Origin of the sequence: Micromonospora sp. HM5-17, from assembly GCF_003762835.1 — a bacterium.
Classification (GTDB): Bacteria; Actinomycetota; Actinomycetes; order Mycobacteriales; family Micromonosporaceae; genus Plantactinospora.
In genome coordinates this window covers 633,100-748,442 of record NZ_RJWA01000001.1, presented here as the reverse complement: position 1 = coordinate 748,442, position 115,343 = coordinate 633,100, and the positions used below count along the sequence as shown (strand labels likewise).

Sequence of the window (115,343 nt, the reverse complement as noted above, 5' to 3'; positions counted from 1 at the left end):
GCCGCGATGTCCAGATGACGCCATGCCTTCCCGGCCTCACCGGCACGCGCAGCAGTGTGCGCGGCCTCCACCTGTAGAGCGCCCCACATCGCAAGCAAGTCGTTGGAGGCGTCCGGCAACACAGGTTCGATCGCTCGAACCGTATCCAGGACGACTGTCATGGCGGTGTCCCAGTCACCGGTCTCACAATGCGCCGCCGCCGCGAACCACGTCGCGCCGGCCAAGGCAAGCGGGTCAGCGGACTCCTGAGCCGCAAGCATCGCCCGGTCGACGGTCCGCCACACCAGGTCCGCAGCCGGCTGGTATGCCAGAAACATCTGGGTCAGGCCGAGCACATTGGCGAGCACGGCATACGCCCGACGTTGCTGATCGCCGCTGCTGGTCCACGTCGCGCGCTGGGCGTCACGGATCAGTTTCGGGAGGAGCGCGCCAACGACGGTCCGGTGGTCGGGAGCAGCGTGCCGCGCCCGCCACGCGGCCTCCAGCCGGACACAGATGTGGTCGAGTGGTTCTGGTTCGGCATCAAGGCGGATAGGCCACCGGTTCAACGCCTCACGAACGGCCGGAAGTTGCGGGTGGCCCGGTCCTACAGCTACCGAGACCGCTTCATCTGAACCAATCAGTGCCGAGAGATCCACCCGCAGTGCCTTGGCGATCTGGCCAAGCATAGGAAGTCGTGGCGGCAGTAGGCGGCCGGTTTCCACAGCCTTGACCCACTCGGCCGACCGACCCACGAGCCCACCGAGCACAGCCCGGGTCTTCCCTACGCGTTCGCGGTGCAGCTTGATCCGTTGCCCGACCGTCAGAGTCGGCAGATCACCGGAATCCATCGACCTGCTCCCATAGAGTGCCGGGGTGGCTGGCGAGGCCCGGGCGGGTCCACCACTTCGGACCGTACACCGGACGACCCGGCAGGATCTCCCGCGAGACTGACCGATGTCGTCACCATCCGACGCCCGGATCCGGCGGTCAAACGTCTCCGCCCCGGCCCGGGGCTTCCCTGGTTTGCCGCACCGTGACACGATCGGCCGGGTGGAGTTTCTGAAGGGTCCTCTCATCCGGCTCGTCAGCACCGCCGTGGCGTTCTGGCTCGCCACGCTCATCATCCCGGGCATCACCCTGAGCGCCGACTCGGCGCTCGGCGCGGTCGGGACGCTGCTGGTGGTGGCGGCCATCTTCGGCCTGGTCAACGCGGTGCTCCAGCCGATCATCAAGATCCTCGGCTGCGGGCTCTACGTGCTGACCCTCGGCCTGATCGCACTCGTGGTGAACGCCCTGCTGTTCCTGCTCACCGGCGCGATCGCCGGGCAGCTCGGCCTGCCCTTCGACGTCGACGGGTTCTGGCCGGCGGCGATGCTGGGGGCGATCTTCGTCGGCCTGGTCACCTGGTTGCTGGGTCTGGTGCTGGACCGCGACTGAGCCGCGCGTCGACGGCAGGAGGCCACCGCCCAGGAATTGGCCGGTGGCGGGCCGCCAGGCCGGGGATACGGTCACGGCGTGCTGAACCTGACCCGCGAGGACGGATACGAACTCTCCACCGACCCAGGCCGGCTCGACCTGGACCGGGTACACCACTGGCTCTCCACCGACGCGTACTGGGCGCTGGGCCGGCCCCGAGACGTGCTGCTCCGTGCGATCGAGGGCTCGACGGCGTACGGGGTGTACTGCCCCGGGGATGGCGCCCAGGTGGCCTTCGGCCGGGTGGTCACGGACCGGGCCACCTTCGCCTGGGTCTGCGACGTCTACGTCGACCGGGCGGAACGCGGCCGTGGGTTGGCCCGCTGGCTGGTCGGCACCGCCTGTGACGAGCTGGCCGGGCTGGGCCTACGCCGGATCATGCTCGTCACCCGCGACGCGCACGGCCTCTACGCGCCGCTCGGGTTCCACCCGTTGCCTGATCCCGGCATGTGGATGGAGTGGACGCCGCAGCAGGTGAGACCGCTCACGGGAAAGGGGTCTGACCCCATGCAGCCACTTACAGTGGCACCGTGAACCAGGCGCGTGTCGGATATCTGTGCGGGCTCGGAGCGTACACCCTGTGGGGGTTCTTTCCGCTCTACATCCGGCTGCTCGAACCGGCCGGACCGATCGAGATCCTGGCGCACCGGGTGGTCTGGGCGGCGGTCTTCGTCGCGCTGCTGCTGGCCGTGGCCCGCAACTGGCGATTCCTGCGTGACCTGCGCCACCAGCCGGCCAAACTCGCCAGGGTGGCCCTGGCCGCCGCGCTGATCGCCGTCAACTGGGGCACCTACATCTACGGCGTCAACTCCGAGCGGGTGGTGGAGACCGCTCTGGGCTACTTCATCAACCCGCTGGTCGTGGTGCTGCTCGGCGTCACCGTGCTTCGCGAACGGCTCCGGGTGGCCCAGTGGGCGGCACTCGGCATCAGCGGCATCGCGGTGGCGGTGCTGACCATCGACTACGGTCGGCCACCGTACATCGCGCTCACCCTGGCACTGAGCTTCGGTGGGTACAGCCTGGTCAAGAAGCAGCTCGGGTTGCCCGCCGCCGAGGGGATGTTCGTCGAGTCGGCGGCGCTGGCGCTGCCGGCGCTCGGCTACCTGGCCTGGCTCACCGCACGCGGCGACTCGACCTTCGGCCACGTCTCGGCCTGGCACACCGTGCTGCTGATCCTGGCCGGTGCGGCGACCGCCACCCCCCTGATGCTCTTCGCCGGTGCGGCGAACCGGCTCAGCCTGACCGCGTTGGGGATGCTGCAGTACCTCGCCCCGATCCTCCAACTCGGCGTCGGCGTTCTGATCTTCCACGAGCCGATGCCGCCGGCCCGGCTCGTCGGGTTCACCCTGGTCTGGCTCGCGCTGATCGTCTTCTCCGCGGACGGGATCCGACAGGTCCGGCGTACCCGGGCCGCAGCGCTGGGCACCGCCACCGAACCGACGCCGGCCGCCACCGTCCGCTGACAACCAGACGGGCCGGCCGCCCGCGCTCATCAGGCCTCGTCGAACCAGCCTGCCCCCGCCCTGCGCGCCCGCCCGGCCCGCCAGAACGCGGCCACGGCGATCGCGAGGAACGCGACCCCCACGATGATCACAAAGAGGATCGCGCCGTCCTGGCTCTCGAGGTATGCCGGCACGGCGCGGATCAGCGCGTAACCGCCCAGACCAGCGAAGACGAGACCATACACCAACAAATTGATCACCGTGGCGGGAGCCCAGAACATAAATCGATCCTCCCGGTTGCGGCCTCGGCTTGTCGATGTCGGAGCGACGACGGCATCGCGGGCAGGGCTGGCGGTCACCAGGGAGTCGCCAGTGGATGGCGGGGTCGCCACCGGAGTACGGAGGGCTACCGCAACGGCGGGTGGACCATCCAGACGTTCGGTTCCCAGTACGACCCCAGGTCGGCCTCCCGGTCGATGTGCACCGGGGCGAGGCCCTCGGGGAAGACGTACTCCCCGGACTCGGGGAAGACCAGACCGGTCCACGACTCCCAGTCGGCGACCGGGGCGGTGATCCGGAACGAGCGCGGCAGCGGTCCCGCGACCCGGGCGCCGAGCCGCTCGTGCACCCGCATCCACGGGTCGAACAGCAGGCCGTCGGGGCGCCGCCACTGGACGTACCGCTCGATCGGGGTGAGCGGGTAGCGCTCCTTCCAGGAGGGCCGGACCGGCGCGACCAGGTGGGTGAACCCGTGCCGGTCGGCGATGCTCCGCATCGCGCGCAGAATCTCGGTGGCCAGCCCCCGGCTGCGGTTGGCGCGCGGGATCTCGGCCGCCAGCGCGCAGAGCGTGTTGACCGGCGCACCCGACCGGCGCTGCTCGAAGATCAGTTCGAGCGCCGGGTCGAAGCCGTCCGGCAGGTGGGCGTCCACGCCGTCCCAGCCGAACGGGCCGGTGTGGCCCTCGGCCACCACCTCGTCGGTCTCGTCGTCGTAGAGGACGAACTGGAAGTCGGCGAGTTCCACGTCGAGCAGGTTCCAGTACCGGCCAGCCACGTCGCCGTGCATGTTGTACTCCGGCCACACCAGCTTGGAGTCGATCTTCCGAGCCCAGAGGTCGGGCCGCTCGACCGCGGTGTACGTCCTGATCACTGTCGTCCCCTGCTTTCGTTCCCGTGGCGCCGTCCGGCATCCGGCCGACGGCGAACCTCTGGGACCCTAGCCCGGGCCGAAGGGCGGATGACAGCTGATTATCGGCAGCTCAGCCCGGTACGGTGCCGACCCGCAGCCTGTCGTACAGCTCCTCGAGGCGGCGGGACTGGGTGGCCAGGTCGAAGTGGGCCGCCACGTGCCGTCGCGCCCGGTCACCGAGGCGGACGCGCAGGTCGTCGTCGGTGAGCAGCCGCCGGAGGTTCGCGGCTAGCGCCGCGCGGTCCCCCTCGGCGCCGAGCAGCCCTGTCTCGCCGTGCCGCACCGCCTCCGGGATCCCGCTGTGGTACGTCGACACCGTCGGCACGCCGACGGTCGCCGCCTCCAGGATCGTCGTCGGCAGCCCTTCCGATTCCCCGTTCGCGGCGGTCTTGGAGGGCGAGACGAAGACCTTCGCCTCGGTCATGTACCGGCGGACCGCCGCCGGCTCCTGGGCGCCGAGGAAGGTGGCGTCCAGCCCGAGCGCGGCGGCCCGCCGCCGGACCGGTTCCCACAGCGGCCCGTCGCCGACGAAGAGGACCCGGGGTCGGAGCCCGTCGAGCCGGCCGACGGCCTCGACGAGGTCGTCGACTCCCTTCTTCTCGACGAATCGGCCGACGAAGAGCAGGTCCCAGCGTTTCGGTGTGGCGTCCGGCAGCGGCGGGACCGGAACACCCGTGTAGTGGACCCGGACCTTGGCCGGATCCGCGCCCAGCGCCACCGCCCGGTCTCGGATGAACTCGGAGACCGCGAGGACGACGCTGGCCCGGTCGAAGACCTGGCGTAGGTTGCGCCGGTAGCGGGCGCCCCGCCAGCCGGGTACGCCGGGCAGCCGGGTCACGTCGTACCCGTGCAGGGTGACGACCAGCGGTACGCCGAGCCGGGCCGCCGCGTGGCTGACCAGCCAGCCGTCGTTGCCGAAGTGGGCGTGCACCACCGCCGGTCGCAGCTCGGCCAGCCGGGCCCGCAGCCGCGGTGAGGAGCCGGTCACCCGAAGCCGGAGAAAATCGGCCCGGCCCCGGAGGCTCCCCGGATAGACGATGACGTCGCCGTCGGCGGCGATGGCGGAGTTGACCTTGACCGCACCCAGGTAGACCGGTCGCCACCGGGCCAGCGCGGCTCCGTGGTTCCGGACGAAGGTCTCGGATCCGGCGAGCAGGTGGCTGCGCCAGATCACCACCGTCCTACCGTCGCGCGTCATGGTCGGCCGTGGCGGCACCGGTGGCCGGGACAGCGGACGCCTCGACACCCCGCCGGACGGCGGATTCCGCGGCGCCCCGGCGGCGCCGGAGCACCCGGTCGCGCAGGGTGCGGCGAAGCTGTGGCGGGATCAGCCAGATCTGGAGGAAGGTCAGGTAGTCGATCGGCCCGGGACGGCCGTGCCGGCGGGCCTCGCGGAGCAGGGTGCGGAACGCCGTCAGGCTGCGGGTCGGTGCCGCCATGGAGGCGAGCACGCTCATGGTGAGCGCGGCGTACGCCCGGGGCGTCAGGAGCGGACGGCTCCGCCGCAGCCACTCCAGCTGGTGTTCCCAGGCGAGTCCGTCGCTGATCCGCGGCCGGTCCTCGTCCTGGTACCAGACCACGAGCGGCTCGGGAGCGATGACCAGGCCGACGTCCTCGTGGTGCAGTGCCCGCAGCGTCCAGTCGAGTTCCTGGAGGCGGCGCAGGCCCACGGTGAACGGCACCCGGCGGAGCAGTTCGGTCGGGGCGAGAATCGTCGAGGTCTGGATGAAGCCGTCGCCGTGAAACAGGCCACGCCGGACGGTGAGGTACTCGCTCAACGGCTCGCCGGGGGCCGGCAGCCGTCGGGGGATGACGAAATCGGCGCGCGGCGTACGGTTGACCAGCCGGCTGGCAACGATCGGCATCGGCACCCGCGCGCCCTTGGCGAGTTTGAGCTGGACGGCGAGCTTGTCGGGAAGCCACTCGTCGTCATCGTCGAGCAGCGCCGTCCAGGGCGCCCGCGCCTCCCGGACGCCGACATTGCGGGCGTTCGGGGCACCACCCGACTCGGGTAGGGCGATCACCCGCAGCCGGGGGTCGCCCACCGCGGTGAGCGCGCTCCGGGTCAGGTCGTCAGGTCCGTCAATCACGACGATGACCTCGAGGTCGTCGACGGTCTGCGCCAGGACGCTCCGGACCGCGCGAGTCACCAGCTCGGGGCGACCCCGGGTGGGGATCACGACACTGACATTGGGTGTCGCGGACATGAAGACCTGCCAACTCCGACATGAATTCGAGGGCACGGTTCGCCATCACGCCCGGGTATCCGTCGGGCGTGGGCCGATCGCATGGCGAGGGGCGTGCGTCAGGCGCCGAACACTATTGGCCGGCCGCGACGTGAAGGTTGACGCCGAATGGCGAATAGGCGTACATCCCGGAAGCAGAATTCGTCCGGCAGGTGTCGTACGGGTATACGAACCGGCGCTGAGCTGGGCAGACCAGGGACTATACGTATATCAGCGATGTGCGGGACGGCGGCGGATACGTCAGATCGAGGCCTCGGAAGCGGCCACGGACGCCGATCCACGTCCGGCCGGCTCGGCAATAGGGTGCCGTACACTCGCCGATGATTTCGGTCGGGTGCCGGAGAATCGGAGAGTCATGGGTCGCAATGACGGTACGGCGGCGAGCCGCGCTGCCCGTGGCCGCGTCGTCATGCTCGTCGACAACGGCGTCGAGGGAGACTCCCGGGTTCAGAAGAGCGCCCGCTCGATGGCCGAGGCCGGCTGGGACGTGACGCTGCTGGGTTGCTCGCCAACCGGCGAGGAGCAGCGGTGGCGGCTCGGCCCCGCGCTGGTCCGGCTGCTCCCGCTGCCGGAGGGCCGGCCACGCCCCGATGCCGCCGGGGCCGTCTCCGGCGCAGTGGCCCCTCGACGGGCCTCCGACCCGGCCGGCGTGAAAGACCCGACCGTCGGACCCGGCGCGGGAGGCCCGGATGCCGGAGCCGGCGCGAAAGGCCCGGATGCCGGACCCGGCGCGGGCGACGCGGAAGCCCGGATCGGCGGGCGAGTCGGGGCGGGTGCCCGCGCCCCGGGCGGTGGCAGACTACGGCAGTGGTTGCTCGCTCGTGGCGGTCTGCCGCTGCGGGCCGCGCGGCTGGCCCGTCGCCCCGTGGAGCACGCCCAGGTGTGGTTCTGGCGGGCCGTCAAGGGCGACCAGGCCTGGCGGTGGCTGGAACCGGGGCTGTGGAACTACGAACGGGCCTTCGGCCCGGTGATCGACGAGCTGGCGCCGGACCTCATCCACGCCCACGACTTCCGGATGCTCGGGGTCGGCGCCCGGGCCCGGCAGCGCGCCCGGGCCGCCGGCCGTCCGGTACGCCTGCTCTGGGACGCGCACGAGTTCCTGCCCGGGGCCCGGCCCCGCCGGGACAACGCCCGTTGGCTGCCGGCCCACCTCGGCTACGAGCGCGAGTACGCGCCGTACGCCGACGCGGTGGTCACCGTCTCCGACGCCCTCGCCGAGCTGCTGCACCGGGAGTACGGGTTGGCCGCCCGCCCCACCGTCGTGCTCAACGCCCCGGTCGTCGCCCCGGTCGACGACGGCATCGCGGCCGACGGCGACGCCGCCCGAGCGGAGCCGGCTCCAGGCCACGGCAGCGGTGCCGCGTCCCGGCCGCCGGCGCTGCGCACGCTCTGCGGCGTCGACTCGAAGACGCCGCTGCTGGTCTACGCCGGCTCGGCGGCGGTCCAGCGGGGCCTGGACACCGTGGTCGCGGCGCTGCCGCGGCTCCCCGGGGTGCACCTGGCCCTGGTGGTGGCCGACCCGCAGGCGCCGTACGTCCGCCAGCTCGGCGCCGACGCCGCCCGGCTCGGGGTGGCGGAACGGGTGCACGCGCTCCGGTACGTGTCGCCGTGGCAGGTGGTGGAGTTCCTCTCCGGCGCGGACGTCGGGGTCATCCCGCTCCACCACTGGCCCAACCACGAGATCGCCCTGATCACCAAGTTCTTCGAGTACGCGCACGCGCGGCTGCCGATCGTGGTCAGCGACGTGCGGACGATGGCGGAGACGGTCCGGGCCACCGGCCAGGGCGAGGTGTTCCGGGCCAGGGACGTGGCCGACTTCGTCCGCGCGGTGCGGACGGTCCTCGCCGACCCGGCGCGCTACCGGGCGGCGTACGACGGGCCGGACTCACCGCTGCCCGGCTGGACCTGGGAGGCGCAGGCCGAACGGCTCGACGAGATCTACCAGAGGTTGCTGGCACCGCGCGGGACGGCGGAGGCACCCGCCGAGTCCGCGACGTCCACAGTGAAGGCGAACGTTCCGTGAGCACCCCGGACGTCAGCGTGGTGCTGGCGGTCTACAACACGATGCCGTACCTGACCCGGTGTCTGACGTCGCTGGTCGGGCAGACGATCGGCCTGTCACGGTTGCAGATCGTGGCGGTGGACGACGGATCGACCGACCGCAGCGGTCGGACACTCGACCGGTTCGCCGCCCGCTACCCGGGGGTTTTCACCGTCATCCACCAGGCCAACTCCGGTGGCCCGGCCCGCCCGTTCAACCGGGGTCTCGACGCCGCCACCGGCCGGTACGTCTTCTTCGTCGGCGCCGACGACTACCTGGGCCGGGAGGCGCTGGAGCGCCTCGTCACCGCTGCCGACACGTACGGCTCGGACGTCGTCCTCGGCAAGGTGGTCGGGGTCAACAGTCGCCACATCTACCAGGACATCTTCGCCCGCACCGAACCCGACCTCAGCCTCTTCGACTCACCACTGCCGCGCTCGCTGGCCAACACGAAACTGTTCCGGAAGGAGCTGCTGGACCGGCACGGCATCCGCTACCGGGAGGACCTGCGGATCGCCAGCGACCTGCCGTTCACCCTGGAGGCCTGCTACCGGGCGCGCCGGATCTCGGTGCTGGCCGACTACGAGTACTACTACGCCGTACGCCGGTTGGGTGCCACCAACATCACCTACCAGAGCCGGCACCAGGAACGGCTGCGGACCATCGAGACCATCATGGCGTTCATCGCCGACCTGATCGCGCCGGGCCGGCAACGGGACGCGGTGATGGCACGCCGCTTCGACCACGAGATCGCCAAGCTGGTCGAGGACGACCTGCTTCGCCTCGACCGCGACACGCAGCAGGCGATCCACGACGGGGTCGGGCGGATGGTGTCGGCGTATCTCACCGACGACATCGCCGCCCAACTCGGGGCGGAGACCCGAATCCGGCTGGCGCTGACCCGGGACGGCCGGCTCGACGACCTCCTCGCCGTGATCCGGCAGGACGCCGAGGTCGGGGTGCCGGCGACGGTGGTCGAGGGGCAGCGCCGCTACGCCGCGTACCCCGGATTCCGCGACCCGGGACGGCGGCTTCCGGACTCCTGCTTCGAGGTCACCACTCTGCCGGAGTGGTCGGCGAAGCTCGACGTCACCGAGGCGACCTGGGAGACCGACGAGCAGGGCGAACGGGTGCTGACGCTGGACGCGTCCTCACCGGTGCCCGACCTGGCCGCACGCGGCGCCGCGCCGATCGTGGTCAGCGCGGAGGAGGTCCCGGCGCAGACCCTGATCACCGCCCAGGGCCCGGCCGGTACCCGGCTCCGGATCCGGTTCCGCGTCGCCGACCTGCTGGTCGGCAGCGGCGCGACCGGCCGCCGTCGCATCGTCTCGGCCCAGGTCGGGGCCTTCGATCCGGCACGGGCCCTCGGGGCGCACCGCGCCAACGGAGCCGGTGGTGCCGTGGCGCTGCGGGCGCCCCGGCTCACCGGCGCGGTGCCGCTGGTCCGGCGGCACGGCGCCCGGCTCTCCGTGGTGACCCCGGTCCGGGACGCCTCCGGCCGGCTGATGATCTCCGTGGTGCCGGTGACCCCGGGCCGGATCGCCGCCCGGCTGCGGCAGACGCTCCGCCGCCGCTGACCCGCGGCGTGGCCCGCCCCACCGGACGGTGCACGGCGAACGACGCGTCAGCGACGTACCGGAAACGGGTACGGAGGGACCACCCCGGTCGCGTCCGGGACCATCCCGGCCGCGGCTCCTCCGACAAGGGGTGGTGGATCGCTACCGGACGTCGTACACCAGCAGCGGAGTGTTGTCGTAGCGGAGGAGTTCCAGCCGGGTCAGCTCGGATCGGGTGAAACGGGTGACCCCGGTGAAGGTGGCCTCGTCGCCGGGGGCGGCAAGCCAGGAGCCCACCTGCTCCGTCTCGCCGTTCGGGCCGTGCGCCACCAGCCGGAAGGTGTACGCCTTCGTGTAGTCGGCGGTTTCGGCGTACTGGCAGCGCATGGTCACCACCGTGCCCCACCGCGTCCCGTCGAAGCCGATCTCGGCCGTGACCGGGACCGCGCCGCCCTGCACCGGCTCCATGGCGACCATCCGCACCTCGACATCGGTGCCGGAGTCGGCACGGGTCAGCGGCCAGGCCAGCCCGACCCCGGCGACCGCGGCCAGTCCGGCGGCGACCAGCGCCACCCCGACGGTACGCAGCCGATCGACCCGACGCTCTCGGCGCCGACGCGCCCGGGCCGCGTCGAGCAGCTTCGGCAGCCGTTCCTCGACACCGACCGGCGGGGTGATCCGCTCCAGGTCGGCCGGTGCGAGCCGTCCGAGCAGTCCAGGCAGGACGGCGATCTCGGCGACCGCGTCGCGGCAGTCCGCGCAGGTGGCGAGGTGCCGCTCGTACGCGCTCCGCTCGGCAGGGGAGAGGGCACCGAGCACGTACGCGCCATCATCGTGGGCGTATTCGCACCGCCTCACCCCGTCACCCCCATCTCCGCCAGTATCAACCGTAGGGATCGCAGGGCGTAGTGCGTACGGGACTTCACCGTGCCGGGCGGAATGCCCAGCCTGGCGGCGGCCTCGGTCACCGACCGGCCCTGGTAGAAGCACTCCACCAGCACCTCCCGGTGCGACGCCGAGAGCCGGTTGAGCGCCTCGGCGACCGTCCACGCCTCCACCGCCCGGTCCGCCTCGTCGACCGTCTGCGGCGGCTCGGGTAGTTCGTCGGTCACCACCTCACCCACCCGCGAACCGCGCTTGCGCCAGGCGTCGATGGCGAGGTTGCGGGCGATGGTGAAGAGCCAGGCCCGTACCGATCCCCGGTCGGGGTCGAGGGCCTCCGGGTGTCGCCAGGCCCGCAGCAACGTCTCCTGCACCAGATCCTCGGCCCGCTGCCGGTCGCCCCGCATCAGGCGCAGCGCGTGACCGAACAACGCCTCGGCGTGCTCGTCATGCAAGGCGCGTAGCAGTTCGGCGTCCTGGTCGCTGATAGTGTCACCTCGCCTCCGCCCGCACGGCCGTCGTATCCGTGCCTCGTGTCGCACGGTACGCGGCGCACCCCGCACCCCTTCCCACGGAACCGACGGCCGACCGGTTCAACGCCGAACGGCTGAACCTGCGGCTCAGGCGAGTTTGTTCACGTCCGCTTCACCCGGGAGCTGACCGTCGATCACGACGCGCTCCTAGCGTCCGGCAGGGATCCGCCGGCCAGGTACGGCCAGGCGGCCACCACGACCAGCAGAGAGGCTTCTTCTGGCGATGAGCGAGCGACCCCGGCTGCTCCCCCTGCTCGGCCCGGCGGGCCACGGTGGGCGGAGCGCCATGACCTGCATGTACCGCTGCGGCAACGCCTGTGACCACCCCGTACCGAACGAGTCGGACAACGCGTACTTCGGTGACGTCGTCACCGCCGAGGTCACCCGGCGCGGCGTGGTCCGGGCCGGCGCGGTCGGCGCCTTGGTGCTCGGCTTCGGCGGAGCGGTGGCCGGCACGCTGGCCGGCTCACCGGCGCTGGCCGCCTCGGGCGGCGGCTCGACTCCGGTGGTGCCGGAGGCCGACCGCGTCACTTCGACCGGGCACCAGGCCGGCGCCGGTGCCCTGACCTTCAAGCCGATCCCGCCGAACAAACTCGACTCACTGGTGGTACCGAACGGGTACGACCACGCGGTGGTGATCCGCTGGGGCGACCCGGTGCTGCCCGACGCGCCCCGGTTCGACGTACATCGGCAGACCGCGGCCCGGCAGTCGCGGCAGTTCGGCTACAACAACGACTTCGTCGGAGTACTGCCCCTGGACCGCCGGGGCACGCGCGCCCTGCTCGTGGTCAACCACGAGTACACCAACGAGGAGCTGATGTTCCCGGGCTTCACCAGCCTGGACGCGCTCAGTGTCGAGCAGCTCCGGGTCGCGATGGCGGCACACGGACTCAGCGTGGTCGAGATCGAGCGGGTCGGCGACACCGGTCAGTGGAAGCCGGTCCGCAAGGGGCGGCTGCCGTACAACCGGCGGATCACCGCGCTGTCGACGAGGTTCGAGTTCACCGGTCCGGCGGCCGGGTCGACCTGGCTGAGGACCACGGCAGACCCGCGGGGTCGTACCGTCGTCGGCACCCTGAACAACTGCGCCGGCGGCGTCACCCCGTGGGGCACGGTCCTCTCCGGCGAGGAAAACTTCAACCAGTACTTCGTCGGCGGCGACGGCGCGCCCGAGGCGCTCAAGCCGAAGCTCGCCCGGTACGGCATCAGCACCACCGCCCGCTACCCCTCGGGCAGCCGGAAGTGGGACCGGGCCGACGAGCGGTTCGACCTGGCCAAGCACCCCAACGAGGCACACCGGTTCGGCTGGATCGTCGAGGTCGACCCGTTCGACCCGGAGAGCAGACCGCGCAAGCACACCGCGCTCGGCCGGTTCAAGCACGAGGGCGCGAACGTCATCATCGCCCGCAACGGTCACGCCGTGGCGTACATGGGCGACGACGAGCGGTTCGACTACCTCTACAAGTTCGTCTCGGAGAAGAAGTTCGTCAAGGGTGACTCCTGGGCCGCCCGGAAGCACAACCTGAGCCTGCTCGAGTCCGGCACCCTGTACGTCGCGAAGTTCGAGTTCACCAGCGCCGACGAGATCGACGGTTCGGGGAAGGTCCCGAGCGACGGCGCCTTCAACGGCCGGGGCCGGTGGATCAAGCTGGTCCGCGGCACCACGTCGTACGTCCCGGGGATGACCGCCGCGGAGGTCCTCACCTTCACCCGGCTCGCTGGCGACGCGGTCGGGGCGACCAAGATGGACCGTCCCGAGGATGTGGAGCCGAGCCACCGGACCGGCAAGGTGTACGTGGCGCTGACCAACAACACGAACCGGGGTGTCGGCAGCAACCCGGCGCCCGACGAGGCGAACCCGCGGACCAACAACAAGCACGGGCACGTGCTGGAGCTGGTCGAGGACGGGAACGACAACACCTCGGAGACCTTCTCCTGGTCGGTGCTGATCGTCTGCGGCGACCCGACGGACCCGTCGACGTTCTTCGCCGGCTACGACAAGACCAAGGTCTCCCCGATCTCCTGCCCAGACAACGTCGCCTTCGACGGCGCCGGCAACCTCTGGATCTCCACCGACGGCAACGCGCTGGGCAGCAACGACGGCCTTTTCGCCACCGCCGTCGAGGGGCCGGAGCGCGGCCACCTCAAGCAGTTCCTCACCGTGCCGGTCGGCGCCGAGACCTGCGGTCCGTTCATCACCACGGACAACCGTTCACTCTTCGTCGCTGTCCAGCACCCGGGCGAGATCAGCGGCGCCTCGGTGGAGAACCCGGCCTCGAACTGGCCGGACGGCGACTTCGCCAAGCCGGGCGTGGTGGTCACCTGGCGACTCGACGGCGGCGTCGTCGGCAGCTGAGCCGCCACCCCGCCGCACGTCGACGGGTAACCCCACGTTGAAGGTCAGCAACACGTGAAGCCGCGGCGAAGGTCAGCGGGTGAAGCCGCGGCGGAGGCGCGGCGGAGGTCGGCGGGTGAACCCGCACCACCGCCAGACGCCAGCGGGTAACCCCGCGGCGGAAATCGGCGGGTGAACCCGTACCGGTGGAGGTCACCGTGGCCCCCGGTCATCCCGGCAGCGCCGGGCAGCCGGGGGCCACGTCGTCTCAGGACTCGGCGGCGAGGCTGTCGGCGATGGCGTGGGCCACCGCCAGCAGCTTGGCCCGGACCACCCGCGCCGAGGTCATCATCTCGGCCGCCGGGAGCGCGCAGGCGAGCACCGTCCGCCGCTCCATGTCCTTGTCCGGCGTCACCAGGACGGCCGCACAGGCGACGCCCTGCCGGAACTGTCCCAGCTCCAACTGCATCCCACGCCGCTCCCCGGCCGCCAGGTCGGCCTCGAAGGCGTCGGCCGCGACCAGGGTCTGCGGGGTGAACGGCCGCATGCCGTACTCCCGCAGGTAGCGGAACCGCTGTTCGGGGGTGAGCGTGGCGAGCAGGGCCTTGCCGAGCGCGGTGGCGTGCGCCCCCTCGTCGAAGCCGGGGACCAGGTCCTCCAGGTACGGCGACCGGGGCCCCTCGGCGACCGCGGTGACCGCCACCTGGCCGCCGACGAACCGGCCCAGGTAGTGACTGTACCCGGTTTCCGAGGCGGCCCGGCGCAGCGTCTCGCCGATCGACGGCGGCCCGCGGAACGCGGTTACGAGTTCCCGGTACCGGTCGGCCACCTCCAACCCGACGATGTACGTGCCGTCCTCGCGCCTGATCACGTAGCCCTCGTAGGCGAGCGTGCGCACCAGGTGGTACGTGGTGGCCACCGTCAACTCGCAACGCCGGGCAATCTGCTTCACGGTCAGACCCTTCGGTGCCCGTCCGACCGCTTCAAGCACGCGCAGGGCACGCGACACGCTGCGGATCAGGTCAGAAGGTTCCGCCAAGGGGTCGCGCACAACCACCTCCGCCGCCGGGGACTTACAGAATATGAAAAACCGGGCGCCTGGAAAATGCCCGTTCGGATCGAGGATGCCAGATTCCCGGGCACCGTGTGTGCACCTGCCGACACGAACGGTTCATACGAGTGGGTCGCGTAGGCTCGTCGCAAATGGCCGAATTCAACGTTTCTCCCCCGCACCCCGTAACCCTTTCCCGCCCCAGTCGTACCGTCCTGAGCGCCGCGGCCACCACCGTCGCCTGCGTACTCCCGGTCTTCCTGGTCGGCGGGCTCGCGGTGCAGCTCGGCGACGAGCTGCGCTTCTCCCCCGCCGGGCTGGGCCTGGCGGTCTCCGTCTACTTCGGCGTCAGCGCGCTCGCCTCGATCCCGTCGGGCGCCCTCGTCGAGCGGTACGGGCCGGTCGTCGTCGCCCGAGCCGGAATCCTGCTCTCCGCCGCGACCACCCTGGCCGTCGCCCTCCTGGCCCACTCCTACCTGGCCCTGGTCGGGCTGCTGGCGATCGGCGCCGGCGCCAACGCGCTCGGACAGCTCGCCAGCAACACCTCGCTGGCCCGTGGCGTCCCGCCCGGCCGGCAGGGCCTCTCCTTCGGGATCAAGCAGTCCGCCATCCCCACCGCGACCCTGCTCGCCGGAGCCGCCGTACCGGCCGTGGCGCTCACCGTCGGCTGGCGGTGGGCGTTCATCCTCGCCACCGGGCTGGCCCTGGCCGCCCTCCCGCTCGTCCCGGCGAGCCCGCGCCCGGTCGCCCGAACGGCCCGACAGCGGAGCGGGCACGCCACCGGAGCCCTGGCGGTCCTCGGCGTCGCCGCCGCCCTGGCGGCCGCCGCCGCGAACGCCCTCGGCACCTTCCTGGTCGACTCGGCGGTGGCCCGCGGTCTCTCGCCGGGGCTCGCCGGCCTGGTGCTGACCCTTGGCAGCGCCCTCTGCCTGCTCGGCCGGCTCGGCACCGGCTGGTGGGCCGACCACCGCGCCGGGGGACACGTCGCGACCATCGCCGGGATGCTCACCGTCGGCGCCGCCGGGCTGGCCCTGCTCACCGTCGCCGGGCCGGTCGCGCTGGCCGTCGGGGTGGCGCTCGGCTTCGGCATCGGCTGGGCCTGGCCCGGGCTGCTGAACTTCGCCGTGGTGCAGCTTCACCCGCAGGCCCCGGCCGCCGCCACCTCGATCACCCAGACCGGGGTGTACGCGGGCGGCAGTCTCGGCCCGCTCGGACTGGGCGCGATCGCCGGACACCTCGGCTACCCGATGATGTGGCTCACCGCCGCCGGGGCGATGCTGCTCGCCGCTGCCCTCATGCTGACCGGACGCCGGATGCTGCTCGGTGGCCGCCCGGCTGCCGCCCGGAACGGTTAGGAAGGGGCCCTTGTACGACAGAAAGCGATAAAAAGGGGCCCTTCCTTACACCTCAGCCGGTGCGGTCGGCGATGAAGTCGCAGAGCGCCTCCAAGGCGCGCCGCGGTGCGGCGTCCGGCAGCGGGCTCAGCTGCGCCCGCGCCTCCTCGGCGTAGCTGCGCACCGTCTCCCGGGCCCGCTTCAGCGCCGGAGACTCCCGGAGCAGGCCGAGCGCCTCGGCGTGCAGGGCGTCGTCGGTGACCGGCCCCTGGGCGAGGATCTCCCGCAGCCGCATCGAGGCGGCGTCACGGTCGTCGGAGGCCAGCGCGTACAGCACCGGCAGGGTGGGGACCCCCTCCCGCAGGTCGGTGCCGGGGGTCTTGCCGGACTGCACGGACTCGGAGGCGATGTCGAGCAGGTCGTCCGAGAGCTGGAACGCCATGCCGATGGTCTCGCCGTACCCGGCCAGGGCCTCGGTGTACGCGGCCGGGGCGCCGCCGAACATCCCGCCGAACCGGGCGGACGTGGCGATCAGCGAGCCGGTCTTCTCGGCGATGACGTCCAGGTAGTGCGCGACCGGGTCGACGTCGCCGCGCGGGCCGACCGTCTCGGCGATCTGGCCGTGCACCAGCCGGGAGAACGTGCGGGCCTGCAACCGGACCGCCTCGGTGCCCAGGTCGGCGGCGATGTCCGCGGCCCGGGCGAAGAGGTAGTCCCCGACCAGGATCGCCACCGAGTTGCTCCACCGGGAGTTGGCGCTGGGCGTTCCCCGCCGCACCGGCGCCTCGTCCATCACGTCGTCGTGGTAGAGCGTGGCCAGGTGGGTGAGCTCCATCACCACCGCCGCCGGCACCACCTGGGGAGCCTCCGGGTCACCGAACTGGGCGCCGAGGGCGACGAGCAGCGGTCGGAACCGCTTGCCGCCCGCCTCCAGCAGGTGCCGCGCGGCCTCCGTCACCAGCGGATCGGCGCTGACGACGTTGCGTCGCAGCTCGGACTCCACCTCGGCGAGCACCCGGGAGACCGAGGCCTCGACCCGCTCGTCCGCGAAGTCGAGCCCGATCGCCGCAATTGCGTCAGCCGTTCCCCCCACGCCTTCAACCATGCCACACCCAACCGGAAATACCTGGTGGGGGGCGGTCGGGGGCGAAGGCCGGGGGGACGCGGTCATCGTCCGACGAACTCGGCGGCACCGTTGGCCAGGTCGAGCAGCGGCGTTGGGACGACCCCGAGCACCAGGGTGGCCGCCACGCCGATCATCAGCGCGGCGGCGGTCAGCCCGCCCGGCAGCGAGACGCTCGGCGTGCTCTCACCCGGCTCGGAGAGCCACATCATCACCACCACCCGCAGGTACGGGAAGGCGAGGATCATGCTGGTCAGCACGCCGGCGATCACCAGGTAGGACTGCCCGGCGTCCAGCGCCGCCCCGAAGACCGCGAACTTGCTGGTGAAGCCGCTGGTCAGCGGGATGCCGGCGAAGGCCAGCAGCACGAAGGTGAACAGACCGGCGTAGAGCGGGGAGCGCCGCCCGAGCCCGGCCCACCGGGAGAGGTGGGTCGCCTCGCCGTCGGCGTCGCGGACCAGGGTCACCACCCCGAACGCGGCGAGCACCGAGAAGCCGTACGCCACCAGGTAGAACATCGTGCTGGAGAGCCCGTCCCGGGACAGCGCCAGGACGCCGACCAGCAGGTAACCGGCGTTCGCCACGGACGAGTACGCCAGCAGCCGCTTGATGTCGGTCTGGGTGACCGCGAGGACCGCCCCGACCAGCATCGTCAGGACGGCGACCACGCCGAGGACCGGCTTGAAGTCCCAGCTCGCCCCGAAGAACGCGACGTAGAGCACCCGGAGCAGACCGCCGAACGCGGCGACCTTGGTGCAGGCCGCCATGAAGCCGGTGATCGGGGTCGGCGCCCCCTGGTAAACGTCCGGGGTCCAGACGTGGAACGGCGCCGCGGCGATCTTGAACAGCAGGCCGATGGCGAGCAGCGCCAGACCGGCGAGGAGCAGGATCGAACTGGCCGACGAGTTGCCGACCGCGTCCCGGATGGTCAGGAAGTCCACCCCGCCGCCCTGGTCGCCCGCGCCGACCGTGAAGCCGTAGACCAGCGCCATGCCGAACAGGAAGAACGCCGAGGCGTACGAGCCGAGCAGGAAGTACTTCAGCGCCGCCTCCTGGCTGAGCAGCCGCCGGCGCCGGGCCAGCGCGCAGAGCAGGTAGAGCGGCAGCGAGAACGCCTCCAGCGCGATGAACATCGTCAGCAGGTCGTTCGCGGCGACGAAGAGCAGCATGCCGGAGACGGCGAAGAGGGTCAGCGGGTAGACCTCGGTCAGCCCGCCCTCCTTCTCCGCCTGCCGGGCGTCCTCCGGCGAGCCGACGGTCACCGCGGCGTGCGCCACGAAGGCCCCGCCGCGCTGGACCGCGCGCTCCCCGATCAGCAGCAGCGAGATCCCGGCCAGGACCAGGATCGCGCCCTGGAGGAACAGTGCCGGCCCGTCGATCGCGATCGCGGTGGCGGCGGTGACCAGCCGGTTGTCGGCGTTCAGTACCACCATCACCAGCGCGGCGACGACGGCGAGCAGGCTGAGGACGAGCTGCACCGGGTGCCGGCGGGCCCGCGGGAGGAACGCCTCGACGAGGACGCCGAGGAGCGACGCCCCGAACAGGATCAGGATCGGCGCAAGTGCCGCGTAGTCGAGCGTCGGGAGCTTGAGATCCGTCATCGGACCTTCCTTACGTTCGCGGCTGAGAGCCGTACGTTCGCGACGGGGAGCCGGCTCACCGGTGTGCCTCCTGGACGGTGCCCACGGTCGGGGCCGGGTCGTGCCGGCCGAGGTCCTGCTCCATGGTGGCCTGGACGGCCGGGTTGATGACGTCGGTGACCGGCTTCGGGTAGAAGCCGAGCAGCAGCAGGAGCGCGATCAGCGGGGCGACCACGACCCGCTCCCGCACCGACAGGTCCCGCCGCATCCCCTCGACGCCGGACAGCGCCGGGTTCAGGGTGCCCTGGGTGGTGCGCTGCACCATCCACAGCACGTACGCGGCGGCCAGAATGATGCCGGCGGTGGCGACGATCGCGACCGGCTTGTTCACCGTGTACGTCCCGATCAGCACCAGGAACTCGGAGACGAACGGCGCCGTGCCGGGCAGGGCCAGCGAGGCGAGACCCGCGAAGAAGAGCACTCCGGCCAGCACCGGGACCAGCTTGCTCGCGCCGCCGAAGTCGCTGATCAACGCGGAGCCGCGCCGGGCCACCAGCATGCCGACCACCAGGAAGAGCAGGCCGGTCGCCAGGCCGTGGTTGACCATGTAGAGCACCGCGCCGGTGCCCGCCTGGGTGGTGAAGGCGAAGATGCCGACCCCGATGAAGCCGAAATGGGCGATCGAGGTGTACGACACCAGCCGCTTCAGGTCGTTCTGCCCGACCGCCAGCAGCGCCGCGTAGATGATCCCGATCAGCGCCAGCGCGATCGCCCACGGGGCGAACCACTTCGACGCGTCCGGGAACAGCGGCAGGCAGTACCGCAGGATGCCGAAGGTGCCGACCTTGTCCAGCACGCCGACCAGCAGCGCGGCGGCGCCGGCCGGGGCGGCGCCACCGGCGTCCGGCAGCCAGGTGTGGAACGGGAAGAACGGCGCCTTGATCGCGAAGGCGAGGAAGAAGCCGAGGAAGAGCCATCGCTCGGCACCGGTGGAGAGGTCCGCCTGGGTCAGCGCCTCCCAGTCGAAGGTCTTCCCGCCCAGCGCCCACAGCCCGATCACCGCGGCCAGCATGAACAGACCGCCGACCAGGGAGTAGAGGAAGAACTTCACCGCCGCGTACTGCCGCTGGTGGCCGCCGTAGCTGCCGATGAGGAAGTACATCGGCACCAGCATGACCTCGAAGAACACGTAGAAGAGGAAGACGTCGGCGGCGGCGAAGACGCCGATCATCGTGCTCTCGAGGAAGAGCAGCAGGCCGAAGTAGACCGGCACCGACCGCTTCAGGTTGTCCGCGTCGTGCCACGACGCGAGGATCACCACCGGGACGAGCAGCGCGATCAGCATCAGCATGACCAGCGCGATCCCGTCGGCCGCGAAGGTGAAGTTCACCCCCCAGGCCGGGATCCACGAGTACGACTCGCGCAGCTGGAGCCGGTCGCCGCCGGCGTCGAACGCGACCCACATGGCGATCGCGAGCGCCAGGACGGCCAGCGACCAGCCGAACGCGACCCGCTTCGCCAGCTCACCCCTGCTGGCGGGGAGGAACGCCACCAGCAGGCCGCCGACCAGCGGTGCGACGGTGAGCACCGAGAGGAAGGGGAAGTCGGACATTATTCGGCCTTACCTCCGTCGTCAGCACCCGGCCGGATGGGTTCGGCCGGCCGGATCGGCGCGGCCGGTCGATTCAGGTGGGTCACGCGAACCACCCCGCCTGGACCGCCAGGAACGCCGCCACCACCAGCACGGCGCCGGTCAGCATGGACATCGCGTACGACCGGACGAAGCCGGTCTGGAGCCGCCGCAGCCGGCCGGAGCCACCGCCCACCGCGGCGGCGAGCGCGTTGACCAGCCCGTCGACGCCGCGGTTGTCGAGGAAGACGAGCGCCCGGGTGAGGAAGATGCCCGGCTTCTCGAAGACCGCCTCGTTGAACGCGTCGGTGTAGAGGTTGCGCCGCGCGGCCCGGACCAGCGGGCCGGCCGGCTGCTCCTCGAGGGCGGTGCCGTTGCGGAACAGCAGCCAGGCCAGGCCGGCGCCGAGCACGGTCAGGGTGAGCGAGAGCACCGTGATCATGGTGTGGGAGAGCACCGGGTGGTGCTCGCCCTCGCCGTGGCCGCCGAGGACCGGGGTCAGCCAGTCGGCGACCGGGGTCGCCATCAGCCAACCGGCGACCACCGAGCCGAGACCGAGCAGGATCAGCGGGATCGTCATGATCGGCGGGGACTCGTGCGGGTGGTCGATGTCCTCGGTCCACCGCTTCGGACCGTGGAAGGTGAGCACGAAGAGCCGGGTCATGTAGAAGGCGGTCAGGCCGGCGCCGAGCAACGCCGCGCCGCCGTACAGCCAGGCGGTCCAGTCGTCGCGCTCGAAGGCGGCCACGATGATCGGTTCCTTGGTGAAGTAGCCGGAGAACGGCCACATACCGATGATCGCCAGCCAGCCGAGGCCGAAGGTGATCCAGGTGATCCGCATGTGCTTCGCCAGCCCGCCGAAGCGGCGGATGTTGACCTGGTCCTTCATGCCGTGCATCACCGAGCCGGCACCGAGGAACATGTTGGCCTTGAAGAAGCCGTGCGCCAGCAGGTGGATGATGGCCAGCGCGTACGCCCCGCCGCCGAGCCCGACGCCGAGGAACATGTAGCCGATCTGGCTCACCGTCGACCAGGCCAGGACCCGCTTGATGTCGTCCTTGGCCGCGCCGATGATGCAGCCCATCAGCAGGGTCAGCGCACCGACGCTGACCACCACGGTCTGCAGCGTCGGGTCGAGCGAGAAGATCGGGTTGGAGCGCGCGATCAGGTAGACGCCGGCGGTCACCATCGTGGCGGCGTGGATCAGCGCGGAGACCGGGGTCGGGCCCTCCATCGCGTCCGGCAGCCAGGCCTGGAGCGGGAACTGGCCGGACTTACCGGTCGCACCGAGGAGGAGCAGCAGCCCCATCGCCAGCACGGTGCCGCTCGCCAGGGCGCCCGCCCCGTTGAAGACGTCCGCGTACTGGGTGCTGCCCAGGGTGGCGAACATGATGAAGATCGCGATCGCCAGGCCGGCGTCACCGACCCGGTTCATCAGGAACGCCTTCTTGCCCGCGGTCGCCGCGCTCGGCCGGTTCTGCCAGAACGAGATCAGCAGGTACGACGCGACGCCCACGCCCTCCCAGCCGACGTAGAGCATCACGTAGTTGTTGCCGAGCACCAGGAGCAGCATCGCGGCGACGAACAGGTTGAAGAACCCAAAGAAGCGCCGCCGTCCGGGGTCGTGCGCCATGTAGCCGACCGCGTACACGTGGATCAGGAAGCCCACGCCGGTGATCAGCAGGACGAAGACCGCGGCCAGCGGGTCGAAGAGCAGGCCGAAGTCGACGTGCAGGTTGCCGACGGCGATGAACTCCCAGAGGCTGCGCTCGACCGAGCGGTTCTCCAGGTCGCGCAGCTGGAAGAAGTAGGTCAGGCCGAGGACGAAGGCGACGCCGACGCTGGCGACACCGAGCCAGTGCCCCCACCGGTCGGCCCGTCGGCCGAGCAGCAGAAGGATCGCGGCGCTGACCGCCGGGACGGCCACCAGCAGCCACACGCTGCCCAGCAACCCCGTGGCCTGGGCGTACTCCACAGTATGTTCCACTGGTGGGCCCCTCTTAGTACTTCAGCAGGTTGGCGTCGTCGACGCTCGCCGAGCGCCGGGTACGGAAGATCGTCATGATGATGGCCAGCCCGACCACGACCTCCGCCGCGGCCACCACCATGACGAAGAACGCCATGATCTGACCGTTCAGGTCGCCGTTGATCCGGCTGAACGTGACCAGTGCGAGGTTGGCCGCGTTGAGCATCAGCTCGATGCACATGAAGAGGACGATCGCGTTACGCCGGATCAGCACCCCGACCGCGCCGATGGTGAAGAGCACCGCGGCGAGGATCAGGTAGTGGTTCGGCGTCACCGAGAAGAAATCCGACATCTTACTTCTCCGTCCCCTTCACCGCGATCTCCTCGGGCGCCAGTTCGCGCTGCGGCAGGATCTGCGGCACGCTCCGCTCGGTCAGCCTGCCGTCCGGCAGTCGCGCCGGGGTGGCGACCGAGGTGGAGGTGGCGTAGACACCGGGACCGGGCTTCGGACCGGGGTAGTTGCCGGGCCGGAACCGGGCCTTCATCGTCGCCACCTGGTCCATCCGGTTCTGCCGACGCCGCTCGATGTGCGCCAGCACCATCGCGCCGACCGCGGCGGTGATCAGCAGCGCCGAGGTGACCTCGAAGGCGAAGACGTACTTGGTGAAGAGCAGCTTGGCGATCCCCTGGACGTTCCCGTCCGCGTTCGCCTGCTCCAGCCCGGCGGCGTCGACCCGGCCGAGTGCCCGCCAGAGACCGGTGGCGACCAGCAGGCCGAAGCCGAGGCCGAGCGTGATCGCGGCGACCCGCTGCCCACGGAGCGTCTCGATCAGCGAGTCCGAGGCGTCCCGGCCGACCAGCATCAGCACGAACAGGAAGAGCATCATGATCGCGCCGGTGTAGACGATGATCTGCACCATGCCGATGAACGGGCCGGACTGGAGCACGTAGAAGGCGCCGAGGCAGAGCATCGTCAGCACCAGCCAGAGCGCCGAGTGCACCGCGTTACGCGCCCAGACCATGCCGAGCCCGCCAATCAGGGCCAGCGGGGCGAGGATCCAGAACGCGATCTCCTCCCCGCCGCCGACCCCGCCGGCCGCGGCGATGACCGTCATGACTTCTCTCCCGTCGTACCGGAGTCGTCGACCGTCTGCGTCTCCGACCTGGGCGCCCGCTCGGCGCCCACCGAGGTCCCCGGGTTCGTCAACGCACCGACGTAGTAGTCCTGCTCGGTGTCACCGAGCCGCATCGGGTGCGGCGGCTTCTCCATCCCGGGCAGCAGCGGCGCCAGCAGCTGCTCCTTGGTGAAGATCAGGTCCTGCCGGTCGTCCCGGGCCAGCTCGTACTCGTTGCTCATGGTGAGCGACCGGGTCGGGCAGGCCTCGATGCAGAGCCCGCAGAAGATGCAGCGGGCGTAGTTGATCTGGTACGTCTTGGCGTACCGCTCACCCGGGGAGAAGCGCTGCTCCTCGGTGTTGTCGCCACCCTCGACGTAGATCGCGTCCGCCGGGCAGGCCCAGGCGCACAGCTCGCAGCCGATGCACTTCTCCAGCCCGTCCGGGTGCCGGTTCAGGATGTGCCGCCCGTGGTAGCGCGGTGCGGCCACCGGCGGCTTGAACGGGTAGTCGGTGGTGACGACCTTCTTGAACATGTGCGAGAAGGTGACCCCGAAACCCTTGAACGTCCCGGTGATCGCGCCCACGTCACACCTCCTTCTCGTCGTGACCGGCACCGGTGCCACCCGGCTGACCGGCGCCCACGTTGGCCGGTTCGCCGGCACCCACACCGGCCCCCACGTTGGCGGGCTCGCGCTCGGCGACCGCCCGCTTCGTCCGGGGGCTCGGCGGAACCTGGAGATCCATCGGCGGCAGCGGGAAGCTGCCCGGCGGCCGCCGGTCCACCTGCTCCTGGAGGCTCCGCTTCGGCGGCTGCTTCTTGCTGGGCCACAGCAGCGTGACCAGCAGGACCACCAGCACCGCCCCGGCGATGATCAGGTACCGGTTGGTGTCGCTGAGGTCCTCCTTCTGGAGGGTGCGGATGCCCGACAGCACCAGGATCCAGACCAGGTTGATCGGGAGCAGCACCTTCCAGCCGAGCCGCATGAACTGGTCGTACCGGAACCGGGGCAGGGTGCCCCGCAGCCAGATGAAGACGAAGACCAGCAGGATGACCTTGCCCATGAACCAGAGCAGCGGCCACCAGCCGGAGTTGGCGCCCTCCCAGAGGGTGATCGGCCACGGGGCCCGCCAGCCGCCGAGGAAGAGCGTCGTGGTGACCGCCGACATGGTCACCATGGCGACGTACTCGGAGAGCATGAAGAGCGCGAACTTCAGCGAGCTGTACTCGGTCATGAAGCCCGCGACCAGCTCCGACTCGGCCTCCGGGAGGTCGAACGGCGCCCGGTTCGTCTCACCGACGGTGGAGATGAAGAAGATGACGAAGCTCGGCAGCAGCAGGATCGCGTACCAGCCGGGGGCGGGCAGGTCCACCGCGCCGAAGAGGCTCAGTCGGGTGCCGTCGCCCTGGGCCGCGACAATGCCGCTGGTCGACATCGTTCCGGCGGTCATGAAGACCGCGACGATGCTCAGGCCCATCGCGACCTCGTACGAGATCATCTGCGCGCTCGACCGAAGACCACCCAGCAGCGGGTACGTCGAGCCGGAGGCCCAGCCGCCGAGGACGATGCCGTAGACGCCCATCGAGGAGCAGGCCAGCAGCACCAGCACCGCCACCGAGACGTCGGTGACCTGCAGTGGCGTCCGCTCCCCGAAGATGCTCACCATCGGGCCGAACGGCACCACCGACAGCGCGGTGACCGCACTGATCACCGAGATGGTCGGGGCGAAGAAGTAGACGACCTTGTCCGCCGCCCTCGGCAGGATGTCCTCCTTGAAGGCCATCTTCAGACCGTCGGCGAGGGTCTGGAGCAGACCGAACGGACCGATCTGGTTCAGACCGGGGCGCTGGGCCATCCGGGCCACCACGCGCCGCTCGAACCAGACGCCGAGCAGGGTCGCCAGGACCGCGAAGACGAACGCCCCGACGATCTTGATCAGGACCAGCCACCAGGGGTCCTTGCCGAAGTCCTGCAGCGTCGGATCCTGGGCGAGGTACGTCAGGCCGCTCACCGGATCCTCCCTTCGTTCGCGACCGCGGGGCTCACTGGATGCCTCCGGCACTGTTCAGCAGCGGTCCCGGCGCGCCGGCCGCGTCGGCGGCCACCGGCGCGGCGCCGGCGGTCAGCCGGACCAGCGCGCCGGCCGGGACGCCGAGGCTACGCCGGACCGTCGCGCCGGGCGAGTTGGTGGGGAGCCAGACCACGCCGTCCGGCATGTCGGTGATCGCCACCGGCAGGGTGATCGCGCCCCGGTCGGTGCCGACCGTCACCGCCTCGCCCTCGGCGACCCCGAGCGCCTCGGCGGTGCCCTTGCCGAGCCGGACCACCGGCGGGCGGGCCGTACCGCCGAGGTGCGGGTCGCCCTCGATCAGCGTGCCGTTGTCGATCAGCTGGTGCCAGGTGGCGAGGATCGCCTCACCCGGGCCGGGCTGGGCCGGCTCGGCCGGGGCCACGGCCGGGGCGGGGGTCCGGCTGGCGCGGGTCGTCGGCAGCGACCCGAGTTCGCGGCGGATGCTGGGCACGTCGCCGGTGCCGAGCCGGACGTCGAGCTGCGCGGCGATCGCGTCCAGCACCCGGGCGTCGGTCATCGCCGCGGTGTTCAGCACCGCCTCGAAGGTGCGCAGCCGTCCCTCCCAGTCGAGGAAGCTGCCGGCCTTCTCCACCACCGGTGCGACCGGGAGGACCACGTCGGCGCGGCGGGTGACCGCGCTGTGCCGCACCTCCAGGCTGACCAGGAAGGGGACCTTCTCCAGCGCCTCGGTGGCGAGCTGCGGGTCGGCCAGGTCGGCCGGGTCGACCCCGGCCACCACCAGCGCGCCCAGCGAGCCCGCGACGGCGGCGGCGAGGATGCCGTCGGTGTCCCGACCCGGCGCACTCGGGATGACCCCGGCCGCCAGGTCCCAGAGTTCGGCCAGTTCGGCCCGGGCCGCCGGGTCGCTCACCGGCCGGCCGGCCGGGAGCAGGTTCGGCAGGCAGCCGGTGTCGACCGCGCCCCGGTCTCCGGCCCGACGCGGCACCCAGGCCAGCTTGGCCCCGGTCGAGTCGGCCAGCGCGGCGGCGGCCGAGAGCCCGCCCGGCACACCGCCCAGGCGCTCACCGACCAGCAGGATCGCGCCCGGCTGGCGCAGCGCCTCGGCGATGGTGGCGTCCTCGGCCAGCAGCCGCGCCTCGTCGCCCGGAACGGTGGTAAGCACGGTGGCGCCGAGCTTGGTCAGGCCCCGGCTGGCGAACGGCGCCAGCGCCAGCACCCGGAGCTTGCGCCTGGTGTACGCCTTGCGCAGCCGCAGGAAGAGGATCGGGCACTCCTCCTCCGGCTCCAGTCCGGCAATCACCACCGCCGGCGCCTTCTCGACGTCGGCGTAGGTCACGGCGGTGCTGCCCGCGACCGTGCTGGCCAGGAACTGCGCCTCCTCGGCGGAGACCGGCCGGGCCCGGAAGTCGATGTCGTTGGTGCGCAGCGCCACCCGGGCGAACTTCGCGTAGGCGTAGGCGTCCTCGACGGTGAGCCGGCCGCCGGTCAACACGCCGACACCGGAACCCGCGTCCCGGGCCTCCCGCAGCCGCTCGGCGGTGTGGGCCAGCGCCTCGCTCCAGGACGCCTCCCGGAGCTCACCGGTCCGGGCGTCCCGCAGCAGCGGCGTGGTGATCCGCTCGGTCGCGGTGGCGTACCGGAAGCCCCAGCGTCCCTTGTCGCAGTTCCACTCCTCGTTCACCGCCGGGTCGTCGCCGGCGAGCCGACGCAGCACCTTGCCGCGCCGGTGGTCCGTCCGCTGGGCGCAGCCGGCGGCGCAGTGCTCGCAGACGCTCGGGGTGGAGACCAGGTCGAACGGCCGGGCCCGGAACCGGTACTGGGCACCGGTCAGCGCGCCGACCGGGCAGATCTGCACGGTGTTGCCGGAGAAGTACGAGTTGAACGGGACGTCACCCGTCTCGCTCTCCGCGCCGCCGTAGACCTCGTCCCGGTAGACGTTGATCTCCTCGGCGCTCGACCGGTTCATCAGGTCGATGAACTTGTCGCCGGCGATCTCCTCGGAGAACCGGGTGCAGCGCTGGCAGAGGACGCAGCGCTCGCGGTCGAGCAGGATCTGGGTGGAGATGGGGAGCGGCTTCGGGTACTCCCGCTTGTGTTCGCGGAACCGGGTGTCGGTCCGGCCGGTCGACATCGCCTGGTTCTGGAGCGGGCACTCGCCGCCCTTGTCGCACATCGGGCAGTCGAGCGGGTGGTTGATCAGCAGCAGCTCCATGACCCCCTGCTGCGCCATCTTGGCGACCGGGGACGTGAGCTGGGTACGGACCACCATGCCCTCGGCGACGGTCTGGGTGCAGGAGGCGACCGGCTTGCGCTGCCCCTCCACCTCGACCAGGCACTGCCGGCAGGCACCGGCCGGCGCCAGCAGCGGGTGGTCGCAGAACCGCGGGATCTCGATGCCCAGCTGTTCGGCGACCCGGATCAGCAGCGCCCCCTTTGGCGCGGTGACCTCGATGCCGTCGATGGTGAGCGTGACGGTGTCGGCCTTCTTCGCGACGTCAGTCATGATTGTCCCTCCGCTCGCGACCGCGGGGCTCGTCCGTCGCGGCCCACCTGCGGCCCACGCGCCGCTCCGCTCTCCCCGTGCTCCGGCCCGGCCGCGCCTCGCGCGGGCCACACCCGAACACTCGCTCCTCGCACTCGCACTAGTGCGCTCCTACCAGGGTCTTCTCGGACAGCTTCGGCGGCTTCCGCCCCTCGATGTAGTCGAGGTAGTCCTGCTTGAAGTACTTGAGCGAGGAGGTCACCGAACTGGTCGCGCCGTCACCGAGACCGCAGAACGAGCGGCCGAGGATGTTGTCGCAGGTGTCCAGCAGGGTGTCCAGGTCCTCGTAGGTGCCCTGGCCGGCGAGGATCCGCCGGTAGGTGCGGACCATCCAGTAGTTGCCCTCCCGACACGGCGTGCACTTCCCGCACGACTCGTGGTGGTAGAACTCCAGCCACCGGTAGGTGGCGTAGACCGGGCAGTCCTGGTCGGAGAAGATTTGGGTCGCGGTGGTGCCGAGGATCGAACCGGCCGCCGCCACCCCCTCGAAGTCCAGCGGCACGTCGAGGTGATCCGCGGTCAGCATCGGGGTCGAGGAGCCGCCCGGGGTCCAGAACCGCAGGTTGTGACCGGGCTGCATACCGCCGGCCAGCTCGATCAGCTCCCGCAGGGTGATCCCCATCGAGCACTCGTACTGGCCCGGGTGGACGATCCGGCCGGAGAGCGAGTAGATCATCGGCCCGGAGGACTTCTCCGTACCCATGCTCTTCCACCAGGCCGCCCCGCCGAGCACGATGTACGGCACGCTGGCGATCGTCCCGACGTTGTTGACCACGGTCGGGGAGGCGTACAGGCCGTGCGTCGCCGGGAACGGCGGGCGCAGCCGGGGCTGGCCCCGGAAGCCCTCCAGCGAGTCCAGCAGCGCCGTCTCCTCGCCGCAGATGTACGCCCCGGCGCCGCTGTGCACGACCAGGTCCAGGTCGAAACCGGAGCCGAGAATGTTGCGCCCGAGGTAGCCGGCCCGGTACGCCTCCTGGACGGCGTTGCGCAGTCGCCGGGCGGCGTGCACCGCCTCGCCCCGGATGTAGATGAAGGCGCGGTTCGCCCGGATCGCGTACGCCGCGATGATGACCCCCTCGACCAGCGAGTGCGGGTCGTGGGTCATCAGCGGCAGGTCCTTGCAGGTTCCGGGCTCGCCCTCGTCGGCGTTGACCACGAGGTAGTGCGGCCTGCCGTCGTTCTGCGGGATGAAGCCCCACTTCAGGCCGGTCGGGAAGCCGGCGCCGCCCCGCCCGCGCAGACCGGAGTCCTTGATGAGCTGGATCAGGTCGTCCGGGTGTACGGCGAGCGCCTTGCGCAGCGCGGCGTACCCGTCGAGCTGCTCGTAGACGTCGATCCGCCAGGCGTCCGGCGACAGCCAGCGCTTGGTGAGGACCGGGGTCAGCTTCTCCAGCGTCTCCCGGCGCGGCGTGGTGCTCATTTGGCCTCCTTGAGCGCCTGCTCCTGGGGCTTGGCCGCGTCACCGGCCGGCTTGCGGTCGCTGGCCGGCGTGTTCGCCGCGGCCCCGGCCGCCTCGGCCGCGGGCGCGCCGCTCCCCGACGCCGTGATCGGGGTGTTCGGGTCGAAGCCCGCCACCGAGATGCCGTGCTGCTGCGCCAGGCGCAGGCCGCGCAGCGTCGGTTCGCCGGGCACCCCGTCGGCGACCGCCTCGGGGCGTGGGTCCGGGAAGCCGGCGAGCTGCACCGATATCTCCTTGAGCGTGCAGAGCCGGCCGCCGCGGGACGGCTTCGGCCGGTTGCCGGCCCGCAGCTCGTTGACCAGGGCGACCGCGGTGTCCGGGTCGACCTGGTCGAAGAAGTCGTAGTTGACGGTCATCACCGGGCCGTAGTCGCAGGCGGCCAGGCACTCGGCGTGCTCCAGGGTGATCTTCCCGTCCGGGGTGGTCTCCTCGTGCCCGATCCCGAGGTGCTCGCTGAGCGCGTCGTAGACCTGCTGGCCGCCGAGGACGTTGCACATCGTGTTGGTGCAGACGCTGACCAGCCAGTCACCGGTGGGGCGGCGCTTGTACATCGTGTAGAAGCTCGCCACCGCCCCGACCTGGGCCTTGTTCAGACCGAGCATCTGGGCGCAGAACTCGATGCCGGCCGGGGAGACGTACCCCTCCTCGGACTGTACGAGGTGCAGCAGCGGGAGCAGGGCGGAGCGGGACCGGTCGGCCGGGTAGCGGGCGATGATCTCCCGGGCCCGGTCGGTCAGCTTCGCCGCCAGGTCGGCGGCGCGGGTCGTACCGCCGCGCTGCGCCGGCACGGGGCCGGGGCCGGAGGAGCCGTTGAGCTGAGTCTCGGTCATTTAGCGATCACACCCACCCATCACCGGGTCCAGGGACGCGCCGCCAGCGATCACGTCCGCGATCAGGCCACCCTCGGAGATCGCCGGCAGGGCCTGGAGGTTGACGAAGCTCGGCTCGCGGTAGTGCACCCGGTACGGCCGGGTGCCGCCGTCGGAGACCGCGTGGACGCCCAGCTCGCCACGGGGCGACTCGATCGCGACGTACGCCTGACCCGCGGGAACCCGGAAGCCCTCGGTAACCAGCTTGAAGTGGTGGATCAGCGACTCCATCGACTGACCCATGATCTTGGCGACGTGCTCCAGCGAGTTGCCCATGCCGTCGAGACCGATGGCGAGCTGTGCCGGCCAGGCGATCTTCTTGTCCGACACCATGACCGGACCGGGGCGGAGCCGGTCGACCGCCTGCTCGATGATCTTCAGCGACTCGCGCATCTCGGCCATCCGCACCAGGTAGCGGCCCCAGACGTCGCCGCTCTCGGTGGTCGGCACGTCGAACTCGTACGTCTCGTAGCCGCAGTACGGCATGGTCTTGCGCAGGTCCCAGGCGAGACCGGCGGAGCGCAGCACCGGGCCGGTCACGCCGAGCGCGACGCAGCCGGTGACGTCCAGCACCGCCACGTTCTGGGTCCGCTCCAGCCAGATCGGCTGCTCCGAGAGCATCGCCTCGTACTCGTCCAGGCGCTTCGGCAGCAGCTTGATGAACTCGCGGATCTTGACGATCGCCTCGTCCGGCACGTCCTGGGCGACCCCACCCGGCCGGATGTACGCCATGTTCATCCGCAGGCCGGTGATCAGCTCGAAGATCTCCAGGATGTACTCGCGCTCCCGGAAGCCGTAGAGCATGATGTTGATCGCGCCCAGCTCCATCGCCGTGGTGGCGACCCAGACCAGGTGCGACGAGATCCGGTTGAGCTCCATCATCAGCACCCGGATCGTGGTGGCCCGGTCGGGCACCTCGTCGGAGATGCCGAGCAGCTTCTCCACCGCCAGCGCGTACGCCGTCTCGTTGAACAGCGGTGAGAGGTAGTCCATCCGGGTGACGAAGGTGCTGCCCTGCACCCAGGTGCGGTACTCGAGGTTCTTCTCGATGCCGGTGTGCAGGTAGCCGACCACCGCCCGCGCCTCGCGGACGGTCTCGCCCTCCAGCTCCAGGATCAGCCGGAGCACGCCGTGCGTGGACGGGTGCTGCGGCCCCATGTTGACGACGATTCGCTCGTCGTTGATCGGGTCGTGTCCGTTGACCACCGTGTCCCAGTCGCCACCGGTGACGGTGAAGACCCGGCCCTCGGTGGTCTCCCGGGACGTGGCGTAGCTCGGGTTCGTCGAGGTGCTCACTGGTACGACCTCCGCTGGTCCGGCGGTGGGATCTGGGCGCCCTTGTACTCGACCGGGACGCCGCCGAGCGGGTAGTCCTTGCGCTGGGGGTGACCCTCCCAGTCGTCCGGCATCAGGATCCGGGTCAGGCCGGGGTGACCGTCGAATATCACGCCGAACATGTCGTACGTCTCCCGCTCCTGCCAGTCGGCGGTGGGGTAGACGGAGGTGACGCTCGGCACGTGCGGGTCCTCGGCGGTGACCGCGACCTCCAGCCGGACCCGCCGGCGGTAGGTCATCGAGGTCAGGTGGTAGACGACGTGCAGCCGCCGCGGGTCGCTGCCGAGGTAGTCGACACCGGAGACGGAGGAGCAGAGCTCGAACCGGAGGCTGGGGTCGTCCCGCATCACCTGGCAGACCTCGACGATCCGCTCCGGGCGGACGTGGATGGTCAGCTCGCCCCGGTCGACCACGACCTTCTCGACCGCGTCCGAGAAGGCCGGGTACGCCTCCTCCAGGGCGTCCCGGATCTCGTCGAAGTAGCCACCGTAGGGCCGAGGGCTGTCGACGACGGCGACCCGCTGCCGGACCAGCCCGCCGAAGCCGGAGGTGTCGCCGGAGCCCCGGACGCCGAACATGCCGCGTCCGGCCGGGCTGGACGACGGCTGTTCGGCGGGGGCGCCGCTGGTCGCGCCGGCCGGTGGGCGGGCCACCGGTACGCCGCCCCCGGACTCCTCGCTGGGTCGGTTCGGCGTCGCGCCGTTCGTGTTCTCGGCACTCATCGGCCGCTCCCCCTTACGAGGTGGTTCTGCGCCTTCATCCAGTTCTCGATCCGCAGCTGCTCCTCACGGCCCTCGGCGACCGCCTTGGTCCACTCGGCCCGGCGGGCCTTGTCGTTGCGGTACGACGAGGGCATCGAGCCGGGCGGGACCACCGGGACGTCGCCCCGCGCCCGGCGCGCCTCGAGCATCTTGCGGCCGTTCGGGCCGAGCGGCTCGTGGCCGATCTTCTCGCGCAGCTTGAGAATGGCGTCGATCAGCATCTCGGGCCGGGGCGGGCAGCCGGGAAGGTACATGTCCACCGGCACGATGTGGTCGACGCCCTGCACGATCGCGTAGTTGTTGAACATGCCGCCGCTGCTGGCGCAGACGCCCATCGACAGCACCCAGCGCGGCTCGGCCATCTGGTCGTAGATCTGCCGCAGCACCGGCGCCATCTTCTGGCTCACCCGACCGGCGACGATCATCAGGTCCGCCTGCCGGGGCGAGGCGCGGAAGACCTCCATGCCCCAGCGCCCGAGGTCATAGTGCGGCGCACCGGCGGCCATCATCTCGATGGCACAGCAGGCCAGTCCGAAGGTGGCTCCCCAGAACGACGACTTACGGGACCAGTTGACCAGCTTCTCCACCGAGGTCAGCAGGATGCCGGCCGGGAGTTTTTCCTCGATACCCATCAGACGACCTCCCTCAGTCCCAGTCCAGGCCGCCACGGCGCCACACGTAGGCGTACGCGACGAAGACCGCGACGATGAACAGCACCATCTCCACGAAGGCGAAGGTCCCCAGCAGGTTGAAGGAGACCGCCCACGGATACAGGAAGATGATCTCGATGTCGAAGACGATGAACAGCATCGCCGTCAGGTAGAACTTGATCGGGAACCGACCACCCCCGACCGGCGTGGGGCTGGGCTCGATGCCGCACTCGTACGCCTCGAGCTTGGCCTTGTTGTAGCGCCGGGGTCCGGCGAGGCGCGCGGCGGCGACGGAGAACAGCGCGAATGCCGCAGCGAGGGCGAACAGCCCAATGATGGGTACGTACGGCGAGAGCGACATCGTTTTCCCCTGCTCGTCCTTCCCGGCCCTCGATTAATGCCAAATTCACACTATTCACAAGCTCCGGGCCACGCCGCCCGGGGGGTGTCCCGACGCCCGCTCCGGCGGGCCACGCCACGGTCTACACGGCCGGAGCCACCCTCGTCATTGCGTTGATAACTCGGTCCATGGCGTCCCCGCCACGTGGGTCGGTGAGGTTCGCCATCAGCTTCAGCACGAACCGCATCAGGGTGGGGTGCGGCATCCCGTGCCGGGTGGCGATCCGCATCACATGCGGATTGCCGATCAGCCTCACGAAGATGTTGCCGAGCCGGTAGTAGCCGCCGTACCGCTGCTTCAGCTCGGCGGGGTACGCGGCCAGCGCACGCTCCCGCTCCGCCCCCGCCGGTCGGGCCAGCGCCTGCACCATCACCTCGGCGGCGAGTTCACCGGACTCCATCGCGTACGCGATCCCCTCGCCGTTGAAGGGGTTGACCATGCCGCCGGAGTCGCCGACCAGCAGCACACCCCGGGTGTAGTGCGGCACCCGGTTGAAGCCCATCGGCAGGGCGGCACCGAGGATCGGTCCGTCCGCGTTCGCCTCGTCCGCGAAGCCCCAGTCGGCCGGCGTGTTGCGGAGCCAGTCACGCAGCAGCTGGCGGTAGTTGGTCTTGCCGAAGGTGGGGGAGGAGTTCAGCGCCCCGAGCCCGACGTTGACCCGGCCGTCGCCCATCCCGAAGATCCAGCCGTACCCGGGGAGCAGCTTGTCGGGGTGTTCCCTGCTCCGCAGCTCCAGCCACGACTCGAGGTAGTCGTCCCGGTGCCGGGCCGGCGAGCGGTAGTAGCGACGGACCGCGACGCCCATCGGCCGGTCGTCGCGCTTGGTCAGGCCCAGCGCCAGGGGCAGCCGCCCGGAGACACCGTCGGCGGCGACCACCAGCGGCGCGTGGAAGGTGGCGGGGGCCTTCTCCGGGCCGACCTCGGCGGTGACTCCGATCACCCGACCGGTGTCGTCGAGGACGGGGCCGGTGACGGTGGCCCCGGTGCGCAGCGTCGCGCCGGCCTCGACCGCGCGCCGGGCGAGCAGGTCGTCGAGGTCGAGCCGGGGCCGGACCAGGCCGTAGTTGGGGAAGCTGGCCAGGTCGGGCCAGTCGAGTTCGAGCCGGACGCCGCCGCCGATGACCCGCAGGCCGCGGTTGCGCACCCAGCCGGCCTCGGGCGAGGTGTCGACCCCGAGCTTGACGAGTTGCTTGACCGCACGGGGGGTCAGCCCGTCGCCGCAGACCTTCTCCCGGGGGAACTCGGTCTTCTCGAGCAGCAGCACCCGGACGCCGTGCCGCGCCAGGTGGTAGGCGGTGGTGGAGCCGCCCGGACCGGCGCCGACGACGATGACGTCGGCGTCGGGCTCGACTGCGGTCATCTGCGCCTCCCCTGCGATCGCTCGTGAAATGCTTCACAAGCTGCTGTCGGGGAGGAGTCTAAGACTGCGACGAGGCCGACAACGGGTTAGGTGACCCTAACTTGCCGAGGTAGGCGTGGTGGTTACCCCTCCGGTGCCGGCCCGCCGGGATCAGGTGCGGTCCTCGCCGTCCCGCTGCTGGGGCCGGCCGCGTTGCGTCGGGCTCCGCCGGAGGGGTCCGGGGGTGACCGGCCCCGGCTCCGCCGGGTGCGGGTCCGTCGGATGCGGCTCGACCGGATGCGGGTCGGTCGGCCGCGGCTCGGCCGGATGGGGGTCGGCGGGGTGAGGCTCGCCCGGATGCGGCTCGGCCGGCTCGGGACGCCCGGGGTGGGGCTCGCGGGGGTGGGGTTCGACCGGGTGCGGCGACGGTGGGTACGGCGTGACCGGGTGCGGCTCCACCGGGTGGCCGTTGGTGACCCCGGCCCGGCCCGCCGGCTCGCCCTCGGCGGTGTGCCGCCCGGTCGGGGAATCCCGCCCCGGCTGCTCCGGCGGCGGCTCGCGCAGCAGCTCGTCGTCGTACGGCAGTTGTTCCCGCAGGGCACCGCCGCTGACCCGGTCCAGCGCGGCCAGGACGTCGGCGACCACGGTCCGCACCGTGGCCGGGTCCGGCCCGGCCAACTGTCGGAGCTGGGCGATCAGCTCGGCGGCCTCCGTGGCCGGATCAGGCTCGGCGCCGGTGGCCTCCCGCTCGGCCGGATCAGGCTCGGCACCGGACGCCGCCCGCCCGGCCGGATCGGGTCCGACGCCGGATGTGTCCCGGTCGCGCGCGGTCCACCCGGCGTCCGCGGTGCCCTGGTCGAATCGCCCTTCATCGTCGGCCTGCCGGTCTGCCCCCGTCATGGGCGCAGCCTACGGGGTCAAAACGGGCTATGCGGATTGAACGGGCTAAAGACATTTACGACAAGAAAATTCACGAACGAATCGCGCGATGCAGCGCCACGACTCCGCCGGTCAGGTTCCGCCAGGCCACCCGCTCCCATCCCGCGCTGGCGATCCGCGCCGCCAGTCCGGCCTGGTCCGGCCAGGCGCGGATCGACTCGGCGAGGTAGACGTACGCGTCGGGGTTGCTGGCCACCATCCGGGCCACGGCCGGCAACGACCGCATCAGGTAGGAGAGGTAGACGGTCCGGAAGAGCGGGTTGGTCGGCGTACTGAACTCGCAGACCACGAGCCGGCCGCCGGGGCGGGTCACCCGGGCCATCTCCCGCAGCGCCGCCACCGGGTCGACCACGTTCCGCAGCGCGAACGAGATCGTGACCGCGTCGAAGCTCTCGTCCGGGAACGGCAGGCGCAGCGCGTCACCCGCCAGCAACGGCACGTCGGGGCGTACCCGGCGGCCGGCCCGGAGCATGCCGATGGAGAGGTCCACCCCGACCGCGTACGCCCCGGAGGTGGCCAGCTCCGCGGTGGAGACGCCGGTGCCGGCCCCCACGTCCAGGACGCGGTCGCCCGGGTTCGGCTCCAGGGCGGCCATGGTGGACCGCCGCCAGCGCCGGTCCTGACCGAACGAGATGACGGTGTTGGTCAGGTCGTACCGGGACGCCACCTCGTCGAACATCGCCGCAACCTCGTGCGGCTGCTTGTCCAGGCTGGCACGGCGTCCGGATGGGGTGCGGGTCACGCCCGACAAGTCTGCCAGCCGCCGCGCCGGTGAGCCGGGCCGGGGCCACGAGCGGGCACGCAGGTTCGGGGCGGCGCCGAGGGTCTGATTGGTCGCCGGACCGTGGACACACCGCGGGCGGGGTGGCGTACCACCCCGCCCGCGATGCCGTGCGTTATGTGAACGGTCCGCATGGACCGATAGAGGACGACCATCACCGGTCGACATCCCGCCGCCGTCTCGACCGGTCGGGACGTTCGCCGGGGACGTTATCGGGTTCGCGTCGGCAAGCCCGCTTCGTTGATCCAACCGTTATGACGACGAAACCAGAATGTGCACCCAGGATGTCCCGATTAATCCCGCTTTTCCGGGGCGTACCTGCCGGTAACTCGCCGATTCGCCACCGACAACCGGCCGCTCGCCCATTCCGAGTGGACCGAACGGAGGATCATCCGGCGGGCCCGGCGACCCCGCCCGGCGGGATGCGGCGCGAGCCGGCGGACCTGGCCGGAGTCGTGCCCGGCGAACCTCGGCCGAGCCCGGCTCAGCGGGCCTCGACCAGAGGCAGCGGTCGACCCACCCCGCCGCCCGGCAGCGCGATCGACGAGAAGTGCGACACCACCCGGTCGTCGGTCGGGTCGTCGGCCGGGGTGCGGTGCACCCGGAGGTGGCGGTAAAGGGTGTCACGCTGTGCCGGGACCCGGTCGGCGGAGCGGATCATCCAGATCAGCTCGTGCAGGTTGGCGCGGTGCCGCGCGCCGGCCGAGGAGATGACGTTCTCCTCCAGCATGATCGACCCGAGGTCGTCCACCCCCATGTGCAGGGCGAGCTGACCGACCTCCTTGCCCGTGGTCAGCCACGACGCCTGGAGGTGCGGAACGGTGTCGAAGAAGAGCCGGGCCACCGCGATGAGCCGCAGGTACTCCATCGTGGTCGCCTGGGTCCGCCCCTTGAGGTGGTTGTTCTCCGGCTGGTACGTCCAGGGGATGAAGGCCCGGAAGCCCCGGGTGCGGTCCTGCACGTCCCGGATCATGCGCATGTGCTCGATCCGCTCGGCGTTGGTCTCGCCGGTCCCCATCATCATGGTGGCGGTCGACTCGATCCCCTGCCGGTGGGCGAGCTCCATCACCTCCAGCCAGCGGGCGCCGGACTCCTTCAGCGGGGCGATCGCCTTGCGCGGCCGGTCCGGCAGCATCTCGGCGCCGGCCCCGGCGATCGAGTCCAGCCCGGCGGCCTTGATCCGGCGGATCGCCTCCTCGAGGCTGACGCCGGAGACCTTCGCCATGTGCAGGATCTCGCTCGGCCCGATCGAGTGGATCGCGAGCTGCGGGTACGCCCGCTTGACCGCGGAGAAGAGCTCCTCGTAGTACTCGACGCCGTAGTCGGGGTGGTGGCCGCCCTGGAGCATCACCTGGGTGGCGCCCAGCTCGACCGCCTCACCGCAGCGCCGAAGGATCTCCTCGGTCGGGTGGGTCCAGCCCTCCTTGTGCTTCGGCGGCCGGTAGAAGGCGCAGAACCTGCACGCGGTGACGCAGACGTTGGTGTAGTTGATGTTGCGGTCGATCAGGTACGTGACGATGTTGTCCGGGTAGCGGCGTCGCCGTACCGCGTCGGCCGCCTCGCCGAGCGCGTGGAAGGGCGCCTCGGTGTAGAGCAGCAGCGCCTCCTCGGGCGTGATCCGCCCGCCGTCCGCGCCGCGTTGCAGGATGTCGTCGATGTCCCGGCTCGCCGTCACGCCCCCGAGCCTACGCCGCGCCCCGGCGGCGCAGCAGGGCCCGCCCTCGGCTGTCGGCCACACCACCCTCCGATCGCTCCGACCGCCCCCGGTCAGGTGGTGCAGCTGCCGTTGTCGGGGTTGACGCACTTGGCCCGGCTCCACAGCGTCTCGAAGTTGGCGTGGAAGTCGTTCCAGACCGTCGGGTGCTCGATCTTGACCAGTGTCTCGTCGTGGTCGTGCAGCGCCGGCTCGGTGATGTTGTGCGAGCCGGTGAAGACGATGCTGCGGCCGGGGACCCCGGCGAAGGTGCCGCGGATGATGACGTTCTTCGAGTGGACGGTGACCACCCGACCGTCGTAGTTGCTGGCCTCGGCGTCGTGGTACTTCTTCAGCGAGATGTTCGGCTGCCCGTTCAGCGTGGCGTACGTGGTGCCGCCCATCGAGCCGTACACCACCCGCACCCGGCAGCCCATCCGGCCGATCCGGCGCAGTTGGGCGGCGACCTCGGGGCGGGCGTCGGTGATCTGCGCGTGGGCCACGTCCACCGAGCAGCCGGGCTCGTACGCCGTCACCTCGGCCAGCCGGTTCGCCAGCGTGTCGCTGTCGGCCCTTGGCGAGTGGTAGACGGTGACACCGGTGTTCGGGGACTTGTAGTAGCCGTTGGCGGAGTTGAAGTAGTCGTTGTTCTTCCGCTGCGCGCGCAGGTCGTTGAAGTACGCCGTGAAGTGGTCGTACAGGTCGTAGTCCTCGTGCACGATCAGCGCGCTGTTGAAGTAGTTGTTCTGGCTGAACGTCAGGTTCTGCGAACTGATGACGACGACGCGCTTCATCGTGCCGCTGGTCGAGAACGTGAAGATCTTGTTGTGGTTGATCGAGTTGCTCCGGTTGCCGATGCACGCGGTCGAGCCGGCGACCGCCGCCGCGGTCTTACCGCAGATCACCAGGTCGTCCAGGTTCGCCGAGCGGAGCACCTGGAGTGCCGCGTTGTCCGCACGGGTGTTGACCCCGCCGCCGGTCTCGTCGAGCACGACCCGTACGACGGCGCCCCGGGCCGCCGCCCGGGCCAGCGCCTCGGCGACCACCGGCGAGCTCCAGCTGAACATGACGGCCCGGATGTAGGAGCCGGCCGGTACGCCGTCCGCGAGCCGGACCAGCTCGTCCTCGATCGCCCGGTCCCGGGTGCCGTCCTCGGCCGGGATGTTGAACCGGGTGTACGCCGGGAACGGGTCGGCGGCCGCCGGCGCCCCGGCCGCCGGTGCCGCCGCCAGGGCCACGGCGGCGGGCGACCCGGGCAGACCCGCACCCGTCACCCCCACCGCCAGGCAGGCCGCCAGCACGACTCGGACCGGGGTACGGCGCGGGAGCAGTCGCATGCGCTCTTACTAGTGGGAATACTTCGATCACACAAGGGCCACGCTCCGCTCCGGCGCGGCACTCTCACGCGTCGTAGTCGAGCTCCAGGGTCTCGCTCACCGGGCTGGCCTGGCAGGTGAGGACGTACCCGGCGGCCACCTCGTCCGGCTCCAGTGCGTAGTTCCGAGCCATCGTCACCTCGCCGGCAACCAGCTTCGCCCGGCACGTCGAGCAGACCCCGCCCTTGCAGGCGTACGGCAACTCGCCGCGGACCCTGAGCGCCGCGTCCAGCACCCGCTCGTCGCGCCCCATCCGGAAGCGCGACGTCCGGCCGTCCAGCCGGACCGTCACCTCGCTCCCGCCCGCCGCCCCGGTCGGACGCGCCGGCGGCGCGGGCGGCGCGTCGACGTGGAACAGCTCCGCGTGGACGGCGTCCGCCGGTACGCCCCGGTCGGCGAGCACCGCCCGGGCGTCGACCACCATGCCGTACGGCCCACAGAGGAACCACTCGTCGACCCGGTCGACCGGGACGATGGTGTCGAGAATCCGCCCGAGCCGGTCGGCGTCGATCCGGCCGGAGAGCAGCGGCGCCTCACCCGGCTCCCGGGAGAGGACGTGCAGCAGTTGCAGCCGCTCCGGATACCGGTCCTTCAGGTCCGCCAGTTCCTCGGCGAACATCACGGTACGGGCGTACCGGTTGCCGTAGAGCAGGGTGACGCTGCTCGCCGGCTCGACCGCGAGCGCGGTGGCGACCAGCGAGAGCACCGGGGTGATGCCGGAGCCGGCGGCGATCGCGGCGTAGCGCCGGACCCGGTCCGGCGCGAAGTCCGTGGTGAAGTGCCCGAGCGGCGGCAGCACCTCGACCGTGTCGCCGGCCCGGAGCGAGGTGACCGCGAACCGGGAGAAGGCGCCGCCCGGCACCTCACGGACGCCGATCCGCAGCCGACCCGCCGCGGCCAGCTCGGCCGGGGTCGAGCAGATCGAGTACGAGCGCCGTACCTCCGCGCCGTCCTCGCCGACCCGGCGCACGGTGAGATGCTGGCCGGCCCGGAACGCGAACGTGTCGCGCAGCTCCGGCGGCACCGCGAAGGTGACCGCGACCGCGTCCTCGGTGAGCCGGTCGACGGCGCGGACCGGCAGCGGGTGGAAGACCGGCCGACGGCGTACCGGCCGGGTGATCGTCACACTCACAGCGCCCTCAGGTGGTCGAAGGGTTCCCGGCAGGCCCGGCAGCGCCACAGCGCCTTGCAGGCCGTCGAGCCGAAGCGGCTGACCTGCTCGGTGTCGGCGGCCCCGCAGTGCGGGCAGCGTACGGTCAGGGTCAGCGGGACCGACCGGCCGGAGCCGGCGGGACCCGGTGGGGCGATGCCGGCGGCGGCGAGCTTCGCCCGGCCGGACGCGGAGATCCAGTCGGTGCTCCAGGCCGGGGCGTAGACCGTGACGACCTCGGCGTCCGGGTGCCCGGCGGCGGCCAGGGCGCGCCGGATGTCGGCACGGATGACGTCCATCGCCGGGCAGCCGGTGTAGGTCGGGGTGATGGTCACGGTGACCCGCCCGCTCGTCGGGTCCTCCGCCACGTCCCGGAGGATGCCGAGCTCCTCGATGGTCACCACCCGCAGCTCCGGGTCGACCACCGCCGCCACCACGTCGCGGAGCCGGTCGGCGCTCATCGGGCCGACCCTCCGGCCGGGACCGCGGAGCCGGGTCGCCACGCGTCGGCACCTCGCGTTCGGGTGTGGCCGCCTCCCACGCGAACCAGCCCGGATCGGGCACCTCTCGCGCTCACCAGCGCGCTCCGGGGTGGGCGCGGTGCAGCACCTGCATCTCGGCGAGCAGGTAGGAGAGGTGCTCGGTGTGCAGTCCCCGCCGGCCGCCCTCCGGCGCCCAGTCGTCGGCCGGACGCTCCAGCGTCGCCTCGGCGAGCACCGGCTCGACGATGGCCAGGAACTCGGCGCGGAGTCCGGCCGGATCGACCGGCGCGGTCGGGTCGGGCAGGAAGAGCTCGTGGGTGTACGGCCAGATCTCGTCGACCGCCGCCTGCATCCGCCGGTGCGATTCGGCGGTGCCGTCGCCGAGCCGCACCGTCCACAGCCGGGCGTGGTCGAGGTGGTAGGCGACCTCCTTGCGCGCCTTGCTGGCGATCGCGGCGAGGCGTTCGTCCGCGCATCCACTGAGCGCGGTGTAGAGCGTGAGCTGGTACGCCGCCAGGAAGAGCAGTTTCGCCATGGTGACCGCGAAGTCGCCGTTCGGCAGCTCGACCAGCAGACAGTTGCGGAACTCGCGGTCGTCGCGCAGGTACGCCAGCGCGTCCTCGTCCCGACCGGCGCCCTCCAGTTCCCCCGCGTACGTCAGCAGCAGCCGGGCGGCGCCGAGCTGGTCCAGCGCGATGTTGGCGAGCGCGACGTCCTCCTCCAGCTCGGGGGCGGCCGCGACCCACTCCCCGAGCCGCTGCGCGGCGATGAGCGCGTCGTCGCCGAGCGCCAGCAGGTGGTCCACGGTGGTCTTCACAGGTGGGCCGCCCCCTCCGGCACCTCGTAGAAGGTCGGGTGCCGGTAGACCTTGTCGGCGGCCGGGGCGAAGAAGGCGTCCTTTTCGTCCGGGCTGGAGGCGGTGATCGCGGCGGCCGGGACGACCCAGATGGAGACCCCCTCCTGCCGGCGTGTGTACAGGTCGCGGGCGTTGCGGAGCGCCAGTTCGGCGTCCGGGGCGTGCAGGCTGCCGACGTGGTGGTGCGCCAGCCCGCGCCGGGGGCGGACGAAGACCTCCCAGAGTGGCCAGCCGGACCGGTCGGCCGTCTTGGCCGGCGCGCCGCCGCCGGTCCGGGTCCGCGGGTCGTCGCTCACGCCGCCACCTCCGTCGGGGCCGTCGCCCGGGCCGCCCGCTTGGCGGCGTACGCCGCGGCGGCCTCCCGGACCCAGGCACCCTCGGCGTGGGCGCGACGCCGGCGCGCCATTCGCTGCCGGTTGCACGGTCCGTCACCGGAGATCACCCGCATCAGCTCGGCGTAGTCCGGCGGGGTGAAGTCGTACGACTGCCGCTCGGGGTTCCAGCGGAGTTCCGGGTCGGGGATCCGCAGGCCGAGGATCTCGGCCTGCGGCACGCACATGTCGACGAAGCGCTGCCGGAGCTCGTCGTTGGAGAACCGCTTGATCTTCCACGCCATCGACTGCTCGGAGTGGGTGGAGTCGCGGTCCGGCGGGCCGAACATCGCCAGTGAGGGGTACCACCACCGGTTCACCGCGTCCTGGGCCATCTCCCGCTGCGCGGGCGTGCCGTGCGCCAGGGTGTAGAGGATCTCGTATCCCTGCCGCTGGTGGAAGGACTCCTCCTTGCAGATCCGGATCATCGCCCGCGCGTACGGCCCGTAGGAGCAGCGGCAGAGCGGCACCTGGTTGACGATCGCCGCGCCGTCCACCAGCCAGCCGATGGCACCGACGTCCGCCCAGGTCAGGGTCGGATAGTTGAAGATCGAGCTGTACTTCTGCCGCCCCGCCAGCAGCAGCTCGACCAGTTCGTCCCGGCTCACCCCGAGGGTCTCGGCGGCGGCGTACAGGTAGAGGCCGTGTCCGGCCTCGTCCTGGACCTTGGCCAGCAGGATCGCCTTGCGTTTGAGCGAGGGTGCGCGGGTGATCCAGTTCCCCTCCGGTTGCATACCGATGATCTCGGAATGCGCGTGCTGCGCGATCTGCCGGATGAGCGTCCGCCGGTAGGCGTCCGGCATCCAGTCCCGAGGCTCGATCTTCTGGTCGGCCTCGATCAACGCGGTGAAGTACTCCTGCGGGTCGGTGTCGCCGGCCGCGCCGTCCGGGGCACCGGGCCGGCCACGCTCGGCGGCGGCCCGCAGCGCCGCCTCGGCCGCCTCGACCTGACCGAGCAGGCCGCTGGCGGGACCGTCACCCGGCTCCGGAAAGTGATGTCCGTGCACGGAGCAAGTGTTACAGCCCGACATGCAGATAACCAAGATGTGTAACAGAATTGCGGCCTGGTACCCCCGGCCACCTGATCGACGCCGAGTAGCCACCGACTCCCGCCCGACGGCCGTGACCCTGGTCACACTGCACCGAATATTCGGGATATAGCACGAGATGGCGACGTATTTCCCGGCACGAGATCCCGGCTCGCCGGGTCGGCGGTCTGGCGAACCGGGCCACGGCACGTAGACTTGCCCCGTTCCGTTCCGCCGTCCCCCGGCGGGACGGGAGGCGCGGCGCACCCGCCGGTGTGGGGCGAGGGACCGCGCTGACAACGTCACAAGACCCCCTGTGCCTCGGACAACGCGGCCCCCCGGCCCTCACGCTTGGAGCCTTCTCCTCATGCGCTCCCGCCTGCCCCTGGTGCTCGCCATCGCCGCAATCGTGCTTGGCGGGCTGCTGCTCGTGCCCACCGCCTACGCGAAGCTCGTCGGCCCAGGTTCGGGCGACTCGTCGTCGCCGGACGAGGAGGCCGGAATCATCCCGGCGGCACCGCCGGCGCCGACACTCGCCGCCGCGCCGGTGACCGTCCGCGGGGTTGACGGCTTCGTCTCCTGGGCGCTGCTGGACCGGAAGACCGGCAAGATCTCCGGCGCCAAGAACATGACGGCGACCAACTCCACCGAATCGATGATCAAGGTCTGGATCGTCGCGGACTATCTCCGCCGCCTCGGTGACGCGGAACCGTCGCCCACACGCCGCCGGCAGGCCAGCACGGCGATCCGGGACAGCAACGACGACGCCGCCGAGGCGCTCTTCAACGCGGGCGGCCGGGGCGCGGTGATCGACCGGCTGATCGAGATGTGCGGTCTCACCGAGACCCGGAAGGTAATTCCGCCCGGGAAGAGCACCGTCTGGTGGAGTTACACCCAAATGTCCGCTCGGGACGCCGTCCGGATGGGAGAGTGCATCAAGGACGGCACCGCCGCCGGGCCGAAGTGGACGAAGTGGGTGCTGGAGGAGATGACCAAGGTGCGGGGCACCACCGCCGCGAAGGACCAGCAGCTCCGCCAGGGCGGCGGTCGCTGGGGCATCATCGACGGCCTGCCAAAGGAGATCGTGTCGCAGGGCGTGGGAATCAAGAACGGCTGGACCCCGATCTGGGCCGACGGGATGTGGCACCTGAACTGCCTGGCCGTCGCCGACGACTGGGTGCTGTCGGTGCTGACCCGGTACCCGGTGCGTAATGGTCTCGACTTCGGGGCCAGGATCTGCGCCAGCGTGGCCAGCCAACTCGTCACGCCGCGCCCCGGTGCCGCGATGAAGGTGCCGAAGCCGATCACCGACTCGTCGGCCGACCCCGACTCGTCGGCCAACCCGGGCGGAGGAACGTTCTGATGGCACGCCGGCGAGATTCCGCTCGGGGCACCGGCTCCGACTCCACCCGCGCGACGGCGCTCCGGCTGAGCCTGATCACCGGTGTCCTGCTCGTACTGGTGTTGGTCGGCCTCCGGCTCCTGCCCGGTTCCCCGTTCGCCAGCACCGCCGCCGCCAGGTGGGGCGAACCGGCGGGTTCGGGCGACTCGGCCACGACCGGTGGGACTCCGGGCCGGACGACCCCCACCCCGACGCCGAGCCCGACGCTGCCGCCGCTGCCGGTCGCTCCGACCAACGTGACGGTCGACACCGACGGCTGGTGGAACTGGGCCCTCATGGACACCCGTACGGGCAAGATCTCCGGGTCGGGCAACATGGACGAGACCAACCCGACCGCCTCGATGATCAAGGCCTGGATCGGCGCCGACTACCTGCGCCGCGCCGCCGAGAAGGGCCAGACCCCGAGCGACGCTCGACTTCACCAGGTCTCGATCATGATCCGGGACAGCGACAACGCCGCCGCCCAGACTCTCTACGAACTCAACGGGGGTACGGCGTCGATCAAGCGGCTGATCGACATCTGCGAGCTGACCGACAGCAGCCCGTCCGCGGACGGCGGGTGGAGCCGGACCGCCCTCTCCGCCCGGGACGCCGCCCGGATGGGCGCCTGCATCGCCGACGGCCGGGCCGCCGGGCCGAAGTGGACGGAGTGGCTCCTGGACGAGATGCGCGCGGTCCGCGGGGTCGGCAACTTCGGCATCCGCAAGGCCTTCCCGGCCTCCGTCCAGAAGACCATCGCGATCAAGAACGGCTGGGTGGACCGCACCCGCGAACAGAAGTACACGGTCAACTGCCTGGCGATCGGCGACGGCTGGACCATGGCGGTCGAGACCCGGTACGCGATCAACCTCGGTTACACGCACGGCGCCAAGATCTGCGAGGACGTGGCGCGTCAGCTCCGTACCGACTGAGATCGCACGGACCGGCGACGGCAGCACCCGGCACGGCAGGCGCTTCCACCGACGTCCGCGGGCCCTCCGGCAGGGCCGGCGGACGTCCGGTTGACCGGGGTGACGGTGACGCCGTCAGCCGGTGAAGAACGCCGGGCCTCCGGCCGGCAGCGCCGGAAGGTCGGCCAGCGGCGCGGCCCGGCGGGCGAACTCCCGTAGCCCCGCCACCTGCCGCTCGCCGAGCGAGAAGTCGAGCGCCCGGAAGTACGTCGCCAGCGTCGCCGCGTCGAACGGCTCCCACCGGGCCCCCGCCTCCGCCACCTCGTCCAGCTCGGCCAGGCAGAGGTCCCGGGACCGCAGGAACGCCTCGTGCACGTCCTTGACCTGCCCCGGATGGTCGGCGGCGAAGTCCCGTCGTACGGCCCAGACGGCGAAGACCATCGGCAGGCCGGTCCACTCCCGCCACGCCTGCCCCAGGTCGGTGACCTCCAGCCCGCGCCGCGGCGCCTCGTACAGGGCCCGTAGCGCCACATCACCGATCAGCACCCCGGCCGCCGCCTCCAGCAGCATCGTGGTCAGGTCCGGCGGGCAGCGGAAGTACTCGGGCTCGACCCCGTAGCGCTCGGCGAGCAGTAGCCGGGCGAGCGTCACCCCGGTTCGGGAGGTGGAGCCGAGCGCGACCCTGACCCCGTCCAGCTCGGCGAGCGGGCGGGTGGAGACGAGGTTCACCGAGAGCACCGGCCCGTCACTGCCGACCGCGAGGTCGGGCAGCAGGAGCAGCTCGTCGGCGTGCCGGAGGTACTCGACCAGCGAGATCGGCCCGATGTCCAGGTCGCCGGCGACCAGGGCGGTGCTCAGCCGATCCGGGGTGTCCTTGTGCAGCTCGACGTCGATCAGCGCGCCGGAACGCATCAGCCCCCAGTAGATCGGCAGGCAGTTGAGGAACTGGATGTGGCCCACCCGGGGTCGCCGCAGCTCGGTCATGATCCGACCGTACCCGGCGAACCCGGCGCCCCTTCCGCCGACCGCTCGGGAAGTGGCCGCTGCGACGGTGCCCACCACCGGCGTTGCCCTCGCGCGACGCCCCACCCGCCTCGGTGGCGGACGGACATCGCCGGACACACAGGTCAAAAATCGGTAGAGCGGCACGGCGACGGGGCGTATCCTGATTCGCCCTGCCGACGGCCGCGGTGAGCACGCACCGTAGCGGACGTCCCGCGCCGGGGCTGGCCATCCAGCCTGACGGATACGCGAGCAGGATCTCAATCTTTCGAGGACCTTCGATGATCGTGCCTGCATTCGACCTCGCCACCGATCCGCCGTCCCGGCCGACCACCCACGCCGGGGACCACCTCGCCGCCGAGCTCGCCGCCGAACGTGCCCACCTGGCTGCCTCCCGGGCGGCCCTGCGCCGGATGCGGGAGCACGCCGAGGGGCTGTTCCGCTCCGGCGCGGAGACCGCCGGCGACGGTTTCACCGCCGAAACCCTCGGCACCACCCTCTCCCGGCGGGTCGCCGAACTAGCCGATGACCCCAGCACCCCACTCTTCTTCGGCCGTCTCGACTTCGCCGACGGCACGTACCACATCGGGCGGCGGCACGTCACCGACAAGGCCGGCGAACCGATGGTGCTGGACTGGCGGGCACCGGTCTCCCGGTCGTTCTACCGGGCGAGCGCCCGCGACCCGCAGGGGGTCCGTACCCGCCGCCGCTTCGGCTTCAACCAGGGTGAGCTGACCAGCTTCGAGGACGAACACCTCGACCGGGGCGAGGAGTACGGCACCGCGAGCCGGATCCTCACCGCCGAGATCGAACGTCCCCGGGTCGGGCCGATGCGCGACATCGTCGCCACCATCCAGCCCGAGCAGGACGAGCTGGTCCGGGCCGACCTGGCCGACTCGGTCTGCGTCCAGGGGGCGCCCGGGACGGGGAAGACCGCGGTCGGGCTGCACCGGGCCGCGTACCTGCTCTACCTGCACCGGGAACGGCTGCGCCGCTCCGGTGTGCTGATCGTCGGGCCGAACCGGGCGTTCCTGTCGTACATCTCCGCGGTGTTGCCGGCCCTCGGCGAGGTGGAGGTGACCCAGGCAACCGTCGAGGACCTGGTGACGTCGGCGGCGTACCGGCCGGACGGCACCCCCACCGGGGGCGTCTCCCTCGCCGTCCGGGGAACGGACCCGCCGGAGACCGCCGCGGTGAAGCACGATCCCCGGATGGCCGAGGTGCTCCGGCGGGCGCTGGCCGGGCTCATCCGAGAGCCGGAGGAGCCGATCACCGTCTCCGACGGGTCGTACCGGTGGCGGATCACCGCGGAGGCGCTGCGCCGGGTAATCGAGGAGGTCCGGCAGGAGAGACTGCCGTACGGCACCGCCCGGGAACGGGTCCGCGCCCGGGTGGTCGCCCTCCTCCAACGCCAGGTCGAGGCGCGGCGAGGGGACTCCCCCGGCGACGCCTGGCTGCGCCGGATGGGCCGCTCGAAACCCGTCACCGAGTTCCTCGACCGTTGCTGGCCGGCGGTCACGCCCGACGGGCTGGTGCACCGGTTGCTCGCCGACCCACAGGCCCTGGCCGAAGCCGCCGACGGCGTCCTCACCGAGGCGGAGCAGGCGCTGCTGGTCTGGGCGAAGCCGCCCCGAACGCCGAAGGCGGCGAGGTGGAGCGCGGCCGACGCCGTCCTGGTCGACGAGGCCGCCGGGCTGATCGTACGGCTGCCCAGCTTCGGGCACGTGGTGGTCGACGAGGCGCAGGACCTCTCCCCGATGCAGTGCCGGGCGATCGCGCGGCGCACCGAGCACGGTTCGCTGACCCTCCTCGGCGACCTGGCGCAGGGCACCGCACCGTGGGCCGCGACCGACTGGCGGGAGACGTTGCGCCACCTCGGCAAGCCGGACGCGACGGTGGTGCCGTTGACCATGGGCTTCCGGGTGCCGGCCGCCGTTGTCGCCCTCGCCAACCGGCTGCTGCCGGCGCTGGCGGTCGACGTACCGCCGGCCGAGTCGCTGCGGCGCGACGGCACGCTGGACGTCCGCGCCGTCGGCGACCTGACGACCGCGACGGTGGCCGAGGTCCGGGCGGCGCTGGGGCACGAGGGGTCGATCGCGGTGATCGCCGCCGACGCCGACATCGAGCCACTCCGCGCGGCGCTCGCCGGGGCCGGGATCGCGACCGCGGCCGCCGACGAGGTCGAGGCCGCGGCGCGGGTCTCGGTCGTCCCCGCCACGGTCGCCAAGGGCCTGGAGTACGACCACGTGATCGTCGTCGAGCCGGCCCGGATCGTGGCGGCGGAGCCGCGCGGCCTGCACCGGCTCTACGTGGTCCTGACCCGGGCCGTCTCCCGGCTCACCGTGCTGCACACCGCGCCGTTGCCCGAGGCGCTGGCCGCCTGAGGAGGGTGCCCCGGCGGAACCGAGACGCCTACCGGCGCGAATCTCCGTCGCCTTCCCGGCGGATCTGCCCGCCTTGCTGCTTCCCGGCCGACCTGGCCGCCGCGGCCGGAGGGCATTACGTCCGGTTCCCTCCGGTCGCGGCGGCTCCCGGCGGTTCCCTCCGGTCGCGGCGGCTCCCCCAGCGATGACAACCGGGCAAACTGGTTGGCAACGTCGTGGACTTTGTGCCGTAAAGTAGTTTGCATGACTGGGAGTAACGCCAGCGCGTCCTTTGACGACCCGGACGAGCGGCCCCCCGCCGATCCCGCGACCGCGCTGCGCATGATCGCCGAGCAGCAGGCCGAGGCCGCGCGTCGCCTCACCCCGAACATGCTGCTCTACTACTGGCCCTGGGGACTGGCCTGGCTCATCGGGTTCGGCCTCTTCTTCCTGCGCTTCGGGCCGGACGGCCGGGTCCTCGTGGCGCTTCCGGCGTGGCTGCCGCTGACCACGCTGCTCGGGCTGCTCGCGGTGGCGGCGCTGCTCACCGGCCTCGTCAGTGCCCGCGCCTACGGACAGGTCACCGGTGAATCCGCCCGCCGGGGCGCCTGGTACGGCATCTCCTGGGGCCTCGGCTTCGCCACGATGACGACCGTACTGGCCCAGGTCAGCGACCGCCTGCCCGACGAGCTCAGCACCCTGCTCTGGTCCGGCGTGATGGTCGGGCTGACCGGCGCCCTTCACATGGCCGGCGGTGCGATCTGGCTCGACCGGAACCTCTTCACCCTCGGCGCCTGGATCAGCGTCACCAACGTCGTCGGCATCGTCACCGGACCGGGCTGGCACGCGCTGGTGGTCGCGATCGCCGGTGGCGGCGGCATGGTGGTGGTCGGCGGCCTGGTCGAACTCCGGCGCCGGAGGCCGACCCCGGCGCTCCCGGAACGGGGAACGCGGTGACCACGGCACCGCCGCCGGAACTCGACCCGGTGATCCACGCGCAGGCCCGGCTGCGGGTGATGGCCACCCTGGCGACCCTGTCCGACCGCGACCGGATCACCTTCCCCCGGCTCCAGGAGATCCTGCGGATGACGGCCGGGAACCTCTCCGTCCACCTGCGCAAGCTCGAAGAGGCGAAGTACGTCGAGATCGTCAAGACGCACCAGGGACGTACCCCGGTCACCCTCGTCGGGCTGACCCGACGCGGCCGGCTCGCCTTCGAGGAGTACACCGCCGCGGTGCGTGCCCTGCTCGACCCGACCCCCCGATCCCCCTCGACCGAGGAGAAGTCATGATCGTAGCCCGCGCCGTCCAGGTCACCCGCCGGTACGGCGAGATCACCGCACTCGATCGGGTCAACCTCGACCTGCACTCCGGTGAGCTGGTCGGGCTGCTCGGTCCCAACGGGGCCGGCAAGAGCACCCTGCTGAACCTCCTCGTCGGGCTCCGCCGCGTCACCACCGGCCGGGTCGAGCTGTTCGGCGGCGACCCGCGGGATCCGGCGTCGCGACGCCGGCTCGGGATGACCCCGCAGGAGACCGGTCTGCCGCCGACGCTGCGGGTCGGCGAGGTGGTCGACCTCGTCTCGGCGCACTACCCCGACCCGATGCCCCGAGCCGAACTGCTCGACCGGTTCGGCCTCACCGACCTGGTCCGGCGGCAGACCGGTGGCCTCTCCGGCGGGCAGAGGCGACGACTCGCCGTCGCCCTGGCCTTCGTCGGCCGTCCCCGCCTCGTCGTCCTCGACGAGCCGACCACCGGTCTGGACGTCACCGCCCGCCGTGACCTGTGGGACGGCATCCGGCAGTTCCACGCCGAGGGCGGCACGGTGCTGCTCAGCAGCCACTACCTGGAGGAGATCGAGGAACTGGCCCAGCGGGTGGTGGTACTCGGCCGCGGCCGGGTGCTCGCGGACGACACCGTCGACGCGATCCGGGGCCTGAGCCGGGTACGCCGGGTCAACCTGGTCGCGCCGGATCTGCCGGACCTGCCGGGCGTACGCGGCGTGGAGCGGGTCGACGGGGTGACCCGGCTGCTCACCACCGACTCCGACCAGTTCGTCCGGGACCTGGTACGCAGCGGCGTCGCCTTCTCGGACCTGGAGATCCGGCCCACCTCGCTGGAGGACGCCTTCCTGGCGATCACCAGCGCCACCACTCCCACCACCGCCCCGCCCGTCACCGCCGAGACCGCCGACGCCTGAGGAGCCCGACCGTGCGCCTTGCCCTCGTCCACACCAGATACCAGCTCCTGGAGACCGTCCGGATCCCGATCGCGGTGATCGGTAGCACGTTCTTCCCGACGGTGTCGATGCTGTTCTTCGTCGTGCCGTTCAGCGGCGACGACCCGGTGGTCGCGACGTACGCCACCGCCTCGATGGTCACCTTCGCGGTGATGAGCACCAACATCTTCCAGTACGGCATCGGGGTCGCCGAGGACCGCGCCCAGCCCTGGGACCCGTACCTGCGTACGCTTCCCGCCGGGGCCGCACCACGGTTCGCCGGACGGATCGCCGCCGGCCTGGCGATGACCCTGCTGTCGCTGATCCCGGTGGTGCTCGTGGCCGCCCTGGCGACCGAGGCCCGGGTCAGCGGGCCGGCGTTCCTGGCCGCGCTCGGCACGGTCGTCCTCATCGCGGTGCCGTTCACCCTGATGGGGCTCGCGATCGGCTACGCGCTGCCGAGCAAGGCCGCGACCGTGGTGGCCCAGGTCATCTTCTTCCCGCTGGCCGTCGGCGGCGGTCTGCTGTTCCCGCCGGGCGACGCGCCGGGCTTCATCACGGCGATCGCTCCGTACCTGCCGACCCGGGGCGCGGTCGAACTGATGTGGGCGGCGGTCGGCGACTTCCGGGTCAACCCGACCTCGCTGGTGATGCTGGGCGTCTGGATCGTGGTGCTGGCCGCCGTCGCCGGCTGGGCCTACCGGCGCGACGAGGGACGTCGGTTCAGCTAGGTCGGTCGACGAGGGGCACCGCGACCGACCAGAAGCGCCGGTTCCGCGAGGTGACCGGCCTCAGCCGGGGCGGTCGGCGCGGCGTCCCGTCGCCCGGACGGGGACGACCAGCGGACCGTGGTCGCCGTCGATCACCCGAACCCGCGCCTGGTAGTGCGTCGCCAGCAGCTCCTCGACGAGCACCTCCCGGGGCGGCCCGTCGGCGACGACCCGGCCGCCCGCCATCAGCACCAGGCGGTCGGCGTACTCGCCGGCGACCGACAGGTCGTGCATGGTGGCGAGCACGGTCAGGCCGTCGTCGCGGCGCAACTGGTCGACCAGCTCCAGCACCTCCTGCTGGTGTCCGATGTCCAGTGCGCTGGTCGGCTCGTCGAGCAGCAGCAGGGGCGCCCCCTGGGCCAGGGCCCGGGCCAGGAAGACCCGCTGCCGCTCGCCGCCGGAGAGTGTCGCGAGCGGCCGGGACGCGAACCGGGTCAGTTCCAGCCGGTCGAGGACGTCGGCAACCACCGCCAGGTCTGCCGCCGACTCCCGCCCGAACGGGGGGATGTACGGGGTGCGTCCGAGCAGCACGTAGTCGACGACCGCCATCCCGGCCGGTACGACCGGGGACTGGGCCACCGCCGCCACGACCCGGGCCCGTTCCCGCCGGCTCAACCGGGTCGACGGCGTACCGAAGAGGCGGATGGAGCCGGCGTCGGCCGGCAGCAACCCGGCGACCGCGCGGAGCAGCGTGGACTTGCCGGCACCGTTCGGGCCGATCACCGTCACCCACTCCCCGGCCGACACCGACAGACCGACCCCGGCCAGGATCGGGGTCCCGCCGAGCGTGACCCGCAGCCCGGTCACCTCGACGGCCGGGAGATCCGCCTCCGCCCCGACGGCGGTGCGCACGTCCTCGCTCACGTCTCCACCCGCTTCGTCGTCCGCAGCACGAGGGCGAAGAAGGGGCCGCCGAGGATCGCGGTGACCACCCCGATCGGGATCTCGGCCGGGGCGGCGACGGTCCGGGCAATCAGGTCGGTCAGGGCGAGGAAGGCACCGCCGAAGAGGACGGAGAGGGGCAGGATCGCCCGGTAGCTCGCCCCGGCGAGCATCCGTACGGTGTGCGGAACGATGATCCCGACGAACCCGATCAGCCCGGAGACCGACACGGCGGCGGCGGTGCCGAGCGAGGCGGCGGCGACCAGCAGCAGCCGGGACCGCTGCGGGTGCAGGCCGAGGCTGCTCGCCTCGTCGTCCCCGATGGTGAGGACGTCGAGCTCCCGGCGGTGCAGCAGCAGCACGCCGGCGGTGACCACCGCGTACGGCAGCACGATCAGGACGTCGTGCCACCCGGCGGTGGTGAGCCGGCCGAGCATCCACGAGTAGACCTCCTGGATGCTCTCCGCGTTGTTCTGCAACAGGTACGTCTGCCCGGCGGAGAGGAAGGCGGAGACGGCGACCCCGGCCAGGATCAGGGTGGCCGGGGAGCGGTCTCGGCCACCGGCGGCACCGAGCAGATAGGTGAGCAGGACCGCACCCAGCGCCCCGACGAACGCGGCCAGCGGCACCGTGACGGGCAGGCCGACGGTGATGTCCGCGCCGGTCACGCCGCGCATCACGATCACCGCGGTGACCGCCAGCCCGGCCCCGGCCGCCACCCCGAGCAGGTGCGGGTCGGCCAGCGGGTTGCGGAAGACGCCCTGGTAGCAGCCGCCGGCCAGGGCGAGCGTCCCGCCGACGAGCAGCCCGAGTACCACCCGGGGCAGGCGCAGGTCGGTGACGATGGCGATCTCGCGCTCGTTCAGCCCGCTCTGAAGGTGCACCCCGGGTACGAGGTTGAGCAGTTCCGCCGCGACGCTGCCCGGCGGCAGGCTGACCGGCCCGTACGCGATGCCGGCGACCGCGGCGACCGCGACGGCGACGATGCCGGCGACCAGCCAGCGCCGCCGCAGCCCGGCGGGCCGGGCGGGGAACGGATCCCTCACGTCCCGGGCCCGCCGGGCGCCCCGGCCGGATGGGGCCGGGGCACCGGAGCTCACCGGAGTTTCCGCCATGCTCAGGCGGGAACCCTGGCCACCGCGTCCACGATGGCCCGGAGCAGGTCGACGACGCGAGGACCCCAGCGGGAGGCGATGTCGTCGTCGAGGGCGACGATCTGGTTGTTCTTGACCGCCGTGATCCCGGCCCAGCCCTTGCGAGCCCTGACCGTCTCGGCGGACTGCTGACAGCACCGGGTGTCGGCCAGGAAGATCAGGTCCGGGTTGGCCTGGATGATCGACTCCTCGCCGAGCTGCGGGTAGCCGCCCTTCCCGCCGTCGGGGTCGGCCGGGTCGGCGATGTTCTCCAGCCCGACCAGGCTGAACAGCGAGCCGACGAAGGTCGCGCTGGTCACCGAGTGGTACTCCGGCCCGAGTTCGTAGTAGTAGGTGAGCTTCCGCGACCGCTGCGGCAGGTCGGCGGTGAGCTTGGTGATCTCGTCCTTCATCCGCCGGACCAGGTCGGCCGCCTCGTCCGGGTGCCCGGTCAGCGTCCCGAGCTCGGTGAGCTGCCGGTACGTGTCGTCCAGCGTCCGTGCGGCCGGCGCAAGGTAGTGCGGGATCTTGAGCTGACCGAGCTGGTCGACGATCTTGTTCTGGTCGTTGGTCAGCACCACCAGGTCGGGCTGCCGGGCGGCGATCGCCTCGGCGTTCGGGGTGAACGCGGAGAGGTCGGTCCGCGGCGCCTCGGGCGGGTAGTTGGAGTTGTCGTCGACGGCGGTGACCTGCGGGCCGGCACCGATCGCGTAGAGCATCTCGGTGGCGGTGGGCCCGAGTACGACGATCTTTTCCGGCCGCTTGTCGAGCGTGAGGTTCCCCACCGTCACCGGGTAGCTGGCGGCGGAACCGCTCGCTCCGGTGCTCGGCTGCTCGGCGCTCCGGTCGGCACAGGCCCCGAGGGCGAGCGCCATGGTGGCCAGCAGCGCGGCGATCATTCTGGGCGTACGTCTGCTCATCGGTCCTCCTGTCGGTCGAGGTACTGGTGCTCCGCCGACAGGGACCGGTCGGCCCCGTCCGCGGGGCGCCCTTCCTCGAAGGCGCAGTCCGCGACCAGACCCGCAGGCGACCTGGCTCATCCCCGCCGCGCCGCGGCCCAGGGCCGGGCGGCACGGGAGGCATCACAGTTGCGGGACAGCGCCGGTTTCGCACCGGCTTCGCTGCGGGGTGGTCGGGGCAACCGTAGCGCATCGAGACGGTCACCCCTCATCGACCGTCCCGCCAGCGCATCCGCATTCCCGCTGATCACCGCATCGCGCGCCGGCCGGGTCTCCGCCACCGCACCGGTGCCGCCCGAACGCGCCGTCCAGCCGCCGCGTCCATCGCCGACGGTGACCGATGGCCTGAGGTTCCGCCGCGGGCGCCGCGCCGCTACCGTCCTCCCATGCGGATGAACGGGCACGGCGTCATCGGGATCGGCGCGGCGACCGGCGCCGCCATCTCCTGGGCGATCGGACTGGCCCTGCTCCAGCCGTGGACCGAGCCGACCGGCCCACAGGCGTACGCGGAGAACAACACCTACTGGGTACGCGACCTGCGGGTCACCGCAATCATCGCGGCCGTGCTCGGACTCCTGGTGGCACTCGACGGCGCCCGGCCGGCAGTCACCCGGGTCGCCGTCCTCGGCGGGCTCTGGCTCGCCGCCGACCTGGCGCTGGACCGGGCCGACATCTCCGGCCCGGTGCCGGCCGTCATCCTGGCGCTGGTCGCCTCCGCCGTCGTGACGGCGACCGCACTGCTGCTCGCGCGCCGGCCGAACCATGCCGGACCGCCCGCCAGGCGCTCCGCGCTGGTCGTGGTCGGGGCGGTCGCCGCCGCGCTGACGCCGTGGGCCGCCGGCGTGGAGTCACCGACCGACACGGAGCCGGCGCTGAACCCGGCCGCGGTGGTGCTCGGCCTCCTCCTGGTCGCGACCTGCGCCGGCGCCGCCCAAGGCGCCGCGCGGGCCGCCGGGCAGGGCGCCGCGCGAGCTGGTTTCGCCGTCCGCCGGGCCGCACCGGGGCTGCTCGCCGTCGTCGGCGGAGCCGGGGTGCTCCTCCTCCGGGGCATCGACCCATACCACCGCAGCGGGCCGATGATGCTGCTCGGGATGCTGCTACTCGCCGGGGTCGTGCTGCTGGCGTCGTACCGGTCCGGCGGATGGTCCCGGCTGGCTGCCCTGGGCGTCGCCCTGCTCGCCTATCCGGTGCTGATGATGGTCATCGCGGTCCTGCTCACCTTCACGGTGCCGGTCGGGGCCTGGCTCACCGCGCTCGCCGGCAGCGTCCCGGTCAACGCGGCCGACTCCGACACCCTCTACGCCCTGGTGGGCCTGATCACCGGTCTGATGCTCGGTCCGCTGGTGGCGGCGGTCGCGGCCGGGCGGCACCCGGCACCGGCGGCGGCGAACTCCTGACGGGCCCGGCCCGGGATCCGGAACACCGGTGGGACGGTGCTGATCCGCCAGGTGTGCACTACTGCCCAGACCATCAAACCTATTAAACCTATAGGTTTACGGTGACCATCGGTCGCCCCGAACTCCGAGCGTCCGCCTCCCCAACTCCCGGGGGCGGGCGCTCGGCCGTCTCCGGCCGGCCGCCACCCCGATTCGGCAGCTCCGGCACCGTCGCCACCCGCGGTACCGTGAACCGGCGTCAACGGCCGCCGACGGGAGTGACGATGTTCGACCACATATCGATCCAGGTTGGAGACGTCTCCGCGAGCACGGCGTTCTACGACGCCGTACTCGCGCCACTCGGCGGTCGGCGGCTGATGGAGATCGACGGTGCCATCGCGTACGGCACGACGCGGCCGGTGCTCTGGCTGGGGCCGGCGACCACCGGCGGTACGCCCCGGGAGACACACCTCGCGTTCACCGCCGACACCCGGGCCGCCGTCGTCGCGTTCCACGACGCCGCCGTGGCGGCCGGCGCGGAGGTCCTGCACGCCCCTCGTCTCTGGCCGGAGTACCACCCGACGTACTTCGGTGCCTTCGTCCGGGACCCGGACGGCAACAACGTCGAGGCGGTCTGCCACGCACCGGAGTGACGGGCGCTCCGGCAGATCGTCGCGTCGCCGTCCCCACGATCGCGCACCATCTGGGAAACGGCGCCCTCCGCCCGCCCCGGACACCGCAACTTCCCGACAGTTGCGGACGCGGTTCAGAAGAACACCCGCCAAGAGCGGGCGACGGGTAAGGTTCCGAGGATCGGGGTGGGCGGCTACGGGCGACGGGCGATCGCGGTGACGAAGGCCTGCCACGAGACGGGAGCAAATCTCAACACACCGCCCGTCCGGTCCTTACTGTCCCGGACCAGCACCCACCCCGGCAAATTGTCCGCGACCTCGACGCAGTCACCGTGGTCAGCGCTGCGGCTACTCTTCCGCCACCGGAGCTCGTACATCAGAGTTCTCCCATCAGCTTCTCGATGATCGCGAGGGAGATCTGCTCCGGCATCGCCCGCCCGAGCAGGGAGTCCCACTTGCGCTGCATCATATCGACCGTCTCCGGTCGGTCCATTAGCTCGCCAACGGCAGCATTCTCCAGGTAGACCACCACGTCCCCCTCCGGCATCGTCGCCAGAATGAAGCCACCGCCAATCCCGGGATAGGCCCCCGCATCGGCCGGGATGACGTGCAGCGTGACGTTCGGCCGTTGGGCCATGTCGAGCAGGTGCCGGAGCTGTTCCTCCGCAACCTCCCGGCCCCCGATGATCCGGCGCAGAGCCAACTCGTCGAGGACCGCGATGAGGCGCTTCGGGCGCTCTCCGGTGAGCATGGTTTGTCGTTCGAGCCGCTCCGCGATCAACTCCTCTTCCTCGTCCGGCTCGTACTGACCGCCGGCTGAGAAGAGTGCCCGCGCGTACGCCTCGGTCTGCAACAGCCCTGGGACCAGACCGGGATGGGAGGTTCGCAGCCAGGTCGCCTCGCGCTCGGCCTTCAGCCACGGCGCGAACCAGGTTGGCGGGTGCTGTGAATTCGCCTGCTTCAGCAGGTGGGCGAGGAGACCGTCGGTCTGAAGCGCGGCGTCGGCGGCGATCGCGAGCGCCATGGTCGGGCGGCGGCGGCCGGTATCGATCTGAGCAATCAGCGACGTGCTGTAGTTGATCATCTCGGCCAACTTCTCCTGCGAGACGCCGGCACCGGCTCGGGCGGACTTCAAAGCCCGGATCCACATTTCCATGGTCATTTGCTTACCCCTTCTGTAAGCACGCAAATGCTCCTCGTAACATGCTTCGGGCATTGTGCCGCCGTACGACCGGAGGATCCAGATTGGCAGGCGGCAGAAACCACACGATCCGGGTCCCAACCAGCGGATTGGCCGGCCGAGACCCGGATCGGTACGTCCGTCAGGAGGCGGTGACGGTCACGTTGTCGATCGCCGCCTCGACCAGGCTCGCCCCGGAGGCGTCGGCGGCCTGGACCAGCAGCCGGATCGACTGTCCGGCATACGCCGACAGGTCGACACCGGCGGTCGCCCAGGCGCCGTTACGGTTGCTCGCCGCACCCGCCTGGTGGAACACCTGGGTCGTGCCGCCGCTGTGCACCACACTGACCCGCAGGTAGTCCGCGGACGACGAGTTCGAGCCGTGCGCGAGATACCAGGCGAAGGAGAGGGTCAGCGTGCCGCTGGCCGGGAGCGTGATCGCCGGGGACTGGGCGCTGGTCACGCCGCCGTCCACGTCGTGGTCCCCGGCCCCGCTGCCGGCGAGCCGGCCGGTGACCAGGTCGTTGCTGCCGGCGTACGGGGTGAGTTGCTTGGCCCCGCTGGAGGTGGTCGCCTGGGCGGCACCCCGCTCCCAGGCCCCGGAGGTGGCGGTGTCCGTACCGGACGGGTTGGTCGTCCAGCCGGTCTCGGTCTCGAAGGTGTCCTGCCAGACCGTGGTGCCGCCGCCCGTCCCGCAGTACTGGGCCTGCTTGCCGATCGCCCGGTACGGGCAGTCGGCGTACTCGGCCAGGATCAGCACCGCCTCCCGGTTGCGGGAGGTCTCCCGTGCGATCACCTCGTCCGGCGGGTAGAACCCGCCGCCCAGGGCCGACCGGGGGTACATCTCGAAGGTGTACGCGAAGATGTTGTGCGTCGCCCACATCCAGTCGAGGCTGTCCCCGTCGGTGATGTAGAGGTCGCTGGACTGTTCCGGGGTGTAGCCGTTGGTGGCGGCCATCTGCCGGCCGATGGTCCGGAACGTCGCCTCCTGGTCGGCGTTCAGCCCCGGCGCGGTGTTCGCGGTCGTGTAGCCGTACGGCCAGAGCACCAGCTCCGAGTAGGTGTGGAAGTCGATGTTCACGGTGATCTGCTGGACGCCGTCGACCACCCGGCTGTTGACGAAGTCGCGGAGCCGCTGCGTCTCGGGGGCGGAGAACGCCGACGGGCCCCGGTAGGTCTCCGAGGAGGGCGAGCCGGAGGAGCCACCGCAGCAGCCCCAGTTGTAGCCCCAGTTCCGGTTCAGGTCGGTGCCGACGGCCGACGAGCCGCTGTTCGGCTGCCGGTTCTTCCGCCAGGACCGGTACGAGCCGGTGGCGATGTCGTACTCGCTGCCGTCCGGGTTGACGGTCGGGACGATCCAGATCTCCCGGGTGTTGACGATGGTGGTGATCCGCGAGTCGGAGCCGTACGAGTCGGTGAAGAGGTTGATGAGGTAGATCGCCATCTCGACGGTCAGGTGCTCGCGGGCGTGCTGCTGCGCGTTGAAGAGGATCTCCGGTTCGTCCTCGTCCACGGCGACGTTGTCGGAGATCTTGATGATCGGCAGGTCGCGCCCCTCGTAGGAGGTCCCGATGCTCGAGCGGCGCGCGATGTTCGGGTGGTCGGCGACCACCTGGTTGAGCACCGCGTTCAGCTCGGCGTAGTTGTGGTAGCTGGAGTCGGCCGGCGGGAAGTCGAAGAGGCCGACGGTCCCATCGGCCGCGCCGCGGTCGGGCGGCGCCGGCACGGCCTCCACCTCAAAGCCGAGCGCGGTGATCGCCTTCACCTCGGCCGGGGTGGCGGTGACGTGCAGCACGCCGTGCTCGATGTCATCGATCGAGGCGCCGGTCCGCGCGACGGCGTCGCGGTCTGCCCAGGTGCGGGGGCCGAGTACCCGGTACTCGGCCGCGGCCGGCTCCGCGCCGGCGGGTTCGGGCCCGGCGCCGGCCGGTACCGGCCCGGTCAACGCGGCGGCGAGCCCGAGGACGACCACGCCGGTGAACAGGGCGGTCCGGCGTCGCCGTGCGGCGGCGCGGGCGGAGGCACCGAGGCCGGCGCGGCGGGCGGGAGTCCGGGGCGGGATCGACGGCCCGGGGGTCGGGGTGCGGGAGGACATGCACACCTCCTGGGGGTGCGGAGGAATCCGCTGGGTAGTCCACACTGCACCATCCGTCTATGATCAACTCAATATCGACCGCGATGATTTCCATCCCAACCCGACCCTCATGCCGGCAAAGATTTTCCTGCAATCAGGCTCTGGCGAAAGTTGTCAACGGACGGGATAGTGACCACAGGACGCGACCTTCGTACCCCCGCGGAGCATCGATGGCCATTGCCCACACCCCCATCAGCCGGCGCGCCCTCACCGTCGCCGGCCTCAGCAGCCTCGCCCTGCTCGGCACCGCCGCCCCGGCCCGGGCCGGCACCACCACGCACCGCCGACGGCCGGTCCGACACGACGAGCAGATCAGCTTCCAGGAGTGGTCCAGCTACCCGGACTGGCGCCGCGGCACCCACCACGGCACCGTCGCCATCCCCGGGGTCCGACCCGCGATCACGATCAAGCGTCCGGTCGGCACCGTGGACTACACCGACCCGCACACCGGGATCACCCGGACCTGGTCGTACGCCACCTGGACCTCCCCGCTGACCCCGATCGGCTTCGACGCCAGCGAACTCGTCGCGTCGTGGAACGCCGACACCCCGGCCGGCACCTGGATCCAGGTCGAGCTCCAGGGCACCTACAACACCGGCGTGCGGACCCCGTGGTACGTCATGGGCCGGTGGGCCTACGGCGACCAGGACATCCGCCGGACCAGCGTGAACCGGCAGGGCGACCCCTGGTCGACGATCTTCACCGACACGTTCGCGATCGACGACGTCGCGAACGGGGTTCTGCTGCGGGCGTACCAGCTCCGGCTCACCCTCTACCGCGCGCCGGATGCCCGGCGCTCGCCCCGGGTGTGGCTGCTCGGTGCGATGTGCTCGATGGTGCCGGACCGCTTCACCGTCACCCCGAGCGCCGGCCGGATCGCCTGGGGGCGGGAACTCGCCGTCCCCACCTACTCGCAGAACATCCACGCCGGCCACTATCCGGAGTACGACGGCGGGGGCCAGGCCTGGTGCTCGCCGACCTCGACGGAGATGGTGATCGAGTACTGGGGTCGGCGCCCGAGCGCCGAGGAGACCGCCTGGGTCAACCCGGACTACCCCGACCCGACGGTCAACCACGCCGCCCGGATGACCTACGACTACGCGTACGAAGGCTGCGGAAACTGGCCCTTCAACACCGCGTACGCCGCCAGCTTCGGCCTGGAGGCGAAGGTGACCCGGCTGCACTCGCTGGACGAGGTGGAGCACTTCATCGCCGCGGGCATCCCGGTGATCACCAGCCAGTCGTTCCTCGCCAGCGAGCTCGACGGCGCGAACTACGGCACCGCCGGGCACCTCTTCGTGGTGGTCGGCTTCACCGCCAAGGGCGACGTCGTGGTCAACGACCCCGCCTCGGCCAGCAACGACGTGGTCCGCAACGTCTACCGCCGCGACCAGTTCGAGCAGGTCTGGCTGCGGACGAAGCGGATCAACGCCAGCGGCGGCGTCTCCAGCGGGTCGGGCGGTATCGCGTACCTGATCAAGCCGCTCGGCCGGCCGTGGCCACGGGTGGCGGGTTCGACGAACTGGTAGCCCCCACCCCTGAGACCTCCTGGGGAGGATGGCGGCCCCGTATCCGGTCAACGGCGCCCGGGTACGGGGTCGCGCGGCTCAGCGCGGGTCGGCGGACCCGTCGGTCGGCTTCTGCTCCACCGGCTTCTGCCCCGCCGGCCCGTCGCCGCCGGTGACGCCGTCCTCGCCGGCCAGTGCGGCGCGCAGCCGATCCTTCTCCGCCCTGCGCCGCTCCGCCGCGTCGGCGAGTTGCCGCGCCATCTCGTCGCGCCAGCCCCGAAGCAGGAAGAACGACAGCGCGGCGGAGAACGCCAGGGCGAGGATGAGCTTGAGGAAGACGTTCATCTCGACCGGCCAGAGCGGCAGGAACACCGCCACGAAGAGCCCGATCCGGCCCAGCGTGTACTTCACCGCAGGACTCATCCCCGCCCCACCCCGACAGCCCGTCCGGTTGGCGAGCCACCGGACGCCGACAAACCAGATCAACCCGTACGCCATGGCGAAGACAGCGGCGGCCAGCCCGCCCGAGACCAGCGGCGGCGCCCCGGCGGCCAGCCCGGCCGCCAACAGTCCGGCGCTGATCCCCACGGCGGCGGCCACCAGCGCGGCGGCGACCCGGGCCGCGCCGAACCTCCAGGCCCGAAACTCCTCGACGAAGACCCAGGCCGGCAGGACCACGGCCAACCAGCCGCTCGCCCGACCGGCGTCGCCCAGGCCGAGGAGCGCGAAGCTCCAGTCGAAGACCAGCAGGGCCACGACACCGACGACGACCCCGGCCAACGTGAGCCCGAGCAGGTCGGCGAGCACGACGATCCGCCCCTCCTCGTCCCGGCGAGGAAAGGACGGCGTCCGCTCGGGTCGCTCAGTCATGACCAGTCGAGGGTACGTGAGCCGGGGCGGGAACCCCACCACGGTCGGGCCGACAGGCTGGTGGACGGGTCGACCGGCCCGGATCAGGGCGCCCGGGTACGGGTGACCCGCGTCGAGTCCGCCGCGGTCAGGACCAGATGTGCTGCGGCTCGGCCCGGCGCTGCGCCAGCGGGACCGGGGCGTCGTACTCGCGCAGCACCGCGTACCGGGCGTCCCGTTCCACGGGGCGAAAACCGGCGTCCCAGATCAGGTTCAGCAGCTCGTCCCGGGACGGGGCGGTGCTCTGCGAGTCCGCCACGTCGGCCAGCGAGTCCATCCGGTCGGCCGGTGAACCGGCCAGGTCGTCCACGCCGAAGCTCAGCGCGAGCTGGGCGACCGGGAGCCCGTCCGTGGCCCAGGAGCACCGCAGATGCGGCACGTTGTCGAGGAGCAGCCGGGAGATGGCGACGGTCTTCAGCGACTCCGCCGGCGAGGCCGCCCGGGGCGGGTTTCCGGCGCCGGTCCCGCCCGCGCCCCCCGGACCGGTGGCCGGGTGCTCGTGGCGTATCGGTACGAAGACCTGGAATCCCCCCGTCTCGTCCTGAAGCTCCCGCAACCGGAGCAGGTGGTCGATCCGGTGCCGAGATTCCTCACCCTGGCCGTAGCGCATCGTCGCCGACGTCCGGAGCCCCCGGGCGTGTGCGAGGCGATGGATACGTGCCCAGTCCGCCCAGTCGATCGGCGTGCCGGCGGCCCGCGACCGGACCTCGGGGTCGAAGATCCCCGCGTCGCCGCCGGCCAGCGACGCCAGCCCGGCGGCGGCGAGTTCGTCGAGAAGTTCCTCGGCGGGCCGCCCGGTGGCCGCCTCGAACCGCCGGATGTCGGTGGCGGTGACCACGTCCGGCACGCCGCCCGGCGTCGCGGCGAGGTGGCGCAGCAGCTCCGGATAGTCGTGCCCGGACGACAGCGGCTCCCCGCCGCCGACCTCGAACGTCACCCGGTCGCCGTGCGCCTCCGTACGGCGGTGGTGGGCCAGCCGACCGAGCCAGACCAGGTCGTCGCTCGCGTAGAGCGCCTCGCCGTCGGCGCGGCTCAGTCGCTCCCCGCCGTACACCTTCTGTTCCAGCTCACGCTTGCGTCCGGCGTCCATCGCAGCCACGTCTCCTCCCGCCGATCCGGGGACGAGCCTACGTGGCGGGCGCGGGGCGTCCTCGCCGGACCGTCACCGAACGCGACCTGGTTCACCGCCTTCTCAGCGTCTCGTTACCTGCTCCGGATCGACATCACCGGCACATTCCGGTAAGACGAAGTGGGACGGGACACAGCACCAAGGCGGGCCGACGGCGCGCACGGGCGACCGTACGGTACGCCGGAACGGGGAAGCGGCATGGCGAACAGCGGGCGCGGACAGGCGGAGCGGACGGACGGCACGGTGTCGCCGGTGCTCCGCCCGTTGGTGTGGTCCGCCCTGGTCGGCGCGATCGTCGCCGGGGTGCTCGCGACTCCGGTCTGGGCCGAACCCGCCACACCCAACACCGTTCCCGATCCGGGTGTCCGGCCGGTGCCGGCCGGGGCGCCCCCGAGCCCCGGATCCTCCCCCTCGGTGCCACCCAATCTCCAGATCCCCACGGTGACCGGTCCACTGGCGAGCCAGATCTACGCGCTCGAGGTCGAGGTCGCCACCCTCGGCGAGGAGCTCCTGAAGCTGCGCCAGACGCGGGACGAGAAGGCGGCCGCCGTGACGGCCGCCAACACCGCCCTCGCCACGGCCCGCGCCGAGCTGGAGCAGGCGCGGGCGATCGCGGACAGTGCGGCGGCCGAGGCGCTCAAGGACGCCGCCGGCCTGCCGCCCGGCGCGTTCGGGTCCGATCTGCACGGTCTGGAGCTGCTGAAGCGGATCCAGCGCGGCGAGGAGCGGAGCCCCCGGGACACGAGCCTCGCCGCCGCCGAGGTGAACCGCGCGCTGGCCGCGCAGCAGCAGGCCGAGGCCGCGTACCAGAAGGCGGTGGCGGAGAGCCAGCAGGCGGCCGCCGCCTTCACCGAGGCGGAGAAGAAGTACAAGGAGCGCTCCGCCGCGCTGCTCAAGCTGAAGCGCGAGAACGCGGAGAAGCTCGCGGAGATCGAACGCGAACGGGAGGCGGCAGAGCAGCGGATCGGCAACGAGATCGGGCTGGACAGCGTCAACGGTCTGGTCGCCAACCCGAAGGCGCTCGGCGCGGTGAAATACGCCCTCGCCCAGCGGGGCGACCCGTACCAGTGGGGCGCCGAGGGGCCGGACCGGTTCGACTGCTCCGGCCTGGTCTGGGCCGCCTACCGGTCCCAGGGCAAGACGCTGCCCCGCGTGTCGCGGGACCAGTACAACGGCACCCGGAGCCAGACGGTGGCCCGGGAGGCGCTGCTCCCCGGTGACCTGCTCTTCTTCGCCTCCGGCAGCAGCTGGACCTCCATCCACCACGTCGGGATGTACATCGGCGACGGCAAGATGGTGCACGCGCCGACCACCGGCGACGTGGTGAAGGTCTCCACGGTCTGGTGGTCGCGGTTCTACGCCGCGACCCGGGTCTTCCCGGCGGTGCCGGCACCGACCACCAGCCCCACCACCCGGCCGCCGACGACGCCGTCGCCGCGTCCGACGCCGTCCAAGACGACGAAGCCACCGACGACCACGCCGCCGACCACCAAGCCGCCCACCAGCATGCCGACCGTCACGCCGACGACGCCGACGACCATCCCGACGCCACCGACGACCGCGCCGACGACGGAGCCGACGACCACCCCGACAGGTGGTTCGTCGAGCAACGCGCCGAGCGCCACCGGCTCGACGCCGACCGCCGGCGGTAGCCCCAGCGATGACTGACGGCACCGGCCGTCGGCCGACTGGGCGGCCATGCTGAGATATGGCACGGTGACGGTTGACGTACTTCCGGCCCGGCCGACCGGCCCGGGCGTGGGCGCGGGAGGCAGCAATGGACGCATCGCAGGCAAAGCCGCACGCTGGAGACGTAGCGCCGGCTCCTGACGCCCCGAGCGACGCCGACCCGACCGCCCTGGACCAGAGCGGCGAGCTGCCCCCGCTGCCCCCACCGCCGCCGGTCGGCACCGCATTGCCGGAGACCACCGCCGAGGAGGAGCTTCCCGAGGCGTACGAGCCGCCTCCGCCGCCCCCACCTGGTGCACTGTGGACGGATCCGCCGGCGGTGCCGGCCGACCAGCCCACGGCGAGGGCGGAGGCGGCACCGGCCGGGGACGGAACGCCGGCCACCGACACCGCACCGGCCACCGACACCGCCTCGGCCAAGCCGGCCGACGCCGGCTCGCCCGACGCCGGCTCGCCCGACGCCGGGTCTGCCGACGCCGAGTCGACCGAGCCGACCGACGCTGACGCGGCCGACACCCCGGACGACCAGGACGCCGCTGACCAGAGCGCGGCCCCGGCCGACTCGGGCGGGGCCGAGGTTGGCAACGCACCGCGGAAGCAGGCCGACGACAACCCGCACACCTCGACCTCCTCGGCAGACGAACCCGCCGCTCCGGGTGGTCCGTCCGTCGCGCGGGGCCGGGCGATGCCGCTGACGACCGCCATCCCGACCCCGGCCGACATCGCCGCCATGCCAGCCAACGTTTCGGTCAGCCGGACGTACCGCGCCGGGGAGCTCGGCCGCCCCGCCGACTCGCCGGCCCCTCGGGCCGCGGCGGACCCGGCCCCGACCCCCGCCACCGGCGGCGCGGCGCCCGCCTCGGCGGTCGCCAGCTCCGTCCCCGGCGCGGCGACGCCCCCGGCGTCACCGTTGCAGCAGCGGCGGCCCCAGCCTCCGCTGCTCGACTCGTGGCCGGCCTTTGCCAACGCCGTCAAGTCCCCGGCCACGTCCACGGCGGCCGGGGGATCCGCCCCGACGGCGCCACCGTCCGCCCCGCCGTCCACCGCGTCCACGCCACCGCCGTCGCCCGGCGGCACGTCCACGCCACCACCCGCCGGCTCGACGGCGCCGTCCGCCGTACTGTCGTCCGCGCCTCCCGTCGCCGCTGCGGCGCCGGTGGCCGCCGCGGCGCCGGTCGGCACGTCGTCCTCTGTCGCCGCGCTGGCCAATCCCACCGGACCCGATCCGGGCCGTCCACCGGCGACGTACACCGTGCCGTCGCCGCGCAGCGCCCCGTACAGCGGCGGCTCCGGCACGACCCGGGCCAGCGCGTCGGTACCGGGGCTGGCCCGGGTGCTGCCGGCCGAGGCCGCCGCCGTGGCGGCGGCGCCGTCCCAGGCGAAGGTCTACCGGGCGAGCGAGCCCACTCCCGCCACCCCACCGGAACCTCCGCAGCCGCCGGAGCCGGTACGGCCGCCCGAGCCGGCACAACCGCCGGACCCGGCGCTGCCGGAGCCGCCCCGCCCGAGTCCGTTCCCGGCTCCCGTCCCACCGGCACCGAACCCGCCCGGCCCGGATCCGGTACCGGCCGGCCCACCGCCGACGCCGTACCCGCCGGACCCCGGCCCCGTGCCGCCGAACTCGCCCTACCCGCCGCCCACCGCGACCAGCAGTACCGTGACGGCCCGGGCGAGCGTGGCGGTGGACGAGCGACCGGCGGGGGCGGCCCCGGCGGTCGTACCGGCGCCCGCGCTGCCGAGCTGGCCCCCGCCGACGAACCCGACGGCTCCGGGCGGCTACCCACCCGCCGCGCCCTCCGGATACTCACTGCCACCGGCCGATCCCGGGCCCTCCCATCCGCCGGTCGACCCCGCACCGGCGCCCGGGACCGGATCCGGCCGCCCCTCGGCGACCCACCCACACCGGTTCGCCCCGGCACCCGACGCCGGCTTCCCACCCTCGTCGGAGCCGGAGGAGGCGCCCGGTGCGTGGCAGGTTCCCGGCGCCGGCGGCGTCGGCCTCTCCGGCCACCCGTCGCAGTCCGCCCTGGACCAGGTCGAGAACTCCGGCTCGCTGACCGGCCACATCCTGGCCCAGGGCCGGCCGGACACTCCGACGCAGCAGGCCGATACGACCCGGACGGTGATCGTGCTCGTCGTCGGACTCGGCATCCTGGTCGCGGTCGGCCTCCTCGTCGTCCTGCTCGCCGGAGACGCCTTCGACAGTCTCTTCAGCGGAATGCTGAGCAGCTGACCCGACCGTCTCGGGCTGCCGGGTCTCGCGAACCGGCGCCCGGCACGGGGATCGGACACCCCGGACGGTGCCCCCGGCCCGCGGGGGCGGAGCGGCGGACGCCGAACCGATCCCGGTATCGATCCACGAGGTGAGCCTGCCCACTGCCGGGGCCGGCGACGTGGCGATGGCCGCGACTCGCCGTACACTCGTACCAATTGTTGATCTGGCGCGGTACGCGCCCATGGGCGATCTTGCGGGCGAATCGACGGCGACTCCGGTCGCGGCGGGCCATCGCGGAGATGCGCCCCGCGTGAGAGGTTTTCTTTGACAAGCTTCGCTGACCCCAGCACGTTTCCGTCCGTTTTCGACAGGCAATCCGATTCCCTCGACCTGGCCGATTCGGGCGAGCCCATTCCCGCCGCGCAATCCCCGGTATCGGAAAACGCCGACGGTGGCGATTTCATCCAGGCCGACGGAACCGGATCCGACGAGGTTTCCGAGATCGTCGACTTCGCCGCGCTCGGCCTCCCCCGGCCGCTGGTCCGGGCGCTCGGCCGGGAGGGCATCACCACCCCGTTCGAGATCCAGCGCGCCACGCTTCCCGACGCACTGGCCGGCCGGGACGTCCTGGGCCGGGGGCAGACCGGCTCCGGCAAGACCCTCGCGTTCGGGCTGCCCGTCCTGGCCCGGATGGCGGCCGGGGCCAAGGCCCGACCACACCGCCCCCGGGCGCTGATCCTGGTGCCGACCCGGGAACTCGCGATGCAGGTCAACGACGCGCTGATGCCACTCGGCCGGGCGGTGGGGGTGTTCCTCAAGACCGCCGTCGGCGGCGTGCCGTACGACCGGCAGGTCGACGCGCTGCGCCGGGGTGTGGAGATCCTGGTCGCCACCCCGGGACGGCTGGGCGACCTGATCGACCGCGGCGTGTGCCACCTCGACGACGTCGAGGTCACCGTCCTCGACGAGGCCGACCGGATGGCCGACATGGGCTTCCTGCCCGGCGTCACGGAACTGCTCGCCAAGACTCCGGCGAACGCACAGCGGCTGCTCTTCTCCGCCACCCTGGACGACGACGTGGACGCCCTCGTCCAGCGGTTCATGTCCGATCCGGTCACCCACTCGACCGCGCCACCGACCGCCGCGGTCTCCACGATGGACCACCACCTGCTGCTGGTCCCGCCGCACGACAAGTTCGCGGTGGCGGCGTCGATCGCGGCCCGGCCGGGGCGAACCATGATGTTCGCGCGGACGCAGCTGGGGGTGGACCGGCTGGTCGCCCAACTGGCCCAGGTCGGCGTCCGGGCCGGCGCGCTCCACGGCGGCAAGACCCAGCGGATGCGGACCCGCACCCTCGCCGAGTTCCGCGAGGGCCGGATGAACGTCCTGGTCGCCACCGACGTGGCCGCCCGTGGCATCCACGTCGACGGCGTCTCACTGGTGGTACACGTCGACCCTCCGACGGACCCGAAGGACTACCTACACCGGGCCGGTCGTACCGCCCGGGCCGGCGAGTCCGGGGCGGTGGCCACCCTGGTCCTGCCGAAGCAGCGCCGCGCCACGCTCGCGATGCTGCAGAAGGCCGGGGTGGAGCCGGCGCAGACCCGCGTCCGCTACGGCGATCCGATCCTGGCCGAGGTGACCGGGGCGCGGCAGCCCAGCGGCATACCGGTGGTCGACGAGCCTCCGGCGCCGCGCCGCGGCTCCGACCGCCGCCCGGGCGGGCGGGCGCACGGCGAGCACCGTAGTGGCGACCGGCCGCACCGCGGCGACCGCCGCTACGGCGGCGACCGGCGGTATGGCGGGGACCGCCAGCCAGCGGACCGCCGCTACGGCGGGGACCGCCCGTACGGCGACCGCCGCCAGGACGGAGAGCGCCAGCCGGGCAGCCGCCGGCACGGCGAACGGCACTCCGGCAGCCGCCCGTACGGTGATCGCCCCTACGGCGAACGGCGGTACGGCGGCCAGCCGTCCGACGCGCACCGGCCGGACGAGCGGCACGGACCGCGCGACCGCTGGTCTGACGGGCACCGGCGCCCGGCTCCGGCCCGCTGAGTCGGCCGCGGCCGGTACGCCGGCGCGTCCGGCGCACCGGCCGCTTTCCGGCATCGGCCACCGACAACCGGCACCGGCGGTAGCGTCCGAAGGTATGTCGCCCACGCCGAAGTCGCTGTACTGGGTCCGCACCGACGTGCCGGGTGCCGACCACGCGATCGTCGACGACCGCCGCGGATTCGACGCCCGGGGCACCATCCTCGCCGTCGACCCGATCCCCTTCACCTGCCGGTACGAGCTCCACACCGACGCGGACTGGGCGACCGAGGGGCTCGACGTCAGCTGCGAGGGGGCGGGCTGGCTCCGCACGCTCCACCTGACCCGGGCGGCCGGCCGCTGGCGGGCCAGCACGGCGGAGCGGGGCGACCTGGATGCGGTGCTGGCCGAGGCGGGGCATCCGACCGCCGGACCGCCCGGCACGGACGAGCCGCACCGGCTCGCCGAGGCGCGCGACGTCGACCTGGGTGGCTCTCCGCTCTTCAACACCCCGCCGGTACGACGGCTGGGGCTCGGCACCGCCCCGCCGGGGACCAGCCGCACCGTGACCGTGGCCTGGGTGCTGGTGCCGAGCCTGCGGGTCATGCCGGTCGAGCAGACGTACACCACCCTGGACCGACACGTCGTCCGCTTCGACAGCGCGGGTTTCACGGCCGACATCGCCCTCGACCCGGAGGACTACGTGCTGCACTACCCGGGGCTGGCCCAGCGTCGGGGCTGACGACCGGCGGCCGGAAGCGACGGTGGGGACAGCCGGGACGGAGGTCGCGGTGGGCCCCGCGTCAGTCGGGCCAGGCGCCGGTGCGGAGAAAGCGCGCGATCGTGTCGAGGTACGGCGCCAGGTCCAGGCCCCGGTCGGCGACCCAGGCGTCGGAGTAGTACGTGTCGGTGTACCGCTCGCCGCCGTCGCAGAGCAGCGTCACCACGGATCCGGTCCGGCCCTCGGCCCGCATCTGCGCGATCAGTCCGAAGGCACCCCACAGGTTGGTGCCGGTGGAGCCGCCGACCCGACGGCCGAGCACCTCGCTGGCGGCGCGCATCGCCGCCAGCGAGGCCGCGTCCGGGACCCGGATCATCCGATCGACCACGGTCGGCTGGAACGACGCCTCCACCCGGGGGCGGCCGATCCCCTCGATCCGGGAGGCGCCGTCGGTGGTGACGGACCAGTCGCCCGACGTCCAGGCCGGATAGAACGCCGAGTTTTCCGGGTCGACCACGCAGAGCCGGGTGGCGAGCCGGCGGTACCGCAGGTACCGCCCGATGGTCGCGCTGGTGCCGCCGGTGCCGGCCCCGACCACGATCCAGTCCGGTACGGGGTGCCGCTCCAGCGCCATCTGCGCGTAGATCGACTCGGCGATGTTGTTGTTACCCCGCCAGTCGGTCGCGCGTTCGGCGTACGTGAACTGGTCCATGAAGTGCCCACCCAGGTCCTCGGCGAGCCACCGTGCCTCGACCACGACGGCGGCCGGATCGTCGACCAGATGGCACCGTCCACCCTGGAACTCGATGAGCGCGATCTTCTCCGGCGACGTGGTGGCCGGCATCACCGCGATGAACGGCAGCCCGAGCATCCGGGCGAAATACGCCTCGGAAACCGCCGTGGAGCCCGACGATGCCTCCACAATGGTGGTTCGCGGACCGATCCAGCCGTTGCAGAGTCCATAGAGGAACAGCGACCGCGCCAGCCGGTGTTTGAGCGACCCGGTGGGGTGCACCGACTCGTCCTTGAGGTACAGGTCGATCCCCCACTCCCGGGGCAGCGGAAAGGTGAGCAGGTGCGTGTCGGCGGACCGGTTCGCGTCGGCCTCCACCGCGGCGACCGCCGCCGTCACCCACGCCCGCTCCGCGTCGTCGAACCGGTCCAGCTGCTCCATGGCCAGCAACGTAGCAAGCCCTTCCGGCAGGGTTCCGGGCCCGCACCGGCGCGGTCCGCCGCCCGCCACGGCCCGGGACGCGCGGACCGCCTGGCCGCATCGGAATCGGCCGGCCGCGCCGACGCTCAGGTGCCGGCGGGGCGGCGTGGGGTCACCGGCTGCGGCCGGTTCTCCCACTTCGTCGAGAGCGCCACGGCGGTACGGGTCGAGGCGACCCCGGCGGTCCGGTTCAGGCGCAGGATCAGTTGTTCCAGCTCGGCAATTGTCCCCACTCGGGCCTTCAACAGGAACGACTCGACCCCGGCCATGAAGTAGCAGGACTCGATTTCCGGCATGTCCCGAATCGCCTCAAGTACGTCGTCTGTGTCGCCTCCGGAGTCTTGCACGATTCCGATGAGCGCCGTCACGCCGAGCCCGATCGCCTCCGGGGCCACGTCGGCGCGGTAGCCCCGGATGACGCCGTTGGCCTCGAGCTTGCCCACCCGCTCGTGCACGGCCGGAGCGGAGAGGCCCACCTGGCGGGCCAACTCGGCGTACGACAGCCGGGCGTTGCCCCGCAACAGCTCGACGAGCGTCAGGTCGATGGAGTCCACGGTGAGACCCTAGTCGGGGTCCGCGGCGGCGCGACGGGCGGCAGCGACATTGTTGCCGACAAAGGCCCGTGAATGACGTAAAACAGCCCCGGTCAACCTGACAGACAGTACGTTTTCGCGTTTGCCGGACACGACACTCCGGCGGTGTTGTAATTGCCGTACGTCCCTAAACGAAGGCTCTGGCAAGCACGTGTTACGGGGACGGTCCTACCAGTCCGGGGGCTTCGTAGACGCGAGGAGGGGGCTGTGGACACAGGAGATCGTCTGCTGACGCCGGGCGAGGTGGCAGCACTCTTCCGCGTCGATCCCAAGACCGTCACACGCTGGGCCGCGGCCGGGCGTATCGGCAGCATCCGTACACCGGGCGGGCACCGCCGGTTCCGCGAGTCGGAGGTACGGGCACTGCTGGAGGGCGAGGGGATGCTCGACGAGGTCGACCAGGACATCGCCAACCGGCCCCGTAACGAGGGACCCGCCACCCCGAGTGGCCCCGGTTCGAGCGGCGCCGGCACCCCGGGGATGCCCTGACCCGACCTCGGGTGCCGGGGCGGGTGCCGTGGTCGCGGCCGCGGCGTGCCGACCCAGGCCCGGACAGGTGACGGCCGGGACAGCAGGGACAACAGGGACAGCAGGGATCCGGGAAGGGTTGACGGCCGGGACAGTCGGTGACGGTCGGGACGGTCAGGAGGCCAGCCGGGACGGGAGCGGCCGGAGCCGCGAGCGACCGAGACCCGACGGTGACGACCGGGAGCCGGCACGACCGCTCGGTCGGTGGACGCGACGACGCGGCCGGCTCAGGATCGCTCGGCGTTCAGTTCCCCGGACCAGCGCCGGAACAGGGTGTGCGGCACGCCCAGCGCGTCCAGGATCTTTCCGGCCACGAAGTCGACCAGCTGGGCCGCGGTGGCGGAGGCGCCGGCACCGTAGAAGCCGGGGCTGGCCGGCAGGACCACCGCCCCGGCGTCGTGCAGCGCGATGAGGTGCTCGAGGTGGCTCCGGGTGACCGGTGTCTCCCTCGGCACCACCACCACGGGACGCCGCTCCTTCAGGTTCACCTCGGCCGCCCGTTGCAGCAGGTCCTTGGAGAGGCCGATCGCGATGCCGGCGCACGCCGCCGTACTCGCCGGCACCACGACCATCCCCTTCACGGGGTACGAGCCACTGCTCGGCCCGGCCGCGAGATCCCCCGCCGGCCAGTACGTCACGTCGGCGTCGACCAGGTCACGGCCGAGCCAGGCGCCGAGGTCGTCCTTCCAGTGCGCGTCCCGGAACGGCCGGCCGGTCTCGTCGAGGATCGTCAGCCGGGCCGCCCGGGAGACGACCAGGTCCACCGCCTCCCCGGCGTCGAGGAGCGCGTTGAGCACCGCCGCCGGGTACGGCGTACCCGAGGCCCCGGAGACTCCGATCACCCACGGCCGTCGCATGCCTCCAGCCTGCCCCAGCCGCCCGCCGGACCACCAACCGGCCCTGGGCGGACGGTGCCCGAAGAGCCGATCATCACCAAGTGCAAAACGCGACAGGCGTAACAGGCGCCCTCGGGTCGACCGAAACTGGAAGCCTACTCAGGTACCTATCGATCGATATCGAGCGAAGGAGTCTGGATGGCCGCGACCCCCTCCTGGGTTGCCGAACTCGCCTGTCCGATCCCCGCGCGCATCTCCCCGCACGCCGACGCGGTGCAGGAGTGGCTGCTCGACTGGGTGGTACGGGTCGCCGGACCCCTCGACCCGGAGGCCCGCAAGCGGCTCGCCAGCAGCCGGACCGCCCGGTACGCCGGCCGGCTGTATCCGGAGGCGACCGAACCCGACCTGCGGGTGCTCGCCGCCCTCTTCCTCTGGTTCTTCCTCCTCGACGACGCCTGCGACGGCACCGGCACCCCGCAGCCCAACCGGGTCGCGGCGCTCTGCGGCGAGGCGCTTCGGCTGCTGCGCGACGAGCCGCCGCCACGTCCCGGGGCGCTCGACGAGCGGCTGCGTCGGATGCTGACCGAGGCCTGGCAGGTCCCACGTCGCCGGATGTCCGCCGCCTGGCGGCGCCGCTTCGTCGACGCGGTCGCGCACCACTTCGACGGCGTGACGACCGAGGCGACCAACAAGGCGACCGGGCAGCCGCCCGACGTCGCCACGTACGTCACCCTGCGCCGGGCCACCTCCGCCGCGTACGTCTCATACGCGCTGATCGAGTTTGCCACCGGGCGTCCCGTACCGGACGCGATCTACCACCACCCGGCGGTCCGCGCCGTCGCCGACACCGCCAACGACCTGCTCTCGTGGTTCAACGACCTGCTCTCGCTGGAGCGGGACGCGGTGACCTCCGGCGGGCACAACCTGGTGTTGGCGGTGGCCCGGGAGGAGGGGATCCCGCGCGACGCGGCGGTCCGGGTGGTCGTCGGCCGCTGGCAGGAGTCGATGACCCGCTTCGTCGAGCTCCGCGAGGCCGTCCCGTCCTTCGGGGGCGGCCACGACGAGGCGCTCGCCCTCTACCTGGACGGGCTGGCGAACTCGGTACGCGGCACCCTGGACTGGTCGCTGGAGAGCGCCCGCTACGCCGGGCTCGCCGCCGCCCGCTGAACCGGATCCGGCGGCGACCCGCGCCCGACCCACCACCCCGGCCGCGGCGGCCGCTCCGGCCAGTACGCCGGTCAGGCGCCCAGGTGGGACCGGACCAGCAGATCGAGCAGGGCGAAGACGAAGAGCACGATCCCGACGAACCCGTTGGCGGTGAAGAACGCCCGGTTGACCCGGGACAGGTCGGTCGGGGTCACCACCACGTGCTGGTACCCGAACGCGAGCGCGGCCAGCGCCAACCCCACCCACCAGAGCCAGCCCAGCCCCACCAGCACCCCGAACCAGATGAACAGCGCGAACACCACCACGTGCGACAGCGTCGAGGCGTGCAGCGCGAACCGCAGGCCGTACCGGGCGGGGACGCTGCGGACCCCGATCCGCCGGTCGATCTCGGCGTCCTGGCAGGCGTAGATCAGGTCGAAGCCGCCGATCCAGAGCCCGACCGCGGCGCCGAGCAGCCAGGCCGGACCGGAGCCGTCGAAGGTCCCGGTCACCGCGAGCCAGGCACCGACCGGGCCGACCGCCTGGGCCAGCGCCAGGATCGCGTGCGGCCAGTCCGTGAACCGCTTGCCGTACGGGTAGATCACCAGCGGCACCGCGGCGAGCGGGGCGAGGACCAGGCAGAGCGGGTTGAGCGCGGCGGCGGCGGCGAGGAAGACGACCAGGGCGACGATCGCGCCGGTCCAGGCCGTCCGGACGCTCACCGCCCCGGTGACCAACTCCCGCCCGGCGGTACGCGGGTTGCGCGCGTCGATGTGCCGGTCGATGATCCGGTTCGCCGCCATCGCGAAGGTACGCGCGCCCACCATGGCGATCGTCACCAGGACCAGATCGGCCCAGCGGATCCTCCCGCCCTCGCGGGCCATCACGGTCAGCGCCGACAGGTACGCGAACGGCAGCGCGAAGACCGAGTGCTCGATCGCCACCAGCCGGAGAAAGGAGCGGACCCGTCCGGGTGCCTCCGCGACCGCGGTCATGAGATGCCGTACTCCTTCCAGCGCTTGTCGACCAGGGCCCGGATCTCGGGCGACATGGTCATCTCCTCCGGCCAGCCGCGGGTGTAGCCCTCGGTGGGGAGCTTACGGGTGGCGTCGATGCCGGCCTTGCCGCCCCAGAACTGCTGGTACGACGCGTGGTCGAGGTGGTCCACCGGGCCCTCGGTGACCAGCAGGTCCCGGGCGTAGTCGACGTTGCCGAACGCCCGCCAGGCGACCTCGGCGTAGTCGTGCACGTCGCAGTCCTCGTCGACCACCACGATCAGCTTGGTCAGCGACATCAGGTGGGCGCCCCAGATCGCGTTCATCACCTTCTGCGCGTGCTTCGGGTAGCGCTTCCGGATCGAGACGATCACACAGTTGTGGAAGACGCCGGCGGCCGGCATGTCGTAGTCGACGATGTCGGGGATCAGCATCCTGAGCAGGGGCAGGAAGATCCGCTCGGTGGCCTTGCCGAGGCCGTGGTCCTCCTGCGGTGGCTTGGACGTGATGATCGAGTGATAGATCGGGTCGCGCTGCATGGTCATCGCCTCGACGTGCAGCACCGGAAAGGGCTCGACCGGCGTGTAGAAGCCGGTGTGGTCGCCGAACGGCCCCTCGGGCAACCGTTCCCCCGGCTCCAGGTACCCCTCCAGCACGATCTGGGCGTGCGCCGGCACCTGGAGCGGCACGGTCAGGCAGTCGACCATCTCCACCCGCTCACCCCGCAGGAAGCCGGCGAACAGGTACTCGTCGATGTCGCTGGGCAGCGGCGCCGAGGCGGCGTAGCACACCACCGGGTCGCAACCGATGGCGATCGCCACCGGGAGCCGCTGGCCGAGCCGTTCCGCCACCGCGTGGTGCGCCGTCGAGTCCTTGTGGATCTGCCAGTGCATCCCGAGCGTGTTGTGCGAGTGCTGTTGCAGCCGGTAGAGCCCGAGGTTGCGCTTGCCGGTCTCGGGGTGCTTGGTGTGGGTCAGCCCGAAGTTGTGGAAGATCCCGCCGTCACCGGGCCAGACCTGCAGGCCGGGGAGCCGGTTCAGGTCCACGTCGTCGCCCCGGTAGACCACCTGCTGGCAGGGGGCGGTCTTGACCTTCTTCGGCGGCAGCGACTTCAGTTGCAGCACCTTGCCCAGGCCCTCGCGGATGCCGGACCAGCCGACCGGGAGTTCCGGCTTGATCAGCGCCCCGATGCGGTCGCCGACCTCGTCGAGCCGGTCGACCCCGAGGGCCATCGCCATCCGGCGCTCGGTGCCGAAGAGGTTGATCGCCACCGGCATCTCGCCCCGGGTGGGCTGCTCGAAGAGCAGCGCGGGGCCGTTCGCCCGGACGGTCCGGGTCACCACCTCGCTGATCTCCAGCGTCGGATCGACCGGCACCGACACCCGGCGTAGTTCGCCCGCGCCCTCCAGCGCGCCGAGGAACGCTCGGAGGTCGTCGTACGGGAAGCCACGCGCTGCCATGGCGGTAAGTCTGGCGCACCGTCCGGCGTACCGCCCGACCCGGGTCCCCTCCGGGTGGCCCGATCCGATCCCGGCCGGGACGCAGCCCGGCACCGACGCGCGGGGCGGTGATGCCGCTACAGCAGACCGATGCCGAGCAGCAGCGTGGCCGCGGTCAGGCTGGCCCCACCGAGCACGGTGAGCCAGATCAGCCTGTTGGGCCGGGTGTCGGCGGGACGGACGACCGAGAGGAAGAAGCCGAGGGGCATCAGGATCGGCGCGGCGACGAGGAGGACCCGGATCAGCGTCGCCGTGCCGGTGCCGTACCCGGCGTGGTCGAGGTAGAGCAGGGCGACGAGGGCGAAGAGCACCAGGATCCCGGCGTGGGCGTGTCCGGCGGTCCACAGGGCCCGCCGGACCGGGTTGTCGAGGTAGCCGGGTATCCGGCGGACGAGGTGCGTCAGCAGGGACAGGCCGCCGAACGCGATCGTCGAAACGGTGATCAGCAGGATGCCGGCGGTGGTCTGGGTGGCGGACGACATGCGGGCTCCCAGGTGGTTCGACGATGACTTGACACTGTCAAGATGTCCCCAGACGAGGGATCTTGTCAATAGCTAGATTCCGCCACTCCCGGCCGAGATCGCGGTGCCGGTGAACCCGTCGAGCACACGGCGCGCCCGACGGCGAGTCAGCAGCCGTCGGGCGCGGTGCAGGAACCTCGACGCGGATGTCCCGTCAGTCGAGGCCGCCGTACGCGTGCAGGCCCTCGAAGAAGATGTTCACGCCGTACAGGTTCATCTGCATGGTCAGGAAGCCGACCACGGCGATCCAGGTCGCCACCGGCCGCTTCACGCTCGGGGTGGCCCGGGCGTGCAGGTAGCCGGCGTAAACCACCCAGGAGATGAACGCCCAGGTCTCCTTCGGGTCCCAACCCCAGTACCGACCCCAGGCCGCCTCGGCCCAGACCGCGCCGGCCATCACCGCGAAGGTCCAGATCGGGAAGGCGAAGGCGTGCAGCCGGAAGGTCAGCCGCTCCAGGGTGGCGGCGGCCGGCACCCGAGCCCCCAGGGTGTACGGGAAGCTGCGCTTGCCCCGGTCGTACCCGTCGCGGATCAGGTACATCACCGCCGGTACGGCGCCGAGCAGCAGCAGCCCCGAGGAGAGCGCCGCGGCCGAGACGTGGACGATGAACCAGTACGAGTTGAGCGCCGGCAGCAGCGGCACGATCGGCACGTAGAGCACCAGGCCCGCGACGGCGAGCAGGAGCACCATGGCGAGGGCGACGAAGAGCCCGAGATGCCGGATCGACGTGCGCCGGGAGACCAGCCAGAGCCAGCCGACGCTGCCGACGAAGGTCACCGCCAAGACGTACTCGTACATGTTGCCCCACGGCATCCGCTCGGCGGCGATCCCGCGGGTGACCAGGACGGCGAGGTGGACCGCGGCGGCGATCGCGAAGAGCCCGACGGCCACCCCCCCGGCGAGCGCCGCCTTCGAGGCCGATTCGCCGCCGCCGGCCGCGGGCCGCGGCGTGGCGTCGCCGTCCGGTCGCTCGGCGGCACCGTCCGACAGCGTGGGCTCGACCTCGGCCGCCGGCCCGTCGAGCACCGGACCGGCGGCGGCTCCGGCACCGACCAGCGCCAGCTCACGCTCCGGCCGGACCGCCGCCCGGCCGACCAGGCTCCGGGTGCCGAACGCGTACTCGGCGGCGTGGCAGATCATCGCCAGCAGGTAGCCCAGGATCGCGACCACCAGAAGCTGGTCGGAGAGCGCAGCCATCAGTCGGTCTCCTCTTCCGTCACCGTCCCGCCACGCCGAGCCGCGGCAACGAGCTGGTCGAACTCCTCGGCAAAGCCGGAGTAGTCGGTACGGGGCAACCCGCCGACCTCCACCAAACTACTACGACTCGTCGTGGACGTGTCGGCGGGGGCGGGAACCACCCGGAACCACACCCGACGGCGCCGGACGAACAGCGCCGGGGTCAGCCCGACGAGCAGCAGTGCCGCGCTGGCCAACACGATCTTCTCGCCGGGGTCGTACCGGACCGAGAGGGTGATGTACTCCCGGGTGCCGAGGAACTCCAGCCTCGTACCGTCGTCGAGGGTCCACGTCTCGCCCGGCCGCAGCAGCTTCCCGTCACCGATCTCCTTGAGCCGGCCGTTGGCCACCTGGCGCTGGTCGATGGAGTAGACCGACCCGGGGATCCCCGCGTCCATCCCGAGGTTGCCCCGGTACGCCCGCAGGAACAGCCCGGGTGCCCGCTCCGCCGGGTACACCGAACGGACCGCCGGCCCGTCCTCCGGCGTGGTCGGGAAGTAGAGGCCCTCGAACGCGACCTGGAGGTTCGGGTCACGCCTGCCGGTGGCCGGGTCGACGTTGACGTCCGGGAAGAAGGCCGCGCCCTCGCTGGTCAGGTTGCCATCGATGCTGAGGAACGCCTGCTCGCTGACCAGCGACTTCCCGTAGCGGTCGGTGTAGCGCAGGATCGGCGCGTAGCCGTGCCCGAGCAGGTAGACGTTCGCCCCGTCCAGTCGCAGCGGATCGTTCACCGAGAAGCTCGCCGCGTACGGCGTCCGCCCCCACGGCTCGACCCGGACGTGGGCCCGGAACGACTCCGGCTGCCCGGAGGGGAGGAACGTCGCGTCGAAGTCGGTCAGTTCCAGGCAGAACCGCGGCAGGTCGCCGTCGTCGACCCGCTGACCGAGCTTCGACTCGCTGAACTGCTGCACCGTGTTGCAGAACGCGTGGTCCGGCCCGGCGATGAGCAACCGGTTGCCGTGCCAGCCGTACCAGGAGCCGAGGGCGACCCCGAAGAGCACCGCGACCAGCGAGAAGTGGAAGAGCAGGTTGCCGGTCTCCTTGAGGTAGCCCTTCTCCGCCGCCACCTCGCCGTCCCGGACCACCACCCGCCAGCGCCGCCTCCGCAGCATCGCCGCGATCGCGCTCAGGTCGCCGTCGTGGTCGGAGAGCACCGCGTGCCGGGGCAGCCGGTCCAACCGCTTCGGCGCCGCCGGCGGTACGGCACGCAGCGCCCGGACGTGGTCGCGCAGCCGCGGCACGATGCAGCCGACCAGCGAGGTGAAGAGGAGGACGTAGATCGCCGAGAACCACGGCGAGGCGTACACGTCGAAGCCGCCGAGCCGGTCCAGGATCGGGAAGAGATCCGGGTGCTCCCGCTGGAAGTCGCCGACCTTCTCGATGTTGACGTTGCGCTGCGGCAGCAGCGACCCCGGAATCGCGGCGAGGGCGAGCAGGAAGAGCAGGATCAGCGCGGTACGCATGCTGGTGAGCTGCCGCCAGGAGTTACGCAGCAGGGCCAGCGGTGCGGGCGTACGGCGTACCGGCCGGGTCGGCTCGTCGACCTCCCGGGGCGGACCGGTGGCGGCCCGGTCGTCAAGCTTCGCCATCAGATACTCACCTCGCCCACCCCGACGGTGGTCTGGAGCCAGATGACCACCTGTTGCCAGCCACCGGTGACCAGGGCGAGCCCGATCACGATCAGCAGGGCGCCGCCGACCCGGGTCACCCATCGGCTGTTGCGACGGACCGTCCGGAAGAGCCCGAGCAACCGGTGGAAGCCGAGCCCGAAGACGACGAAGGGCAGCCCCAGGCCGAGGCAGTACGCGACGGCGAGCACCGCCGCCCGGTCGGCTTGCCCGCTCGCCGTACCCATGCCGAGGACCGCGCCCAGGGTCGGGCCGACGCAGGGCACCCAGGAGAGCGCGAAGACGGCCCCGAAGACCGGGGCGCCGAGCAGGCCGGCGGCCGGTAGCCGCTGGATCCGGAACTCGCGCTGCATCCCCGGGATCAGCCCGAGATAGGCGAGGCCGAGCAGGACGATCACCGCGCCGATGACGATCTCCAGTGGCCGCTTCTGCGCGAAGAGCGCCTGGCCGAGCGCGGTGACCAGCACGGCGGTGAGGGTGAAGACGGCGGTGAAGCCGGCGATGAACAGCAGCGTGCCGGCGAGAACCCGGCCCCAGATGACCGGCCGGGCCACCACCGCCACGCCGCCGGTGCCCCCACCCGGGCCGCCGGCCGGGGCCGCCCCGGAGGAGACCCGCCCGGCCGCGCCACGCCGCTCCAGGTCGCTGCCGGCCAGCCCGGTGACGTACGACAGATAGCCGGGGACCAGCGGCAGGACGCACGGGGAGAGGAAGCTCACCAGACCGGCGAGCGCCGCCGCGCCGATCGCCAGAAGCAGCGGACCGTTCCGGGCAAGGTCGGCGAAGGTCTCCCCCATCAGTCCGCCCCGCCCGGTGCCGGCTGCTCCGCCGCGATCCGGCTGACGATCGGCTGCAGTGTCTCCTGCTTCGTCGAGCCCCGGATCACCACCGCGATCCGGTTCTCCCGGTCCAGCACGATGGTGGCCGGGATCGAGTTCGGCGGCACCTCGAAGGCGAGCGCCAGCCGGCTCGGAGGATCGAAGAGGCTCGGGTAGCTGACCTTGAACGCCTCCTCGAAGGCCCGGGCCTTGTCCCGGCCGTCCTGGATGTTGATGCCGAGGAACCGGACGCCCTGGTCCTTCGTCGCCTGGTACGTCGCCTCCAGGTCATCCGCCTCCGCCCGACAGGGCGCGCACCAGGAGCCCCAGAAGTTCACCACCACCACCTGGCCGCGTTCCCGGGCCAGGTCGTAGCTCTCGCCGGTGAGCAGCTCACCGGCGATGGCCGGCGCCGGCGGGCGGTGTTCCGGCGCGCACTCGATCACGCCGTTCGTGGTGGTGCAGTCGTCCTGCCAGTCCCGTCCGCCGTCGCCCGAGCAGCCGGCCAGGGCCAGCGTCGCGGCGGCGACGAGCAGGACACCGAGGCCGGCACGCCAGGAGGGGCTCATCTCAGGCCCCCTTGGCCGTCCGGGCGCTCGGCGACATCGCCACCAGATGCGCCGCCGGCTCGCTGTAGCCGATCCCGACGACCTTGGCACCTTCGAAGTGGAAGGAGGTCAGGCTCGCCAACCCGCACTGCCGCTTGCGCGGGTCGTGCCAGAGCCGCTTGCGTTCGACGTACCGGCGCAGCGTCCAGATCGGCAGCTGGTGTGAGACGCAGACCGCCTCCCGCCCCTCGGCCGCCATCCGGGCGGCGTGCAGCGCCGCGAACATCCGCTCGGCGATCGACCGGTACGCCTCACCCCAGGACGGGGTGATGGGGTCCCGCAGCACCCACCAGTTGCGCGGGTCCCGGAACGAGCCGTCGCCCGGCGAGACCCGCTTGCCCTCGAACCAGTTCGTGCTCTCGATCAGCCGCTCGTCGACCGCGACCGGGAGCCCGAACTGGGCGGCGATCGGCTCGGCGGTCTGCTGGGCGCGCTCCAGCGGGCTCGCCACCACGTGCACGATGTCGCGGTCGGCGAGCGCCTGCGCGGCCGCCTTCGCCATCTGGACGCCCAGCTCGGAGAGGCGGAAGCCGGGGAGCCGGCCATAGAGGATCTTGTCCGGGTTGTACACCTCGCCGTGCCGGACCACGTGCACCACGGTCTTGCTCATGCCGGCCCTCTACCCCCCGTGCCCCGCCGCCGCGGCAGCCCGCGCCGCGGCCGGTAGCGCCGCCGCGTACTGCTCCAGGGCGGCATCGTCCCACGCCGTCGACACGAACCACGCCTCGAACGCGCTGGGCGGCAGGTAGACCCCGCCGGCCAGCATCGCGTGGAAGAACGCCTTGAATGCGGCGACATCCTGACCGCGCGCGGTCGCGTAGTCCACCACCTCCGCGTCGGTGAAGAAGATCGAGAACATGTTGCCGGCGTACGAGAGCCGGTGCGGCACCCCGGCGGCGGTCAGCGCCTCGCTGGCCAGTCGGCCCACCGTGGCCGCGGTCTCGTCGAGCCGCCGGTACACCGCGTCGTCCGCCAGGCGCAGCGTGGTCAGCCCGGCGGCGCAGGCGAGCGGGTTCCCCGACAGCGTCCCCGCCTGGTAGACCGGGCCGGCCGGCGCGAGCCGCGCCATGATCTCGGCCCGGCCGCCGAACGCCGCGGCGGGGAGCCCGCCGCCCATCACCTTGCCGAAGGTGAAGAGATCGGCCTCGACCGGGTCGAGCCCGGCCCAGCCGCTCCGGGAGACCCGGAAACCGGTCATCACCTCGTCGACGATCAGCAGCGCGCCGTGCGCGTGGGCGATCCGGGCCAGCGCGGCGTTGAAGCCGTCCCGTGGCGCCACCACACCCATGTTGCCGGGCGCGGCCTCGGTGATGATCGCGGCGATCTCCGGCCCGGCGGCGGCAAACGCCGCCTCGACCGCGGCCACGTCGTTGTACGGCAGCACGATCGTCTCGCCGGCGGCCGCGCCGGTGACCCCGGGCGAATCGGGCAGGGCGAGGGTGGCGACCCCGGAACCGGCCGAGGCGAGCAGGGCGTCGACGTGGCCGTGGTAGCAGCCGGCGAACTTGACGATCTTGCTACGCCCGGTGTAGCCGCGGGCGAGTCGGATCGCCGACATCGTCGCTTCGGTGCCGGAGTTGACCAGGCGGACCTGTTCCACCGAGGTTCGGGCGACGATCTCGGCGGCCAGCTCGACCTCGCCCTCGGTGGGGGTGCCGAAGCTGGTGCCGAGGGCGGCGGCGGCCTGCACCGCCGCGACCACCTCGGGATGGGCGTGCCCGAGGATCAGCGGGCCCCACGAGCAAACCAGGTCGACGTAGCGCCGGCCGTCGGCGTCGAAGAGCCAGGGGCCGCTGCCCCGGACCATGAACCGGGGGGTGCCGCCGACGGCGCGAAAGGCGCGGACAGGCGAATTGACCCCGCCCGGCACGAGGGCGCGGGCGCGGTCGAACAGGGCCTGGGAGGCCGGGGCGTCGGCCGGATAGCGGCCGGAGCCGGCGGGGTACGTCTCGCTCACGGTGCCGCCATTCTGTCAGCGCCACCTGACCGGTCGGCAGCCACCCCTGGACCGGTCGCCCTGGTCACTCCGGCGGAGCCGGCCGGGGCGTGACCCGGCTCGCGAGCCGGGCTCGCCGGGGTGGCGGTGGGGGCCGGGTCGATCCGCGTACGGACGTTCCGGCACCCGACACCGACTCGTCCGGCCCGCCTGCCAGAACGGGCCGTAGCGGCCACGTCGACTCCACGTCACCGACAGGCCGGTTCGGCTAGATCGCGATAGGCTGATCGGGTGACTCGTGCGGAGCTGACCATCGCGGTCGAGCGAAACGCCGACGAGGTGACCCTCCGCCTCACCGGCGAGATCGACATGCTGACCGCTGGCAAGCTGTCCAGCATCGTCAACGAGGTGCTCACCGGTGCACCGTCCCGAATCGTTCTCGACCTGGCCGACGTCACCTTCTGTGACTCGCAGGGGCTCGGCACCCTGGTGGTGCTGAGCCGCAAGGCGAGTCACGCCCAGAGCCTGCTGGTGCTGACCAACGTCGGCGACTTCCTGCTCCGGGTACTCGACATCACCGGGCTCCGCTCCGCCCTGATGATTAGGAACGAGCAGCGCGCGAGCTGACCGCCACGGTCGCCGGGCCGACGCTCGCAGCCCGACCAGGTCGGGTTGGGGCCGGATCGCCCGCGACGAGATCAAGCCTGACCGCCCAGAGCGGGTGATCCGGCCCCAACCTCCACCCCGCTCCGGGCACTCCGACCCCGTCCCACCAGCACCACGACGGGAGCGCGGTCACCCCCACCCCGGTCCGGGCCGGCGACGACCGCCCCGACGTACCCGGCCCGTCAGGCCGCGGCGCCCCACCGCGCCTGCTCCAGCACCTGCACCGCGCGGTGCCGGGCCGCCGGATCGTCCGACCGCAGCAGCGTCACCGCCTCGTCGACCGCCTCGGTCAGCCCCCGCCACTGGGCGTCCCGCTCCCGGACCAGCGCGGACTGCGCCGCGAGCTGTCGGGTCTTCACCCACAGGTCGACAAAGACCGATACCTTCGCCCGCAACACCCATGGGTCGAAGGGCTTCGTCAGGTAGTCGACGGCGCCAACCGCGTACCCCCGGAGCGCGAGCTGGGCGTCTCGGTCGGCGGCGGTGAGGAAGATGATCGGCACGTGCCGGGTACGCTCCCGCCGCTTGATGTGGCTGGCGGTCTCGAAGCCGTCCATCTCGGGCATCTGGGCATCCAGCAGGATGACGGCGAAGTCCTCCACCAGCAGCTGCTTGAGCGCGGCCTCCCCGCTCTCCACCGTCACCGGCTGGACCGGCAGGCCCTGAAGGATCGCCTCGAGCGCCATGAGATTCTCCCGCCGGTCATCGACCAGCAGGGCCTTGGCCACCTCACTCACTGCGCGTCCCCCCGTCGCCCCCATCCACGGTCCGGCCCTCCCCGTGGACCCAGGCCGCCATCAACTCGATCAGCTCGTCCAGGTCGACCGGCTTGGTGATGTAGTCGCTCGCCCCGGCGGCCAGCGCCGACTCCCGGTCTCCGGGCATCGCCTTGGCGGTCAGGAACACCACCGGCAGGTCGGTGAACCGGTGGTTGCGGCGGATCGCCCGGGTCGTCTCGTACCCGTCCTGGTCGGGCATCATCGCGTCCATCAGCACGATGTCCACCTCCGGATGCTCCGCCAACAGCCGTACCCCGTCGACCCCGTTGTCCGAGTAGAGCACGGTCATGCCGTGCAGTTCCAACGCGCTGGTCAGCGCGAAGACGTTGCGGACGTCGTCATCGACGATCAGGACGGTGGCGCCGTCGAGCTGCCGGGCCGCCGCCGAGACCTGACGGTCGGGCTCGGTGGGGATCCGCAGCATCGGCGGAGCCGCGTTACCCCGGCCGGCCGGCAGCGGTGCCGGCGTCGGGTTGACCATCGTGTCCAGCGCCAGAACGTCCGGGACGAACAGGGTGAACGTCGAGCCCTGGCCGGGCGCGGACGAGACGGTGATGGTGCCGCCGATCAGGCGGGCCAGGTCCCGGCTGATCGACAGCCCGAGCCCGGTGCCGCCGTACCGCCGGCTGGTGGTCCCGTCGGCCTGCTGGAACGCCTCGAAGATCAGCCCGAGCTTGTCGTCGGAGATCCCGATCCCGGTGTCGATGACGGTGAACGCCACCACCTGCCGGGCGGCGGCCAGCGCCGGTACGTCGGCGAACGCGCCCTCGGGCGCCGAGGCCGGGCCGATCCGCAGCGTCACCGCGCCGTTGTCGGTGAACTTGACCGCGTTGGAGAGCAGGTTCCGCAGGATCTGCTGGAGGCGCTGGGGGTCGGTGATCAGGGTCGGCGGTAGGTCCTTGGAGATGCGGACCTGGAAGTCCAGGCCCTTCTCCTCCGCCTGCGGCGCGAACGCCTGCTCCACGTAGCTGCGGATCTCGGAAAACCGCACCTCGGCCGGGGAGACGTCCATGCGACCCGCCTCGATCTTCGACAGGTCGAGGATGTCGTCGATCAGCGCGAGCAGGTCGGAGCCGGCGCTGTAGATGGTCCGGGCAAACTCGATCTGCTTCTCGGTGAGGTTCTGCTCCGAGTTGTCGGCGAGCAGCCGGGCCAGCAGCAGCAGCGAGTTGAGCGGCGTACGCAGCTCGTGGCTCATGTTCGCCAGGAACTCGGACTTGTACGCCGAGGCCCGGGCCAACTGCTGTGCCTTGTCCTCCAGGCCGATCCGGGCCAGCTCGATCTCCCGGTTCTTGATCTCGATGTTGCCCTTCTGCTCCGACAGCAGCTTCGCCTTCTCCTCCAGTTCGGCGTTGGTGCGCTGCAGTTCGGCGGACTGTTCCTGCAGCTCGTGGGCGAGCCGCTGGGACTGGGCGAGGAGTTCCTCGGTCCGCCGGTTGGCCTGGATGGTGTTCAGCGCGATGCCGATGGTGGAGACCAGCCGCTCCAGGAACGACAGGTGCAGGTCGGAGAAGGGCGAGACGCTGGCGAACTCGATCACGCCGAGAAGTTCGCCCTCGAAGAGGATCGGCAGGACCACGAGGTCGGCCGGGGGTGTGGCGGCCAGTCCGGAGCGGATGACCAGGTTGCCGTCCCGGGGTGCGCCCACCCGGATCGTCCGCCGGCTCAGGGCCACCTGCCCGACCAGCCCCTCGCCGGGTCCGAAGGTGACGTCGTGGTTGCGCGCGACGTAGCCGTACGACGCGGAGAGCCGGAGCCGCATCGCGGCCTCGTCGCTCGTGTCGGCGAGGAAGAAGGCGCCGAGCTGGGCGTCGACCAACGGGGTGACCTCGGTCATGATCATCCGGCAGACCTCGCCGGGGTCCCGCTGCCCCTGGAGCAGACCGCCGATCCGGGCGAGGTTCGAGTCGAGCCAGCCCTGCTCGGCGTTCTTCTTGGTCGTCTCGCGCAGCGTGACGATCATCTGGTTGATGTTGTCCTTCAGCTCGGCGATCTCGCCCTCGGCGTCGACGGTGATCTTCTGGGTCAGGTCGCCCCGGGTGACCGCCGTGGAGACCTGGGCGATCGCCCGAAGCTGGGTGGTGAGGGTGGAGGCGAGCTGGTTGACGTTCTCGGTGAGGTCGCGCCAGGTCCCGGAGACCCCCTTCACCTCGGCCTGACCACCCAGCTTGCCCTCGATGCCGACCTCCCGGGCCACCCGGGTCACCTCGTCCGCGAACGACGACAGCTGATCCACCATCGTGTTCACGGTGTCCTTGAGCTCGGCGATCTCGCCCTGCGCGTCAACGGTGATCTTCTGCGACAGATCACCCTTCGCCACCGCCGTGGTGACCTGGGCAATGTTGCGGACCTGGGCGGTCAGGTTCGACGCCATCGAGTTCACGTTGTCGGTCAGCGCCCGCCAGGTCCCGGAGACCCCCTTCACCTCAGCCTGACCACCCAGCTTGCCCTCGGTCCCCACCTCCCGGGCCACCCGGGTCACCTCGTCCGCGAACGACGACAGCTGATCCACCATCGTGTTCACGGTGTCCTTCAGCTCGGCGATCTCACCCTGGGCCGCCACCGTGATCTTCTGCGACAGATCACCCTTCGCCACCGCCGTCGAGACCTGAGCGATGTTCCGCACCTGCGCCGTCAGGTTCGACGCCATCGAGTTCACGTTGTCGGTCAGATCCCGCCACGTACCGGCCACGCCTCGGACCTGGGCCTGGCCGCCCAGCTTGCCCTCGGTCCCCACCTCCCGGGCCACCCGGGTCACCTCGTCCGCGAACGACGACAGCTGATCCACCATCGTGTTCACGGTGTTCTTCAGCTCCAGAATCTCGCCCCGGGCGTCGACAGTGATCTTCTGCGACAGATCACCCTTCGCCACCGCCGTGGTGACCTGGGCAATGTTGCGGACCTGGGCGGTCAGGTTCGACGCCATCGAGTTCACGTTGTCGGTCAGTGCCCGCCAGGTCCCGGAGACCCCCTTCACCTCGGCCTGACCACCCAGCTTGCCCTCGGTCCCCACCTCCCGGGCCACCCGGGTCACCTCGTCCGCGAACGACGACAGCTGATCCACCATCGTGTTCACGGTGTTCTTCAGCTCCAGAATCTCGCCCCGGGCGTCGACAGTGATCTTCTGCGACAGGTCGCCCCGGGCCACCGCCGTCGAGACCTGGGAGATGTTCCGCACCTGTGAGGTGAGGTTGCCGGCGAGCTGGTTGACGTTCTCGGTCAGCGCCCGCCAGGTGCCGGAGACACCACGAACCTGGGCCTGGCCACCGAGCTTGCCCTCGATGCCGACCTCCCGGGCCACCCGGGTCACCTCGTCCGCGAACGACGACAGCTGATCCACCATCGTGTTCACGGTGTCCTTCAGCTCGGCGATCTCACCCTGGGCCGCCACCGTGATCTTCTGCGACAGATCGCCCTTCGCCACCGCCGTCGAGACCTGAGCGATGTTCCGCACCTGCGCCGTCAGGTTCGACGCCATCGAGTTGACGCTGTCGGTGAGGTCCTTCCAGGTGCCCGCGACGTTCGGCACCTCGGCCTGGCCGCCCAGCTTGCCCTCGGTCCCCACCTCCCGGGCCACCCGGGTCACCTGCTCGGCGAAGAGTCGCAGCGTGTCGGTCAGGCCGTTGATCGTGTGGGCCAGCTCCGCGACCTCGCCCTTGGCGGAGACGGTGATCTTCTGCGACAGGTCGCCCCGGGCCACCGCGGTCGCCACCTGGGAGATCGACCGGACCTGGTGGGTCAGGTTGGAGGCCATGGTGTTGACCGAGTCGGTGAGGTCCTTCCAGGTGCCGGCGACGCCGCGGACGTCCGCCTGGCCGCCCAGCTTGCCCTCGGTCCCCACCTCGCGGGCCACCCGGGTCACCTCGTCCGCGAACGACGAGAGCTGGTCGACCATGGTGTTCACGGTGCGCCCGATCCGGAGGAACTCGCCGCGCAGTGGCCGGCCGTCCATTTCCAGCGCCATGTGCTGGGAGAGGTCGCCCTCGGCGACGGCGACGATGACCCGGGCGATCTCGGTGGTCGGCCGGCCGAGGTCGTCGATGAGGGAGTTGACCGCCCGGTAGCTCTCCGCCCAGGCGCCCTCCAGCCCCTCCTCCTCCAGCCGCTCGGTGAGCCGACCGTCCCGGCCGACGATCCGGCTGATCCGGCGGAGATCGAGATGCTGCCGTTCCTGCAACGACACGACCTCGTTGAAGGCGTCGGCGACCTCGCCCGCCGCACCGATCCGGCGCGGCAGCCGTACCTTGAGGTCACCACGGCGGACCCGCCGCAGCGCGTCCGCAAGTTCGCTGAGCAGCGCCGCGTCCTCGGCGGGCCGCTGCTCGGCCGACAGGTGATTCGCCGTGGTCATCGTCCCTCGCTCGGATGTGGTGGCAGGCGGGCGGCCCGGGCGACCCCGCGCCCACCAGGTGGTCCCGGCCGCGTCGCCAGGGCGCCCGCGGTTCCCGCCCCGGCGCGACACCTCATCATGGTGCCTTTCACCCGGAAACTGCCACCCCTCGCCGCAGCCCGCTCATCGATGCCAACCTGCGGAAGGACCACGGCAGGACCACGGCAGGACCGCGGCAGGACCGCGACGGAAACCGACATCATGCGCGAGTCAGGCAGACTTCGACTCGGAGAGGAGGGATCTCGCCGGCCCGCGCCGCAACCGGGCCAGATAGTCGTGTCGCCCGGATAGTGTTACTTGGATCTCGAATTTGAGGCGGTGGAGGAGTCAGAGGGTGTCGACGGCGACGGACGGGGCGGTGCCGGGCAGGGCCGACGGGCAGGTACGCCGGGTCCGTCTCCCGGCCGACCGGCGCACCCCCGCAGCCGCCCGCGCCCTGGTCCGGTCGGTGTTGACCGAGGTGGGGCTGGAAGAACTCCTCAACGAGGCGTTGCTGCTCACCACCGAGCTCTCCACCAACGCCATCGAGCACGCCCGTACCGAACTGGACATCGAGGTCGTGGCCGACCGCTCCGGCCTCACCGTCACCGTCTCCGACTTCGCGGCCGGGCCGATCGACGACGTGACCGCCCGCCCCCGCAACGACCTGACCGACATCTCGCAGGTCTCGGAACGCGGCCGCGGCCTGCTCCTCGTCGACCACTTCGCCAGTCGCTGGGGCACCACCCACCAGGCCACCGGCAAGGGTGTCTGGTTCCGGCTGGACCGCAAGGGGCACGCCCGGGGCGACAACCGGCCGGACGACCCGGTGCCACCCGGGGTCCCGAGCGCCGGCTCCGCCAGCTCCCCAGGGCCGGCCCCCTCCGCGCCGACCGCCGGCGCGATGAGCGCGTTGATGCAGACCTCCCCGGACCCGTACGCCGACGACCCGCTCCCCACCTTCGCCGCCGACCTCCTGGTGCGGGTCGGGGACATGGTGGGCGCGGCCGGCGGCGCGATCCGGCTCGACCGGGGCGACGGGGCGGGCTGGCAGCTCCTCGCCCGGTACGGCCGGCAGCCCCGCCCCGGCGACGAACTGCTCCGGGTGCCGCTGACCGTGCACCGGCCGTACGCGGGGGAACTCGAACTGGACGCTGCCCCCTCCGGGTACGCCCGTCCGCTCGCCGCGCTGGTCGCCGAACGCCTCTCCCTGCACCTGGAGAACGACCGGCTGCGCCGGGCCGACATCCGTCGCCAGACCTGGCTCACCTTCCTCGCCGAGGCGAGCGAGCTGCTCGCCCAGTCGCTCGACGTCGACCTGACCATGGCGCTGATCCCCCAGCTCGTGGTCCCCCGGCTCGGCCAGTGGTGCGCGGTGCACACCATCGACGAGTGGGGGCGGCTGCGGCTGGCGGCCGCGATCCACGCCGACGAGACGATGCTGCCCGAGCTGCACAAGATGCTCCGGGAGGAGGGACCCGACTCGGTGCAGGCCCGGTTGCGCGAGGCGGGCCGCGGCCCGGGCCAGGTGCCGATCGGGGCGCCGCTGGATGGCATCGCCGTACCCCTGATCGCCCGGGGGCAGCGGCTCGGCACCCTCTCGGTCGGCCGTCACCAGCGGCACCGGCACGACCCCGACGAGATCGCCGTGCTGGAGGACGTGGCCCGCCGCTCCGCGCTGGCGATCGAGAACGCCCGGATCCACGACGAGCGGCGCAAGGTCGCCCAGACTCTCCAGCAGTCGCTGTTGCCACCGGTCCTCCCGGTCGTCGACGGCATCGGCCTCGGCGCCGAGTACGTCCCGACCGGCGACGCCGCGGACGTTGGCGGCGACTTCTACGACGTCGTGCCGCTGGCTGACGACCGCTGGCTGGTGGTGATCGGCGACGTCTCCGGCAAGGGCGTGCAGGCGGCGGCCGTGACCGGCCTGGTCCGGGACGTGATCCGGGTGCTGGTCGGCGATGGCCGGCCGCTGCCGGACGCGCTGACCCGGCTCAACGAGACGCTGGTCGAACGGGGCCATGGCCGGTACTGCACGCTGGCGCTCGCCGCCGTGCAGCGCGACCCGAGTGGACACTTGCACGTCACGCTGCACCTGGCCGGGCACGACCGGCCGCTGCTGCTCCGCAGCGACGGGCGCGCCTCGTTCGTCGGCACCGGCGGTACGGCGCTCGGCCTGCTCGACTCGGTCACCTCCCCGGCGACGGAGCTGCGGTTGGATCCGGGTGACGCGCTGATCTTCTTCACCGACGGGGTCACCGAGCGGCGGCGCGGCCGGGAACTCTTCGGCCTCGACCGGCTCCGGGCCGCGGCGGTTCCGCTGGCCGGCTACTCGGCCGAGGTGGTGGCGGCGCGTCTTCGGTCGGCGGTGATCGGCTTCTCCGTCGAGTCGCCGCGGGACGACATCGCGATCCTGGTGCTCCGCAACGACACGGCCGGCTGAGCCGGACCCGGCGCCGGTCGCCGGCGCCACCGCCTCGGCTCGGACGGCACCGCTCCCAGGGGGACCGAATCGCGGCCCGTGCCGGGGCGCGACCGGGTGCCGCTCCGGGCGGTAACGTGACCGGGTGAACACTGAGAGGACCGCCGCCCCGGTCGCCAAGCGGGTGCCGACCGAGCGCACCCACCACGGCGACACGGTGATCGACGAGTACGCCTGGCTCGCCGCGAAGGACGACCCGGAGACCATCGCGTACCTGACCGCCGAAAACGCCTACACCGAGCAGCGGACGGCCGAGCTGGCCACGCTGCGGGAAACCCTGTTCACCGAGACGAAGACCCGCACCCAGGAGACCGACCTCTCGGTGCCCACCCGCAAGGGCGGGTACTGGTACTACACCCGCACGGTCGAGGGACAGCAGTACGGCATCCACTGCCGGCGCGCGGTCCGAGACGGGGAGACGGACCCGCCGATGCCGGCCGACGGCGCGCCGCTGGAGGGTGAGGAGATCCTGCTCGACGGCAACCAGCTCGCCGAGGGGCACGACTTCTTCGCCCTGGGGACCTTCGACGTCAGCCCGGACGGCCGGTGGCTCGCGTACTCCACGGACTTCGCCGGCAACGAGCGGTTCACGCTGCGGGTGAAGGACCTGCGGACCGGCGAGGTACTCGCCGACGAGGTGCCGGAGACGTTCTACGGCAGCGCCTGGTCCGCCGACGGCTCGACGCTGTTCTACCTGACCGTCGACGACGCCTGGCGGCCGTACCGGGTGTGGCGGCACGTGGTCGGCACCCCGGCGTCGGACGACCAGATCGTCTACGAGGAGCGCGACGAGCGCTTCTGGGTCGGCGTCGGGCTGACCCGCTCCGAGCGGTTCGTCGTCATCGACTCCCACAGCAAGATCACCAGCGAGGTGCGGGTCATCCCGGCGGACAACCCGACCGCCGAACCGGCGGTCATCGCGCCGCGCCGGCAGGGCGTCGAATACTCGATCGAGCACCACGGCCACCGGTTCCTGATCCTGCACAACGACGGCGCCGAGGACTTCGCGCTCGCGTACACCTCGGCGGACCACCCCGGGGACTGGGTGCCGCTGATACCGCACTCTCCCGGCACCCGGCTGGAGGCGGTGGACGCCTTCGCCAACCACATCGTCGTGTCGCTGCGAACCGGCGGGTTGACCGGGATCCGGGTGCTGCCGGACGGCACCGGCGACTCCTACGACATCGACTTCCCCGAGCCGCTCTACAGCGTCGGGCTGGACAGCAACCCGGAGTACCACACCAGCACGATCCGGCTGCACTACGCCTCGATGGTCACCCCGGACTCCGTCTACGACTACGACCTGGTGACCCGGCAGATGGTGCTGCGCAAGCGCAAGCCGGTGCTCGGCGGCTTCGACCCGGCCCGGTACGAGCAGCACCGGGACTGGGCGGTCGCCGACGACGGCACCCGGGTGCCGATCTCGCTGGTCTGCCGGGCCGGCACCCCCCGGGACGGCTCGGCCCCCTGTGTGCTCTACGGCTACGGCTCGTACGAGGCCAGCATGGACCCCTGGTTCTCGATCCCCCGGCTCTCCCTGCTGGACCGGGGCGTGGTCTTCGCGATCGCGCACGTCCGGGGCGGCGGCGAGCTGGGACGCCGGTGGTACGAGACCGGCAAGCTGCTGGCCAAGAAGAACACCTTCACCGATTTCGTCGCCGCCGCCCGACACCTCGCGAAGGCGGGCTGGACGTCGGCGGACCGGCTCGTCGCCCGGGGCGGCTCGGCCGGTGGGCTCCTGATGGGGGCGGTGGCGAACCTGGCGCCGGACGCCTTCTGCGGGATCGTCGCCCAGGTGCCGTTCGTCGACCCGCTCACCTCGATCCTCGACCCGTCACTGCCGCTCACCGTCACGGAGTGGGAGGAGTGGGGCAACCCGCTGGAGGATCCCGAGGTGTACGCGTACATGAAGTCGTACTCGCCGTACGAGAACGTCACCGCGCAGGACTACCCGGCGATCCTCGCGGTGACCAGCCTCAACGACACCCGCGTCCTGTACCACGAGCCGGCCAAGTGGATCGCGCGGCTGCGCGCCGTCGCTCCGGACGGCGACTACCTGCTGAAGACCGAGATGGGCGCCGGGCACGGCGGCCCGAGCGGCCGGTACGACTCCTGGAAGGAGGAGGCGTTCATCACCGCCTGGATCCTCGACCGCTTCGGAATCCGGGAGTGATCGTCAGGGGGCCGGGCGGACGGGACCCGACCCGCGCGGCCCCCTGACGCCGCTCACCTCACCAGGCCCGGCTCGGCGAGTTCGGTCAGCCGCACGGTGCAGAGCCCGCCGCGTTCGGTCAGCACGTCCGTGACGGTGAGCTGGGTGCCGGGCGCGAGGATGTACTCCTCCTCGTCGGTGAACGCGGAGAACTGCCGGATTCCCACGGCCCGTACGGGACGTACCTCGAAGAGGGTCCGTCGGCCGCGACGGCCGAGGAACGCCTTGGCCACGCTCAACTTTGAGGTGCACGAGGAGACGCCCCACCAGGTCACGGTCCGGCCGACCGGGTACTGCGACCGCAGGTCGAGCGACACCCCGCGCCAGAGCGGCTCGGTGCGGACCGGCAGCCGCGACACGGCCGAGAAGAGCAGCCGCAGGTACGGCAGGTACGGCACCACCTTGCCGCGGTCGGGGTCCCGCAGGGTGGCGTTGAGCTGCCGGTAGAACGCCGACTCGCAGGTGTAGAGGTAGAGCGCGGCGATCTCGTCGGCGGAGAGGCCGACGGTGGTCTCTTCCGCCCGCCTCGTGGCGAACTCGTGCGACTCCGTGACGTACCAGTCGAGACCGGAGAGCACCTTCGTCACCGGGGCGATCGCCTCCCGGAAGTTCATCAGCGGGGTGTCGAAGACACCGGTGATCGCCGGGAGGACCAGACCCTCGTCCTTGACGCTGGCGAGCCGTTCCAGGTAGAGCTGGTGCAGCTCCATTGTGGAGGCGATGAACGCCCCCATCCGGTTGGCCGTCTCCACGTCCGGCCCGCCGGCCTGCGCCGCGGCCTCGCTCCACCCCACGCTGGGCAGCCAGTCGATCTCGTCGGCGCCGAGCGCCGCGAGCGCCGCGTTCACCATCGCGAAGTGGTCGCCGTCGCAGAAGATGTCGCCCTGTGCCGCCGGGTTGGCGTGGTCGAGGTGCCGGACCCGCACCCCGGGGTACTTCTTCTGGAGCCTGGCCACGACGCTCTTCAGGCCGCGGGCGTGCGCGCCCCACCAGGCGAACACCACACCCCGGTCCGGCTCGTCGGCGTCCTGCTTGGCCTTCAGGATCTCCTCGATCACGGCTTCGACGACCGGCCGCCAGAACGCGGTGTGCGCGTCGGTGGCCATCGCCCCGTCGCTGCTGGCGGTGAGGGCCGCGTTCAGCAGCAGGACGCCCTGGGTGAGCATCGCCTGGAACCACTCCGGCGGCTGCACGGTGTTGTGCTCGCGCAGCAGGGCCCGGATGTCGGCGATCGGCGTCTTCTTGGGGATGCCGTACTTCCACATCGCCGCCGCCTTGATGATGCAGCGGATGCTGACGACCCGGCCGAACTGGCTGTCGTCCCAGTGGTGGAAGGTGTTGTCGAACATCGCGATACCCGTGGCGCTCTCCGGCCGCGGGTACGGGTTCTGGCCGAAGACGACGACCTTCCACCTGTGCGGTGGGTGGGGCTTGAGCGCCTGGAAGGTCAGCTCCCGGACGGGGACGACCTGCGGGCTGCGGTTCGGGCCGATGAACGTCTCCGCCGCCGGCTGTGCCTCGATGACCGGCTTCAGCAGCGGAAGCCACGGCTCCCCGCCACCCGCGAAGAGTGGGGCGAGGTCCAGCGGGTCGTTCGGGTCGGACGGGGTGGTTGCGGTGTTGTCGCTCATCACAGACTCCCGGCTGGGCTGTCGGCGGTCGTCGCGTTGTCGGACGTCGGCGCGAACGCTGGGTGGGTGATCGTCGCGACGCACGGCCGGATGGCCGACCCGTCGCCGATCGGGGTCGCCGGGAAAGATAGGGCACCCCTCCGACCACATCCGGGTGTCGGGGCGCCCTGGTAGCTTCCGTGGCCGCTGGAAGCACGCATCCCCGCGAGCCGGAGTGAGTCATGACCAACAGGCAACAAGCTGAGGCGACGAGCGACACGCAGCAGACTGAGCCGATGACCGACAGGCAGGTGAAGCCGCAGCTCAAGGTGGTGCTGACCGACATCAACCCGCGGGTGGTGGAGGCGTGGCGTTCGGCGTTCGCCGACACTCCCGAGGTCGAGATCCACCAGGGGTCCATTCTCGACCAGCACGTCGACGCCTGGGTCAGCCCGACGAACTCGCGCGGCCGGATGGACGGCGGGGTCGACGCGGTTATCAAGCGGTACCTCGGGCCGGGAATTCAGCTCCGGGTGCAGCGGGCGATCCGTGACCGGTTCGGTGGGTCGCTGCCGGTGGGCAGCGCGGTCTGCGTACCGTCCGGGGCGGCCAACCCGAAGTTCGTGATCTCGACGCCGACGATGGTGCGGCCGGCCCAGGACGTGAGCGCGACGCTGAACGTGGCGCTGGCCTGCGCCGCCGCGTTCCAGGCGATCCATTTGCAGAACGAGACGGAGCCGGACAGCATCCGGTCGGTGGCACTGGTCGGCCTGGGTGCGGCGACCGGCCGGGTGCCGGCGCAGGTCTGCGCCAACCTGATGTGGAGCGGCTACACCCTGTTCCACGACCACCGCTTCCACGACTACGACGAGTTGCGGCAGACGATCCGCGCACAGCTCGACGACATCGAGCGCCAGCCGACGCAGCGGGTACGGATCAGGCCACCCCGGCCGCGTCGCTGACCGGTGGGGATACGTCGATCCGCCCCGGCCCTCTCTCGTCTGTCCGGTGGGACGCGCGGCCCGGTGGGAGGTGGCGGTACGGCGGAGGCCTCCCCGCCGTACCGCGGTCGGCCCCGCTCCGCCGTGGTGTCGGCCCACCTCGACGATTCCGGCCGGCAAGGTCGGCCGAGACGCCAGCGACGCCGTACCGCAGGTTTTAGTTAAGAAGACCGAGGTTTTCAGTTAGGAACCTTGTCAGAAATCGGGCGGTGATATACAACCATCTACATGCGTGTGCGACGACCCCCCCTGGTCCTGGCCCTGCTGGGCATGGGCCTGGCCGCGACGCTGGTGGCCACCCCGACCAGCCCGGCCAGCGCGGAACCCGGCGCGCTCGTCTGGAGTGACGAGTTCAACGCCCCGGCGGGCACCCCGCCGGACCCGAACAAGTGGCGGCACGACATCGGCGGCGGCGGCTGGGGAAACAACGAGCGGCAGTACTACACCGACAGCACCAGCAACGCCGCGCACGACGGCAACGGCAACCTGGTGATCACCGCCCGCCGGGAGAACCCGGCCAACTACCAATGTCACTACGGCCGCTGCGAGTACACCTCGGCGCGGCTGCTCACCGCCAACACCTTCACCCAGACGTACGGCCGGTTCGAGGCACGGATCAAGATTCCGCGCGGGCAGGGGATCTGGCCGGCGTTCTGGATGCTCGGTGGCCTGCCGTGGCCGGACCGCGGCGAGATCGACATCATGGAGAACATCGGCCGTGAGCCAAACCGGGTGTACGGCACGCTACACGGCCCCGGCTACTCCGGCGGCAACGCGATCAGCAGCTCCTACACGCTGCCGAGCGGGAACTTCGCCGACGCCTTCCACACCTTCGCGGTCGACTGGGCGCCGGACTCGGTCACCTGGTACGTCGACGGCATTCAGTACGCCCGCAAGACCCCGGCGGACCTGCGTGGCAACCCCTGGGTCTTCGACCACCCGTTCTTCATGATCATGAACGTCGCGGTCGGCGGTAACTGGCCCGGCTACCCGGACGCCACCACCACGTTCCCGCAGCAGATGCTGGTCGACTACGTCCGGGTCTGGGCCTGGAACACGGGTGGCGGCAACCCCGGCACCACCGGCGCGATCATCGGGTACGCCAACAAGTGCATCGACATCCCCGGGGCGAACCCGGCCGACGGCACCCAGTTGCAGATCTGGGACTGCAACGGCGCCGTCGCCCAGCAGTGGACGTTCGCCACCGACGGCACGGTACGGGCGATGGGCAAGTGCATGGACGTGGCCTGGGGTTCGACCGCGAACGGCGCCAACATCCAGATCGTCGGCTGCAACGGCAACCCGGCCCAGCAGTTCGTGCTCAGCGCCGCCGGTGACCTGGTGAACCCACAGGCGAACAAGTGCGTCGACGTACGGGACTGGAACTCGGCCAACGGCGCCAAGCTCCAGCTCTGGGAGTGCACCGGCGGGGCGAACCAGAAGTGGCGACGCGGCTGAGGCCGGCCGCTCCCTCCTCCGGCCCCACGCTCGTCGCCGACCGACCACACCCCGTCCGACCACACCCCGGGCGGCGCCGCGCCGGATCCGCGGCGCCGCCCGTCGAGGCCGGCGTCGTACCGGCGCGGGCCAACTCACCGCCCGGGACCGCGTCACGCCGGTCCGGGCCGACTCACCGCCCGGCACACCGTCAGGCCGGCTCGGGCCGGGTCACCGCCGCGACGAGCACGGCCGGGTCGACGTTCCCGCCGCTGACGACCGCCACCGTACGGCCGGCGGGCAGCTCGGCGGCGTGGAACATCCGGGCCGCCGTCGCGACCGCACCGCTCGGCTCGACGACCAGCCGGACGTGCCGGACCAGCCGGGCGGTGGCCGCGGCAATCTCGTCCTCGCTCACCGTGACGATGCCGTCCAGCCGTTCCCGCAGGTGGGCGAGGGTCAACGCGGAGAGGTTGGTCCGCAGCCCGTCGGCGCTCGTCCGGTAGGTCCGGGCCGGCTCCCAGATCCGTAGCTCCCCGGCGGTCAGCGAGTCCCGGGCGTCGGCCGCCAGTTCCGGCTCGACCCCGATCACCGCGGTCGTCGGACACAGCGCCTTGACCGCGGTGGCGACTCCGGAGGCGAGCCCGCCACCGCCGACCGGGACCAGCACCACGTCGACCTCGGGCAGGTCCTCGACGATCTCGACCCCGATGGTGCCCTGACCGGCGATGATCCGGCGGTCGTCGAAGGGCGGGATCAGCGTCCGCCCCTGCTCCGCGGCGATCCGCTCGGCGGCGGCCAGCCGCTCGGCCGGTGGGACCATCCGGACCTCGGCGCCGAGCGCCCGTACCCGTTCGATCTTGATCTCCGGAGCGCCCTCCGGGATCACCACGGTGCACGGCACGCCGTGCACCCGGGCGGCGTACGCCAGGGCCTGTCCGTGGTTCCCCGAGGAGTGCGTGACCACGCCCCTGGCCCGCCGCGCGGGGTCGAGCCGGGCCACCGCGTGGGTCGCACCGCGGAGCTTGAACGAGCCGACCGGTTGCAGGCTCTCCGGCTTGACCCAGAGCCGTTCGTCCCAGGGACAGCGCAGCAGCGGGGTACGTACCGCGACGCCGACCAGGTCGTCCGCCGCCTGCTGGACGTCGCCGAGGGTCACGAGATCCACGCCGCCATCCTGCCACCGGCGGCGCCGCCACTTCGTCGCCGCCGGTGGTCCGAATGACGATCCCTACCGGGACTATTCCGACCAAAGCCTAATATCTTCTCAAGGCGTACCGACGACACGGGGACCGCGATGACCAGGCCCGAGCAGTCCGGCGAGGATCCGCACCAGCCCGGTGCCGGGTCCGACGGACCGTCGGACGGTGGCAGAGCCGCCGGGTTCCCGGAGCCCGGCAGGCAGCCCGACGAGCACGGCGACGGACCGGCCGGCGAGCCGAGCCCCGCACGGGCTGCCGGCCCCGGCGCCAAGGCGGCCCCCGAACCGGGCGTCCCACCCGACGCCGGGCGGAGCGCGGTGCCCAACCGCGAACCCGACGCCGGGCCGGGCGGGGAGCGACGGCCCGGCCAGCCGGCCACACCGCCCGGCGAGCCGGGACCGGAGCCGGGCGTCCGCTCGTGGGAGTGGGCGATCGACCCGGCGCCGCCGGAGGGGCCGGACCAGGAGCCGGTGGCCGACCCCCTGGCGGGACGGTCGGTGGACGCCCCGGACTGGTCCACCCCGGAAACACCGGCCAGCACGCCGCCGCTGAGCGGATATCCGCACCCCGTGTCCTGGCCGGCGCACACCGCGGGGCAGGGAAACCCGCCGAATCCGCCCCGGGAGAGACCCAGGCCGGGCACCGTCGTACCGGAGTTCGGCCAGCCGGGCGACCGTCGGTGGTGGTTCCTGCTCGGCATCGTCGCGGCACTGCTCTCCTGCTGCTGCGTCGCTGCCGGACTGATCGCCCTGGCCTGGGGCCCAGAACTCTACGGCGGGCTGCACGGGCGGGACCACCGGATGGTCCGTCTCGACGAACCACCCGAAGCGGCGAACCCGGGTCCCGGGTGTGTCAGATCCGGTACGGCCACGCCCGTGGGTGACCGGTCGTGCGGAGCGTCGCCGCGGACCGGTGCGTAGCCCGGCTGGAGCAGGTACGCCGAGGGCACGAGGTGACCGGGCCGGGCGACGGGCGGTCACGCCGTCTCCCCGCGAGCCCGCCGTTGGTCGAGGGTGCGTCGCGGACCGGATGGGAGTACGTTCGACCGATATCCCAGCAGGAGGTCCCACATGTCCCTGACCGTGCACACCGAAGAGCGTGCCGACGTGGTCGTCGTATTGGTCGCGGGCGAACTCGACATGGCCACCGCGCCGGGGCTCCAGGACCAGATCACGGATCTGCTCGACAAGGGGAAGAACCGGCTGGTCTTCGACCTGACCGACCTCACGTTCTGTGACTCGACCGGCCTCTCCGTCTTCGTCCGCGCCCGCACCGACGCCGACGAGGCCGGCGGTGTCGTGCGCTTGGCCGCCCCGCGCCGGAGCGTACTGCGGATTCTCGAGGTCAGCGGCCTGGTGGAGGTGCTACAGACCTACCCCTCGGTCGAGGAGGCGGTGGCCGGGGGCACTCCGATCCGCGCCTGACCGACGCTCCGCGAGCGGCCGGGGCTGGGTACGGCCCGGGACCAGGAGCCGGCGCACCGGCCCGGGCGCCCGCCGCGGGGGTGGACGTCCGGGCCGGTCGCGATGGTCCGCGAGCCGGCGAGGCCGGTCAGCGTACGGGTCGTCGGGGTCGACGGGTCAGACCGAAGCCGACGACACCGGCGATCGCGGCCAACACGCCGCCGGCGGAGGTCCAGATCCAGCGGGACGAGAAGCCGTCGAACCATCCCTCGAACCAGCCGTCGAACCAGCCATCGTCGTCGTCCTCGCCGGCGGCCAGCTCCGGCCGGCCCGAGGCGCCCGGCGCGGGGGTGGCGTCCGGCGTGGCGCCCGTCAGGACCTTCCCCGGCTCGGTCGCCGGTACCAGTGGCGCCTTCAGGTCGCCGTCCTCGAGCGGGGTGTCCGTGTCGTCGATCGTGCTGACCAGCAGCTCCACCCGAACCGGCAGGCCCAGGTCCTCCTCCGGCAGATCCGTGACGGAGAGCCGTACGTAGTAGGTGCCGGGCAGCGGGTCGCCGGACCACGGTTCGGCCCAGGGCCGGACCGTCCGCAGCCTGCACCCGAGGGTCACCTGTGCGTCGTTGGGTCCGGCGGTCGGGGTCTGGGCTCCCGCGGTACAGGCCTGGCGACGCCGCAGCCCGTCGAAGACGTCGACCGTCCAGGTGGCGGCACCGTGCCGGCTGCTGCCGGGGGGTAGGGCCACCGTGATCGCGACCTCGTTGGTCTCCCCGGCCGAGCCCGGGAACGACCAGTACAGGTAGTCGCCGAGGGAGGCGGGGACCTTGACCGGCTGTCCAAGCCCGATCGCGGTCGCGGTCAGGAACGAGGTGCCGGCCTTGGTGACCGTCACGGCTCCGGGCGAGGGGGTGGGTGTCGTCGGGGCGGCGGTGGCCGGTACGGCCGGCAGCAGCACGGAGGCGGCGACGGCCAGGATCGACGGGGCGGCCCGGCGCAGCAGGCCACGGCCCATCCTCGATCGGCTCACCCTCGTGCGGTCCATCCTCGGTCGCCCTCCCCTCGATCGTCCCGTCCGCGATCGGCTCGTCGTCCGGAGGCTCATCGGTTCTCCCTCCAGGTGGCCACCCACCAGCGGGTCAGCCAACCGGCCAGCAGTCCGGTGACCAGCCCGGCCACGGTCAGCACGCCGAGCAGCAGCCAGCCCCGGCCGAGACCGGGACTGTTCGGCGCGGGCGAGCGCTCGACCACGTCGATGGTCAGCTCGATCGGCATACCCGGTGCCTGGGCGGAGACCGATCCCGGCGCGGAGAAGGAGTTGCTCACCACCAGGCAGACGGTCAGAACGGGATCGGGCGCGTCCTCGTCGTCGGCGTCCTCCTCGTCGTCATCCTCCTCACGCAGCGCCTCGTCCGGCTCGGTGGCCGACCAGCGGAGCCCGGCGGAGAGGACGTCCGTCCGGCCGCTGCCGGCGTCCGTACCGCGGACGAGTTCGCGCCCGTCGGGAGCGACGGCGCGGAGCAGCACCCCGTAATCCCGGTTGAGCGGCCGGTCCAGCCCGATGCTGACCGAGGCCCGCAGTTCCTGGTCGGGCCGGACCGTCACCCGGTACCAGCGGTGCTCGGAGAACCGCTCGCGGTCGGTGTAGACGCCGGGGGTGAGCAACGGCGCCTTGGCGCAGTCGCCGGAGCCGGCGACGATGGCCGGGGTGCGGGTGTAGGTGTCCTTGGCCCGGTCCACCAACTGCTTGAGCCGGTCGGTCAGCTGTTCCACGCTCTGGGCGGCGGTGTACGTCCCGCCGGTGGCGGCGGCGATGCAGACAAGCTGCCGACGTACCTTCTCGTCGGGGGCCAGGCCGAGGGTGTCGATGACCAGGCGGATGCCCTGCGCCGCCAGTTCCCGCGCCACATCACAGGGGTCGGGCGGGGCGCAGGTGTCCTCGCCGTCGGTGATGAGCACGATCCGTCGGGTCGTACCCCCGGTGCCCAGATCCTCGGCCGCGGCGCGCAGCGCGAGACCGACCGGGGTGAAGCCGGTCGGGCGCAGCCCGGCGATGGCATTCTTGGCCTTTACCCGGTCGACCGGGCCGACCGGCACGATCTGCTGGGTGTCCTGGCAGCCCTTCTTTTTGTCGTTGCCCGGGTAGGTGGCGCCCAGTACCCGAATACCGAGGTGCGTTTCGTCCGGCAGCGCGTCCACCACCTCGCCGAATGCCTGTTGGGCGACCGAGATCCGGCTGCGACCGCCGATGTCGTTGGCCCGCATCGAACCGCTGACGTCGAGGACGAGCTCTACTTTGGGCGGCTCTCCCTCAGGCACGTCTGCCCTGGCCGGCGAGATGCCAGGCAGGACAAGGGCAGCCGTCAGTCCTAAGAGGACTCCGATGGATCGTTGAAGAATGATCACGCCGGAGCATCCTAATCAGACGGTTATTCCGCACCGGTCGCGACCGACGAATGTGACGAGCCGGGCCGCGCCGCCGACGAAGCCGATCGTGGGGCCGACGCCGCGCCTCACGCGGTGACGACCGGATGATCCGCCGAGCCGGCCGGCACATAGGTTGTCCGTCGACATCGGCAACCCCAACGGAGAGACGGATGCTCAAGGGTTTCAGAGACTTCATCATGCGCGGCAACGTCGTCGATCTGGCGGTCGGCGTCGTCATCGGAGCGGCGTTCACCGGCATGGTCACCGCGTTCACCAACTCGTTTCTCAAGCCGCTGATCAGTCTGGTCGGTAGCGGTGAGGGCATCAGGGCGGGCGCCTGGAAACTCCCCAACGGCGTCCTCGTCGACTGGGCCGGCTTCGTCAACGCGGTGATCACCTTCTTCATGACCGCGGCCGTCCTCTACTTCCTTGTGGTCTTCCCGATGAACAAGCTCACCGAGCGGCTGCGCCGGGGCGAGGTGGCGCCGCCACCCGTACCGAGCGAGGAGATCAAGCTGCTGACCGAGATCCGGGACGCGCTGGTCGCCGCCAACCGGGCGGCCGGGCAACGGCCGGGCGGGACCCCCGGGACGGCACCGGGAGCCGGGTACCGCGCCGACGACCCGTACGGCCACCTGCCGGCCGCGCGCCGCCCCTGAGCCGGACGACGGGGGTGGGCGGTCGGGGAGTGCCGGCCGGCAGCCCACCTCCGGACCCGGGTTCCACCCGTCAGGGGAGTTTCACAACCCGACAACCAAATCGAACGTACGTTCGATAAGGTCTCGAGCATGGAGCAGCGAAAGCACTGGTGGAACGGCCAGTGGGGGCGCCTGGCACGACGTGACGTCTACCTGCGGACCGACGCCGACCGGTGGCACGTGGAGCAGCGGACCGGCGGTGCCGAGGGCGTCTCCCGGTTCTACGAGTTCGACAGCGAGGAGGCCGCGTACGAGGCGATCCGGGCCCTGCTGGTCGGCTCGGACACCTGGCGCGAACTCTCCCCCCGGCTGCCCGGCGGCTGGCAGTGAACCTGTCGGTGGCCCCGGCACCCGTACCGCCGGGGTCACCGCAGCCCACCGCACCGGCGGTGGTCAGCGCGCCGGCGCCTCCAGCAGGGCGATCGTGCTCAGCGTGACCTGGTCGCGGATCCGGGTGACCGAGGTCTGCCACTGTCGGGTGAAACCGGGCCGGTGTTCGAGGTCGCGCCAGACCGGCAGCACCGACTCGTCGAGCCGGGCCGCCGGCATCCACAGGTGCAGCAGGCAGTCGATCGCCGGCCGAAGCCGGTCGATCTTCTGCGCCCGGGTCCCGGGCCCGGTGAGGCTGAACTCCATCAGCGAGAGCAGCGTGGTCAGCAGCCAGTCGTGCAGGGCCAGGTCCTCACAGAGTTCGACCAACGCCGACACGTCGTCGTGTGGCGCCGTCAACTCCAGGGTTCGCAGCGTGTCGGACTCCACGCGGAAGGTCCCCCGGGGCTCCGCGGTGGCGTCCGGTGCCGGCCGGATCGCCCAGCGCAGCCGGGTCCGCTTGGTCCGAAACGGCGGGCGCCGGTCCAGCCGCGGCGAACTCTGCACCACGTCCATCAGCCGGGCGCTGACCGCGCCGAGGTTGAGCGTCTGCGGCTGCGGCGCCGGCGAGAGGAACCCCTGCGCGACGTCCGAGAAGTCGACCTTGCCGATCGTCTCCACCCGGCCCGGCCGGGACAGGTAGTGCGACCAGATCAACCGCCGGTTGCTCGCGGCCCGGTCGAGCCGGGTGTACGTCGAGCCCTGCACCACGTGCCCGCCGGTCACCGCGGCGTGTGACACCACCGTGCCGACGCCTCGGGTGACCCGGCCCGAGGCGGTGGGGAGGCGGCAGTCGACCCCGGTGAGCTGGTCGGGCGAGACCGCGTACGCGATCGGCCGCTCCGACCGGCGGACCCGCTGGCCGACCAGGAGATCGAGAAGCTGGGTGGTGTGGTCCAGCGACAGGGCGGTGGAGTTCTGCAGCAGTCCGGTATGGACCTCGCCCAGAGTCAGCATGGAACCCTCCACAGGCTCGCGGGTCACCGTGACCGGGGCGCACGAGGCCGATCGGTCGATGGCAATTTCATCATGATTCGATCCCGCAAACCGTCGCCGACCGGGTCGGCTTGCCGACCGTTGCTACGTTTGCCTCACGTGCCGCTCTCGCCCCCAAGGAGCCGCCGTGACCAAGGTCTATGTGTCGGCCACGTTTCGGGATCTCCAGGAGTGCCGGGCCGCGGTCCAACTCGCGCTCCGCCGGCTGCGGGTCGAGGACATGGCGATGGAGTCGTACGTGGCCGAGGACCGGCGCCCCCTGGAGAGGTGTCTGGCCGATGTCGCCAACTGCGACGTCTACGTCGGCATCTTCGCCTGGCGGTACGGCTTCATCCCGGTCGGGTACGACCGCTCGATCACGGAGTTGGAGTACCGCGAGGCACTCGCGCACGGCAAGCCCTGTCTGATCTTCCTCCTCGACGAGGAGGCGCCCTGGCCGCGTACCTTCATCGACCGGGGGGCCGACGCGGACAAGATCGAAGCGCTTCGCGCCGAGCTGGCGGAGCGGCACATGTGCAGCACGTTCCGCTCCTCCGCCGAGCTGGCCGCGATGGTCACCGCCGCCGTGGCCAACTGTCTCACCGACGCCGGCTTCACCAGCGGGGGTGGCATGCCGGCGTTGAGCCGGGACACCCTCCGGCAGTACTTCCTCCGGCTGCGTCAGCACTACGGGGTGCTGGACCTGGACGCGTTGACCCCGGAGCAGCAGACCGAGGACTACCTGCGCATCAGCCTGACGTCGATCTTCGTCGAGCAGTGGGTCCGCAAGGATCCGCCACCGGGCGAGCTGCCCCGGGCGTGGCCGCGCCCGCTCCGTTCGGCGGGGCGGCCCGGGGTCGACGACGGGCCGGCGGCGCCGGACCAACCAGACCTGACGGAGCCGCCGGAGTCGTACGACGCGAAGCCGCTGCGGCGGCTCCTCGACGTCCTCGGCGAGCCGGAGGAACGGGCGATCGTGCTGCTCGGCGACCCCGGCTCGGGCAAGTCGACGGCCGCCCGCTACGTGGCGCTGAGCCTCGCCGGTGGCCCGGCCGACGAGCGACTGAGCACGCTCGCCGGCCACCTGCCGCTCCTGATCGAGCTGCGGTCGTACGTCACCCTGATGGCCGAGGGCCGGTGCGAGAGCTTCATCGACTACCTGGACCACCGGGCCGGAATCGACGGGCTCGGCATCGAGCGCGCCGCGCTGCTCCGGCACCTCGGCGAGGACGGCCGGGCGGTGATGATCCTGGACGGGCTGGACGAGATCTTCGACCGACCCCGCCGCGAGGAGGTGGCGCGGCAGATCGCCAACTTCGCCGCCAACCACCCGAAGGTGCGGCTGATCGTCACCTCCCGGATCATCGGCTACTCCCGTCGGATCCTGACCAGCGCCGGATTCAGCCACTACACCCTCCAGGACCTGGACGAGGAGCAGACGGCCGAGTTCCTGTCGAACTGGTACCGGCTGGCGACCCGGGACCGTCCGGAAGACGCCGTCGCGCAACGCGCCCGGCTCCTGGCGGCGATGCGGCACTCGCACGCGATGCGGGAGCTGGCCGGAAACCCGCTGCTGCTGACCATCCTGGCGATCGTCGGCAAGCACCAGGTGCTGCCCCGGGAGCGATGGAAGCTGTACGACCACGCCGCGACCGTGCTGGTGCAGCAGTGGGACGTCGACCGGCACCTGCACGACCGCTCCGAGGTCGGTGACTTCCTCGACATCGAGGACAAGAAGGAACTGCTGCGCCGGCTGGCGTACCGGATGCAGGCGGTCGACCGCGGGCTGGCCGCGAACTCGATCGACCGGGCCGAGCTCTGCGAGGTCTTCGAGCGGTACCTGGTCGAACGCTACCGTCGCGATCCCCCGGCGGCCCGCGCCATCGCCCGGGCCATGATCGACCAGTTCCGGGAGCGCAACTTCATCCTCGGCCGGTACGACCCGCGGGTGTACGGGTTCGTACACCGCACCTTTCTGGAGTTCTTCTGCGCCGACGCGATCCTGGCGAAGTTCCAACACGACCAGGTCCTCTCCTTCGACGAGCTCAAGGAGCTGTTCCGCCGGCACTGGGCCGACCTCTCCTGGCGGGAGGTCCTGCGGCTGCTCGCCGGCGCGCTGCACGAGAACCACACCGCGGCGCTGATCCAGGTGCTGACCCGCGAGGTCAACCAGACCTGGCCGCCGGGCGCGTTCGACCCACCACCGTGGAACCTCGCCCTCGCGGTGCAGTGCCTGGCCGAGGTCCGGGCCCCGCACGCCGCCGTCGCCCGACCCGCCGAGGACCTGCTTCGCCGCCTCGTCCTCCTCCTCGAACACGGCGTCTCGATCGACGACCGGGAGACGGCCCGGCTCATCGAGGAGGAGATCCTTCCCGCCGCCCGGGCGGTCGGCCCGAACTGGCCCGGTCGCCAGGTCTACCTCTCCTGGTACCGCCGCCGTGGCGTCCGGGTCGTCTGGAGCCCGGTGTCGACGCACGCCGCCCGGTTGGCCGCGGTCCTCTCCACTCCGGCCGAGCGCATCGACGACCTCTTCGACGACATGCTCGGCCGGCTCGGCGAGAGCGCCGCCTCGTACGCCTCGGTCGCCGGCTTGGCCGAGGTCGCCCAGCTCGCCACGGCGGCCCGGGAGAGCCCGGCGCACCAGGCCGCCACGGCCCGGGCCCGGGCCCGACTGATCGCCCGAGCCCGCGACGACCGACACGCCGGGGTACGGCTCGCCGCCGTCCAGGCCCTCGGCGAGCGATTCGGCGCCGATCCCGAGGCCCGTGACCTCCTGATCGACCGCGTCCGCGCCGACGGCTACGCCGGGGTGCGACTCGCCGCCGTCCAGGCCCTCGGCGAACGGTTCCACGACGAGCCCCAGGTCCGCGACCTTCTCCGGGAGCGTGCCCGCGCCGACGAGCACGCCAGCGTCCGCCGGGCCGCGGTGCAGACCATCGGCGACCGGTACGGCGGCGACGAGGAACTGCGGGACGTCGTGCTCGGCTGCCTGCGCACCGACGGCGACGCCGAGGTGACCCGGGCCGCCGCCCAGGTGTTGATCGAGCGCTTCGGCGCCACCCGACAGGTCCGCACGCTGCTCACCAGCCGCGCCCACGACGACACCGACCCGGTCATCCGGCGCACCTCCGTCCGGATTCTCGGCGACCGGCTCGCCACCGACCACCAGGTCCGCACGCTGCTGGTCAACCGGATCCGGGCCGACCACGATCCCGGCGTGCTCCGGGCCGCCGCCCGGGCCGTGTTGGACGAGCGTGGGTCGGACGGCGCCATCGTGCGCGATCTGCTGGTCAGTCGCGCCCACGCCGACCCCGACGAGATCGTCCGCCGCACCGCCCTCCAGCTGCTGGTCGAGTCCTTCGACCACGACCGGGGTCTGCTCGACCTGCTGGTCGCGACCGCCCGGCAGGACAAGGACGGTGATGTCCGGCTGCTCGCCACCCGGACGCTGGCCGACGAGATCGGCACCGACGCGACCGTCGGCGCCGCGCTCGGGGAGCTGGCGCTCGGCGACAGCGACGCCCGGATCCGGCTCACCGCGGCGCAGGCCCTGGTCGAGCGGGTCGGGATGGACACCGCGGTCTGCGACGTGCTCGCCGGGCTCGCCCGCGACGACCGCGACGCCTCGGTACGGCTCGCCGCGGTCAACGCCCTTGCCGACATCGTCGGGCGCGACCTCAAGTGCCGGGACGTGGTGCTGGAGCGGGCCCGGGCCGACAGCGACGCCCGGGTCCGGGAGGCCGCGTTGCGGGCCCTGACCCGGCACCCGCAGGGCTCCGACGAGATCCAGGAGGTCCTGGTCGACCGGGCGCACCACGACCCGGACGCCACGGTCTTCGCCCTGGCCGCGACGGCGGTGATCCAGCACGGCGGGCCCCGGCCCGAGGTGTACGCCCTGCTGACCACCCGGGTACGCGGCGACGGCAACCCCCGGGTCCGGCTCGCCTCGGTACGGCTGCTGATCCAGAGCTTCGGCATCGACGCGGAGGTCCGCGAGGTGCTGCTGGAGCGGATCCGGCTGGACCCGGACCCGGACCTGGTCCGGGAGGCGGCGATCCAGCTCGCCGCACAGCTCGGCACCGACGTCGAGCAGTGCGAGGTGCTGATGACCCGCGCCGTCGGCGAGGACCCGCCGGTGCGGATCGTGGCGGGTCGGATCCTCGGGGAACAGTTCGGCGCCGACCGTACGGTCCGCGAGCTGTTGATCGAGCGGGCCGGTAACGATCCGGAGGTACAGGTCCGCCGCGAGGTGCTGCACGTCCTCGCCGAGCGGCTGGCCGAGTTTCCCGAGGTACGGACGCTCCTCGTCGAACGGCTCCGCGACCACGACTGGTCGGTCCGGGCCACCAGCCTGCTGGCGCTCGCCACCCACTTCGGCACCGACGGACAGATCCGGGCGCTCCTGGTCAACCTCGCCCGCGACGATCCGGACCCGGGCTTCCGGCGCCGGGCCGGTCAGGTCCTCACCTGGCTGCCGGATGCCGACCCCGACGACCTGCCGGACGCCTGATGCCCGCTTACGCCCCGACCCCGGCGGCCGGACCGCCGTCCCGACCCAACCGTGCCCCTGTGCGGTCAGTCGCCGATGAAGACGTACTCGACCCGCTCGACGAGGTCCTTCGGCAGATCGATGTGCTCGTTACGGCTGCGCGTCTGGATCTGGTCGAGGACGGCTGGGCTGATCGAGACCTGGCTGAGGATCGTCCGGACGGCGTGCTCGACCGACAGGAAGCGGGAGCCGAGTACCGAGAAGGTGCGGTACGCGCTGAACGGCGCCGCGTGCGGGTTCAGTTTCACCACCGCCGGCATGTCGTCCCAGTCGTCCGGCCAGTCGTCGAGCTGGTACGGGTTGGTCACCCCCTCGCCCTCGTGCCGGAGCAGGCCCATCCGCATCAGTTGCCAGACGGCGGCGAGGAACGGGCAGGACCAGCGTCTCCGTCCGTCCTCCTCGTAGTCCCAGAGTTCGACGTCCAGGAAGATCGAGTGCCGGTTCGCCGCGTTCTGCACCGGAGGCTGCCAGGGTCGGCCGGCGCTCATCGCCTGGCCCGGCCCCGAGGAGGGCGACCGCTTGCCGTTGCAGAGCCAGCCCGTCTCGGAGGTGGGCGGTCGGTCGCCGGTGGTCTCCGGGACCGGGTCCGAGACGAGCTGGGTGAGGACCAGCTCGGCGAGGGGGATGTCGTCCGCCTGGGCGCACCCGGCCTCACGGGCGAAGTAATCGATCACCAACCCGGTGTCCTGGGCGGCCTGGCGTACCTGTTCCATGACGAAGCGGGGGGTGCTGAACCGGGTGAAGTAGTCGTCGATGAGGAAGCAGGTGCTGATCCGGGGCTTCCCGGTCGGCGTACGGTCCAGGCAGGCCTGCCGGGCCGCCGCGACCCACGGTACGACCCGGGCGAAGTGCCGGCGAAGCTGCTCGGCGCCGCCGGCGAACTCCTCGATGTAGAGGTGCCCGAGCTCGATGGAGAGGTGCGACAGCGGCACGGACTCGACGCTGCGTCGGGCGGTGCTCTCCTCGAATCTGACGTCCGGTCCCATCACAGCATCTCCCAGGCCGAGTCGTCGACGATGAGCTTCGCCAGCAGCGAGAAGGCCTCGACCGTCTCCAGGTTGGCGATCTTGCGAGCGTGCACGTCATTGTCGGAGATGAGCTGCTCACGCCATTGCAGCACGGGGTCGAGCGGCACCGAGCCGATCAGCATCGTCCGGCCGACCCGACTGACGCTGGCCAGTTCCAGCAGGTCCTGGTTGCACTCCCGCAGCCAGGCGACCTGTGCGGGCTTGAGCCCCTCCAGCTCGGGCGAGTCCGGATCGACCACGGCGGTACGGACGAACCGCAGCGAGTTGAGCAGTTCGTCGTAGTCGTGCCCGGCCCGGGTGCCGATGTCGAGGATGCCCCGCGGGCCGTAGACCAGCCCCGAGGCCGCCAGCACGTGCTGCCGCGTCCAGCGGTGGAAGACCAGCCACCGGCACCGGACCGAACGCAGCTTCGGCATCGCGGTGGCGGCGAGGACCATCTGGGTCGCCCAGGAGCGTCCGGCGCTGAGGTCGACGAGGCTCAGGTCGAACTCCTCCTCCAGCCGGAGGAAGAGGTCGGCGCAGCGTTCGACGTGCTCGCGCGTGGCCGGGAACTCCCCGCCGCCGGCGTCCCCGGGGAGCAGGACGAGCCGCCCGGCACCCGGCGGCCGCTCGCGCAGGCTCGCTCGGTCGGACTCCGCCCAGACCTCGATCCGCTGCGGCTCGGCCAGCGCGCCGTCGAGGTATTCGTGCAGGCCGCCCCGGGTGGTGCCGTGGGCGACGGCCGCGATGTTGAAGATGGCGCCCGCGGTCGGCGACCCGAAGTCGAAGTCGAGGTAGCAGACATCGCTACCCTGCAACGCACTCCGGTAGAGAATGTTGCTGCTGGTCACCGAGCGGCCGGTGCCGCCCTTGTCCGAGGTTGCGAAGATCAGCATCAGCCCGCCTCCGCGACGTCCTTGCGGGCGGCGTTGAGCTCGTCCAGCGAGAGCAGCGCGGTGGCGGCGAGGGACGCGGCGGTGCCGGGACGCTCGTGCACGATCTCCCGGGCCCGCCGGAGGCTGAGCCGGACGACCTGCAGGGTCTGCCGGATCTTCGGCCCGCCCTCCGCCGTACCGCTGAGCAGTTCCATGTCGTAGAGGTGCTCGGCCTCGTTCAGCAGATCCAGCGCGTACTCGGTCAACCGCTCACTCCGCAGCGGTGGCCGGCGCAGGACCTTGACGGTGGTGACCAGGGACTGCACCACCCGTTCGGTGTAGTACCACGAGGGTGCGTCGTAGTAGGTGTCGAGCTGGCGGAACGCCCGCGCCGGCTGGTCCCAGAGGCTGCGCGCCGGCCCGCGGTCGAGCCGGCGGATGATCAGGTGGTCCCAGACCCGGTCGGCCAGGTCCAGCAGCCGTGCCCGCGCGTCGGCGTCGCTGAGCAGGCCGGCGATGTACGCGGTGCGCTGGAGGAGCAGTGCCGAGAACTCGCTCACCGTCCAGCGCAGGGTGGGCCCGCCGAGCAGCTCGCTGCGCTGCAACCTCAGCTCGACGCCGGGGGCGTGCAGGTGCAGCGCCGGATCCTGGTCGAACGGACGCCGGGTGATCCGAGCGCGATTGGCCAGCTCCTCCAGGATCGCGCCGATCCGGCTGAGCTCCGCGTCGGCGCCCCGCTCCTGTACGAGGCCCTTGACCGCCAGCGAGGTCACCAGCAGCGTGTAGTAGTCCGACGCCTCGCGGTCGGTGGTCCGCCACGGGATGTCCTCCAGCGGCCACCGGTGACCGTCGCCGAAGGTGGCGACCGTCGCCCAGTAGGTCCGGGTCAGGTCCCAGCGCAGTTGCAGCGCCCGGGCCAGCCGCTGCTGCTCGTCGTTGAGCAGGCCGAGGATGCGGGTCCGCTCGGTGAACAGCTCCTCGATCGCGTCGATCGCGATGACCGTGAAGTAGAGGTACGGCTCCTCCGGCGCCACCCCGGCCGGCTGGCTCCCGATCGGCTCGGTCGTCTCGACCTCCGGGGCGTCCCGGACGATCCCCCAGGACCAGCCGCACTCGAAGAGCCGGTTGGGACTGTCCAGGTCGGCCACCTGGCCGGAACCGATCAGGATCTCGCGGAAGCTGGCGATCGTCTGACGCAGCCGGCGGCGCAGTTGGGCGACGACCTGCCGCTGCGGCAGGTCGCCCTGGTTGATCATGGAGCAGAGCGCCTGGCCCTCGGGCGAGTCGATGTCGAAGACGTTGACCGCGAAGCTGCGCAGCAGCCCCACCATCGCGGCGGTGAGCCGCGCGCTCGCCATCGCCTCAAGTTCGTCGATCTCACGCAGGACCTCGTCACGGCGTACCGCCGTCCGAAAGACCCGGGCGAAACCGATGGCCGCCAGGGACAGGGTGATCGACATCGCGAACGAGTCGACGATGTCGAGGTCGAGTTGCTGCTCGGTCGGTTCCGCGCCGTCAGTCTGGAAATACGTCCGTCCGGAGAAGATCGGCGTCCCGGATGTGTCGGTGTACCGCTGGTAATACTCGGTCAGGAGCTGGACCAACACCCGGGGAATCTGGGTGGCGGTGCCGAGCGGCCGCAACGCCTTGATCATTTCGTCGGCGGTTTCGTCCGGACGGTCCAGGCTGAAGTCCGCCTGCGTGGCCGGCAGGAGAATACAGAGCAACTGCTCGGCGTCGCTGATCGAATTGGGACCGTCCCGGCCGCCCCACTGCCACTTGCCGTCCTGCCAGCTCGTTCGGACGGTGGCTCCCCAGATTTCCAAGAGCTCCTGACGGGGCTGGATCCTCATCTGTCGTGCACCACCATCCGCGAATCAACCGGTCAGGTCGTCAATGCGCTCATGTTATGGCGCGTCGCGCTTCGCCGCGGCCCCGTACCGCGCCGGATGATCCGTCGATCCCGACGCGTCCCGGCACTCCCGACCCGCGACCCCGTCGTGAATCACAAGAAAATGCTGGTCAACGCCGGACTGCTCGACCTATCCACAGTGGCGCCACGTTTCATGGCCACCATCCCCTTCGCACTCCGGGCCTATCTACCAATGATGGCGCACACGTCAAGTGAGGCGGAAACACCGGCGACCCGGATGAACGGATCTCGCTATCCCGGCCGGTCAGCTCGGCCGACCCACCCCGGTACCTCCGGCCGGTCCGCGCGGGCCAGCGCCGTCGGTCCGGCGCCGCCCTCGATCGTCAGCAGCTCCATCAACCGGTACGGGTTGCCGCCGGTCCGCCGCCAGACGGCCGCCACCAGGTCGTCCGACACCTCGGCCGGATCGGGGTAGACCTGGCCGAGCACCTCCGCGACGTCCGCCGGGGTCAGCGGGCCCAGGCGCTGCCGGACGGCGCCGGGCGCCCCGGCCAGCCGGGCGAGGGGGGCCGCGACGATCCGCCGGGACACCGCCATCTTCGGCGGCCGGCTCGCCACCACCAGCGGGGCCGGAAGATCGGGCGCCGCGGCGAGAGGGCAAACTCGGCCAACTCACCGGCGCGCCCCACCATCGACACCGGCATCATGGCGTCCGCCCTACGTGGTACTGCCTAGAGACCCGCGTGGCTGACGCGGCAAGCTCAGAGGATGAGCGTCATCCTGCGCAGCCTGGCCCCTCAGCGACCCTGGTCTGCTCCGGGCCAACAACGAGGACGTGGCCTTCGCCGGCACCCGGCTGATCGCGGTCGCCGACGGCATGGGCGGAGCGCCCGCCGGCGAGGTCGCCAGCGAGATCGTGATCAGCGCCCTGGCGCCGGTGGAGCAGCTCACGGCCGGGCAGGCGCCGCGGGACGCCCTGGTCGCGGCGCTCCGCACCGCCAGCCAGCGGATCGCGGAGGTGACCAGGGCCGACCCGCAGACGCAGGGCATGGGGAGCACGGTCACCGCGATGCTGCTGCACGGCACGAGCCTGACCATCGCGCACATCGGCGACTCGCGTGGCTATTTGCTGCGCGACGGCGTGTTGCGGCAGGTGACCCGGGACGAC

At 71.8% G+C, this 115,343-nt stretch carries 98 protein-coding genes and 2 pseudogenes (2 of these 100 only partly in view); 34 read left to right on the top strand and 66 right to left on the bottom strand.

Annotated elements, in window-relative coordinates; genetic code table 11:
• Positions 1–830: the 5' portion of a helix-turn-helix domain-containing protein gene (locus EF879_RS03395; protein ID WP_123554503.1), read on the bottom strand. Its footprint begins 385 nt before the window's first position; 830 of the gene's 1,215 nt are visible here — the first part of the coding sequence; its start codon is at positions 828–830; its stop codon lies beyond the left edge, outside the window.
• A gap of 202 nt (positions 831–1,032) precedes the next feature.
• Between EF879_RS03395 and EF879_RS03390 the strand changes: the two genes are divergently transcribed.
• The 3 genes from EF879_RS03390 to rarD all read left to right on the top strand — a co-directional run bounded on the left by EF879_RS03390 (position 1,033) and on the right by rarD (position 2,921).
• A complete protein-coding gene (locus EF879_RS03390) occupies positions 1,033–1,419 on the top strand; it encodes a phage holin family protein (protein WP_123555331.1) in 387 nt (128 codons plus the stop codon).
• Between the two features lie 78 nt (positions 1,420–1,497).
• On the top strand, positions 1,498–1,992 hold the full coding sequence (locus tag EF879_RS03385; protein WP_123554501.1) for a GNAT family N-acetyltransferase: 495 nt from the start codon (positions 1,498–1,500) through the stop codon (positions 1,990–1,992).
• Positions 1,989–2,921, top strand: coding sequence for an EamA family transporter RarD (gene rarD, locus EF879_RS03380; RefSeq protein ID WP_123554498.1), 933 nt, complete (start codon positions 1,989–1,991; stop codon positions 2,919–2,921). Before EF879_RS03385 ends, rarD begins: the two co-directional genes overlap by 4 nt.
• Before the next feature lie 29 nt (positions 2,922–2,950).
• On the opposite strand, the gene EF879_RS03375 is transcribed toward rarD, so the two are convergent.
• From EF879_RS03375 to EF879_RS03360, 4 genes are all read right to left on the bottom strand, one after another.
• Positions 2,951–3,181, bottom strand: coding sequence for a hypothetical protein (locus tag EF879_RS03375; RefSeq protein ID WP_123554496.1), 231 nt, complete (start codon positions 3,179–3,181; stop codon positions 2,951–2,953).
• 125 nt (positions 3,182–3,306) lie between these two features.
• A complete protein-coding gene (locus tag EF879_RS03370) occupies positions 3,307–4,050 on the bottom strand; it encodes a hypothetical protein (RefSeq protein WP_123554489.1) in 744 nt (247 codons plus the stop codon).
• Positions 4,051–4,159: 109 nt separating this feature from the next.
• Complete coding sequence (locus EF879_RS03365) at positions 4,160–5,266, bottom strand: glycosyltransferase (protein ID WP_233604190.1); 1,107 nt, start codon at positions 5,264–5,266, stop codon at positions 4,160–4,162.
• 4 nt (positions 5,267–5,270) lie between these two features.
• A complete protein-coding gene (locus tag EF879_RS03360; RefSeq protein WP_123554484.1) occupies positions 5,271–6,296 on the bottom strand; it encodes a glycosyltransferase family 2 protein in 1,026 nt (341 codons plus the stop codon).
• Positions 6,297–6,690: 394 nt separating this feature from the next.
• Here EF879_RS03360 and EF879_RS03355 point away from each other — a divergent pair, with 394 nt between their 5' ends.
• Both EF879_RS03355 and EF879_RS03350 read left to right on the top strand, forming a co-directional pair.
• Entirely contained in the window at positions 6,691–8,358 is a 1,668-nt protein-coding gene (locus EF879_RS03355; RefSeq protein WP_233604189.1) for a glycosyltransferase family 4 protein, read from the top strand.
• On the top strand, positions 8,355–9,953 hold the full coding sequence (locus EF879_RS03350; RefSeq protein ID WP_123554480.1) for a glycosyltransferase: 1,599 nt from the start codon (positions 8,355–8,357) through the stop codon (positions 9,951–9,953). Before EF879_RS03355 ends, EF879_RS03350 begins: the two co-directional genes overlap by 4 nt.
• A gap of 141 nt (positions 9,954–10,094) precedes the next feature.
• Here the strand turns inward: EF879_RS03350 and EF879_RS03345 are convergent, their stop codons facing one another.
• Positions 10,095–10,790, bottom strand: coding sequence for an anti-sigma factor (locus EF879_RS03345; RefSeq protein ID WP_123554478.1), 696 nt, complete (start codon positions 10,788–10,790; stop codon positions 10,095–10,097).
• Complete coding sequence (locus EF879_RS03340; RefSeq protein ID WP_199736147.1) at positions 10,787–11,302, bottom strand: sigma-70 family RNA polymerase sigma factor; 516 nt, start codon at positions 11,300–11,302, stop codon at positions 10,787–10,789. The genes EF879_RS03345 and EF879_RS03340 overlap by 4 nt, the downstream gene beginning before the upstream one ends.
• Positions 11,303–11,570: 268 nt before the next feature.
• On the opposite strand from EF879_RS03340, the gene EF879_RS03335 reads away from it, so the two are divergent.
• On the top strand, positions 11,571–13,703 hold the full coding sequence (locus EF879_RS03335) for a PhoX family phosphatase (RefSeq protein WP_123554476.1): 2,133 nt from the start codon (positions 11,571–11,573) through the stop codon (positions 13,701–13,703).
• 247 nt (positions 13,704–13,950) lie between these two features.
• Here the strand turns inward: EF879_RS03335 and EF879_RS03330 are convergent, their stop codons facing one another.
• The gene (locus EF879_RS03330; protein WP_123554474.1) at positions 13,951–14,733 is read right to left on the bottom strand and encodes an IclR family transcriptional regulator; all 783 of its coding nucleotides are present in this window, start codon (positions 14,731–14,733) and stop codon (positions 13,951–13,953) included.
• A 152-nt stretch (positions 14,734–14,885) separates the two neighbouring features.
• On the opposite strand from EF879_RS03330, the gene EF879_RS03325 reads away from it, so the two are divergent.
• Positions 14,886–16,088, top strand: coding sequence for an MFS transporter (locus tag EF879_RS03325; RefSeq protein ID WP_123554472.1), 1,203 nt, complete (start codon positions 14,886–14,888; stop codon positions 16,086–16,088).
• A gap of 52 nt (positions 16,089–16,140) precedes the next feature.
• On the opposite strand, the gene EF879_RS03320 is transcribed toward EF879_RS03325, so the two are convergent.
• The 25 genes from EF879_RS03320 to paaA form a co-directional block, all read right to left on the bottom strand.
• The gene (locus EF879_RS03320) at positions 16,141–17,172 is read right to left on the bottom strand and encodes a polyprenyl synthetase family protein (RefSeq protein WP_123554470.1); all 1,032 of its coding nucleotides are present in this window, start codon (positions 17,170–17,172) and stop codon (positions 16,141–16,143) included.
• Between the two features lie 62 nt (positions 17,173–17,234).
• Positions 17,235–18,791, bottom strand: coding sequence for an NADH-quinone oxidoreductase subunit NuoN (gene nuoN / locus EF879_RS03315; protein WP_123554469.1), 1,557 nt, complete (start codon positions 18,789–18,791; stop codon positions 17,235–17,237).
• Positions 18,792–18,846: 55 nt separating this feature from the next.
• Entirely contained in the window at positions 18,847–20,382 is a 1,536-nt protein-coding gene (locus EF879_RS03310; RefSeq protein WP_123554467.1) for an NADH-quinone oxidoreductase subunit M, read from the bottom strand.
• An 82-nt stretch (positions 20,383–20,464) separates the two neighbouring features.
• A complete protein-coding gene (gene nuoL / locus EF879_RS03305; protein WP_123554465.1) occupies positions 20,465–22,387 on the bottom strand; it encodes an NADH-quinone oxidoreductase subunit L in 1,923 nt (640 codons plus the stop codon).
• A gap of 13 nt (positions 22,388–22,400) precedes the next feature.
• A complete protein-coding gene (gene nuoK, locus EF879_RS03300) occupies positions 22,401–22,718 on the bottom strand; it encodes an NADH-quinone oxidoreductase subunit NuoK (RefSeq protein ID WP_199736106.1) in 318 nt (105 codons plus the stop codon).
• Between the two features lies 1 nt (position 22,719).
• Positions 22,720–23,481: an NADH-quinone oxidoreductase subunit J gene (locus EF879_RS03295; RefSeq protein ID WP_123554463.1), complete on the bottom strand. Its 762-nt coding sequence runs from the start codon at positions 23,479–23,481 to the stop codon at positions 22,720–22,722.
• A complete protein-coding gene (gene nuoI / locus EF879_RS03290; protein WP_233604188.1) occupies positions 23,478–24,068 on the bottom strand; it encodes an NADH-quinone oxidoreductase subunit NuoI in 591 nt (196 codons plus the stop codon). The genes EF879_RS03295 and nuoI overlap by 4 nt, the downstream gene beginning before the upstream one ends.
• 1 nt (position 24,069) lies before the next feature.
• Positions 24,070–25,485, bottom strand: a complete 1,416-nt coding sequence (gene nuoH / locus EF879_RS03285) for an NADH-quinone oxidoreductase subunit NuoH (RefSeq protein WP_123555323.1) — start codon at positions 25,483–25,485, stop codon at positions 24,070–24,072.
• 40 nt (positions 25,486–25,525) lie between these two features.
• Positions 25,526–28,018, bottom strand: coding sequence for an NADH-quinone oxidoreductase subunit G (locus EF879_RS03280; protein ID WP_123554461.1), 2,493 nt, complete (start codon positions 28,016–28,018; stop codon positions 25,526–25,528).
• Between the two features lie 139 nt (positions 28,019–28,157).
• Complete coding sequence (gene nuoF / locus EF879_RS03275) at positions 28,158–29,477, bottom strand: NADH-quinone oxidoreductase subunit NuoF (protein WP_123554459.1); 1,320 nt, start codon at positions 29,475–29,477, stop codon at positions 28,158–28,160.
• The gene (gene nuoE / locus EF879_RS03270; RefSeq protein ID WP_123554457.1) at positions 29,474–30,346 is read right to left on the bottom strand and encodes an NADH-quinone oxidoreductase subunit NuoE; all 873 of its coding nucleotides are present in this window, start codon (positions 30,344–30,346) and stop codon (positions 29,474–29,476) included. The genes nuoF and nuoE overlap by 4 nt, the downstream gene beginning before the upstream one ends.
• A complete protein-coding gene (locus tag EF879_RS03265) occupies positions 30,347–31,681 on the bottom strand; it encodes an NADH-quinone oxidoreductase subunit D (protein WP_123554455.1) in 1,335 nt (444 codons plus the stop codon).
• The gene (locus tag EF879_RS03260; RefSeq protein WP_123554453.1) at positions 31,678–32,442 is read right to left on the bottom strand and encodes an NADH-quinone oxidoreductase subunit C; all 765 of its coding nucleotides are present in this window, start codon (positions 32,440–32,442) and stop codon (positions 31,678–31,680) included. Before EF879_RS03260 ends, EF879_RS03265 begins: the two co-directional genes overlap by 4 nt.
• Complete coding sequence (locus tag EF879_RS03255; RefSeq protein ID WP_123554451.1) at positions 32,439–33,113, bottom strand: NADH-quinone oxidoreductase subunit B family protein; 675 nt, start codon at positions 33,111–33,113, stop codon at positions 32,439–32,441. Before EF879_RS03255 ends, EF879_RS03260 begins: the two co-directional genes overlap by 4 nt.
• 13 nt (positions 33,114–33,126) lie before the next feature.
• Positions 33,127–33,492 (bottom strand): NADH-quinone oxidoreductase subunit A, encoded by a 366-nt coding sequence (locus EF879_RS03250; RefSeq protein WP_123554449.1) that lies wholly within the window; start codon positions 33,490–33,492, stop codon positions 33,127–33,129.
• Positions 33,493–33,613: 121 nt separating this feature from the next.
• A complete protein-coding gene (locus EF879_RS03245; RefSeq protein ID WP_123554447.1) occupies positions 33,614–34,891 on the bottom strand; it encodes a geranylgeranyl reductase family protein in 1,278 nt (425 codons plus the stop codon).
• 150 nt (positions 34,892–35,041) lie between these two features.
• Positions 35,042–35,770 (bottom strand): hypothetical protein, encoded by a 729-nt coding sequence (locus EF879_RS03240; RefSeq protein ID WP_123554445.1) that lies wholly within the window; start codon positions 35,768–35,770, stop codon positions 35,042–35,044.
• Positions 35,771–35,840: 70 nt separating this feature from the next.
• The gene (locus EF879_RS03235; protein ID WP_123554444.1) at positions 35,841–36,551 is read right to left on the bottom strand and encodes a demethylmenaquinone methyltransferase; all 711 of its coding nucleotides are present in this window, start codon (positions 36,549–36,551) and stop codon (positions 35,841–35,843) included.
• Between the two features lie 523 nt (positions 36,552–37,074).
• Positions 37,075–38,265, bottom strand: a complete 1,191-nt coding sequence (gene mqnC, locus EF879_RS03230) for a cyclic dehypoxanthinyl futalosine synthase (protein ID WP_123554442.1) — start codon at positions 38,263–38,265, stop codon at positions 37,075–37,077.
• Between the two features lie 92 nt (positions 38,266–38,357).
• Positions 38,358–39,620 carry a phosphatidylserine/phosphatidylglycerophosphate/cardiolipin synthase family protein gene (locus tag EF879_RS03225; protein WP_123554440.1) on the bottom strand — a complete coding sequence of 421 codons (1,263 nt, stop codon included), beginning with the start codon at positions 39,618–39,620 and terminating at the stop codon, positions 38,358–38,360.
• Between the two features lie 64 nt (positions 39,621–39,684).
• Complete coding sequence (gene paaE / locus EF879_RS03220; RefSeq protein WP_123554438.1) at positions 39,685–40,791, bottom strand: 1,2-phenylacetyl-CoA epoxidase subunit PaaE; 1,107 nt, start codon at positions 40,789–40,791, stop codon at positions 39,685–39,687.
• Complete coding sequence (gene paaD, locus EF879_RS03215; protein WP_123555321.1) at positions 40,788–41,270, bottom strand: 1,2-phenylacetyl-CoA epoxidase subunit PaaD; 483 nt, start codon at positions 41,268–41,270, stop codon at positions 40,788–40,790. The genes paaE and paaD overlap by 4 nt, the downstream gene beginning before the upstream one ends.
• Before the next feature lie 112 nt (positions 41,271–41,382).
• The gene (gene paaC / locus EF879_RS03210; RefSeq protein WP_123554436.1) at positions 41,383–42,108 is read right to left on the bottom strand and encodes a 1,2-phenylacetyl-CoA epoxidase subunit PaaC; all 726 of its coding nucleotides are present in this window, start codon (positions 42,106–42,108) and stop codon (positions 41,383–41,385) included.
• The gene (gene paaB / locus EF879_RS03205; protein ID WP_370375448.1) at positions 42,105–42,338 is read right to left on the bottom strand and encodes a 1,2-phenylacetyl-CoA epoxidase subunit PaaB; all 234 of its coding nucleotides are present in this window, start codon (positions 42,336–42,338) and stop codon (positions 42,105–42,107) included. The genes paaC and paaB overlap by 4 nt, the downstream gene beginning before the upstream one ends.
• 101 nt (positions 42,339–42,439) lie before the next feature.
• Positions 42,440–43,549, bottom strand: coding sequence for a 1,2-phenylacetyl-CoA epoxidase subunit PaaA (paaA, locus tag EF879_RS03200; protein WP_370375437.1), 1,110 nt, complete (start codon positions 43,547–43,549; stop codon positions 42,440–42,442).
• 364 nt (positions 43,550–43,913) lie between these two features.
• Between paaA and EF879_RS03195 the strand changes: the two genes are divergently transcribed.
• Positions 43,914–44,909, top strand: coding sequence for a hypothetical protein (locus EF879_RS03195; RefSeq protein ID WP_123554430.1), 996 nt, complete (start codon positions 43,914–43,916; stop codon positions 44,907–44,909).
• Positions 44,909–45,859: a serine hydrolase gene (locus EF879_RS03190; protein WP_123554428.1), complete on the top strand. Its 951-nt coding sequence runs from the start codon at positions 44,909–44,911 to the stop codon at positions 45,857–45,859. Before EF879_RS03195 ends, EF879_RS03190 begins: the two co-directional genes overlap by 1 nt.
• Positions 45,860–45,973: 114 nt before the next feature.
• Here the strand turns inward: EF879_RS03190 and EF879_RS03185 are convergent, their stop codons facing one another.
• A complete protein-coding gene (locus EF879_RS03185) occupies positions 45,974–46,822 on the bottom strand; it encodes a menaquinone biosynthetic enzyme MqnA/MqnD family protein (RefSeq protein WP_123555319.1) in 849 nt (282 codons plus the stop codon).
• Between the two features lie 299 nt (positions 46,823–47,121).
• Between EF879_RS03185 and EF879_RS03180 the strand changes: the two genes are divergently transcribed.
• The 5 genes from EF879_RS03180 to EF879_RS03160 all read left to right on the top strand — a co-directional run bounded on the left by EF879_RS03180 (position 47,122) and on the right by EF879_RS03160 (position 52,152).
• Positions 47,122–49,224: an AAA family ATPase gene (locus EF879_RS03180; RefSeq protein ID WP_123554426.1), complete on the top strand. Its 2,103-nt coding sequence runs from the start codon at positions 47,122–47,124 to the stop codon at positions 49,222–49,224.
• Between the two features lie 243 nt (positions 49,225–49,467).
• Positions 49,468–50,160: a transporter gene (locus EF879_RS03175; protein ID WP_123554424.1), complete on the top strand. Its 693-nt coding sequence runs from the start codon at positions 49,468–49,470 to the stop codon at positions 50,158–50,160.
• The gene (locus tag EF879_RS27475; RefSeq protein WP_233604187.1) at positions 50,157–50,495 is read left to right on the top strand and encodes a transcriptional regulator; all 339 of its coding nucleotides are present in this window, start codon (positions 50,157–50,159) and stop codon (positions 50,493–50,495) included. Before EF879_RS03175 ends, EF879_RS27475 begins: the two co-directional genes overlap by 4 nt.
• Entirely contained in the window at positions 50,492–51,403 is a 912-nt protein-coding gene (locus EF879_RS03165; protein ID WP_123554422.1) for an ABC transporter ATP-binding protein, read from the top strand. The genes EF879_RS27475 and EF879_RS03165 overlap by 4 nt, the downstream gene beginning before the upstream one ends.
• Before the next feature lie 11 nt (positions 51,404–51,414).
• Positions 51,415–52,152, top strand: a complete 738-nt coding sequence (locus EF879_RS03160) for an ABC transporter permease (protein WP_123554420.1) — start codon at positions 51,415–51,417, stop codon at positions 52,150–52,152.
• Positions 52,153–52,212: 60 nt separating this feature from the next.
• Here EF879_RS03160 and EF879_RS03155 read toward each other — a convergent pair whose 3' ends face one another.
• Genes EF879_RS03155 through EF879_RS03145 form a run of 3 tightly spaced genes read right to left on the bottom strand, consistent with a single transcriptional unit; the run spans position 52,213 to position 55,126 of the window.
• Entirely contained in the window at positions 52,213–53,055 is an 843-nt protein-coding gene (locus tag EF879_RS03155) for an ABC transporter ATP-binding protein (protein ID WP_233604186.1), read from the bottom strand.
• Positions 53,052–54,188 carry an iron ABC transporter permease gene (locus EF879_RS03150; RefSeq protein WP_123554418.1) on the bottom strand — a complete coding sequence of 379 codons (1,137 nt, stop codon included), beginning with the start codon at positions 54,186–54,188 and terminating at the stop codon, positions 53,052–53,054. Before EF879_RS03150 ends, EF879_RS03155 begins: the two co-directional genes overlap by 4 nt.
• Positions 54,189–54,190: 2 nt before the next feature.
• Positions 54,191–55,126: an ABC transporter substrate-binding protein gene (locus tag EF879_RS03145; RefSeq protein ID WP_123554415.1), complete on the bottom strand. Its 936-nt coding sequence runs from the start codon at positions 55,124–55,126 to the stop codon at positions 54,191–54,193.
• A gap of 425 nt (positions 55,127–55,551) precedes the next feature.
• Here EF879_RS03145 and EF879_RS03140 point away from each other — a divergent pair, with 425 nt between their 5' ends.
• Positions 55,552–56,562, top strand: coding sequence for a hypothetical protein (locus EF879_RS03140; protein ID WP_123554413.1), 1,011 nt, complete (start codon positions 55,552–55,554; stop codon positions 56,560–56,562).
• Between the two features lie 263 nt (positions 56,563–56,825).
• Positions 56,826–57,194, top strand: a complete 369-nt coding sequence (locus EF879_RS03135; RefSeq protein WP_123554411.1) for a VOC family protein — start codon at positions 56,826–56,828, stop codon at positions 57,192–57,194.
• Positions 57,195–57,367: 173 nt separating this feature from the next.
• Here the strand turns inward: EF879_RS03135 and EF879_RS03130 are convergent, their stop codons facing one another.
• The 3 genes from EF879_RS03130 to EF879_RS03120 form a co-directional block, all read right to left on the bottom strand.
• On the bottom strand, positions 57,368–57,550 hold the full coding sequence (locus tag EF879_RS03130) for a DUF397 domain-containing protein (protein WP_123554409.1): 183 nt from the start codon (positions 57,548–57,550) through the stop codon (positions 57,368–57,370).
• Positions 57,550–58,335, bottom strand: a complete 786-nt coding sequence (locus EF879_RS03125; protein ID WP_123554407.1) for a helix-turn-helix transcriptional regulator — start codon at positions 58,333–58,335, stop codon at positions 57,550–57,552. Before EF879_RS03125 ends, EF879_RS03130 begins: the two co-directional genes overlap by 1 nt.
• A 160-nt stretch (positions 58,336–58,495) precedes the next feature.
• Positions 58,496–60,448, bottom strand: coding sequence for a M14 family metallopeptidase (locus tag EF879_RS03120; RefSeq protein ID WP_123554405.1), 1,953 nt, complete (start codon positions 60,446–60,448; stop codon positions 58,496–58,498).
• 209 nt (positions 60,449–60,657) lie between these two features.
• On the opposite strand from EF879_RS03120, the gene EF879_RS03115 reads away from it, so the two are divergent.
• The gene (locus EF879_RS03115; RefSeq protein WP_199736105.1) at positions 60,658–62,016 is read left to right on the top strand and encodes a C39 family peptidase; all 1,359 of its coding nucleotides are present in this window, start codon (positions 60,658–60,660) and stop codon (positions 62,014–62,016) included.
• Positions 62,017–62,094: 78 nt separating this feature from the next.
• Here the strand turns inward: EF879_RS03115 and EF879_RS03110 are convergent, their stop codons facing one another.
• The 3 genes and pseudogenes from EF879_RS03110 to EF879_RS03100 all read right to left on the bottom strand — a co-directional run bounded on the left by EF879_RS03110 (position 62,095) and on the right by EF879_RS03100 (position 63,994).
• A complete protein-coding gene (locus EF879_RS03110) occupies positions 62,095–62,418 on the bottom strand; it encodes a DUF4229 domain-containing protein (protein ID WP_123555311.1) in 324 nt (107 codons plus the stop codon).
• 18 nt (positions 62,419–62,436) lie between these two features.
• A pseudogene (locus tag EF879_RS03105) lies at positions 62,437–62,865 on the bottom strand (hypothetical protein); the annotation flags it as partial.
• A gap of 127 nt (positions 62,866–62,992) precedes the next feature.
• The gene (locus tag EF879_RS03100) at positions 62,993–63,994 is read right to left on the bottom strand and encodes an aminofutalosine synthase MqnE (protein WP_123554403.1); all 1,002 of its coding nucleotides are present in this window, start codon (positions 63,992–63,994) and stop codon (positions 62,993–62,995) included.
• A 237-nt stretch (positions 63,995–64,231) separates the two neighbouring features.
• On the opposite strand from EF879_RS03100, the gene EF879_RS03095 reads away from it, so the two are divergent.
• The 4 genes from EF879_RS03095 to EF879_RS03080 all read left to right on the top strand — a co-directional run bounded on the left by EF879_RS03095 (position 64,232) and on the right by EF879_RS03080 (position 70,710).
• A complete protein-coding gene (locus EF879_RS03095) occupies positions 64,232–65,701 on the top strand; it encodes a C40 family peptidase (RefSeq protein ID WP_123554401.1) in 1,470 nt (489 codons plus the stop codon).
• Between the two features lie 109 nt (positions 65,702–65,810).
• Positions 65,811–67,955 carry a hypothetical protein gene (locus EF879_RS03090; RefSeq protein WP_123554399.1) on the top strand — a complete coding sequence of 715 codons (2,145 nt, stop codon included), beginning with the start codon at positions 65,811–65,813 and terminating at the stop codon, positions 67,953–67,955.
• Between the two features lie 444 nt (positions 67,956–68,399).
• Positions 68,400–69,992 (top strand): DEAD/DEAH box helicase, encoded by a 1,593-nt coding sequence (locus tag EF879_RS03085; protein WP_123555309.1) that lies wholly within the window; start codon positions 68,400–68,402, stop codon positions 69,990–69,992.
• A 94-nt stretch (positions 69,993–70,086) separates the two neighbouring features.
• Positions 70,087–70,710, top strand: a complete 624-nt coding sequence (locus EF879_RS03080) for a putative glycolipid-binding domain-containing protein (protein ID WP_123555307.1) — start codon at positions 70,087–70,089, stop codon at positions 70,708–70,710.
• Between the two features lie 61 nt (positions 70,711–70,771).
• Here the strand turns inward: EF879_RS03080 and EF879_RS03075 are convergent, their stop codons facing one another.
• On the bottom strand, positions 70,772–71,863 hold the full coding sequence (locus EF879_RS03075; protein WP_123554397.1) for a PLP-dependent cysteine synthase family protein: 1,092 nt from the start codon (positions 71,861–71,863) through the stop codon (positions 70,772–70,774).
• A 125-nt stretch (positions 71,864–71,988) separates the two neighbouring features.
• Entirely contained in the window at positions 71,989–72,456 is a 468-nt protein-coding gene (locus tag EF879_RS03070; RefSeq protein WP_123554395.1) for an Lrp/AsnC family transcriptional regulator, read from the bottom strand.
• A 246-nt stretch (positions 72,457–72,702) separates the two neighbouring features.
• Between EF879_RS03070 and EF879_RS03065 the strand changes: the two genes are divergently transcribed.
• Positions 72,703–72,984 (top strand): BldC family transcriptional regulator, encoded by a 282-nt coding sequence (locus tag EF879_RS03065; protein WP_123554393.1) that lies wholly within the window; start codon positions 72,703–72,705, stop codon positions 72,982–72,984.
• A 266-nt stretch (positions 72,985–73,250) separates the two neighbouring features.
• On the opposite strand, the gene EF879_RS03060 is transcribed toward EF879_RS03065, so the two are convergent.
• Positions 73,251–73,880: a UbiX family flavin prenyltransferase gene (locus EF879_RS03060; RefSeq protein WP_123554391.1), complete on the bottom strand. Its 630-nt coding sequence runs from the start codon at positions 73,878–73,880 to the stop codon at positions 73,251–73,253.
• A gap of 177 nt (positions 73,881–74,057) precedes the next feature.
• On the opposite strand from EF879_RS03060, the gene EF879_RS03055 reads away from it, so the two are divergent.
• Complete coding sequence (locus EF879_RS03055; RefSeq protein WP_123554389.1) at positions 74,058–75,026, top strand: terpene synthase; 969 nt, start codon at positions 74,058–74,060, stop codon at positions 75,024–75,026.
• A 71-nt stretch (positions 75,027–75,097) separates the two neighbouring features.
• Here EF879_RS03055 and mqnP read toward each other — a convergent pair whose 3' ends face one another.
• From mqnP to hemL, 9 genes are all read right to left on the bottom strand, one after another.
• Positions 75,098–76,000, bottom strand: coding sequence for a menaquinone biosynthesis prenyltransferase MqnP (mqnP, locus tag EF879_RS03050; RefSeq protein WP_123554387.1), 903 nt, complete (start codon positions 75,998–76,000; stop codon positions 75,098–75,100).
• Positions 75,997–77,460 carry a menaquinone biosynthesis decarboxylase gene (locus EF879_RS03045; protein WP_123554386.1) on the bottom strand — a complete coding sequence of 488 codons (1,464 nt, stop codon included), beginning with the start codon at positions 77,458–77,460 and terminating at the stop codon, positions 75,997–75,999. The genes mqnP and EF879_RS03045 overlap by 4 nt, the downstream gene beginning before the upstream one ends.
• 116 nt (positions 77,461–77,576) lie before the next feature.
• On the bottom strand, positions 77,577–77,981 hold the full coding sequence (locus EF879_RS03040; protein WP_123554384.1) for a hypothetical protein: 405 nt from the start codon (positions 77,979–77,981) through the stop codon (positions 77,577–77,579).
• A 193-nt stretch (positions 77,982–78,174) separates the two neighbouring features.
• Positions 78,175–79,218, bottom strand: coding sequence for a c-type cytochrome biogenesis protein CcsB (ccsB, locus tag EF879_RS03035; RefSeq protein ID WP_123554382.1), 1,044 nt, complete (start codon positions 79,216–79,218; stop codon positions 78,175–78,177).
• Complete coding sequence (locus EF879_RS03030; protein WP_123554380.1) at positions 79,218–80,846, bottom strand: cytochrome c biogenesis protein ResB; 1,629 nt, start codon at positions 80,844–80,846, stop codon at positions 79,218–79,220. The genes ccsB and EF879_RS03030 overlap by 1 nt, the downstream gene beginning before the upstream one ends.
• A complete protein-coding gene (locus EF879_RS03025; RefSeq protein ID WP_123554379.1) occupies positions 80,846–81,682 on the bottom strand; it encodes a cytochrome c biogenesis CcdA family protein in 837 nt (278 codons plus the stop codon). Before EF879_RS03025 ends, EF879_RS03030 begins: the two co-directional genes overlap by 1 nt.
• Positions 81,682–82,272: a TlpA disulfide reductase family protein gene (locus EF879_RS03020; RefSeq protein WP_123554378.1), complete on the bottom strand. Its 591-nt coding sequence runs from the start codon at positions 82,270–82,272 to the stop codon at positions 81,682–81,684. The genes EF879_RS03025 and EF879_RS03020 overlap by 1 nt, the downstream gene beginning before the upstream one ends.
• Position 82,273: 1 nt before the next feature.
• Positions 82,274–82,921 (bottom strand): histidine phosphatase family protein, encoded by a 648-nt coding sequence (locus EF879_RS03015; RefSeq protein WP_123554375.1) that lies wholly within the window; start codon positions 82,919–82,921, stop codon positions 82,274–82,276.
• 9 nt (positions 82,922–82,930) lie between these two features.
• Entirely contained in the window at positions 82,931–84,268 is a 1,338-nt protein-coding gene (gene hemL / locus EF879_RS03010; RefSeq protein WP_123554374.1) for a glutamate-1-semialdehyde 2,1-aminomutase, read from the bottom strand.
• A 270-nt stretch (positions 84,269–84,538) separates the two neighbouring features.
• Between hemL and EF879_RS03005 the strand changes: the two genes are divergently transcribed.
• A complete protein-coding gene (locus EF879_RS03005; protein WP_123554372.1) occupies positions 84,539–84,874 on the top strand; it encodes an STAS domain-containing protein in 336 nt (111 codons plus the stop codon).
• A 221-nt stretch (positions 84,875–85,095) separates the two neighbouring features.
• Here the strand turns inward: EF879_RS03005 and EF879_RS03000 are convergent, their stop codons facing one another.
• Together EF879_RS03000 and EF879_RS02995 are read right to left on the bottom strand one after the other, a co-directional pair.
• Positions 85,096–85,650, bottom strand: a complete 555-nt coding sequence (locus tag EF879_RS03000; protein ID WP_123554370.1) for a two-component system response regulator — start codon at positions 85,648–85,650, stop codon at positions 85,096–85,098.
• Positions 85,643–90,043 carry a HAMP domain-containing protein gene (locus EF879_RS02995; RefSeq protein WP_123554368.1) on the bottom strand — a complete coding sequence of 1,467 codons (4,401 nt, stop codon included), beginning with the start codon at positions 90,041–90,043 and terminating at the stop codon, positions 85,643–85,645. The genes EF879_RS03000 and EF879_RS02995 overlap by 8 nt, the downstream gene beginning before the upstream one ends.
• Positions 90,044–90,416: 373 nt before the next feature.
• Between EF879_RS02995 and EF879_RS02990 the strand changes: the two genes are divergently transcribed.
• On the top strand, positions 90,417–92,504 hold the full coding sequence (locus tag EF879_RS02990) for a SpoIIE family protein phosphatase (protein ID WP_123554366.1): 2,088 nt from the start codon (positions 90,417–90,419) through the stop codon (positions 92,502–92,504).
• 124 nt (positions 92,505–92,628) lie between these two features.
• Complete coding sequence (locus EF879_RS02985) at positions 92,629–94,716, top strand: S9 family peptidase (RefSeq protein WP_123554364.1); 2,088 nt, start codon at positions 92,629–92,631, stop codon at positions 94,714–94,716.
• A 53-nt stretch (positions 94,717–94,769) separates the two neighbouring features.
• Here the strand turns inward: EF879_RS02985 and EF879_RS02980 are convergent, their stop codons facing one another.
• Positions 94,770–96,386: an ADP-ribosyltransferase domain-containing protein gene (locus EF879_RS02980; protein ID WP_123554362.1), complete on the bottom strand. Its 1,617-nt coding sequence runs from the start codon at positions 96,384–96,386 to the stop codon at positions 94,770–94,772.
• 275 nt (positions 96,387–96,661) lie between these two features.
• On the opposite strand from EF879_RS02980, the gene EF879_RS02975 reads away from it, so the two are divergent.
• Both EF879_RS02975 and EF879_RS02970 read left to right on the top strand, forming a co-directional pair.
• A complete protein-coding gene (locus EF879_RS02975) occupies positions 96,662–97,327 on the top strand; it encodes a macro domain-containing protein (RefSeq protein ID WP_123554360.1) in 666 nt (221 codons plus the stop codon).
• Positions 97,328–97,594: 267 nt separating this feature from the next.
• Positions 97,595–98,824, top strand: a complete 1,230-nt coding sequence (locus tag EF879_RS02970) for a glycoside hydrolase family 16 protein (RefSeq protein ID WP_123554358.1) — start codon at positions 97,595–97,597, stop codon at positions 98,822–98,824.
• 190 nt (positions 98,825–99,014) lie between these two features.
• Here the strand turns inward: EF879_RS02970 and EF879_RS02965 are convergent, their stop codons facing one another.
• The gene (locus EF879_RS02965) at positions 99,015–99,971 is read right to left on the bottom strand and encodes a threonine/serine dehydratase (protein WP_123554356.1); all 957 of its coding nucleotides are present in this window, start codon (positions 99,969–99,971) and stop codon (positions 99,015–99,017) included.
• A 129-nt stretch (positions 99,972–100,100) separates the two neighbouring features.
• Between EF879_RS02965 and EF879_RS02960 the strand changes: the two genes are divergently transcribed.
• Positions 100,101–100,925: a hypothetical protein gene (locus tag EF879_RS02960; RefSeq protein WP_123554354.1), complete on the top strand. Its 825-nt coding sequence runs from the start codon at positions 100,101–100,103 to the stop codon at positions 100,923–100,925.
• A 150-nt stretch (positions 100,926–101,075) separates the two neighbouring features.
• On the top strand, positions 101,076–101,429 hold the full coding sequence (locus EF879_RS02955) for an STAS domain-containing protein (RefSeq protein WP_123554352.1): 354 nt from the start codon (positions 101,076–101,078) through the stop codon (positions 101,427–101,429).
• A gap of 127 nt (positions 101,430–101,556) precedes the next feature.
• On the opposite strand, the gene EF879_RS02950 is transcribed toward EF879_RS02955, so the two are convergent.
• Both EF879_RS02950 and EF879_RS02945 read right to left on the bottom strand, forming a co-directional pair.
• Positions 101,557–102,417 (bottom strand): peptidase, encoded by an 861-nt coding sequence (locus EF879_RS02950; RefSeq protein WP_233604237.1) that lies wholly within the window; start codon positions 102,415–102,417, stop codon positions 101,557–101,559.
• An 86-nt stretch (positions 102,418–102,503) separates the two neighbouring features.
• Positions 102,504–103,808: a VWA domain-containing protein gene (locus EF879_RS02945; protein ID WP_123554350.1), complete on the bottom strand. Its 1,305-nt coding sequence runs from the start codon at positions 103,806–103,808 to the stop codon at positions 102,504–102,506.
• 191 nt (positions 103,809–103,999) lie between these two features.
• On the opposite strand from EF879_RS02945, the gene mscL reads away from it, so the two are divergent.
• Together mscL and EF879_RS02935 are read left to right on the top strand one after the other, a co-directional pair.
• Complete coding sequence (mscL, locus tag EF879_RS02940) at positions 104,000–104,488, top strand: large conductance mechanosensitive channel protein MscL (RefSeq protein WP_123554348.1); 489 nt, start codon at positions 104,000–104,002, stop codon at positions 104,486–104,488.
• Positions 104,489–104,617: 129 nt separating this feature from the next.
• Positions 104,618–104,857, top strand: a complete 240-nt coding sequence (locus EF879_RS02935) for a hypothetical protein (protein WP_123554346.1) — start codon at positions 104,618–104,620, stop codon at positions 104,855–104,857.
• Positions 104,858–104,920: 63 nt separating this feature from the next.
• Here EF879_RS02935 and EF879_RS02930 read toward each other — a convergent pair whose 3' ends face one another.
• The gene (locus EF879_RS02930) at positions 104,921–105,853 is read right to left on the bottom strand and encodes an SCO2521 family protein (protein WP_148086343.1); all 933 of its coding nucleotides are present in this window, start codon (positions 105,851–105,853) and stop codon (positions 104,921–104,923) included.
• Positions 105,854–106,019: 166 nt separating this feature from the next.
• On the opposite strand from EF879_RS02930, the gene EF879_RS02925 reads away from it, so the two are divergent.
• Complete coding sequence (locus EF879_RS02925; RefSeq protein WP_123554342.1) at positions 106,020–110,381, top strand: HEAT repeat domain-containing protein; 4,362 nt, start codon at positions 106,020–106,022, stop codon at positions 110,379–110,381.
• A gap of 65 nt (positions 110,382–110,446) precedes the next feature.
• On the opposite strand, the gene EF879_RS02920 is transcribed toward EF879_RS02925, so the two are convergent.
• The 4 genes from EF879_RS02920 to EF879_RS02905 form a co-directional block, all read right to left on the bottom strand.
• Positions 110,447–111,406 carry an SCO2522 family protein gene (locus EF879_RS02920; RefSeq protein WP_123554340.1) on the bottom strand — a complete coding sequence of 320 codons (960 nt, stop codon included), beginning with the start codon at positions 111,404–111,406 and terminating at the stop codon, positions 110,447–110,449.
• Positions 111,406–112,323: an SCO2523 family variant P-loop protein gene (locus EF879_RS02915; protein ID WP_123554338.1), complete on the bottom strand. Its 918-nt coding sequence runs from the start codon at positions 112,321–112,323 to the stop codon at positions 111,406–111,408. The genes EF879_RS02920 and EF879_RS02915 overlap by 1 nt, the downstream gene beginning before the upstream one ends.
• Positions 112,323–114,155 carry an SCO2524 family protein gene (locus EF879_RS02910; RefSeq protein ID WP_123554336.1) on the bottom strand — a complete coding sequence of 611 codons (1,833 nt, stop codon included), beginning with the start codon at positions 114,153–114,155 and terminating at the stop codon, positions 112,323–112,325. The genes EF879_RS02915 and EF879_RS02910 overlap by 1 nt, the downstream gene beginning before the upstream one ends.
• A 311-nt stretch (positions 114,156–114,466) precedes the next feature.
• Entirely contained in the window at positions 114,467–114,796 is a 330-nt protein-coding gene (locus EF879_RS02905; protein WP_123554334.1) for a hypothetical protein, read from the bottom strand.
• A 147-nt stretch (positions 114,797–114,943) separates the two neighbouring features.
• On the opposite strand from EF879_RS02905, the pseudogene EF879_RS02900 reads away from it, so the two are divergent.
• A pseudogene (locus tag EF879_RS02900) lies at positions 114,944–115,343 on the top strand (PP2C family serine/threonine-protein phosphatase); it runs 324 nt beyond the window's last position.

What these genes read in the sequence shown, in the direction of transcription:
- EF879_RS03375 (WP_123554496.1), bottom strand. Translation starts at nt 3,181, where the DNA reads ATGTTCTGGGCTCCCGCCACGGTGATCAATTTGTTGGTGTATGGTCTC.
- EF879_RS03360 (WP_123554484.1), bottom strand. Translation starts at nt 6,296, where the DNA reads ATGTCCGCGACACCCAATGTCAGTGTCGTGATCCCCACCCGGGGTCGC.
- EF879_RS03355 (WP_233604189.1), top strand. Translation starts at nt 6,691, where the DNA reads ATGGGTCGCAATGACGGTACGGCGGCGAGCCGCGCTGCCCGTGGCCGC.
- EF879_RS03335 (WP_123554476.1), top strand. Translation starts at nt 11,571, where the DNA reads ATGAGCGAGCGACCCCGGCTGCTCCCCCTGCTCGGCCCGGCGGGCCAC.
- EF879_RS03325 (WP_123554472.1), top strand. Translation starts at nt 14,886, where the DNA reads ATGGCCGAATTCAACGTTTCTCCCCCGCACCCCGTAACCCTTTCCCGC.
- EF879_RS03320 (WP_123554470.1), bottom strand. Translation starts at nt 17,172, where the DNA reads ATGGTTGAAGGCGTGGGGGGAACGGCTGACGCAATTGCGGCGATCGGG.
- nuoN (WP_123554469.1), bottom strand. Translation starts at nt 18,791, where the DNA reads ATGACGGATCTCAAGCTCCCGACGCTCGACTACGCGGCACTTGCGCCG.
- EF879_RS03310 (WP_123554467.1), bottom strand. Translation starts at nt 20,382, where the DNA reads ATGTCCGACTTCCCCTTCCTCTCGGTGCTCACCGTCGCACCGCTGGTC.
- nuoK (WP_199736106.1), bottom strand. Translation starts at nt 22,718, where the DNA reads ATGTCGGATTTCTTCTCGGTGACGCCGAACCACTACCTGATCCTCGCC.
- EF879_RS03295 (WP_123554463.1), bottom strand. Translation starts at nt 23,481, where the DNA reads ATGACGGTCATCGCCGCGGCCGGCGGGGTCGGCGGCGGGGAGGAGATC.
- EF879_RS03280 (WP_123554461.1), bottom strand. Translation starts at nt 28,018, where the DNA reads ATGACTGACGTCGCGAAGAAGGCCGACACCGTCACGCTCACCATCGAC.
- nuoF (WP_123554459.1), bottom strand. Translation starts at nt 29,477, where the DNA reads ATGAGCACCACGCCGCGCCGGGAGACGCTGGAGAAGCTGACCCCGGTC.
- nuoE (WP_123554457.1), bottom strand. Translation starts at nt 30,346, where the DNA reads ATGACCGAGACTCAGCTCAACGGCTCCTCCGGCCCCGGCCCCGTGCCG.
- EF879_RS03260 (WP_123554453.1), bottom strand. Translation starts at nt 32,442, where the DNA reads ATGAGTGCCGAGAACACGAACGGCGCGACGCCGAACCGACCCAGCGAG.
- EF879_RS03255 (WP_123554451.1), bottom strand. Translation starts at nt 33,113, where the DNA reads ATGGGTATCGAGGAAAAACTCCCGGCCGGCATCCTGCTGACCTCGGTG.
- EF879_RS03250 (WP_123554449.1), bottom strand. Translation starts at nt 33,492, where the DNA reads ATGTCGCTCTCGCCGTACGTACCCATCATTGGGCTGTTCGCCCTCGCT.
- EF879_RS03245 (WP_123554447.1), bottom strand. Translation starts at nt 34,891, where the DNA reads ATGACCGCAGTCGAGCCCGACGCCGACGTCATCGTCGTCGGCGCCGGT.
- EF879_RS03240 (WP_123554445.1), bottom strand. Translation starts at nt 35,770, where the DNA reads ATGACGGGGGCAGACCGGCAGGCCGACGATGAAGGGCGATTCGACCAG.
- EF879_RS03225 (WP_123554440.1), bottom strand. Translation starts at nt 39,620, where the DNA reads ATGCGACTGCTCCCGCGCCGTACCCCGGTCCGAGTCGTGCTGGCGGCC.
- paaD (WP_123555321.1), bottom strand. Translation starts at nt 41,270, where the DNA reads ATGAGCGCCGACCGGCTCCGCGACGTGGTGGCGGCGGTGGTCGACCCG.
- paaA (WP_370375437.1), bottom strand. Translation starts at nt 43,549, where the DNA reads ATGTCGGGCTGTAACACTTGCTCCGTGCACGGACATCACTTTCCGGAG.
- EF879_RS03195 (WP_123554430.1), top strand. Translation starts at nt 43,914, where the DNA reads ATGCGCTCCCGCCTGCCCCTGGTGCTCGCCATCGCCGCAATCGTGCTT.
- EF879_RS03190 (WP_123554428.1), top strand. Translation starts at nt 44,909, where the DNA reads ATGGCACGCCGGCGAGATTCCGCTCGGGGCACCGGCTCCGACTCCACC.
- EF879_RS03185 (WP_123555319.1), bottom strand. Translation starts at nt 46,822, where the DNA reads ATGACCGAGCTGCGGCGACCCCGGGTGGGCCACATCCAGTTCCTCAAC.
- EF879_RS03180 (WP_123554426.1), top strand. Translation starts at nt 47,122, where the DNA reads ATGATCGTGCCTGCATTCGACCTCGCCACCGATCCGCCGTCCCGGCCG.
- EF879_RS03175 (WP_123554424.1), top strand. Translation starts at nt 49,468, where the DNA reads ATGACTGGGAGTAACGCCAGCGCGTCCTTTGACGACCCGGACGAGCGG.
- EF879_RS03165 (WP_123554422.1), top strand. Translation starts at nt 50,492, where the DNA reads ATGATCGTAGCCCGCGCCGTCCAGGTCACCCGCCGGTACGGCGAGATC.
- EF879_RS03150 (WP_123554418.1), bottom strand. Translation starts at nt 54,188, where the DNA reads ATGGCGGAAACTCCGGTGAGCTCCGGTGCCCCGGCCCCATCCGGCCGG.
- EF879_RS03145 (WP_123554415.1), bottom strand. Translation starts at nt 55,126, where the DNA reads ATGAGCAGACGTACGCCCAGAATGATCGCCGCGCTGCTGGCCACCATG.
- EF879_RS03140 (WP_123554413.1), top strand. Translation starts at nt 55,552, where the DNA reads ATGCGGATGAACGGGCACGGCGTCATCGGGATCGGCGCGGCGACCGGC.
- EF879_RS03135 (WP_123554411.1), top strand. Translation starts at nt 56,826, where the DNA reads ATGTTCGACCACATATCGATCCAGGTTGGAGACGTCTCCGCGAGCACG.
- EF879_RS03130 (WP_123554409.1), bottom strand. Translation starts at nt 57,550, where the DNA reads ATGTACGAGCTCCGGTGGCGGAAGAGTAGCCGCAGCGCTGACCACGGT.
- EF879_RS03125 (WP_123554407.1), bottom strand. Translation starts at nt 58,335, where the DNA reads ATGACCATGGAAATGTGGATCCGGGCTTTGAAGTCCGCCCGAGCCGGT.
- EF879_RS03120 (WP_123554405.1), bottom strand. Translation starts at nt 60,448, where the DNA reads ATGTCCTCCCGCACCCCGACCCCCGGGCCGTCGATCCCGCCCCGGACT.
- EF879_RS03115 (WP_199736105.1), top strand. Translation starts at nt 60,658, where the DNA reads ATGGCCATTGCCCACACCCCCATCAGCCGGCGCGCCCTCACCGTCGCC.
- EF879_RS03110 (WP_123555311.1), bottom strand. Translation starts at nt 62,418, where the DNA reads ATGAGTCCTGCGGTGAAGTACACGCTGGGCCGGATCGGGCTCTTCGTG.
- EF879_RS03100 (WP_123554403.1), bottom strand. Translation starts at nt 63,994, where the DNA reads ATGGACGCCGGACGCAAGCGTGAGCTGGAACAGAAGGTGTACGGCGGG.
- EF879_RS03095 (WP_123554401.1), top strand. Translation starts at nt 64,232, where the DNA reads ATGGCGAACAGCGGGCGCGGACAGGCGGAGCGGACGGACGGCACGGTG.
- EF879_RS03090 (WP_123554399.1), top strand. Translation starts at nt 65,811, where the DNA reads ATGGACGCATCGCAGGCAAAGCCGCACGCTGGAGACGTAGCGCCGGCT.
- EF879_RS03080 (WP_123555307.1), top strand. Translation starts at nt 70,087, where the DNA reads ATGTCGCCCACGCCGAAGTCGCTGTACTGGGTCCGCACCGACGTGCCG.
- EF879_RS03075 (WP_123554397.1), bottom strand. Translation starts at nt 71,863, where the DNA reads ATGGAGCAGCTGGACCGGTTCGACGACGCGGAGCGGGCGTGGGTGACG.
- EF879_RS03060 (WP_123554391.1), bottom strand. Translation starts at nt 73,880, where the DNA reads ATGCGACGGCCGTGGGTGATCGGAGTCTCCGGGGCCTCGGGTACGCCG.
- EF879_RS03055 (WP_123554389.1), top strand. Translation starts at nt 74,058, where the DNA reads ATGGCCGCGACCCCCTCCTGGGTTGCCGAACTCGCCTGTCCGATCCCC.
- mqnP (WP_123554387.1), bottom strand. Translation starts at nt 76,000, where the DNA reads ATGACCGCGGTCGCGGAGGCACCCGGACGGGTCCGCTCCTTTCTCCGG.
- EF879_RS03045 (WP_123554386.1), bottom strand. Translation starts at nt 77,460, where the DNA reads ATGGCAGCGCGTGGCTTCCCGTACGACGACCTCCGAGCGTTCCTCGGC.
- EF879_RS03040 (WP_123554384.1), bottom strand. Translation starts at nt 77,981, where the DNA reads ATGTCGTCCGCCACCCAGACCACCGCCGGCATCCTGCTGATCACCGTT.
- ccsB (WP_123554382.1), bottom strand. Translation starts at nt 79,218, where the DNA reads ATGGCTGCGCTCTCCGACCAGCTTCTGGTGGTCGCGATCCTGGGCTAC.
- EF879_RS03030 (WP_123554380.1), bottom strand. Translation starts at nt 80,846, where the DNA reads ATGGCGAAGCTTGACGACCGGGCCGCCACCGGTCCGCCCCGGGAGGTC.
- EF879_RS03025 (WP_123554379.1), bottom strand. Translation starts at nt 81,682, where the DNA reads ATGGGGGAGACCTTCGCCGACCTTGCCCGGAACGGTCCGCTGCTTCTG.
- EF879_RS03020 (WP_123554378.1), bottom strand. Translation starts at nt 82,272, where the DNA reads ATGAGCCCCTCCTGGCGTGCCGGCCTCGGTGTCCTGCTCGTCGCCGCC.
- EF879_RS03015 (WP_123554375.1), bottom strand. Translation starts at nt 82,921, where the DNA reads ATGAGCAAGACCGTGGTGCACGTGGTCCGGCACGGCGAGGTGTACAAC.
- EF879_RS02995 (WP_123554368.1), bottom strand. Translation starts at nt 90,043, where the DNA reads ATGACCACGGCGAATCACCTGTCGGCCGAGCAGCGGCCCGCCGAGGAC.
- EF879_RS02980 (WP_123554362.1), bottom strand. Translation starts at nt 96,386, where the DNA reads ATGAGCGACAACACCGCAACCACCCCGTCCGACCCGAACGACCCGCTG.
- EF879_RS02975 (WP_123554360.1), top strand. Translation starts at nt 96,662, where the DNA reads ATGACCGACAGGCAGGTGAAGCCGCAGCTCAAGGTGGTGCTGACCGAC.
- EF879_RS02970 (WP_123554358.1), top strand. Translation starts at nt 97,595, where the DNA reads ATGCGTGTGCGACGACCCCCCCTGGTCCTGGCCCTGCTGGGCATGGGC.
- EF879_RS02960 (WP_123554354.1), top strand. Translation starts at nt 100,101, where the DNA reads ATGACCAGGCCCGAGCAGTCCGGCGAGGATCCGCACCAGCCCGGTGCC.
- EF879_RS02955 (WP_123554352.1), top strand. Translation starts at nt 101,076, where the DNA reads ATGTCCCTGACCGTGCACACCGAAGAGCGTGCCGACGTGGTCGTCGTA.
- EF879_RS02950 (WP_233604237.1), bottom strand. Translation starts at nt 102,417, where the DNA reads ATGGGCCGTGGCCTGCTGCGCCGGGCCGCCCCGTCGATCCTGGCCGTC.
- mscL (WP_123554348.1), top strand. Translation starts at nt 104,000, where the DNA reads ATGCTCAAGGGTTTCAGAGACTTCATCATGCGCGGCAACGTCGTCGAT.
- EF879_RS02935 (WP_123554346.1), top strand. Translation starts at nt 104,618, where the DNA reads ATGGAGCAGCGAAAGCACTGGTGGAACGGCCAGTGGGGGCGCCTGGCA.
- EF879_RS02930 (WP_148086343.1), bottom strand. Translation starts at nt 105,853, where the DNA reads ATGCTGACTCTGGGCGAGGTCCATACCGGACTGCTGCAGAACTCCACC.
- EF879_RS02920 (WP_123554340.1), bottom strand. Translation starts at nt 111,406, where the DNA reads ATGGGACCGGACGTCAGATTCGAGGAGAGCACCGCCCGACGCAGCGTC.
- EF879_RS02915 (WP_123554338.1), bottom strand. Translation starts at nt 112,323, where the DNA reads ATGCTGATCTTCGCAACCTCGGACAAGGGCGGCACCGGCCGCTCGGTG.
- EF879_RS02910 (WP_123554336.1), bottom strand. Translation starts at nt 114,155, where the DNA reads ATGAGGATCCAGCCCCGTCAGGAGCTCTTGGAAATCTGGGGAGCCACC.